The sequence below is a fragment of the Pseudomonas sp. GW821-FHT02B10 genome, from assembly GCF_059421865.1.
Genome location: NZ_JBWKVU010000010.1, coordinates 1 through 113,518, shown reverse-complemented (window position 1 = coordinate 113,518; position 113,518 = coordinate 1). Strand labels below are relative to the sequence as shown.

Here is a 113,518-nt window from a genome sequence, read left to right as displayed (position 1 = left end):
GGCGCCGTGTTCCAGGCTGGCGTAGGTCAGCAGTTCGGAAACCATTTCCTCCAGCTCGCCGAGGTCGGCGTACATGTCGGCGATCAGTTCGCGGTTCTGCCGCGGGTCGGACTGCTTGAGCTGGTCGAGCTCGAACGACAAGCGGGCGATGGGCGTGCGCAACTCATGGGACACCGCGTTGGTCAGCTCGCGCTGATTGGCGATCAGGCCTTCGATGCGGCTGGCCATCTGGTTGAAGTGCTGCGCCAGGTCGCGCACGTTGGAGCGCCGCGGCAGGCGGATGCGCGAGCCCAGGTCGTTATTGCCGAAGCGCTGGGCCGCCAGGCGGATCAGCTCCAGGTCGCGCCAATGCGGGCGTACCCAGAAATACAGGACCAGCGCCAGGCTGGCCCCGAGAAAGGCATAGGCCCAGAAATACAGCCACTTGGGCTCTTCCGGCAGGCGGATGCTCAGCAACTGCGGGCCGCCGTCGAGGTTGGCGATGAACTCGCTGAAGTCGCCGCGCACCACCAGTTTGTTCTCGGCCAGCAGCTGGCGTTCGCGCTCGGACAGGTCCAGCTCATCCGCCTGCAACAGCCTCAGGCGCATGCCGTAGTGTTGTTGCAGCTCGGCCAGCCGCTGCTCGCGCGCCGCCCCCGTGACCGGCGACAGTTGGTTGACCAGGCTGTATCCCGGCCCGCGCATGGCCTCGCGGTTGTAGGTTTCGTTGGCGTCCGGCAACAGCTCGGAAAAGGTGTAGTTGACCGCCCAGATGGCCCCCGCCAGCCCCAGGGCCAGGATGATGTACAGACGCAGAAACAGCCGCAGCATCTAGAGCTCCCAGGCGAATGGATTGAACAGGTAGCCCTTGCCCCAGATGGTCTTGATGCACACCGGCTCGCGAGGGTTGTCCTGGAGTTTGCCGCGCAGCTTGCTGATGTAGACATCGACGCTGCGGTTGAGGCCGTCGAAGGCGATGCCGCGCATGCGGTTGAGGATGTCGTCGCGGGAGAGGATCTTGCCCGCCGAGCTGGCCAGCAGCCACAGCAGCTCAAACTCCATGGTGGTCAACTCGATCAGCTCGCCGGCCAGGCGCACTTCCCGGCAACTGCGGTCGAGGGTCAGGCTGCCGAACTCCAGCGCGCCGCGCACCGTCGGCTCCGGCACCTGGCGCCGTTGCAGGGCGCGCAGGCGGGCCAGCAGCACCGGCGGCTTGATCGGTTTGATCACGTAGTCGTCGGCGCCGGACTCAAGACCGAGGATATGGTCCAGGTCGTCTTCCTTGGCGGTGAGAATGACGATGGGCGTGTCCGCCACATTGCGGATCTCCCGGCACACGTGCAGGCCGCTCTGGCCCGGCAGCATCAGGTCGAGGACGACGATTTTCGGCTTGAACTCGAGAAAGGCCGCCAGCGCCACATCGCCACGATGTACCGTCAGGACCTCGAAACCGTGTTGGGACAGGAAGTGCGCGATCAGCCCGGCGAGCTTCTCGTCATCTTCCACCAGCAATACTTTGCCAAGACCCGGGTTATCCATAAATACCAGTCTGAGTGCGCACAATTGGGGCGCGCATTATAGGCGGCATCGGATAAGCCTGAGACCAGGGCAGACAGCAAAAACCGGCCCAGATGGCCGGTTTTCAATGATGTTTCATGCTTTTAAGAGTTTTTTACAATTTGCCCGTAGTTTTGAACCGACTTGGGCCGTTTTACAGAGTAGGCACGCCGCTGTGGAAGCGGAACTCCACGTCCGGCGACTCGATCAGTTCACGCTCGGCGGCGCGCACCTTCTGGATCACCTGGGCGATATCCTTGGCGTCGCCGTACTGATAGGCCAGCTTCAGGTAACCCTGGAAGTGCCGGGCCTCGCTTTTCAGCAGGCCGAAGTAGAACTTGCCCAGCTCTTCGTCCAGGTGCGGCACCAGCGCCTCGAAACGCTCGCAGCTGCGGGCCTCGATAAAGGCGCCGACCACCAGGGTATCCACCAGCTTCACCGGTTCGTGGCTGCGCACCACCTTGCGCAGGCCCGAGGCATAACGCCCGGCCGACAACTGGCGCAGTTCGATCTTGCGCCGCTTCATCAGGCGCATGACCTGTTCGTGGTGCACCAGTTCCTCCCGGGCCAGGCGCGACATCATGTTGATCAGGTCGACATGGGAGTGGTACTTGGCGATCAGGCTCAGGGCCGTGCTGGCCGCCTTGAACTCGCAGTTCTTGTGGTCGATCAGCAGGGTTTCCTGATCCGCCAGGGCCGCCTGGACCCAGGCATCCGGCGTGGGGCAGCCGAGGAACTCGTGAATTTCCGGCAGGTTCATGGTCGTTCGTCCTTCAGGGCAGCCTTCAAGGAAATGAGCGCGCAAGGCAGGACGGTGGCGACTTCAGGGATCGATAACATGGGGCTCACGGCATAAGGGTTCACGGCGAAGGGCGCCGATTATACCGGCCGCGCCACAGACCACCAGCCGCGGCGCTTGATGTGCGTCAACAGCCACGGCGACGCGCAGCAACTATAGTTGTGCAACATAGCCTTCATCCCTCTCTGGAGATCCCGACCATGCAAGCCATCCGCAGCATCCTGGTGGTCATCGAGCCCGAGCATTCCGAAAGCCTCGCGCTCAAGCGCGCCAAGCTGATCGCCGGGGTGACCCAGGCCCATCTGCACCTGCTGGTGTGCGACAAGAAGCACGAGCATTCGGCGCTGTTGAGCGTGCTCAAGAGCAGCCTGCTGAGCGAGGGCTACAGCGTGACCACCGAGCAGGCCTGGAACGACAGCCTGCACAGCACCATCATCGACGTGCAGCAGGCCGAAGGCTGTGGCCTGGTGATCAAGCAGCACTTTGCCGACAACCCGCTGAAAAAGGCCCTGCTCACCCCCGCCGACTGGAAACTGCTGCGCTACTGCCCAAGCCCGGTGCTGCTGGTGAAAACCGCCAAGCCCTGGACCGGCGGCGTGATCCTGGCGGCCATCGATGTCGGCAACACCGACGGCGAGCACCGTACCCTGCATGCCAGCATCATCGACCATGGTTTCGACATCGCCAGCCTGGCCAAGGCGCAGTTGCATGTGATCAGCGCCCATCCGTCGCCGATGCTGTCGGCGTCCGACCCGGTGTTCCAGCTCAAGGAAACCATCGAGGCGCGCTACCGCGAACAGTGCAAGGCGTTCCAGGCCGAGTTCGACATCGACGATACCCACCTGCATATAGAGGAAGGCCCGGCGGACGTGCTGATCCCGCACACCGCCCATGAGCTGCAGGCGGCGCTGACCATCATCGGCACAGTGGCGCGCACCGGGATTTCCGGGGCGCTGATCGGCAATACCGCGGAAGTGGTGCTCGATGCCCTGGAAAGCGACGTGCTGGTGCTCAAGCCGGAGGACATCATGGACCACCTGGAAGAGGTGGCCGGCAAGCATTGAGGGATGGGTTAGCAGAGAAAACGCTATCGCGGGCAAGTCGGATCGCCGCCCGCTCGCTCCTACAGATGAATGTGTGCTTCTGTAGGAGCGAGGCTTGCCCGCGATGCTTTTAGCGGTCAGGCGCCAAAGGCGTCCTTGAGGAACCCCGGGGCGATATAACGCTGGTAGTGGGCTTCCGACAGGAGGAAAAACTCCCGATCGATGGCATCGCGCAATTCCGGCAGTTCCCAGTCGCGAAACTCCGGCAGCAACACCATCCCATAGGCTTCCAGCTGGTTGATCACCCGCGCCCCGCGGGCGATCAGCTGATAGGCCCAGCAATATTCCGACTGGTGCGGCACGAAGCGGATCTTGCGCTGCTCCAGTTGCTCGCGCAGCCGCTGGGGGTCGAAGACTTCCAGCTTGGCCGCCATCACCTGCACCAGCAATTGCTCGAGACGCAGCCACACCGCGTGCTTTTCTTCCTCGTTGTAGCCGTTCCAGTGGATCACTTCATGGTGGAAACGCTTGCAGCCACGGCACACCAGGTCACCGTAGACAGTGGAGCAGAGGCCGACGCAGGGGGTCTTGATGGTCTGATTGGGCATAAGTAGGCAATTGGCGGAAAAAAGCGAAACAGGTCCGCATGTTAGCCCTTTGTCTAACATTGATCACCCCTCAAACTTCGGGGGCGAACTTACCTTAATTTTTTTTTTGCCGTAGAATCAGCCAGCCTTTTTAGGCGCCAATGTCCGTTAGAAGCTGTTTTCAAAGCGTCACGAGCACAGTCGTTCCTTCAGAGCGGTGTTGGCGATGGGTCTTTCCAGCGGGGAAAGCCCAGCGCCAACCCTCATCAGCTCCCGTTCTGCAGGCGTAAAACTTTGAAAGCAGCTTCTGTAAGGAATTGCCGGTAATTCTGGCTAAGCGACCCACAACGTCACGCAGCGCATGAGTACGGCAATTTCGGGATGAGCGTCCCGGACACCCATTTGGGACCACTGATGAGGGTAATACTGTGCTTGAAGCCTACCGCAAACATATCGAAGAGCGTGCAGCCCTGGGTATCGTTCCCCAGCCGCTAAACGCCGAACAAACTGCAGGCCTGGTCGAGCTGCTGAAGAATCCCCCCGCTGGCGAAGAAGCCTTCCTCGTTGACCTGATCACCAATCGCGTTCCGCCAGGAGTCGACGAAGCCGCCTATGTGAAGGCCGGTTTCCTCTCCGCGCTGGCCAAAGGCGAAGCCAAATCCCCTCTGCTGGACAAGAAGCGCGCCGTTGAACTGCTGGGCACCATGCAGGGCGGCTACAACATCGTGACCCTGGTCGAGCTGCTGGACGACGCCGAGCTGGCGCCGGTCGCGGCCGCACAGCTCAAGCACACCCTGCTGATGTTCGATGCCTTCCACGACGTCGCGGAAAAAGCCAAGAACGGCAACGTTCACGCCCAGGGCGTACTGCAATCCTGGGCCGACGGCGAGTGGTTCAAGAACCGCCCGGTACTGGCCGACAAGATCAGCCTGCGCGTGTTCAAGGTAACGGGCGAAACCAACACCGACGACCTGTCCCCTGCCCCGGATGCCTGGTCCCGTCCTGACATCCCGCTGCACGCCCTGGCGATGCTGAAAATGGCCCGTGACGGCATCGTTCCGGACGAGCAAGGCAAGACCGGCCCGATGAAGCAGATCGAGGAAATGCGCGGCCAGGGCTTCCCGATCGCCTACGTCGGCGACGTAGTCGGCACCGGTTCGTCCCGTAAATCGGCAACCAACTCCGTGCTGTGGTTCTTCGGCGACGACGTTCCTTACGTGCCGAACAAGCGCGCAGGCGGTTTCTGCTTCGGCAGCAAGATCGCACCGATCTTCTACAACACCATGGAAGACGCCGGCGCCCTGCCGATCGAATTCGACGTGTCGAAGATGAACATGGGCGACGTGATCGACCTGTACCCGCACGCCGGTAAAGTCACCAAGCACAACAGCGACGAAGTCCTGGCCACCTTCGAAATGAAGACCCCGGTCCTGCTCGACGAAGTCCGTGCCGGCGGCCGTATCCCGCTGATCATCGGCCGTGGCCTGACCGAGAAGGCCCGTACCGAACTGGGCCTGCCACCTTCGGACCTGTTCAAGAAGCCGGAAGCGCCGGCCGAAAGCACCAAGGGCTTCACCCTGGCGCAGAAAATGGTCGGCAAGGCGTGCGGCGTGACTGGCGTGCGTCCAGGCACCTACTGCGAACCGAAGATGACCACCGTCGGCTCCCAGGACACCACTGGCCCGATGACCCGTGACGAACTGAAGGACCTGGCTTGCCTGGGCTTCTCCACCGATCTGGTGATGCAGTCGTTCTGCCACACCGCGGCCTATCCGAAGCCGATCGACGTCACCACCCACCACACCCTGCCTGACTTCATCATGACCCGTGGCGGCGTGTCCCTGCGTCCGGGCGACGGCATCATCCACAGCTGGCTGAACCGCATGCTGCTGCCAGACACCGTCGGCACCGGTGGCGACTCCCACACCCGTTTCCCGATCGGCATCTCGTTCCCGGCCGGTTCCGGCCTGGTGGCCTTCGCCGCCGCCACTGGCGTCATGCCGCTGGACATGCCGGAATCGATCCTGGTCCGTTTCAAGGGCAAGCTGCAGCCCGGCGTCACCCTGCGTGACCTGGTTCATGCCATCCCTTACTACGCGATCCAGAAAGGCCTGCTGACCGTCGAGAAGAAAGGCAAGAAGAACGCCTTCTCCGGCCGCATCCTGGAGATCGAAGGTCTGGAAACCCTGACCGTCGAGCAAGCCTTCGAACTGTCCGACGCCTCGGCCGAACGTTCGGCTGCCGGTTGCACCATCAAGCTGTCCAAAGAGTCGATCGCCGAATACCTGCAGTCGAACATTACCCTGCTGCGCTGGATGATCGGCGAAGGCTACGGCGATGCCCGTACCCTGGAGCGTCGCGCCCAGGCGATGGAAGCCTGGCTGGCCAACCCTGAGCTGCTGGAAGCCGACAAGGACGCCGAGTACGCCGAAGTCATCGAGATCGACCTGGCCGACGTCAAGGAGCCTGTGCTCTGCGCGCCGAACGATCCGGACGACGCTCGCCTGCTCTCCAGCGTCGCTGGCGAGAAGATCGACGAAGTGTTCATCGGTTCCTGCATGACCAACATCGGTCACTTCCGCGCTGCCGGCAAGCTGCTGGATCAGGTCAAGGGCCAGCTGCCAACCCGTCTGTGGCTGTCGCCGCCGACCAAGATGGACGCTCACCAGCTGACCGAAGAAGGCTACTACGGCATCTACGGCAAGGCTGGCGCGCGCATGGAAATGCCGGGCTGCTCGCTGTGCATGGGTAACCAGGCCCGCGTCGAACCGAACTCCACCGTGGTTTCGACTTCGACCCGTAACTTCCCGAACCGTCTGGGTGACGGCGCGAACGTCTACCTGGCTTCGGCCGAGCTGGCGTCCGTTGCGTCGATCCTGGGTCGCCTGCCGACCGTCGAGGAGTACATGGAATACGCCGGCAAGATCGACAGCATGGCCGCGGACGTGTACCGCTACCTGAGCTTCGACCAGATCGCCGAGTTCCGTGAGGCTGCCGCGAACGCCAAGATTCCGGTGGTTCAAGCCTAAGGCTGCAAGGCAATGAAGAACGCCGCGTATCCCACGACGATACGCGGCGTTTTTTTATCCCTGCGATCCGCTCGCTAGTCGCTCTGGCGGCAGAACGCCAGGCGTCTTTACCTACCAGATCTGGTAGTTGTTAGCCCTCCCCCGCCCTTGCTAAAAATCACGCCACTGCCAACGGCGCCCGACGCTCGCCCGAATGTCGAACGCTGCCTGCTTGCCACGGCCTTGGGATGACAGATGTCAACCCGCGCCGATCGTTCGAAGCGCTCACACGACTATAAAAACATTCCGCGCACGACAGCTGGATCTCAGCTGCCGCGGATTCTTTCGCCCCGTCAAAAGCAACAAATGGAGGTGTGCTATGTGGCGTAACCATTGTGTGATCGAGAACGCGTTCAACGACTACCCAGGGCACGTCGAACAACCGGGCAACGACCCGCAGCGCAAGACTCATGTGCGCGATTGCCGCTTCGCGGTGATCGAGGACTGCGGGCATTTTCTCGACCTGGAATCGAGAACCGCCGCCGACAGCGTGCATCGCGCCCTGCTCGCCCCGTTGCTGCCGAGCGCCCGCGCAGCCCGCAAGCCAGCCACCGCTGTGGAACCCATCACCCGCCTGCGCTTTGCCTGAAGCTGTCCCCTGCCCCTTGGCCAGAGACGGCCAGAACACTCAAGGAAAAGAGTTATGCGCATGCTCGCCAGCGGTTTTGCCGGGGACGTCTTTTGCCCTTATCGGCCTGGCCAGTGCCTTTGCGGCACCCCGCCACACAGTGACATAGCACCGCAGGCCAGCCTTGGCCATGAGCCCCCTCCACGCCTACCACCGCCCCAATTGCCGGCCCCGCACCCAGATGGCCTGGTGCCGGGCGCCGGATCAGGGCAACTGCGGGGTTTTCTATGAATTTCATGAATGTTGACAGCGTATTGCCCTGGACTAGATTCCCTGACGTGCAAGGAATCAAGGCGAACGCCATGGAGAAACGACAGGATTTCATGCACTGGTGGAACGACCTGCGCATGGAGATGCTCAAGCAACAGGAGAGCGCACAGGTCTTTGCGCTGCTGGAACGGGAGGTCCGGTCCCTGGGGTTTGATTTTTACGCTTACGGAGTCAGGCATTCGATCCCCTTCACCCGCCCGAAAATCGACATCTATGGCTCTTATCCGCAAGCCTGGGTGGAGCGTTACCAGCAACAGAACTACGCCGCGATCGACCCGACGATCCTCAACGGCCTGCGCTCCACGGAAATGGTGGTCTGGAGCGACGCCTTGTTCGGCAAAGGCTCGGTGTTGTGGGGCGAGGCCCGGGAATGGGGCTTGCGGGTGGGCGCCACCTTGCCCATCCACACGCCCGACAGCGCCCTGAGCGTGTTGTCGGTGGCCCGTGAATGCACGGCGATCAGCGCCGTGGAACTGGAAGAAATCCGCCTGCGCCTGCGCTGCATCATCGAACTGGCGACCGTGCGCCTCGGCGAACTCGGGCACCCCAGCAGCCAGGCCGAACAGCTGGAACTGAGCGCGCGCGAGCGGGAAATCCTGCAATGGACGGCCGACGGCAAGAGTTCCGGGGAGATCGCCCTGATCCTGGGTATCTCGGTGAATACCGTGAACTTCCACCTCAAGGTCATCCAGAAGAAATTCGGCGCGGCCAACAAGACCCTGGCCGCCGCCTACGCCGCCGTCCTGGGGCTGATCTGACGCTTCACCCGACGATAAGGATATCGCCCCATGATCACTGTGATTTCACGGCATGAAAGCCAGCTTTCGCCGGCCCTGCGCGACGACCTCGGCCGCTATCGCCATGCGGTCTTCATCAAGCAATTGGGTTGGCGACTGCCCTCCAGCGCCAGCCAATGCGGACAGGAACTCGATCAGTTCGACCACGCCGACACCCGCTACACCCTGGCACTGGACAGCGAGGAAAAGGTCCATGGCTGCGCCCGGCTGCTACCGACCACCCAGCCCTATCTGCTGGCGGACGTGTTCGGTTTTCTCTGCGACCGGCCCTTGCCACGGCAGCACGACACCTGGGAAATCTCGCGTTTCGCCGCCTCGGCGCTGGAAGGCGGCAAGCTGCCGATGCGGGTGTTCTGGCACACCCTGCACACCGCCTGGACCCTGGGGGCGAACTCGGTGGTGGCGGTGACCACGCCGGCGCTGGAGCGTTATTTCCTGCGCCATGGCGTGGCGCTGAGCCGGCTCGGCCAGCCACAACGGGTCAACCGCGACCACTTGCTGGCCCTGGACTTTGCGGCCTACCAGAAAAACGGCCGCGCCGCGCTTTATACGCAGTCAGCGGCCGTGGCTTCGCTGAATCAGGCATTTCTGCGCGGCAACCCACCGCCAACGCGCGGTGGGCCGCCGGCGGGTCAGGCGCTCAGGGAGTAGACCAGCGCGGTGATGGCCACCAGGCCGACCAGGGTGACGAACACGTTGGAGGCCTGGCCGCGGTAGCGGGCCATGGCCGGCACCTTGCGGATGGCGTACATCGGCATCAGGAACAGGATGGCCGCGATGATCGGGCCGCCCAGGGTTTCGATCATCCCGAGGATGCTCGGGTTGAGCGTGGCGACTATCCAGCACACCACCAGCATGAAGGCCGCAGTCATGCGGTCCAGGGCCTTGGCGCCTGGACGGCGGCCGCTTTTCACGATCAGCCCCTTGAGGCCTTCGCTGGCGCCGATGTAGTGGCCCAGGAACGACTTGGCGATGGCCACAAACGCGATCAACGGCGCGGCAAAAGCGATGGTCGGGTTGCTGAAGTGGTTGGCCAGGTACGACAGGATCGACAGGTTCTGCGCCTTGGCTTCGGCCAGTTGGGCCGGCGACAGGGTCAGCACGCAGCTGAAGACGAAGAACAGCACCATCGCCACCATCAACAGGTGGGCGCGGGACAGGATCTGCGAGCTGCGCTCTTCGGCATGGGCGCCATACCGGCGCTTCTGGTCCACGGCGAAGGCCGAGATGATCGGCGAGTGGTTGAACGAGAACACCATGACCGGGATCGCCAGCCACAGGGTGTGCAGGAACGCCGAAGGTTCAGGCAGGGTACTGGCGGTGCTGAGGATGCCGCCGTTCCAGTGCGGAATCAGGAACACCGCGAGGAACAGCAAGGCGACGATGAACGGGTAGACCATCAGGCTCATGGCCTTGACGATCACCTGCTCGCCGCAGCGCACCACGGCCAGCAGGCCGAGGATCAGCACCAGCGACAGCACGGCGCGCGGCGGCGGCATGATGTGCAGCTGGTGCTCCATGAAGCTGCCCACGGTGTTGGTCAGGGCCACGCTATAGATCAGCAGGATCGGGAAGATGGCGAAGAAGTACAGCAAGGTGATCAGGGCGCCGGCCTTGATCCCGAAATGCTCCTCCACCACTTCGGTGATGTCCGCGCCGTCACGCCCGGAAAGCACGAAGCGGGTCAGGCCACGGTGGGCGAAGAAGGTCATTGGAAAGGCCAGCAGCGCCAGGACCAGCAGCGGCCAGAAGCCACCCAGGCCGGCGTTGATCGGTAAAAACAGGGTGCCCGCGCCGATGGCGGTGCCGAACAGGCCCAGCATCCAGGTAGTGTCTTGGCGATTCCAGCTAGCTAGGGTCGCTGGGGCTGCCGCTTCAAAGCGTTGATCAACGCTGTTGGCCTGATCATTCATCCGGTGGGATCTCCACATTCCGGTCATTTGCCACTCGGCCAGGGCGCGTCGGAGTACCCGACAGACAGAGCCCTTGCCGAAACAGGGGCGCGATTGTCCGGGATTACTCACCAGAAGCAAAGACTTAGCTGAGGAACGGTTTGCCGGTGCAGATGTCTGGAGCGCGGTTTTGCGGGGTCGGGCGTAACGTTTCATTGATCTGTGGCAAGCGCTGGCCCCGGGTTTCGGCTGGCCTGCGTGCCGGGCGCGCGGATCATCATCCCCATCGGCATGCCCCTGAAGACAGCAGGTGTGCCCATCAAACACAGAAGCCAGGGCAAGGCCCTGGCTTCTGGTTAGCTGCAACGAGGCGGTCCGGTTCAAGGTGTGCCCGCCATCGGCAAACGCTAGGTCTGCCCTTGCGTTTCCTCTTCCTTCAACGCCGCCTGCACCAGGGGGTGCAGCACCGCGCCGGGGTGTGTCACCTCCCAGGCGGTCAACTCTCTGCGCATGGCCGGCGTCCAGAAGCTTTTCAGGTGCTGGCGCACGCTACGCGCTGCCTGGGCCTTGTCCGGTTCGCTGGCGAAGAACTGGGCAATCTGGTTGGCCATCTTGATCAGGCTTTCGCTGCTCATCGGCGCACCTCGGCTTTCTCGGCGTGACGACGCTCCCGCAGCAGGCGCCCCTGTTCATCACTGAACGCCTGATAACGCTTCTGCCATTCGGAAGGCTGGTTGACCCGCACCACCTCTACCGCCGTCACCTTGTATTCCGGGCAGTTGGTGGCCCAGTCGGAGTTGTCGGTGGTGATCACGTTGGCGCCCGATTCCGGGAAGTGGAAGGTGGTGTAGACCACCCCCGGCGCCACCCGCTCGCTGACCTTGGCCCGCAGCACTGTCTGCCCGGCGCGACTGCCGATGCCGACCCAGTCGCCATCGACGATGCCGCGGTTCTCGGCGTCGGTCGGGTGGATTTCCAGGCGATCCTCCTCGTGCCAGGCCACGTTGTCGGTGCGCCGGGTCTGGGCGCCGACGTTGTACTGGCTGAGGATGCGCCCGGTGGTCAGCAGCAACGGGTAGCGGCTGTTGACCTTCTCCTCGGTGGGCACGTAGCCGGTGAGCATGAAGCGGCCCTTGCCGCGCACGAACTCATCGATGTGCATGGTCGGCGTGCCGTCCGGCGCGGCATCGTTGCACGGCCATTGCAGGCTGCCGTGCCGGTCCAGCTCGGTGTAGCTGACGCGGTGGAAGGTCGGCGTCAGGCGCGCGATCTCATCCATGATCTCTGATGGGTGGTTGTACTGCATTTTGTAGCCCAGGGCCTCGGCCAGGGCGATGGTGGCCTCCCAGTCGGCCTTGCCGGCCAGCGGCTCCATCACCTTGCGCACCCGCGAGATACGGCGCTCGGCGTTGGTGAAGGTGCCGTCCTTCTCGAGGAAGGAGCTGCCCGGCAGGAACACATGGGCGAACTTGGCCGTCTCGTTGAGGAAGATGTCCTGCACCACCACGCACTCCATGGCCGTCAGGGCGGCGGTCACGTGCTGGGTGTTGGGGTCGCTCTGGGCGATGTCCTCGCCCTGGCAGTAGAGCGCCTTGAAGGTGCCGTCCAGGGCCGCCTCGAACATATTGGGGATGCGCAGGCCCGGGTCGGGTTGCAGGGTCACGTTCCAGGCCTGTTCGAACTCGGCGCGCACCGCCTCGTTGGAGATATGCCGATAGCCAGGCAACTCGTGGGGGAAGGACCCCATGTCGCAGGAGCCCTGGACGTTGTTCTGCCCGCGCAGCGGGTTGACCCCGACACCCTCGCGGCCGATGTTGCCGGTGACCATCGCCAGGTTGGCGATGCCCATCACCGAGGTGCTGCCCTGGCTGTGCTCGGTGACGCCCAGGCCGTAGTAGATGGCTGCGTTGCCGCCGGTGGCGTAAAGCCGCGCGGCGTCGCGGATCTGTTTGGCCGGCACCCCGCAAATCGGCCCCAGGACCTCGGGGGAATTCTCCGCCAGGCTGACGAAATCGCGCCAGCGGGCGAAGTCCGCCGCTTCGCAGCGCTGATCGACGAAAGGCTGGTTGACCAGGCCCTCGGTGACAATCACATGAGCCAATGCGTTGAGCATCGCCACGTTGGTGCCCGGACGCAGCTGCAAATGCAGGTCGGCGCGGGCATGGGGCGAATCCACCAGGTCGATGCGCCGCGGATCGATGACGATCAGCCGCGCGCCCTGGCGCAGGCGGCGCTTGAGCTGGGAGCCGAATACCGGGTGCGCGTCGGTGGGGTTGGCGCCCATCACCAGGATGACGTCGGCCTGCATCACCGAGTCGAAACTCTGGGTGCCGGCGGATTCGCCCAGCGTCTGCTTGAGGCCGTAGCCGGTGGGCGAATGGCAGACCCGGGCGCAGGTGTCGACGTTGTTGTTGCCAAAGGCGGTGCGCACCAGCTTCTGCACCAGGTAGGTCTCTTCGTTGGTGCAACGGCTGGAGGTGATGCCGCCGATGGAGTCGCGCCCGTATTTCAGCTGGATGCGGCGCAACTCGCTGGCCGCGTAGGTGACCGCCTCTTCCCAGCTGACTTCCTGCCACGGATCGCTGATGTGCTTGCGGATCATCGGCTTGGTGATGCGGTCCGGGTGGGTGGCGTAGCCCCAGGCGAAGCGGCCCTTGACGCAGGAATGGCCGTGATTGGCCTGGCCGTTCTTGTCCGGGACCATGCGCACCAGCTGCTCGCCTTTCATTTCCGCGCGGAAGGAGCAGCCCACGCCACAGTAGGCGCAGGTGGTGATGACGCTGCGCTCGGGCTGGCCGATTTCCACCACGCTCTTTTCCATCAGGGTGGCGGTCGGGCAGGCCTGCACGCAGGCGCCGCAGGACACGCACTCGGAGTCGAGGAAATTGTCGCCGCCGGCCGCCGCCACCCGGGAATCGAAGCCGCGCCCGCTGATGGTCAGGGCGAAGGTACCCTGGGTTTCCTCGCAGGCACGCACGCAGCGGTTGCAGACGATGCACTTGCTCGGGTCGTAGTCGAAATAGGGGTTGGAGACATCCTTCTGTTCGTCCAGGTGGTTGGCGCCCTCATAGCCGTAGCGCACTTCCCGCAGGCCCACCTGCCCCGCCACCGTCTGCAACTCGCAATTGCCGTTGGCCGAGCAGGTCAGGCAGTCCAGCGGGTGGTCGGAGATATACAGCTCCATCACGTTGCGCCGCAGGCTGGCGAGCTTGGAAGTCTGGGTGTGGACGACCATGCCCTCGGTCACAGGCGTAGTGCAGGAGGCCGGATAGCCGCGCATGCCCTCGATCTCCACCAGGCACATGCGGCAGGAGCCAAAGGCTTCCAGGCTGTCGGTGGCGCAGAGTTTGGGGATAGTGGTGCCGAGCAACGCCGCGGCGCGCATCACCGAGGTGCCGGAGGCAACACTGATTTCCCGGCCGTCGATGGTCAGGCTGACCTGTACCTCGCTTTCGCGGGCCGGGGTGCCGAGGTCGATATCACTGGTAGGGTCGAAGATATTGATCATTGGTCGGCCTCCGTGGTCGCCAGACCGAAGTCGGCGGGAAAGTGCTTGAGGGCGCTGGCGACAGGGTAGGAAGTCATCCCGCCCAGGGCACAGAGCGAGCCGTATTGCAGGGTGTCGCAAAGGTCTTGCAGCAGCAGCGCCTGTTCCTCACGGGCCGCGGCGTCGGTGCTGGCGATCAAGCGGTCCACCACCTCCACTCCACGGGTCGAGCCGATCCGGCACGGCGTGCACTTGCCGCAGGACTCCTCGGCGCAGAACTGCAAGGCGAAACGGGCCATGTGGGCCATGTCCAGGCTGTCGTCGGCGACCACCACGCCACCGTGGCCGAGCATCGCGCCCATGGCGGCGAACGCTTCGTAGTCCAGCGGCGTATCGAACTGCGCGGGGGGCACCCAGGCCCCCAGCGGCCCGCCCACTTGCGCCGCCTTCAATGGCCGGCCGCTGGCGGTACCCCCGCCATAACCTTCCACCAGCTCACGCAGGCTCAGGCCGAAGGCGCGTTCCACCAGGCCCGCCTGGCGGACGTTGCCGGCCAGCTGGAACGGCATGGTGCCCAGGGAACGCCCCATGCCGAAGTCGCGATAGAACTGCGCGCCCTTCTCCAGGATGATCGGCACCGAAGCCAGGGTCAGCACGTTGTGCACCAGCGTTGGCAAGCCGAACAGGCCCTGCAGGGCCGGCAGCGGCGGCTTGGCGCGAACCGTGCCGCGCTTGCCCTCGAGGGATTCCAGCAGCGCCGTTTCCTCACCGCAGATGTAGGCGCCGGCCCCGACCCGCACGTCCAGGTCGAAGGGGCGGCCGCTACCGCCGACGTTCGCCCCCAGGTAACCGGCCTCGCGGGCGATGCGCAGGGCCTCGTTCAGGGTGCCGATGGCGTCCGGGTATTCCGAGCGCACGTAGATATAGCCCTTGCTGGCCCCCACCGCGATGCCGGCGATGATCATGCCTTCGATCAGCAGGAAGGGATCGCCTTCCATCAGCATGCGGTCGGCGAAGGTGCCGGAGTCGCCTTCATCGGCGTTACAGACCACGTATTTCTGGGCACCCGCCGCTTCGCGCACGGTGCGCCACTTGATCCCCGCCGGAAAGGCCGCGCCCCCCCGGCCGCGCAGGCCGGAGTCGAGCACGCTGGCGACCACCTGCGCGCCCTCCATCTGGATGGCCCGGGCCAGGCCCTGGAAACCGCCCTGGGCGCGGTAGTCGTCCAGGGACAGCGGTTGAGTGATGCCGGCCCGAGCGAACAGCAGGCGCTGCTGGCTCTGCAGATAAGGGATCTGCTCCACCGGCCCCAGGGCCAACGGATGGCTGCCGGGGTCGCCCGCCAGGGCGTCGAGCAGGCTCGGCACGTCCTCCGGAGTGAGGGGGCCGAAACCCAGGCGGCCGTCGGCGCTGTCCACTTCCAGCAGCGGCTCCAGCCAATAAAGGCCACGGGAACTGGTGCGGCACAGCTCCAACGGCAATTGTCGACGCTCGGCCTCACGCACCAGCGCAACGGCCACCTTGTCCGCGCCCACGGCACGGGCCACCGAATCGCGGGGGATATAGAGCTTCAGCATGCGCCATCCTCCAGGCAGCCACTCACCAGCTGGCGCAGGCGCTCGGGGGTGATCCGGGCGTGCAGTTCGCCGTCCAGTTCCAGGGCCGGCGAACAGGCGCAGGCCCCCAGGCAATAGACCGGTCGCAGGTTGATACTGCCGTCGGCCGTGGTGCCATGGTCGTCCAGCAACAGTTGTTCGCGCAGCTGCGCGGCCAGGCCTTCGGCGCCCCGGCTCTGGCAGGACTCGGCCCGGCACAGGCGCAGGGTATGGCGCGCGGGCGGCGTGGTACGGAAATCGTGGTAGAAGCTGATCACGCCGTGCACTTCAGCCAGGCTGAGGTTGAGGGCATGGGCGATCTCGGGGATGGCGGTGTCGGGGATGTACCCGCAACCGTCCTGAATGGCGTGGAGAATGGGCAACAAGGCACCGGGAGTGTCCTTTTCGCGCTCCAACACGCTGTGAATCAGAGGCAGGTGAAGCGTGTCATCAGACATAAACGTACCTCGGCATCTCGAACGACATCGCTACATAGCGGTAGCCGTCCGGAGTCTTCGGCTGCAGCGCCCGGCCACGTCACGGAGGCGTGGATCCTCGGTCGCCATTCTTGCTCTCCGGCCAAGTGTCTTGGCGCACCGGGTCCGGGGCATCCTGGAAGCTTGCCCATCGCCATGGTCCGGCGATTGCACCCAGGCGACCCATCGTGTCCTGAAAGCGACCTACTGGTCAGGAGCGCTGACCCGCACCCGCTCAAGACACTCAAGCAAGCTCAGCGTAGTCCACAAGCCCCACCGATTACCCGCCGGCTCGCTGATGCAGCGCTGCAAAAAGCGGCAACAGACCTTCGGCACCCTCGCCCGACGGCTGAAAACCGCCAATGCCCGGACACTCAAACCAGTATTCTTCTCGGATTGACAGCGCGCGAACCCTGGCCCCATGATCGGCGCCATGAATCCTTTCCCGCGCCACCTCACCCGCACGACCACCACGACCGCTTCCGGCGGGTCGTGTGGTCGCTGCATGAGCTGACAACAGCGCAGTCGAACCCAAGGCCCCGCCAGCAATGGACGGGGCCTTTTGTTTCTCCGTCCAGCTGGCTCACAAGGAGAAACACCATGCCGTCACCCCAGGCCCAGCGCCCCGCCCTGCTGATCGTCGACATGCAGGTCGGCCTGTTTCACGGACCAGAGCAGCCCTTCGAGGGGCAGCGCGTACTCGACAACATCAACCAACTGATCCACCGCGCCCGACAGGCCGGCGCGCCGGTGATCGCCGTGCGCCATACCGGCCCGCAAGGCTCGCCCATCGCCGCCGGCAGCGCGCCGTGGCAACTGCTGCCGCAATTGCAACTCGAGGCCAGCGACCAACGGCTGGACAAAACCCGCCCCAATTGTTTTGTTGGCACCGGGCTGGCCGAACACCTGCGGGCGGCGCAGGTCGATGAGCTGGTGATCGTCGGCATGAAAACCCAGTACTGCATCGACGCCACCTGCCGCGCCGCCCTGGACCTGGGGTTCGCCGCCGTGCTGGCGGAGGATGCCCATACCTGCATGGACACCCCGGAGCTCCCGGCCCGGGCGATCATTGACCACCACAATGCGACCCTGGACGGCGCCTTTGTCCGGCGAGTGAAAACCGCCGATATCCGCTTCTGAATGCCCTCTTTGTAGGAGCCAAGCTTGCTGGCGATCAGGCCATCGAGAACGGCGACGCTCTCCAGGCCGCGGTCGCGGGAAAAACCCGCGACCGCGCCTTGCTAAAGCGCCCTGCAATCCGCAATCTTGAGCCCTTGAGTGGTTTATCACGGTACAGCGGCTCCCTGAGCCGTATGCCGGTTGCCATCGCTGCGCCGTACGCCGTCCGTCCCTCTTCAGTCCTTCAGGAGACACGCATGCCCGCCACCGTTCTGGTCCTCGTCGAAACCATCAATGACTACCTGTGGATTCTGGAAAACCAGGGCTTCCACCTGATCCTCGCGCCGACGCCCAGCGAACGGGCGGCCGCCATCAAGGCCCATGCCGGGCAGATCAACGCGGTGCTCACCCGTGGTCCGCTGGGCCTGAGCGCCGAAGAAATCGCCGCCTTGGCGCACCTGGAAATCATCTGTGTGATCGGCGCCGGCTACGAGCAGGTCGACCTGCAGGCGGCGAGCAACCGTGGCATAGCGGTGAGCAACGGCGCCGGGGTCAACGCCTCGTCGGTGGCCGACCATGCCATGGCCCTGCTGCTGTCCCTGGTGCGTGACATTCCCCGTGCCGATGCCGCCGTGCGGCGCGGCGAATGGCCGAAAGTCATGCGCCCGTCCCTGGCCGGCAAGCGCCTGGGTGTCCTCGGCCTCGGCGCCGTCGGCCTGGCCATCGCCAAGCGCTGCGCCAACGGCTTCGACATGAGCGTCAGCTACCACAACCGGCAGATCCGCAGCGACGTGCCCTACAGCTTCTGCCCGACCCCGACCGAACTGGCGCGGCACTCGGACTTCCTGGTGGTCGCCACGCCTGGCGGCATAGGCACTCGCCAGCTGATCGACAAAGCCGTGCTGCAGGCCCTGGGGCCGGAGGGTTTCCTGGTGAATATCGCCCGCGCCAGCGTGGTGAATACCGCCGACCTGCTGCAGGCCCTGGAGCAACGCAGCATCGCCGGCGCGGCCCTGGACGTATTCGACGACGAACCGCGGGTGCCGGATGCCTTGAAGCCCCTGAACAATGTGGTGCTGACGCCCCACGTCGCCGGGCTGTCGCCGGAAGCGACCCAGGCCACCGTGGAGCTGGTGGGCAAGAACCTCGTCGCCCACTTCAGCGGCCAACCGCTGTTGACCCCCATCGCCCTGCCTGCCCCGAACTGAATCAGGCGCCGTGGCCACAGACGCCACGCAGGCCATGCCCCGCGCTGGGCGCCTTCGGCGCTAGGCAGAAACAGTGCCGTGCGCCGCTCCGGTCGGAATGCTCATTCAGGCCCGGCGAACTGGACTAGAGTGAAGCCGGGCCCATTCAAACGCTTGTATCAAAAGCAATGATTGCCCGGCAACACGCTCACCTATAAAGGCCTGCGGCGATTGTGGCGCTCAGGTGGGCGCATTAGATTAGCCAATAATCTCTGGCCTCCAGAATAAGCAGAAGGGATAAGCATGGCGCTTACTGACCAGTCCACCCGTACTCGCTCCGGCGAGGAACTCGATGCCAACCTGATCGATCCGTACCTCAAGGCCCATATTCCGGGCCTGACCGGCACCCCGCAGATCAGCCAGTTTCCGGGCGGCGCTTCGAACCTGACCTACCTGCTGGAATACCCGGGACAGGAATTCGTCCTGCGCCGCCCGCCCTTCGGCCACAAGGCCAAGTCGGCCCACGACATGGGCCGCGAATACCGCATCCTCAACCAGCTCAAGGACGGCTTTCCGTATTGCCCGAAAGCCTATGTGCACTGCACCGACGAATCGGTGATCGGCGCCGAGTTCTATGTGATGGAGCGGGTCAAGGGCATCATCCTGCGCTCCGACCTGCCGCCGGAGCTGGGTTTCGACGCGGCCAGGACCGAAGCCCTGTGCAAGAGCTTCATCGACAAGTTCGTCGAGCTGCACCGCGTCGACTACAAGGCCTGCGGCCTGAGCGACCTGGGCAAGCCCGAAGGTTACGTGCAACGTCAGATCAAGGGCTGGAGCGACCGCTACGAGAAAGCCCTGACCCCGGATGCGCCCAAGTGGGAAGCGGTCAAGGCCTGGCTCAACGACAAGATGCCGGCCGATCACCCGACCTCCAGCATCGTGCACAACGACTACCGCTTCGACAACGTGATCCTCGACCCGGCCAACCCGATGCAGATCATCGGCGTGCTGGACTGGGAGCTGACCACCCTCGGCGATCCGCTGATGGACCTGGGCAACACCCTGGCCTACTGGATCGAAGCGGGCGACCCGGCGCCGGTGCAACTGATGCGCCGCCAGCCGAGCAACGCCCCGGGCATGCTGACTCGCCAGCAGTTCGTCGACTATTACGCCGAACGCGCCGGCATCCAGATCGGCAATTTCGACTTCTACTACACCTACGGCCTGTTCCGCCTGGCCGGCATCGTGCAACAGATCTACTACCGCTTCTTCCATGGCCAGACCCAGGACAAACGCTTCGCGCAGTTCATTCACATGAACAAGTTGCTGGAGCAGATGAGCCTGCAAGTCATCAAGAAATCCAGCCTCTGATCGTCCCGACGCGCCAGGCACACAATAAGGAAAAACCATGTCCAAGACTCAGTTGTTCGACCTCGACGGCAAGATCGCTTTCGTCTCCGGCGCCAGCCGCGGCATCGGTGAAGCCATCGCCAGGCTGCTGGCCCAGCAAGGCGCCCATGTGATCGTCTCGAGCCGCAAGCTCGAAGGCTGCCAGCATGTGGCCGACGCCATCGTCGCCGCCGGCGGCAAGGCCACCGCCATCGCCTGCCATATCGGCGAGATGGAGCAGATCAGCCAGGTGTTCGCCGGCATCCGCGAACAGTTCGGGCGCCTGGACATCCTGGTCAACAACGCCGCCACCAACCCGCAGTTCTGCAACGTGCTGGACACTGACCTGGGCGCCTTCCAGAAAACCGTCGACGTGAATATCCGCGGCTACTTCTTCATGTCGGTGGAAGCCGGCAAGCTGATGCGCGACAACGGCGGCGGCAGCATCATCAACGTGGCCTCGATCAACGGCGTGTCCCCCGGCATCTTCCAGGGCATCTACTCGGTGACCAAGGCGGCGGTGATCAACATGACCAAGGTCTTCGCCAAGGAATGCGCGCAGTTCGGCATCCGCTGCAACGCCCTGCTACCGGGCCTGACCGACACCAAGTTCGCCTCGGCGCTGGTGAAGAACGACGCCATCCTCAAGACCGCCCTGGCGCAGATCCCCCTCAAGCGCGTGGCCGACCCGAGCGAAATGGCCGGCGCCGTGCTCTACCTGGCCAGCGATGCCTCGAGCTACACCACGGGCATATCGCTGAACGTGGACGGCGGTTTCCTGTCCTGATCGACCTTCGCCGTACAACAAAGGCAGCCTGCGGGCTGCCTTTTTATGCCCGGCACCCACAGCTCACCCCCAACCTTTCTCAAACAGAAAACCAAACCTGTCACAGTTCTGGTATCAAGTTCGTAGCACTCTATAAATATTTTGTTACAAGCTCATTTGTCATGCTATAACCCTCTCGCAGTTATTTTTCTGCAACACCACTCATATGAAAAACCATTGTTTGAAAACAGCGGAGGCCGATGTGTGTCTTAAAGAAAAACAACTTGAGGATCAACAACTGACCATTCGTTGATTGTCGACTTCCCAATATGTACCACCTAGTGAGTATCAAGCGAACAGTAACGATAACCGAGACTGAACTCCCTATTGCTCAGTAAAAACAATAAGCACACCACGTGCTTCTAAATAGCACCTTTGTTTCAGCCCATCATTTAAGCCCTGCCTATTACAAGAGATCGAAACATCAGTTTCGACCAAGGACATATCTCAAGGAAAAGGAACATGGACGTAGCAGGTATCGATTCAGACAAACGCAGCAACCGCTTAAAACCAGCTTCCCTGAGCCCTGTCGCAATGGCCATCGCCTTGTGGCTGGGTCAGGGCCAGATGGCTCTGGCAGATAATCCGCCCACCGGCTCGCCCTATACACCCCAGGTATTGGAGGCTGCGTTCAGGAAAGCCGCTGCGTCGTTCGCGCCGGGTACCGCCGTGTATACCAACTTGCGTTTTGGTGTAGGCAATACCCTGGACCTGGCAGCCAAAGAGTTTGCCGCACAATCGACAAAGTTCGACTCGTTGCTCCAGCAGAACTACGAGTTGCAGACGGAAAACCTGTCGATCAGTGCAATGCTCGGCGATACGAGCAAGCCACTTGATTACAACAACAATCTGGATCGTTATAAAAGCCGCCTGTTCAGCAACTCCGGCCGTTATACCCAGAACATATTCGACTTCGCCCAAGCGATTATTGCCAACCTGCCGGCGGCCCAACCTTATACCTATATAGAACCGGGCGTGGCCACGGACCTGCACAAACAACTCAATGCCGGACAGTCATGGTCCGCCGCGACCGGCAACTGGAGCAATAACGCGCAAACCTGGAAGACTCCGGAAGCCCAGGTCAACTCCGGCCTGGACCGGACCAACGCCTATTACGCCTATGCCCTGGGTATCACCGGGAAAGGGGTAAACGTCGGCGTGCTGGACTCGGGCATCCTCAGTGAACATTCGGAGTTCCAGGGCAAGAACGCCGCAGGCGAAAACCGTGTGCAGGCAGTCACCTCTACCGGCGAATACTACGCAACCCATCCGCGCTATCGGCTGGAGGTGCCTGCCGGCGAGTTCCACAAAGGTGAGCACTTCAGTATTGCGGGTGAGTACGACCCAAGCTTCAACGACGGCCACGGCACGGAAATGTCCGGAGTACTGGCGGCCAGTCGCAATGGTACCGGCATGCACGGCATCGCCTTCGATGCCAATCTGTTCGTGGCCAACACCGGCGGCAGCGACAACGACCGTTATCAAGGCTCCAACGACCTCGACTACAACGCCTTCATGGCCAGCTACGACGCGCTGGCGGCGAAAAAAGTGTCGATCGTCAACCAGAGCTGGGGGCAGAACTCGCGTAATGACGTAGAGAACCACTTCGGCACTGTCGGCGACAGCCCGGAGGCTATCCTCAGGGACATGACCGCCGCCTACCGGCCGTTCTGGGACAAGGCCCACGCGGGCCAGAAGACCTGGATGGATGCCATGGCCGACGCCGGCCGGCAGTACTCGTTCATCCAGATCATCTCCGCCGGCAACGACAGCCATGGCGCCAACCCGGACACCAACGCCAACCTCCCCTATTTCAAGCCGGACCTGGAATCCAAGTGGCTGTCCATCACCGGTTATGACGAGAGCGGCGCCCAGGTCTATAACCGCTGCGGCACCTCCAAGTGGTGGTGCGTCATGGGGGTTTCCGGCATTCCGTCCGCAGGACCGGAAGGCGAGATCATCCCCAACGCCAACGGCACCTCGGCGGCCGCCCCCAGCGTTTCCGGCGCCCTGGCCCTGGTGATCCAGCGCTTTCCCTACATGACCGCGAGCCAGGCCCGCGATGTCTTGCTGACCACCTCCACCCTGCAAACCCCGGACGGCCCCGACACCCCGGTCGGCGACCGGACGGGCGGACGCACCTACGACAACCTGCAACCGGTGCACGACGCCGCTCCCGGCACCCCACAGGTGCCAGGGGTGGTCAACGGCTGGGGCCTGCCCAACCTGAAAAAGGCCATGCAGGGCCCGGGACAGTTCGTCGGCGCACTGGCCGTGGCGCTGCCCGCCGGCACCCGCGATATCTGGGCCAACGACATCTCCGACGAAGCGATCCGTGCCCGACGCAGCGAAGACGCCGCTGAACAGGCCACCTGGAGCGCGATCAAGCAGCACAAAGGCTGGGTCAACGGTCTACCGGCCGGGGCTTCGGCGGACGATCAATTCCAGTACGAGATCGGCATGGCCCGGGAACAGGCAACGCTGACCCGCGGCCTGGACCCGCTGACCGGCCAGACCTATGTCGGCAGCCTGACAAAGTCCGGGGATGGGGAACTGGTACTCGACGGCCAGAGCAGCTATTCGGGCAGTACCTGGGTCCGTGGCGGCAAGCTCTCGGTGGACGGCAGATTGACCTCCAGCGTGACTGTCGATGGCAGCGCCGTGGGCACCGTCGATGCCAATAACCAGGTGGTCACCCGTATTGGCGGCACCCTGGCGGGTAACGGCAGCATCGGCACCCTGCTGGTGAACAACGGCGGTACCGTGGCCCCCGGCCATTCGGTCGGCACCCTGCACACCGGCGACGTCACGTTCAACCCGGGCTCGGTGTACGCGGTGGAAGTCGCCGCCAACGGGCAGACCGACACACTCCAGAGCACGGGCGTGGCTACTCTCAACGGCGGACAGGTCACCCTCTCCATGGAAAATAGCCCCAACCTGCTGTCTGCGGCCCAGGCCAGCAGCTACCTGGGCCAGCAGTTCAACATCCTCAGCGCCAGCCAGGGTATCAACGGCCAGTTCGCTTCCGTCGCCCCCAGTTTCTTGTTCCTCGACACCCGCCTGAACTACCAGCCGAACCAGCTGAACCTGGGCATCTACCGCAACCAGACCGCGTTCGCCAGCGTAGCCTTGACCCGTAACGAGCGTGCCGTCGCCAGCGCCATCGACACATTGAGCGCAGGTAATCCGGTGTACGAGAGCATCCTGGCCTCCGACTCGGCGGAACTGGCGCGACAAGCCTTCAACCAGCTCGATGGCCAGGTGCACTCCGACATCGCCGCTGCGCAGATCGCCGACAGCCGTTACCTGCGCGACGCAGTCAACGGCCGCCTGCAACAGGCTCAGGTCCTGGATACCGATATGGATATCCAGGCCAGCAGCAATGGTGGCTGGGTGCAATTGCTCGGCGGCCACAGGCAAGTCGACGCCGATCACAACGCCACGCGCTACAGCACTTCCACCACCGGCGTCCTGCTCGGTCTGGACACCGACGTCGGCGATGGCTGGCGCGTCGGTGCGGCAACCGGCTACACCAGGACCGATCTGAACGGAGCCTCCAGGACTTCCGCCGACAGCGACAACTATCACCTGTCGATCTATGGCGGCAAACGTTTCGACAGCATCGCCCTGCGCCTCGGCGGAGCCACCACCTGGCACCGCTTCGACACTTCCCGTGACGTGACGTACGGCAACCAGTCGAGCCATGAAAAAGCCAACTACAACGCGCGTACCGATCAGGTGTTCGGCGAAATCGGCTACACCCGGTGGGCGGCTTTCGAGCCCTTCGCCAACCTCAGCTACATCAACTTCCAGAACGACTCGTTCAAGGAACGCGGCGGGGCAGCAGCCTTGCATGGCAGCAAGCAAAGCCAGGACGCCACGCTCTCGACCCTTGGCCTGCGAGGTCATACGCAATTGCCGGTGAGCGCCACCCGCTCGGTGACCTTGCGTGGCGAGCTGGGCTGGGAACACCAGTACGGCGACCTGGATCGTGAAACCTCATTGAAATTTGCCGGCAGTGCGGCGGCCTTTGCGGTGAACGGCGTGCCGGTGTCTCGCGATGGCGCGGTGGTCAAGGCCGCTGCGGAAATGGCCATGAGCAAAGACACCCTGGTGTCGCTGAACTACACCGGGCTGGTGTCCGGTCATGGCGGTGGCAGCTCGGTCAACCTGGGGTTCACCTTCCAGTTCTGACCCTGCTCAGGTGATCGGCCCATGGGTGCAATGACTGTTCATTGCACCCTTTTTTATTTGCGCCCTTCGGCTTTTCCCGGCCGGGTTGCCGAGCAGCAGCGGCGCGCTGCTGAAAATTTATTCCATAGATTGCAATTACGGAATTTTTATTCCATAAAGAGCATTCCTTACAACAACAATTCTGCAAGGGGTCGGCGATGGGTGAACTGGGAATAGGCTTGATCGGCACGGGCTTCATGGGCCGGGCCCATGCGCTGGCGTTCCGTAATGTCAGCGCGGTATTCGAATTGCCGGTGCGCCTGCACCTGGCGGCGCTGGCCGATGCCGACCGCCAGCGCGCCGAGCACTGCGCCGCGGCCTGGGGTTTTGCCCAGGCCCACGGCGACTGGCAACGGCTGATCGACGACCCCAGGGTCGACCTGGTGGCGATCACCACGCCCAATCACCTGCACTTCCCCATGGCCATGGCCGCCCTGAAGGCCGGCAAGGCGGTGTACTGCGAGAAGCCCCTGGCGGTCAGCGTCGAGCAGGCGCAGCAAATGCAGCACGCGGCCCAGGCCGCCGGAGTGGTCACCCGGGTCGGCTACAACTACCAGCACAACCCGATGATCGTGCAGGCCAAGGCGCTGATCGACAGCGGCGAACTGGGAGAGATCGTCAGCTTCCAGGGCGAGTTCAGCGAAGACTTCATGGCCGACCCGGCCTCGCCCTTCTCCTGGCGCTGCGATCCGCAGCATGCCGGCGGCGCCCTGGCCGACCTGGGCAGCCACCTGCTGGCCATGGCGCGTTATCTGTTGGGCGAGGTCGAGGCGGTCTGCGCCGACAGCCAGACCGTGCACCACCAGCGCCCGGCCAGCGCCGGCAGCCAGGAACAGCGCCCGATCGCCGTGGACGACCAGGCCCATGCCCTGCTGCGTTTCGCCAGCGGTGCCCGCGGGACCTTCAGCAGCAGCTGGCTCAAGCACGGCTACAAGAACCACCTGAGTTTCGAGATCAGCGGCACCCGCGGCACCCTGGCCTTCGACCAGGAACGTCTCAATGAACTGCGCCTGTACCGTGCCGGTGATAGCGGCTTCCAGCGCCTGCTGGCCGGGCCTGCCCTGCCCGGCTACGCCGCCTTCAGCCCGGCCCCGGGGCATCAACTGGGCTACAACGAGCTCAAGACCCTGGAGGTCCATGAGCTGATCATGGCGCTGGGCGGCCAGGGGCAAGGCGGGACGGATTTCGCCGAGGCCTGGCAGGTCGAGCGCCTGGCGGCGGCGATCCGCCTTGCCGCCGCCGAACAGCGCTGGGTGACCCTGTAGCCGCTGCTGAGCCAAGGCGAAGCTGCGAAAAGGTCCGCAGGACCTTGCTTGGCGGCCTCAGGATCGCGGCGTCTGCTGCGCAGCCGTTCGCAGCCTGCGGCAGCGGCTACAAGGGTAATGCCGCTAGGCGTGCGGCCAGAGCCTTGGCCTGGCTGGCCACGTCGGTCACCGCGGTGCTTTCCCACCACATGCCGCGCAACGGCGGGCCCATGGCGAACAGCCGGCGGGCGACCTGCCCTTCGGCATCCACCACCGCGCCACCGCTGTCGGCCCAAATCCCCAGGGCCAGCGGCCCCGGCGTGATCAGGCCACGGGCCAGCAGTTGCTGCGGCAATGGCCGGGCGACCCGGCGCCAGTCGTATTCGATGCCGCTGGAGTTGATCAGCGCATCCCCCGCGACCCAACTGGTTTGCGCTTCGCCGCGACGGCGGATGCCAATCGCCAGGCGCCCATCCGCCGAAGGCTCCAGGCCCTTGAACGAGGCCGCCTGGATGCGCAACCGCCCTTCCCCGTGCAAACGCGCCACCAGCTCGGCGCTCAGCGGCGGCGAACGGTGGTGATGGCTTTCCCACCACGGCCGCACATGGCGCACGAACTGCCGGCGCTGCACGTCCGTGGCCTGGCTCCACAAGCGCCCGATATGGGCGCGCACCGTGTCCAGCGGCGCCTGCCAGTCCACGCCATCCGCCAGCGCCTGGCGACATTGCCGACGCAGCTCGTGCAGCAGCTGGCGCGGGCTGCGCAGGCTGGGATCCTCGGCGAGGAAGTCGACCCAGGCCGGTGGCTGGCGCCGCACATGGGGCAACAGGCCGTGGCGCGAGAACACCTCGATCGGCCCGCGATGCCCGGCCTGCTCCAGGGACACCACGGCGTCGACCATGGTCAGCCCGGAACCGATGATCAGCACCGTGGCCTGCGGGTCGAGCCGGCTCATGGCCGAAACGTCCCAAGGGTCCAGCGCGGCGGCGTTGAGACCGCTGGATTGAGTCTGCGGCGTGCGTGCCGCCGGGAACATGCCGGTGGCCAGCACGGCAAAGGCGCCGCGTAGTTGCTGGCCGTCGTTGAGGGCCAGCCAGGCACCCTCGGCGTCGGCCTGCAAGTCCACCACCTCGGCGCGCACATGCGCCACCGTCGAGCCCTGCAAGGCGCCAATCGCCTGGGCCTCGGCCAGCCGCTGCTGGACATACAGGCCGAAGATTCCGCGCGGAGGAAACAGCTCGCTGATGGGCACAGGCTGCTGCTTCGACTCCGGCCAGCCGCCGGCGGCGATGTAATCGGTCAGCCATTGAGTCAGGTCATCGGCGTTGTCCGGGTCGACGCTCATGCGCGCGGCGTTGCCGTTCAGGGTGTGGCCCAGCTCGACGGCGCTGTAGGCCTCGCCGCGCCCCAGCTCGCTGCGCGGCTCGATCACCAGCACCTGGCGCCGGCCCGGCAGGCGCAGCAGTTGGGCGGCGAGCAAGGCGCCACTCAGGCCGCCACCGACGATCAGCACATCGGCATCACGGGTGGCGCCGCTCGCCTGTCCGTTGGGTGTTTGGCTCATGGGTTTCTCACGGGTCAGTGCCTGCCTAGGTAGAAGTCCTGCAGATCGCCCCGGGCCAGCAGTTCATCGGTGGTGCCGGACCAGGCCACGCGCCCGGTGTCGAGCACGTAGGCCCTGGAGGCGTACTTGAGCGCCACATTAATGTTTTGTTCGGCGATCAGGAAGCTCACTCGCGCCTCACGATTGAGTTGCGCGACGATTTCGAAAATCTCCTGGACGATGATCGGCGCCAGGCCCATGGACGGCTCGTCCAGCAGCACCAGGCGCGGCCGGGTCATCAGCGCGCGGCCGAGGGCGACCATCTGCTGCTCGCCGCCCGAGGTCAGCCCGGCGCGGGTGCCGCGCCTGGTCTTCAGGCGCGGGAACCAGGCGTAGATGCGTTCCAGGTCGGCGGCCAGTTCCCGGCGGCTCAAGCCACGGACAAAACCGCCGCTGCGCAGGTTGTCCTCCACCGTCAACTGCGGGAACACGTGACGCCCCTCCAGCACATGGACCATGCCCTGGCGCACCCGCTGGTTAGGATCGACGCCGGCGCTGTCCTGGCCGAGAAAGACGATCGAGCCACGGCTGACCTCGGCCCGCTCGGCGCGCAGCAGCCCGGAGATCGCCTTGAGGCTGGTGCTCTTGCCGGCGCCGTTGGCCCCCAGCAAGGCGACGATGCCGCCCTCGGGCACGCTCAGGGAGACCCCGGCCACCGCGAGAATCGCACCGTCGTAGATCACCTCGATATCGCGCACCTGCAACAGGTCGTCGGCCGTGGCGGCCGGAGCGGTCTGGCTCATGCTTCATTCATCCCCGGTGCAGCTGCGTGGCGTGAGGTTCTTCTCCTTGGCGAAGGCCGCCGACTTCTCGTCGATCAGCGGCCGCAGCAAGGCGCGGTCGGCGGCGATCCAGTCGCTGATCAGGGTCCAGTGGGCGCCGTCCCACTGCTGCACCCGCGCCGAACCACCGCCCTCGTGATCGCGGCAGGACAGCTTGAGGTTCTGCATCAACCCCAGGTAACCCATGTCCTTGAGCCGGGCGTCGTCGATGTTCAGGTGTTCCAGGCCCCAGCGGCCTTCTTCGCCATTGAGCGGGCGCTGGCCGAACTTGCCCTGGGCGGTGCGGATCGCCTCGACCGCCACCGCGGCATTCACCAGCCCGGAGTTGTAGTACACGCTGCCGAAGTTCTTCAGGTCCGCAAGGTCGCTCTTGCCCTGGTCGAGGATGTGTTGCTTGAGGCGTCGGTGGATGTCGAAATCGCTTCCCGCAGGATAAGGCGTCAGCGCCAGGTAGCCTTTGGCCGCCGCGCCGGCCGGCAATACGTCTTCGCTGGAGCTGGCCCAGATGTCGCCGATGATGTGGTCCACCGGGAAGCCGAAGCGCGCGGCGGTCTTGACCGCCACCGGAGTCGAGACGCCCCAGGTGCGCAGGAACACCCAGTCGGGGTTCTGCTGGCGCACCTGGCGCCATTGCGCCGACTGCTCGTTACCCGGATCGGCCACCGGAATCTGGATGTTCTCGAAGCCGTACTTCTGCGCCAGCAGCTTCAGCGGGCCGAGGGTTTCCCGGCCATAGGCCGAATCGTGGTAGACCGTGGCGATCTTCTTGCCCTTGAGCTTGTCGAAGCCGCCCTCGCGCTCGGCGATGTAGTTCACCAGGGTCGACGCCTCGCTGTAGAAGGTCAGCATCACCGGAAAGTTATAGGGAAACACCGTGCCGTCGGTGGCTTCGGTACGGCCGTAACCCAGGGTGATCAGCGGGATCTTGTCGACCTCGGCGCGCTCGCTCAGAGCATAGGCCGCCGGTGCGCCGTTGGGCTGGTAGACCGCCACCGGCGCGCCATCCAGGCCGTTCTTGAAGCGCTCGTAGCACTCGATGCCCTTCTCCGCCGTCCACTCGGTCTCGCACTCCTGCCAGACCAGCTTGACCCCGTTGATCCCGCCTTCCACCTGATTGATGTAGTTCAGGTAGTCGATCATGCCGGCCCACACCTGCACCCCGCTGGAGGCATAGGCGCCGACCCGGTAAGTGGCCAGCGGAAAGAACTGCTGGTCCGCCGCGGCCTGCGCCACGGGCGCCGCGCCGCCGAGGATCGCCAGCGCCACCGCGACGCCGGCCAGGGAACGTTTCAAGGATGCACGCATATCTTCTCTCTACTCAGGAGTGGAATTCAGAAGCGCAGCGGCCAGTGGCCCAGCCGTTGACGGAGATTGCCCAGCAGGCGGACCAGGCCCTCCGGCTCCTTGATCAGGAACAGGATGATCAGCACGCCGAAGATGATTTTCTGCAGGTTCTGCAACTGCCCGGCATCCACCGCACCGCCCGACAGGGCTTGCCCGGCGTGGCTCAACAGGATCGGCAGCAGGCTGATAAAGGCCGCGCCGACGAAGTTGCCGGCCACGCTGCCCATGCCGCCGATAATGATGATGAACAGGATCTGGAACGAGCGATTGATATCGAAGCTGCTGGCGCTGGCGGTGCCCAGGTAGGCGAAGGCCCACAGGGCGCCGGCGATGCCCAGGTAGAAGGAACTGACGGCGAACGCCAGGCGCTTGTAGCGCGCCACCGGAATGCCGATCACCGCCGCCGCGGTGTCCATGTCGCGAATCGCCATCCAGTTGCGCCCGACCTGGCTGCGCACCAGGTTCAGCGCGACCCAGGTCAACAGCAGCACGCAGGCCAGGGTCAGCAGGTAACGCCCGACCGGGGTATTGAGGTCATGGCCGAACAGGCTCAGGCGGGGCGCCGAGATGGTCCCGGAGGAGCCGTAGTTGTAGAACCAGGGAAACTTGACGAACAGCCACTCCAGGAAGAATTGCGCCGCCAGGGTGGTGACCATCAGGTAGAAGCCCTTGATCCGCGAACTGGGCAGGCCGAACAGCCAGCCCACCGCCGCGCTGATCAAGCCACCGCCGAGCAGCGCCAGGGGCAGGCCCAGCTCCGGCAGGCGCAGCAGGAAGCCATAGGTGGCGAAGGCGCCGACCGCCATGAAGCCGGCGGCGCCGACCGAGGTCTGGCCGGTGTAGCCGGTGAGCAGGTTGAGGCCGAGCCCGGCCAGGGACAGCACCAGGAATGGGATCAAAATGGCGTTGAGCCAATAGTCGTTGCCCACCAGGGGCACGCCGACCAGGGCCAGCAACAGCAGGCCGCCCAGGCCCCAGGGCAGGCGGCGCGGGATCAACAGCACAGGCGCGGTGGCCTGGGTCAGGGGAATGGACATGGGTTCAGACTCGCTCGATGGCGCGCTCGCCGAACAGGCCGGCGGGACGGATATAAAGGAAAGCCAGGGCCAGCACATAGGCGAACCAGGGGGTGATGCCGCCGCCGATCAGCGGGCCGATGTAGACCTCGGCCAGATTCTCCGCGGCGCCGACGATCAGCCCGCCGACTATCGCCCCGCCGATCGAGGTGAAGCCACCGATGATCAGCACCGGCAAAGCCTTGAGCACCACCAGCGACAGCGAGAACTGCACGCCCTGGCGCGCGCCCCAGAGCAGCCCGGCCACCAGCCCGACGATGCCGGCCACGGCCCAGACGATCTGCCAGATGCGGTTGAGGTTGATGCCGATCGACAGCGCGGCCGTGCTGTCGTCGGCCACCGCCCGCAGCGACACACCGATCCGGGTCTTGTTGAACAGCAGCGCCAGCACCGTCACCAGTACCACCGCCGTGGCCGCGGCGATCAGGTCGAACTGGCTGAGCATCAATGGCCCGAGCAACAGCGGCACGTCGTCGATGCCCAGGTCCAGCGCCCTGACCTGGGAGCCCATCAGCCCCTGGGCCAGGCCTTCGATGATGAACGACAGGCCCAGGGTGGCCATGAACAGGGTGATCTGCGAACGATTGACCAGCGGCCGCAGCACCAGCCGCTCGATCAGCCAGGCGCCGGCGATCATCACCAGCACCGTCGCCAGCAGCGCCAGGACAAAGGGCACGCCCTGGTCGTGCAGGCTGACGAAGGTCAGCGCGGCGAACAGCAACATCGCGCCCTGGGCGAAATTGAACACGCCGCTGGCCTTGTAGATCAGCACGAAGCCGATGGCCACCAGCGAATACAGGGTGCCGGCCAGCAGGCCGCCGAGCAGGGTTTCGAAGAAAAAGCTCATCAGTACACCGCCCCCAGGTAGGCGGCGATCACCTCGGGGTCGGCCTGCACTTCGGCCGGGGTGCCGTCGCCGACCTTGCGCCCGTAGTCCAGCACCACCACATGGTCGGACAGGTCCATGACCACGTTCATATCGTGCTCGATCAGCACCACCGTGGTGCCGAGGTCGCGATTGATGTCGGCGATGAAACGCGCCATGTCCTGTTTTTCCTCGGCGTTCATCCCGGCCATGGGCTCGTCCAGCAGCAACAGGCTGGGCCCGGCGATCAGGGCCCGGCCCAGCTCGACGCGCTTTTGCAGGCCGTAGGCCAGGTTGCCCACCGGCACATCGCGCTGCGCCTGCAACTCGAGGAACTCGAGAATGCCCTGGGCCAGTTGCCGATGGGCCTCGGCCTCGCGCCGCGCCCGGGGCAGCCCCAGGGCCTGTTCGATAAAGCGGGCGCGAGTGTGCCGCGACAGACCGCTGAGCAGGTTGTCGATCACGCTCATCTTCTTGAACAGCGCGTTGTTCTGGAAAGTCCGGCCGATGCCCCGGCGCGCGGCCTGCAAGGGGTCGATGCGCTGGAACGCTTCGCGGTCGAAGACAATCGAGCCGGCATCGAAGCGATAGACGCCATTGAGGATATTGAGCAAGGAGCTCTTGCCGGCGCCGTTGGGCCCGATCAGAGCGCAGATCTCACCGCGCGCGACCGCGAAGGACAGTTGGTTGATCGCCTTCACCCCCTTGAACGACAGGGAGATGGCATTGACTTGCAGGATGGGGTCGGCGGCGCTCATGCGATATTCCGTTTGAATTCGGCCAGCCACACCGGCGCCGAAGGTGTCGAGGGGTTGCCGGGGGCCTGCCAGATGTAATCCAGGCGCTGGAACCCCAGGAGCCGGCGCACCCGGTTCTTCAGCAGCCGTTGCAGGGGGCGGTGCGGCTGGGCAATGGCCCAGTCGCACAGGCGGCGGCGCCAACTGCCCACGGGCGCCAGGCGGCTTTCGATGTCGTCGGCCAGGCGTTGCAGGCAAGGGCCCGAGAGCAGCAGGCCGCTGGGGGCGACATCGCGGCGGTCGCGGCTGGCCGAACCGCGGCTTTCCGGGAAGGCCAGGCTATGGCCGCTGTGCAGCCACTGGTGCAGCAAGACCCTCAGGCCTTCCGGCCAGTGCGTGCCCTCCTCGCTCCACAGCTGCGCGGCATGGGCCGGATGCCGCCAGTGGTTCTGGCGCTGGGGCTTTTCCCGGCTGCCGAGCAGGTCGCTGAAGGCCAGCACCGGCTGGCGCGAACCCTGCGGCAGGCGCGGAACAGCCTGATGGGCAATCAACAATTGCGGGGCAATACTGTTTTCACCGGCCGCGACCCAACGCAGCAACTGCTGGCGCGAATGCACGAAGGCATGGCTGGGGCGCAGGTTCCACAGGGCCTGGCGCAGGGCTTGCGGGTCGAGTTCGTCGCTCAGGGTCAGCACCTGGCCGCCCATCCGTTGCGCGGCCAGGGCCAGGAGCAGCAGGTTGGGCTCGAACAGGCCGCTCAACGCCAGTCGCGAGCCTTCGTCGAAACCCTGTTGGCGCAGGCCGTCGGCCAGGCGCTCGACATCCCGCGCGGCATCGATCCAGCGCCAGTTGTACCAATGGCCGTGGCGCTTGTGACGCAACGCGCTGGCCAGCGGGCTGACCTGCGCCCAGTGCTGCAACAGCTCCAGGGCAGCAGGCAGCAGCACAGTGTGTTCCGGTGTTCGCGCGTCCGCCGGGGGCGAACGCTTGAGTTCATGCACGCTCATGGATTGACCTCGTTCCTTGGGCAAAAGCGTGCGGTGGTCCGCTGGCCGGTTTTTGGGTTTGCACTGCACCTGTAGCCGCTGCCGCAGGCTGCGATCGACCGACAGGTCGTGACGATCACACTGACGCTGAAGGTCCTTCGGACCTATCGCAGCCTTCGGCAGCGGCTACAAGGCAGGTATCCGGATGGAGGCCACCTGCTGCTCCCGGCGATGCCAGGCCGCCAGGTCGCGATAGGCGCTGCCCGGATGGTTCTGCGGCAAGCGCGGCCCGGCGCCGAACAACTTCTCGCGCAAGGTGCCGGGGGCGTATTCGGTCTTGTACACGCCGCGCTTCTGCAACTCGGGGACCAACAGTTCGACGGCGTCGACAAAGGTCTCGTGAGTCAGCGCATAGGCCAGGTTGAAGCCGTCCACATCGGTGTCCTCGACCCACTCCTGGAGCAGGTCGGCCACGGTTTCCGGGCTGCCGACGAACAGCGGGCCGAAGCCGCCGATGCCGACCCAGTCCGCCAGCTCATGGGGCGTCCAGACCTTGTTCGGGTCGGCCGTGGAGAAGGCTTCCACCGCCGACTGGATGGCGTTGGTGTGCACATGCTTGAGCGGCTCATCAGGCTTGAACTGGCTGAAGTCGATGCCGGTCCAGCCGGAAATCAGCGCCATGGCGCCCTCGTAGCTGACCCAGGACTTGTACTCCTCGAACTTGGCCCTGGCCTTGGCGTCGGTCTCGCCGAGGATCACCGTCTGCAGGTTGAAGATCAGGATCTGCGCCGGATCGCGCCCGGCCTCGGCGGCGCGGCGGCGGATATCGGCCACGGTCTTCTTCAGCAGCACCTTGGACGGCGCAGCGACGAACACGCACTCGGCCTGCTCGGCGGCGAACTGCTTGCCACGGCTCGACGCCCCGGCCTGGTAAAGCACCGGGGTGCGTTGCGGCGAAGGCTCGCAGAGGTGGATGCCCGGCACCTGGAAGTGTGGACCGACGTGGCGGATCTCATGGATCTTGCTCGGGTCGCTGAAGATCCGCCGTTCCCGGTCGCGCAGCACCGCGCCCTCTTCCCAACTGCCTTCCCAGAGCTTGTAGCAAACCTCCAGGTATTCCTCGGCGTAGTCGTAGCGGGCGTCGTGCTCGGTCTGGGCTTTCTGCCCCAGGTTCTTCGCCCCGCTTTCCAGGTAGGAGGTGACGATGTTCCAGCCAGCGCGGCCGCGGGTCAGGTGGTCGAGTGTGGAAAGACGCCGGGCGAAGGGATAGGGATGCTCGAACGACAGCGACGCGGTCAGGCCGAAGCCCAGGTGCTCGGTGACCAGGGCCATGGGCGGGATCAGTTGCAGCGGGTCGTTCACCGGCACCTGGGCCGCCTGGCGGATCGCCGCCTCGCCGTTGCCCTGGTAGACGTCGTAGATGCCCAGCACATCGGCGATAAACAGGCCGTCGAACTTGCCGCGTTCGAGGATCCGCGCCAGGTCGGTCCAGTATTCGAGGTCCTTGTATTGCCAGGAGCGATCCCGGGGGTGGGCCCACAGGCCCGGCGACTGGTGGCCGACACAGTTCATGTCGAACGCGTTGAGACGGATTTCCCGGGCCATCAAACCGCACTCCTGAAACTGGGCGGCACCACGCCGTTGAGACGGTAGTTGCCGATCAACGGGTATTTCCAGCGCAAGGGTTCACCCTGCACGGCGGGCAGCGGGCTGCGCTGGCCGGTCAGCTCGAACTCGGCGTTGCTCACCGCGAGCAAGGCCTCGCGGCTGGCGATGGCCGCCTCGGCCTGGGCCACGCCGATTTCGGCGACGTCGGGCTCCCTGGCGAGCAGCGATTGCGCCCGTTCCTGCAAGGCGGCGGCGACTTCGATCCGGATCAGCAGGTCGCCAAAGCGGCTGATCACATAAGGGTCGTCGCTGGCCCGGGCCAGGCCGCTGCCGGGCCAGGGTTTGGCCTGCTCACGGACAAACTTGAGGGTCGATTGCAGCAGTTCGCGGGCGCGGCGCAGGTCGTCGTGGCTGTGCTCGGCCTGTTCATCGGCGGGTGTTTCATGGGCGGTGGCTTGGCTCAATGCGTTCATGGGCGGTTCCTCAGTTCCAGGCGTGGCGGGCCGGCTTGACGCCGTTGAGCAGGAAGTTGCCGATCAGGTGGTATTTCCAGCGTGCCGGGTCATGCAGGGTATGGGTCCGCGCGTTGCGCCAGTAGCGGTCGAGGTTGTACTTGCCCAGCACCGAGCGGGTGCCGGCCAGTTCGAACAGCTTGCTGCTGGCGAGCAAGGCGCTTTGTGCCGACAGCACCTTGGCTTGCGCCACCACCACCGAGGCCTGGGCCACGCTGTCTTCGTTGGGGTCGCGCAGTGCCTGGTCGATGGCCAGGCCGGCTTTTTCCAGGATCGCCTCGGTGCCGTGCACTCGCCATTCCAGGTCGCCGATGGCGGCGATAGTGAACGGGTCCTGCCAGCCATGATCCTGGCCACTGTCGATCCAGGGGCGCGACTGGCGCGCGTGGCGCTTGGCTTCTTCCAGGGCGCCGACTGCCAGGCCGGTGTCCACCGCCGCCTGGATGATCTGCGAGATCGGCCCGTCGGCGGTGGGTTCGTCGAACGCGCGATGGGCCGGGATCACCGCGCTCAGCGGCACCTGCACCGCGTCGAGGGTGACGCCGCCGCTGGCGGTGGTGCGCTGGCCGAAACCGTCCCAGCTGTCGATCACCGTCAGGCCGGGGTTGTCCCGCTCGATAAAGGCGATGAACGCCTTGTTCTCTTCGTCGACCGCCACCGCCGGCACGATATGGGCGAACAAGGCGCCGGTGCAGTAGAACTTCTCGCCGTCGATCCGCGCGCCGTCGCCGTTGAAACGAATGCGGGTCTCGAAGGCGCCGGCATGCTTGCTGCCGGCTTCGGAGAACGCGTTGCCGAAGCGATAACCCTGCAGCACCTTGGCGAAGTAATAGCGCTTCTGCTCCTCGCTGGCGGTCTGCAGCAGGATGTCGAGCACGCCCAGGTGGTTCTGCGGCAGCTGGCCGAGGGACGAGTCGGCGGCGGAGATGATCTTGATCACCTGCGCCACCGTCACGTAGGACACCCCGGCGCCCCCGTAGGCCTTGGGAATGGTGATGCCCCACAGGCCGCTGGCGGAGAACTCGTCCAGCTCGGCGAACGGCAGGCGCCGCTCGCGATCGCGCACGCTGGCTTCGACGGCGAAACGTTCGGCCAGGGTCCGGGCGACGGCGATGGCCTCGGCGTCGGAGTGGATGATGTGGGCGGTTCGGGTGGGTTGAGCTGTGGTTGTCATGGCCGACTCCAGGTCCTGTCGAATGCGGAAGATCCGTTCTGACCTGGAGATTGCAGAAGCCGTGCCGAAGGCTATAAGTCTTACAAATCAGTAAGTTGATTGGTTTTTATAAGAAACAGCATCAATTGAAAACAGGCAAAATGTTCAAGCACTGTTGCCCTGGCAACAGTGCTCAGATCACCACGTTGCGCACAAAACGCACCGCCACCGCCCCATCGTTGCGATAGGCATGCGGCAGGTTGCTGGCGAACATGAAGAACTCGCCGCTGTCCAGGCGCCGCTCCTGTTCACCCAGGACCAGGGTCAGGCAACCCTCGAAGACATACAGCTGCTCGCTCCAGCCTTCGGCGTCCGGTTCCGACAGGTATTGCTCGCCCGGCTCCAGGCGCCATTCCCACAGCTCCACTTCGCGGCAGGCGTTGGCCTTGGCCAGCAGCACCGCCTTGCTCCCGGGAATCAGCCCGGCCCAGGCCAGCTCGTTGATCCGGCTCGGGTCGCGGGCATCGGGGGCCTGGATCAGGTCGCTGAAGGCCACGTCCAGGGCCTCGGCCACCCGGTCCAGGGTGCTGAGGCTGACATTCTTCTCACCGGCCTCGATGGCCACCAGCATGCGCCGGCTGACCCCGGACTTTTCCGCCAGGGCGCTCTGGCTCAGCTCGGCGGCGTGGCGCAGGCGCCGGACGTTGTGACTGACATGCTGCAGCACGGAAGCGCGCTGCCCAGGATCTTTGTGCACTATATTGCTCACTGTATGGGTTTGCGCAGTATACTGCCCAACTTCGCGGCGCATTGTGCGGCCGCCCCGGGTAGCACGCAAGGGCATGACGTCGGTGAACTCCTGCAAATCTTCTTCCTTCTTCCTCAAACTGAGCAAAGCCGAGTGCGTGCTGGTGCTGATCACCATGGTCTGGGGCGGCACCTTTCTCACGGTGCAGCACGCCATGACCGTCAGCGGCCCGATGTTCTTCGTCGGCCTGCGGTTCGCCGCGGCGGCCTGCATCGTCGGGCTGTTCTCCCTGCGCAGCCTGCGCGGGCTGACCCTGTTCGAACTCAAGGCCGGGGTCTTCATCGGCACCGCCATCATGCTCGGCTACGGCCTGCAGACCGTGGGCCTGCAAACCATTCCCAGCAGCCAGTCGGCCTTTATCACCGCGCTGTACGTGCCCTTCGTGCCGCTGCTGCAATGGCTGTTCATGGGCAAGCGCCCGGGGCTGATGCCGAGCATCGGCATCATGCTGGCCTTCACCGGCCTGATGCTGCTCTCCGGGCCCAGCGGCGCCGCGCTGGACTTCAGCCCGGGAGAAATCGCCACCCTGATCAGCACCGTGGCCATCGCCGCGGAAATCATCCTGATCAGCACCTACGCCGGCCAGGTCGATGTGCGCCGGGTCACAGTAGTACAACTGGCTGCCACCTCGGTGCTGTCGTTCCTGATGGTGGTGCCGACCCAGGAAGCCATCCCGGACTTTTCCTGGCTGCTGCTGGCCAGCGCCCTGGGCCTGGGCGCCGCCAGCGCGGCGATCCAGGTGGCGATGAACTGGGCGCAGAAAAGCGTCTCGCCGACCCGCGCCACCCTGATCTACGCCGGCGAACCGGTGTGGGCCGGGCTGGTCGGGCGCATCGCCGGCGAACGCCTGCCGGCCCTGGCCCTGCTGGGCGGCGCGCTGATCGTCGCGGCGGTGATCGTCAGCGAGTTGAAGACCAAGGGTAAGAGCGGCGAAGTGGTCGAGGCGGATCGGCTGGATGAGACCGCGGATTCGCAACGCTGAGCCTGTTTTTAACGCAGCATGGCCTGCGTAGCGCCGAAGGCGCCCAGCGCGCAGCCACTTTTCGTACAGAGCCTAGCGCGGCAACGATTGGAGGATGGCCGCCAGCTCCTGCCGGGACAGCTGACCGGCCTGTACGGCGGCGACAATGTCTTCTCGCGTCATGGTTTTATCCGGGACCTGCCCGGGATCGATATTCCACAACCACAAGGGGCTGATCTGCTCCTGCCCCGGCCAGAAGGCCTTGGGCAAGGCTTCCTGGGCGATGACGCCCTTGTGATAGAAGTACGCCAGGTAACGGCCATGGCCCTCGGCAAAGCCGGTGTCGTAATAGAGCACCGTGCCGGCGGGCAAGGCCGCCGCCGCTTGCCCTTCGATCGACAAGGGTTCCAGGGTCTTGAAGCGGCTCATGCCGGCAGTGGGCCCGGCCAGGGTCAGCCACAGCCAGACGATCCAGCCGCCGAAGGCCATCAACAGCAGACTGGCGAGGGTTTTGCGGGTAAAGGGTCCGAGGGTCATAAAGGGCCAGTCTGCTTCCTTTCAAGCGGGTCCGTTGCCGAGGGGCGCGACCATAACACCGCGCGCAGCGCTTTGTTGTCATTCACCCCGGGCAAACTGCCAGGGCTTTCGGCCAAGCCGGTTCTTATCCCCTGCCTTGACGGCTGGCCGAAGGGGTTTTGTAGGATCCTGCCACAGCTTCAAGGTTGGTGATCACAGAGTCGGCACGTATGATGCATCACAATTTCCCGCAGATTAGAAGCCTATGTCCCTGATAGTTCTACTGCTTCTGCCTTTTATCGGCAGCTGTCTGGCGGCCTTGCTGCCGCACAACGCACGTAACACCGAGTCCCTGCTGGCAGGCCTGGTCGCCTTGGCCGGTAGCGTGGCGGTGGCCTCGATGTACCCGCAGATCGCCCATGGCGGCGTGATCCGTGAAGAGTTCAACTGGCTGCCCAGCCTCGGCCTGAACTTCGTCCTGCGCATGGACGGCTTCGCCTGGCTGTTCTCTATGCTGGTGCTGGCCATCGGTACCCTGGTGTCGCTGTACGCGCGTTACTACATGTCGCCGGAAGACCCGGTGCCGCGCTTCTTCGCGTTTTTCCTGGCCTTCATGGGCGCCATGCTCGGCCTGGTGATTTCCGGCAACCTGATCCAGATCGTGTTCTTCTGGGAACTGACCAGCCTGTTCTCCTTCCTGCTGATCGGCTACTGGCACCACCGCTCCGATGCCCGGCGCGGGGCCTACATGGCGCTGATGGTCACCGGCGCGGGGGGCTTGTGCCTGCTGGCGGGGGTCATGCTGCTCGGCCATGTGGTCGGCAGCTACGACCTGGACCAGGTCCTGGCTGCCGGAGATCTCATCCGAGCCCATGCCCTCTACCCCATTTTCCTGCCGCTGATCCTGATCGGCGCCCTCAGCAAAAGCGCGCAATTCCCCTTCCACTTCTGGCTGCCCCACGCCATGGCCGCGCCGACACCGGTCTCGGCCTACCTGCACTCGGCGACCATGGTCAAGGCCGGGGTGTTCCTCCTCGCCCGCCTCTGGCCGTCGCTGTCCGGCAGCGAAGAATGGTTCTGGATCGTCGGCGGCGCCGGGGCCGCGACCCTGGTGCTGGGCGCCTACTGCGCGATGTTCCAGAACGACCTCAAGGGCCTGCTGGCCTACTCGACCATCAGCCACCTGGGCCTGATCACCCTGCTGCTGGGCCTGAACAGCCCGCTGGCCGCGGTGGCCGCGGTGTTCCACATCCTCAACCACGCCACCTTCAAGGCCTCGCTGTTCATGGCCGCCGGCATCATCGACCACGAAAGCGGCACCCGCGACATCCGCAAGCTCAACGGCCTGATCAAGCTGATGCCGTTCACCGCGACCCTGGCCATGGTCGCCAGCGCCTCCATGGCCGGCGTGCCGCTGCTCAACGGCTTCCTGTCGAAAGAGATGTTCTTCGCCGAGACGGTGTTCATCAATTCCACCGCCTGGGTCGAGGCCGCCCTGCCGGTGATCGCCACCATCGCCGGGACCTTCAGCGTCGCCTACTCCCTGCGCTTCACCGTGGATGTGTTCTTCGGCAAGCCGGCCGAAGACCTGCCGCACACGCCCCACGAGCCGCCACGCTGGATGCGCGCGCCGGTGGAACTGCTGGTGTTCACCTGCCTGCTGGTGGGGATCTTCCCGGCGCAGATGGTCGGCCCGCTGCTGGCCGCGGCCGCCCAGCCGGTGGTCGGCGGCACCCTGCCGGAGTACAGCCTGGCGATCTGGCACGGCCTGAATGCGCCGATGATCATGAGCCTGATCGCCATGTCCTGCGGCATCGTGCTCTACCTGCTGTTGCGTGCCCCGCTGGTGCGCGGTGATTTTGCCTATCCGCCGCTGATCGGCCGCTTCAACGGCAAGCGCCTGTTCGAGCGCAGCCTGGTGAGCATGATGCGCCTGGCCCGGCGCCTGGAGCGCTACATCAGCACCCAGCGCCTGCAGACCCAGCTGTTCCTGCTGGTGCTGGTGGCGGTGCTGGCCGGCCTGATCCCGATGCTCTACAGCAGCCTGAGCTGGGGCGACCGGCCGAAAATCCCGGGCTCCATCGTCTTCGTCACCCTCTGGCTGCTGGCCATCGCCTGCGCCCTGGGCGCCGCCTGGCAAGCCAAGTACCACCGTCTGGCGGCCCTGACCATGGTCAGCGTCTGCGGGCTGATGACCTGCGTGACCTTCGTCTGGTTCTCCGCGCCGGACCTGGCCCTGACCCAGCTGGTGGTGGAAGTGGTGACCACGGTGCTGATCCTGCTCGGCCTGCGCTGGCTGCCCCGGCGGATCGAGGATGTCTCGCCGCTGCCCAGCAGCCTGCCCAAGGCCCGTGCCCGCCGCCTGCGCGACCTGCTGCTGTCGATCGCCGTCGGCCTGGGCATGGCCGTGCTGTCCTACGCCATGCTGACCCGCCAGACCCCCAACGACATTTCCTCGTTCTACCTCAGCCGCGCCCTGCCGGAAGGCGGCGGCAGCAATGTGGTGAATGTGATGCTGGTGGACTTCCGCGGCTTCGACACCCTGGGCGAGATCACCGTGCTGGTGGCCGTGGCCCTGACCGTGTTCGCCCTGCTGCGACGCTTCCGCCCGCCCAAGGAAAGCATGCAGCTGCCGGCCCAGCAGCGCCTGCTGGCGCCCGACGTGGTCACCGACCTGGTCAACCCGCGCCACGCCAGCGACACCGCCCTGGGCTTCATGATGGTGCCGGCGGTGCTGGTGCGCCTGCTGCTGCCGATCGCCCTGGTAGTGTCGTTCTACCTGTTCATGCGCGGCCACAACCTGCCGGGCGGCGGTTTCGTCGCCGGCCTGGTGATGTCGGTGGCGTTCATCCTGCAATACATGGTCGCCGGCACCCAGTGGGTCGAGGCCCAGATGAGCCTGCGGCCGCTGCGCTGGATGGGCACCGGCCTGCTGTTCGCCACCCTGACCGGGCTCGGCGCCCTGGCGTTCGGCTACCCGTTCCTGACCACCCATACCCTGCACCTGGACCTGCCGCTGCTGGGCGATATCCATATCGCCAGCGCGCTGTTCTTCGACATCGGCGTGTATGCCGTGGTGGTCGGCTCGACCCTGCTGATCCTCACCGCGCTGGCGCACCAGTCGGTGCGTGCCCAAGTCAAACCCCAAGCCAAGCCAGGAGCCGCCTGATGGAAGAAGTCATTGCAATCGCCATTGGTGTGCTGGCGGCCTCCGGCGTCTGGCTGGTGCTGCGGCCACGGACCTTCCAGGTGGTGATGGGCCTGTGCCTGCTGTCCTACGGGGTCAACCTGTTCATCTTCAGCATGGGCAGCCTGTTCATCGGCAAGGAGCCGATCATCAAGGACGGCGTGCCCCAGGACCTGCTGCACTACACCGACCCGCTGCCCCAGGCGCTGGTACTCACGGCGATCGTCATCAGCTTCGCCATGACCGCGCTGTTCCTGGTGGTCCTGCTGGCGTCCAGGGGCCTGACCGGCACCGACCATGTGGATGGCCGGGAGCCCAAGGAATGAACCTGATGCCGCACCTGATCGTCGCGCCCATCCTGCTGCCGCTGCTGACCGCCGCGGTGATGCTGATGCTCGGCGAGAAACATCGCCCGCTCAAAGCCAGGATCAACCTGTTCTCCAGCATGCTCGGCCTGGGCATCTCCGTGCTGTTGCTGGGCTGGACCCAGCAGACCGGCGTGCCCGGTTCCGTCGGTGTGTACCTGCCGGGCAACTGGCAGGTGCCGTTCGGCATCGTGCTGGTGGTCGATCGCCTGTCGGCGCTGATGCTGGTGCTCACCGGGATCATCGGCGTCAGCGCCCTGCTGTTCGCCATGGCTCGCTGGGACCGCGCCGGGGCCAGTTTCCACGCGTTGTTCCAGATCCAGCTGATGGGCCTGTACGGTGCCTTCCTGACCGCCGACCTGTTCAACCTGTTCGTGTTCTTCGAAGTGCTGCTGGCCGCCTCCTACGGCCTGATGCTGCACGGCTCGGGGCGGGCGCGGGTGTCCGCCGGCCTGCACTACGTGGCGATCAACCTGCTGGCCTCGTCGCTGTTCCTGATCGGCGCGGCACTGATCTACGGCGTCACCGGCACCCTGAACATGGCCGACCTGGCGCTGAAGATCCCGCTGGTGCCGGAAGCCGACCGTGGCCTGCTGCACGCCGGCGCGGCGATCCTGGCCACCGCGTTCCTGGCCAAGGCCGGCATGTGGCCGCTGAACTTCTGGCTGGTGCCGGCCTATTCCTCGGCCAGCGCGCCGGTGGCGGCGATGTTCGCGATCATGACCAAGGTCGGCGTCTACACCCTGCTGCGCCTGTGGACCCTGCTGTTCTCCGGCCAGGCCGGGGCCTCGGCCTACTTCGGCGGCGACTGGCTGATCTACGGCGGCATGGCGACCATCGTCGGCGCGGCCCTGGCGATCCTCGCCGCGCAACGCCTGGAACGCATGGCCAGCCTGAGCATCCTGGTCTCGGCGGGGATCCTCCTGGCGGCGATCGGTTTCGCCCAGCCCAGGCTGATTGCCGGCGCGCTGTTCTACCTGGTCAGCTCGACCCTGGCCCTGAGCGCGCTGTTTTTGCTGGCCGAGCTGATCGAGCGTTCGCGCTCGGCCAACGAGATCCCCCTGGAGGATGAAGTCGAAACCCTGCCCCGGCCCCAGGAGTCGCTGCAACCGCCACCGGGCACCAACCTCGACGACGAGCGCAAAGCCGTGGTCGGCCAAGTGATTCCCTGGACCATGGCCTTCCTCGGCCTGAGTTTCATCGCCTGCGCGCTGCTGATCATCGGCATGCCGCCGCTGTCGGGTTTCATCGGCAAGCTGAGCCTGATCGGCGCCCTGCTCAACCCGCTGGGGCTGGGCCAGGCCACGGATGCGCCGCTGTCCGGCGCCGCCTGGGGCCTGCTGGCCTTGCTGATCCTTTCCGGCCTGGCGTCGCTGATCGCCTTTTCGCGCCTGGGCATCCGGCGCTTCTGGGCCCCGGAAGAACGGCCCTCGCCGCTGCTGCGGCGCTTCGAGTGCGTGCCGATCATCGCCCTGCTCGGGCTGTGCATGCTGCTGACCGTCAAGGCCGAGCCGCTGCTGCGCTTTACCCAGGCCGCCGCCGACAGCCTCAACGATCCGCAGCAGTATGTGATGGCCGTGCTCGGCACCCGGGCGGTCCCCAGCCCCGAGGCCCAGGCGGCGTTGCAGGAGGTACAGCCATGAAGCGCCTGTTCCCCGCCCCCTGGTTGTCGCTGGCGCTGTGGCTGCTGTGGCTGGTGCTGAACCTGTCCGTCAGCCCCGGCAACCTGCTGCTCGGCGCGCTGCTGGGGTTCTGCGCGCCCTTGATGATGCGGCCGCTGCGCCCGCTGCCGATCCGCATCCGCCGCCCCGCGACCATCCTGCGCCTGCTCCTGGTGGTCGGCCGCGATGTGCTGCTGTCGAACCTGGCCGTGGCCTGGGGCGTGCTCAACGCCGGGCGCCGCCCGCCGCGCTCGCGCTTCGTCAAGATCCCCCTGGAGCTGCGCGACGCCAACGGCCTGGCCGCGCTCTCGACCATCACCACGGTGGTGCCGGGCACGGTGTGGTCCGAGCTGTCCCTGGACCGCAGCATCCTGCTGCTGCATGTGTTCGACCTGGACGACGAAGCGGCTTTCATCCAGCACTTCAAGACGACCTACGAGCGTCCGTTGATGGAGATCTTCGAATGAGTGCCCTGCTCACGAACGCAATCCTGTTCAGCCTGTTCCTGTTCTCCGTGGCCATGGTCCTGACCCTGGTCCGGCTGTTCAAGGGCCCCTCGGCCCAGGACCGGGTCCTGGCCCTGGACTACCTGTACATCCTGGCGATGCTGATGATGCTGGTGCTGGGCATCCGCTACGCCAGCGACACCTACTTCGAGGCGGCGCTGCTGATTGCCCTGTTCGGTTTCGTCGGCTCCTTCGCCCTGGCCAAATTCCTCCTGCGTGGCGAGGTGATCGAATGAATGCCGTCAGTGAACTGTCGTGGTGGATCGAGATACCGGTGGCGATCCTGCTGGTGCTCAGCAGTAGCTTCGCGCTGATCGGCGCCCTGGGCATGCTGCGCATGAAGGATTACTTCCAGCGCATGCACCCGCCGGCCCTGGCCTCGACCCTGGGCGCCTGGTGCGTGGCCCTGGCGTCGATCCTGTATTTCTCGGGGATGAAATCGGGGCCGGTGCTGCACGCCTGGCTGATCCCGATCCTGCTGTCGATCACCGTGCCGGTGACCACCCTGCTGCTGGCGCGGGCCGCGCTGTTCCGCAAGCGCATGGCCGGCCACGATGTACCGGCGGAGGTCAGCAGCCGACGCAACGAAAGCGGCAGCTAGTTCAGACACTCAGTTCCAGGCCACCACCAACAACCCCGCCCCCAGCACCACGCACAGCGGCGAATAGAACAGCGTGTCCAGCCGGGCGAACCTGGACCCGCTGGCCTCCTTGAAGAATCCCACCAGGTTCGAGTCGCCGATGGCCCGGGCGAACATCAGCAAGGCCATCGCGCTGATCACCCATTGCAGCGCCGGGTGGCTCACCGTCGGCAGGTACAGGCCCACCCGCAGGCACACCAGCATCGCGATCAGCAGCAAGCCCACCGCCACCAGCAAGGTGGCGAACCCCGAGGGCTTGAACGCCGGCTCCAGCTCGCCCGGCCTCCTGCCCGGCACCTGGGGGATCACCGCGTCGCTGCCACGCTTGCCGCCGGCGGCCCAGTACAGGTGGATCAGGCTGATCAGCAGGAAGGCTCCCGCCATCCCTTGCGCGATCAAAACATTCATATGCAAACGTCCATGGCAAAAAAATGTCGCTGAAGAATGGACCCACCCGCACGTTTTTGTAAGTACGTTCGTCGCCTGCGATGGTAAAGTGCCGCCCCATGAAATTAACCCGAACCGATCGCTCGCTCGTTGCCTGGATGCTCTATTGCTGCGTCCTGTTCAACGTGTTCGCCTGCAGCATCGGCCACGGGCAAATGGTCGGCCAGCAGCTCAACGGTATCGGCGGCCAGTTCTGTACGGTGGATCCGCGCACCCAGGCGCCGGCCTCCTCCAACCCGGTCGACGAATCGCTGCCGACCCTGTCCAAGGCCTTCGGTTGCCCGCTGTGTTCCACCGGCGGCATGGGCCCGGCGTTCAACTCCAGCCTGACCCTGGCGATCCTGCCGCAGCACCACAGCCCGCCGCTGGCGCCGCGCGCCACCGCCGACGTCCCCACCCGCTTCACCTGGCCCGCGGCCCACCCGCGCGCGCCGCCCGCCTTCGCCTGAGTCTTTCGCCCTTGTCATCAGCCCGCCCCGTGCCTTAACCCACGGTGTTTGTTCGTGGGCTGCTTCCTAGCCAAGCATTCAGGATCTACCGATGAAACACATTCCCCTGCTGGCCAGCCTGTGTGGCTGCCTGTCCGTCAGCGCCTGGGCGCAATCCAGCGTCGACCTGGCGCCGATCACCATCGACGGCGAGCAACCCGCCGAACCCGGCCTGGCCCTCGACCAGTCCAGCGGCATGGCCTCGCGCCTGGGCCTGAGCGTCCGCGAAACTCCGGCCTCGGTGGCCGTGGCCAACCGCAACGATATCGAGCGGCGCGGCGCGCAGAACTTCCAGGACGCCGCCAACACCCTGCCCGGGGTCAATGCCAGCGCCCCGCCGGGATTCGGCGGTTTTGTCTCCTACCGTGGTTTCAGCAATAGCCAGATCACCCAGATGTTCAACGGCATCAACGTGTCCAGCGGTCTGGCGCGACCGGTGGACGCCTGGATCTATGACCGGGTCGAACTGCTCGGCGGCCCCTCCTCGCTGGTCAACGGTGCAGGCTCCGTGGGTGGTTCGCTGAACTACGTGACCAAGCTGGCCGACCGCCAGGAGCGGGCCATCGAGGGCCGGGTCAGCTACGGCAGCTACGACACCACGCAAACCGCCTTCGGCCTCAACCACGCCCTAAGCGAGGCCGGCGACGAGGTGCAGCACTACGCCCGCCTCGACGTCAGCCATAACACCAGCAACGGCTACATCGACCGCCAGGAACGCGATGCCTGGAGCCTGGCGTTTTCCCTGCTCAGCGACCTGACGCCGAACCTGTCCCACACCCTGGCCGTGGAATACCAGGACGAACACGAGGACAGCCCGTACTGGGGCACCCCGGTGCTCAACCCCAAGGCCGGCGAGTTGAAGATCGACAAGCACAACCGCTTCAACAACTACAACGTCGAGGACGGCCGCTACGAGCAGCGCACGATCTGGGTGCGCTCGATCGTCGACTACCGGATCAACGACAGCACCAGCCTGCGCAACACCCTCTATCACCTGGACAGCCAGCGCGATTACCGCAACCTGGAAACCTACCAGTACAACGCTGACAACAGCGCGGTGAACCGCTCCACGGCCTATCAGGTGCGGCACCAGGGCGAGCAGAACGGCAACCAGTTCGAGCTGCGCCACGACAGCTCGATCTTCGGCCTCGACACAACCTGGTCCGGCGGCTTCGAGTACAAGGTCAACCGCACCACCAACTCGCCGCTGAACGTCAAGGCGGCCAACAGCGTCGACCCGAACAACTACCAGCCGGGGCATTTCTACGACCTGCCGGGCACCCGCCAGGGCTTTGTCGCCGACAAGACCAACGAGGTCACCACCCAGGCGCTGTTCGTCGAGAATCGCCTGGCCCTGACCGACCGGCTGACCCTGCTCAGCGGCCTGCGCTACGACCACATCGACCTGGACGTGACCAACCATCGCCAGGTGACGGCGAGCAACCCGCGGCACCTCAAGCGCAGATGGGAGCCGTTCACCGGCCGGGTCGGCCTGACTTACCAGTTCCTGCCCAGTGCCAACGTCTACGTGCAATACAGCACTGCCGCCGAACAGCCCAACAGCGCCACCCAGGACTTCGATGTCTCCACGGGCAAGCAATGGGAAGTGGGCAGCAAGTTCGATTACCTGGACGGCCGCGGCTCGGCGACCCTGGCGGCCTACCGCATCGAGCGCAAGGACTTCGCGGTGACCGACCCGCTGGACCCGACCCTGAGCATCCCGGTGGGCCAGCAGACCTCCAGGGGCATCGAGGTGGCCAGCTCGCTGCGGGTCACCCCGAAGCTGCTGCTCGAGGGCAACTTCGCCTGGGTCGATGCGCAGTACGATGAGTTCACCGAGAAGAACGCCGCGGGCGTGGTGGTGTCCCGCAAGGGCAATACCCCGACCAACGTGCCGGACCGGGTCGGCAACCTGTGGCTGACCTATGACCTGGCGCCGCAGTGGCAGACCGGGGTCGATGCGCGTTATGTGGCCTCGGTGTACGCCGACACGGCCAATACCATGACTGTGCCCTCCTACACCCTGTACGGCACCTTCCTGACCTACCAGCTCGACAGCCACACCTCGATCACCGGGCGGGTGCGCAACCTGACCAACGAGGTCTACGCCGAGTTCGCCCATGTGTCGCCGGCTTACTACCTGGGTACGCCGCGGACCTTCGAGCTGGCGGTGCAAAGCCGCTTCTAAAGGCATCGCGAGCCAGCTTGCTCCTACAGTTCGCGTAACCCTGTAGAAGCGAGCTGGCTCGCGATAGCGATCTCCCCAGCCCCTCAATCCAGGCTGGCGCTGACCTTGTCCGCCACATCCCCGGGCAACCACGCCCGCCACACGTCCGGATGCGCCTTGAGGAATGCCCGCGCCGCCTCCCGGGGCGGCGTGTGCTTCTCGCTCATCTCGGCCAGGGCCTTGTTCAGCGCTTCGATCGGCAAATCGACCTTGCCGAAGAACTCGGCGATCTGCGGGTACTGCTGCTGGAACGGTGTGGACACGCCAATCGACAGCTTCGAGGCCAGCGAGCGCGTGGGGCGTGGATTGGGGTGCTCGGCGTCGGTCAGGGTTTTCCAGGCCTCGGCATCGAACGGCGGCTCCTCCAGCTGGATCAGCTTGAAGCGGCCGAGCAACGGGGTCGGCGACCAGTAGTAGAACAGGACCGGCTGGCCGCGACGGATCGATGAAGTGATCTCGGCGTCCAGCGCCGCGCCGGAACCGCTGCGGAAATTCACATAGCTGTCGGTCAGGCCATAGGCCTTGAGCTTCTGCTTGTTCACCACTTCCGAGGTCCAGCCGATGGGGCTGTTGAGAAAGCGCCCCTTGCCCGGGCTTTCCGGGTCCTTGAATACGTCCTTGTAGCGTTTGAGGTCCGTGACGCTGCGCAGGCCCGGCGCCAGCGGCTTGATGCCCTTGGCCGGGTCGCCCTTGACCACGTATTCCGGCACCCACCAGCCTTCGGTCGCGCCCTTCACCGTGTCGCCCAGAGCCGCCACCTTGCCCTCGGCCTCGGCCTTGACCCACACCGGGCTGCGTCCGGCCCACTCTTCGCCGATGACCTGGATATCGTTATTGGCCAGCGCGGTTTCCAGGGTGATGGTGGTGCCCGGCAAGGTGTCGGTCGGCAGGCCGTAACCCTTCTCGACGATGGTGCGCAGGATATCGGTGATCAGGCTGCCGCTTTCCCAGTTCAGGTCGGCGAAGTGGATCGGCGCCTGTGCCGGCTGTACCGACGGTGCCGCCGAGGCGCCGGCGGGCGCCAGCAAAATACCCAAGCCAAGCAGCGCGCCGCCCAGCAGTGTCCGCAGTCCTTTCATGCCTGTGCCTCTTTGGCTGTTCACAGCGTTGCAGGATGGTCTCGCGGTTTGGGACCGCAAGCCTCTGACTAATTGAGTCATCTGACTGTAGTAGAGGTTCCTGCTTTCGAGGGGGCTTCAGTTTTCGCCCTGCTCCTGCAGGCGCTGCAACTCGCGGCGCACCATGCTGGCGTATGCCGCCGGTTTCAGGACATACAGCTGCGAGGCCACCCAGGCCAGCCAGGCACCTTGCAGCACGGCCTTGCGTTCGAACAGGCGCTGGGCCTCGGCGCGGGCGCGCGCAAGATGCTGCTGGTGGAATTCGGCGCGGCTCACTCGCTGGCCTTGAAGCTCACCAGTTCACCCTTGCGCCATTTGGCGGCCTTGCCGGTCACGGCTTTCAGGGTCTTGGTCAGGCCTTCCTGCAACTGCTGGTTGGCGGCGAATACCGTCACCACGCTGTGGCCTTCCTTGAACAGGATGGCGTGGCCGTCGGCGGTGCTGACAAAGGCGTACTCGCCCAGGCCGTAGACGGCCAGCTTGATCTCGCGAAACCGGATTTCGAACTTGCCGCCCTCACGGCTGGGCAGGACCGCGGCGCGGAAATGGTCGCCGACCTTGAGTTCCAGGCGCGGCTTGTCGTCCACGACCAGCGCCGTCTCGGTGTCGATTTCAGCGACGTAAATGCCTTCCGGCGTCTGTTCGGTGATGTAGACGAAACGCGACTGGAACTGTTTGACCAACTTTGCGCGCAAGTCGCCCAGGACGAACAACGCGTGCATATCAAGATTACTTACTGCCAAGGAAAGATCCCCGAAACTGAAAATGACTCTGCCCGCGTAAACGACGGACAGCAGAAAAAGGCGGCCGAACCGGCGCCGTGACTCCACATGAAAACAATCCGAAAAAGCACCACCCGCCAACGCGTAGGCGCAAACACCGGAGCGCCCCTCCCCAGAAAAACCGGAAGGACTACCGGACCGTTTGGCCCGCATCAAGCGCAGAAGAAGTGGTTCCAGCCCGCCGAGAAAGCTGCGCACTCACTGTCGATCGGAAAACCTCACGATCCTTTCGTCACCCTTAATGGGACGGGAGTGCTGCAGGTAAACATCAATCTCTGACTGCCGGGGCAATTCTAGAGCAACTTTATGTATTCAGAGCAACCCATGCGTTAGCAAATCGCTGAAAAAACCTCTTTCACCCTGCCGGTCAGCCACTTGCGTGACTTAACTCAGCCATCGACCGGCAACAACTGCCATACTGCCGCGACCTTGAAGCCGGCCACCGGCCAGGCTTCACCAGCATAATTTCCAGGGGAAAGTCGGACGTGACGGAATTCGATATAGGCGAGTTTTTCATCCATGGCGAGGCCCGGGATGTCGAGGGCGAGTTCCAGGCCGTGATCGTGATGCGCGCCAAGCCACCGCTGCGCACCGTGCGCTGCCACCAGGTGGAAAAGGACCGCTGGTTCAAGACCGCGGAACTGGCCGAAGCCGCCGCCAAGGACGCCGCCCGCGCCCTCAAGCAGGCTGTCGAACAGGGCGCCCTGAACCTCTGAACGGCAATAAAGGATTGCCGCGCCCGACCGACATATTGGCGAGCCTTCCGATAAAGAGCGCCATGATGATCGACCTCAACCCACCGGCCCGCCTGCCTTCCCTGGCCGAGTTCGCCCTGCCCGGCGCGGCGGCCAGCGAAAGCCCGGCGAGCGATCCGTTTGACCTGCGCACCGCGATCACCCGAGCGACCAATGCCGCGCCCGACGGCGTGCTCGAAGCGAAAAAGAAACGCATCAAGCTGCTGCGCAAACAGATCGAACAACTGCAGCAACGGCTGCGCAAGGCCAACGAGCGCCTGGCGATGGTGCAAAGCGCCGCCCGGCATCGCACAACCGACGCGCACATGCAGGCATTGTCCGCCGCCCGGGCCCAGGCGCAGGCCGCCAGCAGCGCCTTGTCGATGGCCCAGGTGGCGCTGTTCCAGGCCGAAAGCGCGGTGATCGGCAGCGAGGTCTGAAGGCGCGGGTGCCTGCGCCGTCAGGCCGAACGACTGAACAGCGGGTGCCCGACCCTGTCCCGCGCCAGCTGGGCCAGCCAGGACGCCTGGCACTCCAGGGCTTCGTCGCGGCTGGCGAACGGCGCGCCGCGGCGCTCGCCATTGACCAGCACGACCCAGCACACATTCAGCCCGACCGCGCGAAAGGTGGCCGGTACACCGCTACCAATCATCACTGCGACATCGACTTTGCTTTGCATGAGGACTTCTCCTGGTAACTAGTTAGCTAGCTAACAATGTCGCTCATACTAATGAGTTCCCATGCTGGGAAAAAGCCATCTCCTGCACAGCTTCGTTGCAGGGCCGGTAACAATGGCCGGCCCCTGTCCAGGCTCAGCCACGCGCGGCCGCGGCGGTCTGCTCCGGTTTGTAGCCCAGGCGCAGGCCGCCCCAATGCCGGCCCTTGACCCTGATCGGCACCGACAAATCGTGCATCAACTCGCCGGTATCGCGGGTGTAGGTTTGCAGCAACAGCGGCTGCTGGTGGCTGCCACAACGCAGGCCGGTGCGGTCCTCGAACTTGCGCTTGGTGCGGTTGTGCAGGGTATCCACCTGCGGGTCGCCGGTCAGCGGCCGGGAAAACGCCTGGTTGTGGGTCGGCACGTAGCCCTGGGGCGTGCAGGCGATGGCGAACACCAGGCCTTCGTGACGCGCCAGCAACGGTTCCTGGATCGCCGGCAGCACCTGATCGGCGTAACGGTCGAAGCGGGTCTGGTATTTCACCGGCTGGGTATTGGCGATCGGCTGGTAGCTGCGGTCGAACAGGTCGTCGAGGCTGATACGGTTGGCCGCAAGATCCGCCTCGAACTGCTCGGCGATGCGCCGGGCGCCTTCCTGGGCCAGGTCGTAGATGCGCTGGTGGTAGTCATCCAGGCCGACCTCGGCCAGGCGTTCGCTGATGATCTCCGCCTGCCCTTCCATCTGCGCCGCCGCCTCGGCCAGGCGGCGGGTCTGCTGGTCGCTCACCGCCAGGTCGCCACGCACCTGCTCCACGGCATGGAACAGGCTGTCCAGTTGCTGGCGGTTGGTCTCGGCGCCGCGGGCGATCTCGCCGACCTGGCTTTCCACCCCGGCCGCCAGCCGGGCGATGTTCTGCAGGTGCTGGCCGGTGGACTCGACCTGCTCGACCCCGGTGTTCAGGTCGCTGGACAGCTGGCGGATCTGCTCCACCACCTGGGCCGTGCGCTGCTGGATATCGCCGACCATCACCCCGACCTCGTCGGTGGCGGTGGCCGTGCGCCCGGCCAGGCCGCGCACTTCATCGGCCACCACGGCGAACCCGCGGCCATGCTCACCGGCCCGCGCCGCCTCGATGGCGGCATTCAGCGCCAGCAGGTTGGTCTGGCTGGCGATCGACTGGATCACCAGCGCCACCCGCTGGATGTCTTCACTGCGCTGGCTCAGGGCTTCGATCAGTTGCCGGCTGTCGTTGGCGCTTTGGCTGAGGCGGTGCATGCGGGTGATGGATTCACCCAGCACTGTGCTGCCTTCGGCGCTGCTGCGATGGGCTTCGCTGGCGGCGCTCAGGGCCTGCTGGCTGAGCTGCGCGGCCAATTGCTCGGTGTGGATCATCGCCTCGGCACTGCTGACGATGCGCGCCGCCGAGTCCAGCTGCGACTGCACCCGCCCGGCCAGTTGCCGGACCGAATAGGCCACGCCGGCGGCCGACAGTGCGTTATGGCTGGTGCTGCAGGACAGGTCGCGCGTCAGCGCGGCGATCTCGCGGTTATCGACGCTGTCCGCCGGCGCTGCGGCCTTGGACCTGCGCAAGAGCGGCAGCCAGACGATCAGCAGCATCAGCGACACGGCGAGGTAGAAAGCAAGCAGCCCCTGGGACAGGGCATACAGCACTAGCAGCAAGGCGCTGCTTTGCAGGGCTGGAACCTGCCAGCGCCGGGTGTTTTGGCCTGTCGGCAGCGGTTGCGCCATGGCAGCCGGCGAAGATCCGTCTTGCGTCATCTGGATTACCCCACGCTTTTCTAATTATTTGGCCTGCATTGAACGCCACTAAAAAGCCATTATCCATGGTCCATTAGTCGCAGCTTTGCAGCAGATCAATAGAAATGCGCGGGCTTTAAAGACGCCCACAAACGACTCGCGGGCAAGCCTCCGATCCCAGGCGTCTCGACGACCTTGGGATGGGGCTTGCCCGCGAGGGGAAGAAGTCTTGGCGATCAGGCCTGACGCTGGTGCTTGTCGATCTGCTCGTGACGTTCCTGAGCTTCGATGCAGTACTTGGTGGTCGGGCTGATCAGCAGGCGTTTCAGGCCGATCGGCTCGCCGCTGTCGTCGCACCAGCCGAAGCTGTCGTCGCCGATACGGCCCAGGGCCTGCTCCAGCTGCGGCAGCATGCGCTGGTCGCGGTCGATAGCGTTGACCAGCCAGGTCCGCTCTTCCTCTACGGAAGCCGCGTCGGCAGGGTCGGCCGGGGTGTCCAGGCTCTCAATGGCGATTCGGTTCTGTTCGATGCGCTCGTGGGTTTCGACCTTCATGGCCTGCAACAGCTCAGTGAAAAAAGCCAGCTGCTCGGCGTTCATGTAGTCATCCGCCGGCATGGCCAGCAACTTTTCCTTTGTCATTGATTTCTCTATAAAAAATACGTGCATTAAGGCGAATTAAAGCTGTTTTCCGTGCCCCCTTTCGGGGCATCGGAAAGGCGCCATACATTCCAAGCGCCACCCGGCACTCAATTTACGAGGGGCGGCAGTCTAAGGCCGGTTCGAGGCGTCAGCAACTGAAATGACATCAGATTTGTCTGATAAGCCCTGAAAGCCCGCCAGGGCTGGCTTTGGCGGCGGTTATCGGAGTGCGTTTATAACAAGAAATTCCATCGGTCGGGGTCTTTTAGAAGACAAACGGCAGCGGCAGGCCCGAAAAAGACCTGCCGCTGCCGGGATTCTGCACGCTTCCCTGTAGGAGCGAGCTTGCTCGCGATGGGCGTCAATGCACCGCGTTTCCATCAGACCCTACGCGTTATCGTTGACCGCCATCGCGAGCAAGCTCGCTCCTACAGAAAAGCAGAGAGATCAGCGCTTGAGCTTGCGCTTGTTGCGGTACTGGTCGATGACCACCGCCACCACGATGATCAGGCCCTTGATGATGTCCTGGATGTAGGCATCGACGCCGACGAAGGTGAAACCGCTGGCCATCACCCCGAGGATCAGCGCGCCGATCACGGTGCCGGTGATGCGCCCCACGCCGCCGGCCAGGCTGGTGCCGCCGATCACCGCCGCGGCGATGGCGTCCAGTTCATAGGACATACCCATGCCCGCCTGCCCGGTCGCCGCCCGCGCCGAGGCCACCACCCCGGCCAGCCCCGCCAGCAGCCCGGCGATGCTGTAGACGATCACCAGGTGGCGCTTGACGTTGATCCCCGAGGTCCGCGCCGCCTGCATGTTGCCGCCGATGGCATAGGTGTACTTGCCGTACTTGGTGTAGCGCAGGGCGATATGGAAGATCACCGCCACCACCAGGAAGATGATCACCGGCATCGCGCCGTGGCCGATGGCCGTGTAGGAATCCGAGAGCATGCTGATCGGCTGGCCTTCGGTGTAGTAACGCGCCAGGCCGCGCGCCGAGACCATCATGCCGAGGGTGGCGATAAAGGGCGGGATGCCGGTAATCGCAATGATGCTACCGTTGATCGCCCCCGCCAGCAGCCCTACCCCCAGCCCGGCCACCACCGGGATCCATACCGGCAGGTCGGTCAGCGACGGGAACACCGCGCGGGTGAAGTCCGAGGTCTGCGCCAGGCTGGCGGCGATCATCGCCGACAGCGCCAGCACCGAGCCGGACGACAGGTCGATGCCGGTGGTGATGATCACCTGGGTCACGCCGATGGCCAGCAGGCCGATGATCGACACCTGCAGGATCATCAGCACCAGGCGCTGGGAATTCATCAGGAAGCTCTGGTCGCGCACAATCCAGCCGAACAGCTCGAACACCAGGCCGATGCCGATCAGCACCAGGAAGATGCTCAGCTCGGTGGGCAGGCGCCGGCGCGTTCTGGCTGGCGCCGCCGCGGGTTTGTTTTCCAGTATCGCGTTCATAAGCCTTCACCTTCTTCTTGTATGGCCGGCGGCGAACACACCTCGCCGGCGGCCGTGATACGTTTACCGGCTAGTGGACCAGGGACATCCCGGAAGCCAGTTGCATGACCTTCTCCTGGGTCGCTTCGCCGCGGTCGAGGGTGCCCATCAGTTCGCCCTCGTGCATGACCATCACCCGGTCGCTCATGCCCAGCACTTCCGGCAGCTCCGAGGAAATCATGATCACCGCCATGCCTTCGCCGGCGAGGTAGGCGATCAGCCGGTAGATCTCGGCCTTGGCGCCGACGTCGATGCCGCGGGTCGGTTCGTCGAGGATCAGCACCCGCGGGTTGGTCATCAGCCAGCGCGCGAGCAAGGCCTTCTGCTGGTTGCCGCCGGACAGGGTGTCGATGCACTGCTCCAGGGACGGGGTCTTGACCCGCAGCTTCTTGCACATGTCCTCGCACAGGGCGCGCAGGGCTTTCTGCTGGATGAAACCGTTGCCGGCATAGTGCGGCAGCACCGCCATCTCCATGTTTTCCAGGACCGACAGGCAGGGAAACAGGCCGCTGAGCTTGCGGTCTTCGGTCAACAGGGCAAACCCCTTCTCGATGGCCATGTGCGGATCGCTGATGCGCACCGGCTGGCCGTCGAGGCGGATCTCGCCGCCGTCGCTGGGGGTGATGCCGAAAATCGTCTCGGCCACGTTGGTGCGCCCCGAGCCCATCAGCCCGGCGATGCCAAGGATCTCCCCGGCGTGCAGGTCGAAGGAGACACCCTCGAACACCCCGTCCAGGCGCAGGTCGCGCACCGACATCAGCAGATTGCCTATGGGTTTCTCGCGCACCGGGAACAGCTGGCTCAGTTCGCGGCCGACCATCATCGAGATCAGGCTGTCGCCGTCCATGCTGTCGGCCCGTTGCAGGCCGATGTAGGCGCCGTCGCGGAACACCGCCACTTCATCGGCGATGGCGAACACTTCGTTCATCTTGTGGGTGATATAGATGATGCCCTTACCCTGGGCCTTGAGGTCGGCGATGATCGAGAACAGGTGCGCCACCTCTTTCTCGGTAATGGCCGAGGTCGGCTCGTCCATGATCAGGATGTCGGAGTCGTAGGACACCGCCTTGGCGATCTCCACCATCTGCCGCTCGGCGATGCTCAGGTTGCCCACCTGCTCCTCGGGGTCGAGGTTGATGCGCAGGCGTTCCAGCAACAGCGCGGTGCAGCGGTGCATCTCGCGGTGATCGACCATGTGCAGGCCGTTGAGCTGCTCGCGGCCGATCCAGATGTTCTCGGCGATGCTCATGTGCGGCATCAGGTTGAGCTCCTGGTGGATCATCGCGATCCCCGCCTGCAAGGCCGCCAGCGGCGTCTCGAAATTCACCCGCTGGCCCTTGAGGCGCAGCTCGCCGGCGTCCGGCTGGTAGATCCCGGCGATGATTTTCATCAGGGTCGACTTGCCCGCGCCGTTCTCCCCCATCAGCGCCAGCACCGTGCCGGGGCGCACCCGCAGCTGCACATCGGACAGGGCGACAACCCCGGGGAAACCCTTGCTGACGTTGATGACTTCCAGCAGGTAAGGCTGCTGCTCGGACACAGACTGGGCAGACTGAGCGGCGGGCTGCATAGCCGCCGTCGGGATGCTCGAAGCAGTCGCTGAAGCGAACATGATCAGGTACTCCATCCGCAGGGCAGCTGGGCCACCCCGCCGGCTTATGGTTGTTGATGGAACGGACGGGCTGTTTGAACCGGGCTTATTTGAACTGGGCGACGTTTTCCGGGGTGATCAGGCGATACGGCACCCACACCGCCTGCTCCACCGGCTCGTGCTTGGCCATCTTCACCGCAGTGTCGATCGAGCCGTCGGCCTGGCCCTTGGCATCCTGGAACACCGAGACCGCCAGGTCGCCCTTCTGCACCGCGCGCAGGCCATCGGGCGTACCGTCGACCCCGGCGATCAGCACACTGCCCTTCTCCACCCCGGCCTGTTTCAGCGCCATGGCGGCGCCGATGGCCATTTCATCGTTGTTGGCCACCACCGCATCGAACTGGCGGCCCTGGGTCAGCCAGTCGTTGACCAGGGTCATGGCCTTGTCCCGCAGCCAGATCCCGGTCTGTTCCTGCTCGACCTTGATCCCCGGGTACTTGGCCAGCACGTCCTTGACGCCCTTGGTGCGGTTGGTGGTGGAGTTGTTCGCCAGGTCGCCCAGCAGGATCACCACCTCGCCCTTGCCGCCCATCTTGTCGGCCAGGTACTGCATCTGCATCTGCCCGGCTTCCAGGTCGTTGGAGGCCACGGTGACCACGCCCTTGGGCAGGTTCAGGTCGTCCGGCCGGCGGTTGACGTAGACCAGCGGAATCCCGGCCTTGACCGCCGCTTCGGTGATCTTGCGGGTCGCCGCGGTGTCCACCGGGTTGACCACGATGGCGTCGACCTTCTGGCTGATAAAGCTTTCCACCTGGCTCAGTTGCTTGACCACATCGGCCCGGGCGTCCTCGAACTGCAGCGTGACGCCGTCCGGCAGCGACTTGGCTTTGTGGTCCATGGATTCACGCAGGTAGGTCAGCCAGGTGTCGTCGAACTGCGACATGCTCACGCCGATCTTCAGGTCGGCGAACGCCGTGCCGCTGCCCAGCAGCAGGGACAGGGCAAGCGTGGCGAAACGGGTCTTGGTCTTCATGAAAGGTCTTTCTCCACATTCTTGTAGGTTTTATGGATAAGGCGCAGAAACCACTCAGTGAGGCAGACGCACGATCGGCGCGCCGGGCATGCAGCACACCAGCGCGCCCTTGCGTTCGACGCAAAGCAGGCGGACCAGGGACTGGACGACAAAGGCATGCCGGGGTGTTTGGCGGGGTGTCCGACTGGACAATGGATGGCGGCGCGGCAATGCGCGGCGAAGCAGGTGCACAACGGAACTGAAGGTTTTCATCGACGGTACCTGTTTTGTTTTTGTTGGCGGGTTTCACTCGGTTCAAGGCGGATCTGAAATCGGCCTGTGGCGCTGGCGAAACCCTGCTAGTCGGCAACCTGGAAATGACTTTATTAGAAAATAATTTCTATATCAACTCATTTTAGAATTTTATTCCAAATTCATTCTGCAACCGGAAATCGGCCATTTCCACCACCTGGCGCTGGCGCCAGCTCAGGCGCGCGGCGTCCAGCACGCGGGTGGTGGCCAGGGCCTCGGCCGCGGTCACCGGCAGCGGCCCCTGCCCTTGCAGCGCCGCCTGCCACTGTTTATAGAACTGCAACCAGTCGCCCCGCTCGGAAGCCACCCGCTCACGGATCTCGCCCTGCTCGAACCAGCCCCAGCGCCGGTGTTCCTCGACGCCCCAGCGCTCGCCCTCGGTCTGCGGCGACAGGCCGGCGACCAGCGCCTGCTCCTGGCCGTCCAGGCCCTCGACCGTATAACTGCCGGCCGAACCGCTGACCCGGAACCGTGGCCCCTGGCAATTCTGCAGACAACTACCGGACACGTGTGAAACCACGCCATTGGCGTGGCTCAGGGCGAGGAAAAACCCGTGGTCGCAGGTCGGCGCCTGGGGGGTGTACTGCAATTCGGCGTAGACCCGGGTCACCGGGCCGAACAGTTGCAAGGCCTGGTCCACCAGATGGCTGCCGAGGTCGCGCAGAAACCCACCGCCGCTGGTATTGCCCACGGCCTGCGGCACATAACGCTCGACCCGCGACTCGAAGCGGCTGACGCTGCCCAGGGCACCGCTGGCGATCAGCTTGCGCAGGGTGAGGAAGTCCGAGTCCCAGCGCCGGTTCATGTACACACTCAGCGGCACCCGACGGGTTTGCGCGGCCTCGATCAGCGCCTTGGCCTGTTCGAGGTCGCTGGCGAAGGGTTTGTCGCTGACCACCGGGACACCGCGCTCGATGGCTTCCAGCACCAGCGCCGCACGGCCCTCCAGCGGGGTGGAAATCACCAGCCCGTCGATCCCGGCCGCGACCAGTTGCTCGATGCTGTCGAAGGCCCGCACCCCGGGGTGCTCCGCCGCCAGCAGCTGCCGGCGCTCGGCCGACAGGGTGACCACGCCGACGAAGGTCGCGCCGGGCAGGCTGGCAATCAGCGGCGCGTGAAAATGTCGGCCACCATGGCCGTAACCCACCAAACCAATGCGCATCGCAAAGCCCTCCTTATATAGAACTCGATCTAGCCCTGTAGCCGCTGGCGCAGCCTGCGATCGAGGACAACGTCCTCGCAAAACTGGCCGGCGCGAATCGAACTGAAAGACCGCATGCGCCGTAATTGCGACCACTGCGTGGTCGATCGCAGGCTGCGCCAGCGGCTACAGGGCTGCGTTTGTGTCAGCGGCACAGCTCGCTGCTGACCCGCTCCAGCATCATCCGGTTGGACTCGTCCGGGCGGTCTTCCCAGGCGAACACCGAGACCGTGGCGATGCCGTCGAACTGGATCTCGCGCAGGGTATCGAAGAACGCCGTCCAGTCCACCTCGCCCTGGCCGATGTCCAGGTGTTGGTGCACGGTGGCGGTGACGCCCGGCGGGTTGACGATATAGCGCAGGCTCGAAGACGCCTTGTGGTTGTAGGTGTCGGCGATGATCAGGTGGCTGAGCTTGCTGCCCGCGTACTTGAGCATCGAGGCGATGTCGCCCTTGCCGTCGTCGTAGAAAAAGGTGTGCGGCGCCGCGTACAGGTAGTTGATCCAGTCCCGGTCGAAACCGCGGATGATGTCCACCGACTCGTTGTTGCGCTCGCAGAAATCATAGGGGTGGGCCTGGATATCCAGCTTGATGCCCTCGCGCTCGAACTCCGGGATCAACTCGTCCATGGAACGCATGAACTGGTTCTCGCACACCAGCGGGTTGTCCGACTGGCCGGTGAATTCGCTGTTGACCAGCTCGCAGTCCATTTCCACGGCGATCTGGATCGCCCGCTTCCAGTTGCGCACCGCCGCCACGCGCAAGCCTTCGTCGGCGGCGGCCCAGTGGTACATCGGCAACAGCGAAGAGAGCTGCACCCCGCTGTCGCTGAGGGCCTTGCGAAACGTCTTGATCCGCGCCCGGTCGACCCGTGGCGCCTTGTAGAACGGCAGGAAATCCTCGCGCGGCGACAGCTCGATGTACTGATAACCCAGTTCGGCGGCCTTGTCGGTCATCTGGCCCAGCGGCAGGTGGCGGTACATGTAGGGGTCCAGTGCGATACGCATTTTTATGTTCTCCCCGAATCTGAAGTGGTGACCTGTAGCCGCTGCCGCAGGCTGCGATAAGGCCGAAGGCCTTCAGCGATCTTGAGGCCTTGCGCGCCCTTCGGTCGCGATCGCAGCCTTCGGCAGCGGCTACAGGGTTGTTGTGCAACCTGTAGGAGCGGCCGGTCGACGCTCGATTGCCCGCGATGGAGGTTAACGATGCCGCGTACTTTCTGGATAAACGCGGCGCTCTCAGGCTCATCGCGAGCAAGCTTCGCTCCTACAGAAGATGCAGAAGAGGGTTCAGCCATAGAACGCCGGGCGCGGCGGTTGCTCGACCTTGACGATCTGCCCGCTGTTCTGCGCCTCGATGCAGGCATCGGCGGCCACCGCCGCGGCATAGCCGTCCCAGGCCGAAGGCCCTCCGACCTGCCCGGCCCGCACGCCGTCGATAAAGGCCTGCAGCTCGACGTCATAGGCGGCGATAAAGCGGTCCTTCCAGTCCATCAGGATCGTGTTGGACAGCTTGGCCTCGCTGCGCAATTGCACCTGGGACGGCTCCGGCAACCTGGCAATGCCGGTTTCGCCCACCACTTCGCACTGGATGTCGTAGCCGTACTGGCAGTTGACGAACACCTCGACGTCAATGCGCGTGCCCTTGGCGGTTTCCAGCAGCACCACTTGCGGGTCGCGCAGGTGCGCCAACGCCTTGCTCGACTTGCGCGGGAACACCACCTGCACCGACACATAGTCGTCGGCCAGCAGCCAGCGCAGCACGTCCAGTTCATGAATCAGGGTGTCGGTGATCGCCATGTCGGTCTTGTAGTTCTCGCCGACCCGCGGGTTGCGGTGGGCGCAGTGCAGCATCAGCGGTTCGCCAATCCGGCCGCTGTCGATCACCGCCTTCAGCGCACGGTAGCCGGCATCGTAGGGGCGCATAAAGCCGACCTGGACCAGGCGCTTGCCGTGGGCCATCTCGGCCTCGACGATCTTGCGGCAGCCGGCGGCGGTCACCGCCAGCGGTTTCTCGCAGAACACCGGCTTGCCGGCGGCGATGGCGGCCAGGACGAACTCTTCATGGCTCGGCCCCCAGGAGGTGACCAGCACCGCCTCGACTTCCGGCGCCTTGATCAACGCATGGCCGTCGGGATACACCTCGGCGGCGATCTTCAGCTCGGCCACCACCTTCGCCGCCTGCGCAAGATTGATGTCGGTGACCGCCACCACCTGGCTGCCCAGCAGGGTCTGGCTGCAACGACGGATATGGTCCTGGCCGATGGCCCCGGTACCGATGACGCCCAGTTTCAAAGACATGGTGCTACTCCTGTTGTTGTTCGTTTGAGAGCAATCAGTACTGCCGGGCCTTGGCCAGGCGTTCGTTGAGTTGTTTGGCCACCGCGTCGGTACGGGCACTGGTGGACACCTGCGCCACCCCGACCCGCCACCAGGACAGGTACTTGTGGATCATGGTCTTGGGCAGGACCTTGATATCGATCAGGGTCGACACGCTCTGGGTCCGCGCATCGGCCAGGGCCGCCCGCAGCTCTGCCACGGTCTTGACCTTGTAGGTCTTGCAGCCATAGGCCGCCGCGCTCATGGCGAAGTCCACCGGCACGAAGCCGCCGTCGAGCTTGCCGGTCTCGGGGTTGCGGAAACGGAACTCGGTGCCGAAGCTGTCCATGCCGTGTTCCATCTGCAGGTTGTTGATGCAGCCGAAGGTCATGTTGTCCAGCAGCACCACGTTGATCTTGCGCCGCTCCTGGATCGAGGTGGCCAGCTCCGAATGCAGCATCAGGTAGGAGCCGTCGCCCACCAGGGCATAGACCTCGCGCTGGGGCTCGGCGAGCTTGACCCCCAGGGCCGCGTTGACCTCGTAGCCCATGCAGGAATAGCCGTACTCGACGTGATAGGTGTTGACCCCCTTGCTGCGCCAGCTGCGTTGCAGGTCGCCAGGCAGGCTGCCTGCGGCGGCGACTATCACCGCGTCGTCGCCCAGGGTCTGGTTGAGCACCCCCAGCACCTGGCTCTGGGTCAGGCAGGAACCGGTCAGCTCGATAAATTCGCGCAGCACCGCCGGGTCCATATGGTCGTTAATCTCCGGGACAAAGCCATCGGCGTGGTATTCGACCTGATAGACCCGGTCCACCTCCGCGTCCAGCTGCGCCCGCGCCTGGCCGATCTGTTCGCCCCAGGCGGCCTGGTAGTCGCTGCGCGCCAGGGCTTCGGCCAACCGGTTCAGGCCTTCCCGGGCATCCGCCAGCAGCTGCACGCCGTCGAGCTTCAGCGCATCGCAGGGGCTGATATTGAGGTTGAGAAACTGCGCATCGGCGCGGAACAGCGACTTCGAGGCAGTGGTGAAATCGCTGTAGCGGGTGCCGATGCCGATGATCAGGTCCGCCTCTTTCGCCAGCAGGTTGGCCGCCAGACAACCGGTCTCGCCGATGCCGCCGACATTCAGCGGGTGGCTGGAGACCACCGCGCTCTTGCCGGCCTGGGTTTCGGCGAAGGGAATGCCGAAGCTTTCGGCGAAGGCCAGCAGCGCCTCGTTGGCCCCGGAGTACTTGACCCCGCCGCCACAAACGATCAGCGGCTTGCGCTTGCCGGCAAAGGCCGCCACGGCATCCTCGAGCATGGCCGCGGTGGCCGGCCGGCGCTCGATGCGGTGCACGCGTTTTTGCAGGAAGTAATCCGGGTAATCGTAGGCCTCGGCCTGCACATCCTGGGGCAAGGCCAGGGTCACCGCGCCGGTTTCCGCCGGGTCGGTGAGCACGCGCATGGCGTGGATCGCCGCGGTCATCAACTGCTCGGGGCGGTTGATGCGGTCCCAGTATTTGCTCACCGCCTTGAAGGCATCGTTGGTGCTGATGCTCAGGTCGTGGAACTGCTCGATCTGTTGCAGCACCGGGTCGGGCTGGCGGCTGGCGTAGACATCGCCGGGCAGCAGTAACAAGGGAATGCGGTTGGCGGTCGCGGTCGCCGCGGCGGTCAGCATGTTCGCCGCCCCCGGGCCCACCGACGAGGTGCAGGCGTAGATCTTGCGCCGCAGGTGTTGCTTGGCGAAACCGATGGCGGCGTGGGCCATGCCCTGCTCGTTGCGGCCCTGATGCACCAGCAGCTCGCCGCTGTCCTGCTCCAGGGCCTGGCCCAGGCCGAGCACGTTACCGTGGCCGAAGATGGTGAAGATCCCGGCGACGAACTTGCTCTGCACCCCATCGATCTCGACGTACTGGTTGTCGAGGAATTTCACCAGGGCCTGGGCCATGGTCAGTCGTGTCGTAGTCATATCTGCACCTTTGAATAGGGTGAAGGTTGCTGCTCTGTAGCCGCTGCCGCAGGCTGCGATCGCGACCGAAGGGCGCGCAAGGCCTCAAGATCGCTGAAGGCCTGCGGCCTTATCGCAGCCTTCGGCAGCGGCTACAGGGAACGGTGTTATGCCAGGGCCTGCTTGAGGTGGTCGATGCTCGCGCCGATCGCCCGCTGGATATCCGCCAGCCCATGCACGCTGTCGGCGAACGGTTCGAACGACAGGTGGCCGCTGTAGCCACGCTCGAGCAGGGCCTCGATCTGCGCCGCGTTGCCGAGGATGTCGCCCTCGCCCACCAACACCCGGTGGCCGTCACGGATGCTCGCCAGGGGCGCCTCGCGGTCCTCGACCCCGGAGATATGCACCAGCCCGGTCAGCTCGGGGAAGAACTCCTGCTCGCCGGCCAGGTGATGGTGAAAGGTGTCGTGCACCAGGCGGAACACATCCAGCCCGCCGATGGCGCGGATCGCCTCCACCGCCGTGCGCTTGCGCCGCAGAGAACATTCCTCGAAACCCAGGGGCTCGATAAAACCGAGAATCCCATGCTCGCGCAGGATCGGCGCCAACTCCGTCAAGGCGGTGCGCAAACCGGCGCTGCGCTCGGCTTCGCTGCGCGCATCGGCGCGGTCGTTCAGCGGGCACATCACCAGGCCGCGGGCGCCGCAGTCGCGGGCATAGGCGGCAAGCTTCAGGGCCTGGGCGCGACGCTCGGCGTTCCAGACATCGAAGGGGTACAGCGCATTGATCGACAACACCTGGATGCCGTGGGCCGCGCACAACTGGCGCACCTGTTGCGGCGGCGTGCCGTCTTCGATCTCCACGCCCGCAAGGTCATTGCGGATCTCGATGGCATCGGCTTTCAGGGTCACCGCCAGCTCGATGAACGCCGGCAGGCTCAAACGTGGGGCAACCATACGATTCAGAGCGAAACGCAGGGGCTGGCTCATTATTCTTGTTCTCCAGAGCAACGGGTGAAGGGGTTTACTTGGCGGTCGGCATGCTGAACTCGGGGCCCTTGGCGATGCTGTCCGGCCAGCGCTGCATCACGCTCTTGTAGCGGCTGTAGAAGCGCAGGCCTTCCTCGCCATAGGCGTGGTGATCACCGAACAGCGAGCGCTTCCAGCCACCGAAGGAGTGCCAGGCCATGGGCACCGGAATCGGTACGTTGATGCCGACCATGCCGACCTTGATGCTGCGGGCGAAGGCCCGGGCCACGCCGCCGTCGCGGGTGAAGCAGGACACGCCGTTGCCGAACTCATGGGCGTTGATCAGCGCCACCGCGCTGGCGAAATCCGCCACCCGGACGATGCCCAGCACCGGGCCGAAGATTTCCTCCTGGTAGATGCTCATCTCCGTGGTCACGCCGTCGAACAGGGTGGCGCCGACAAAAAAGCCCTGCTCCGCCCCCGGCACCTTGAAGCCGCGGCCGTCCACCAGCAGGTGCGCGCCCTGGGCCACGCCCTGGTCGATGAAACCTTCGACCTTGGCCTTGTGTTCGGCAGTCACCAGCGGCCCCATGTCGCTGTCGCCCTGCATGCCGTTGCCGATCTTCAGCTGGTCGATGCGCGGCCGTAGTTTCTCGATCAGCCGGTCGCCCACCTCGCCCACCGCCACGGCGATGGAAATCGCCATGCAGCGCTCGCCGGCCGAGCCGTAGGCCGCGCCGATCAGCGCATCGGCGGCCTGGTCGAGGTCAGCATCGGGCATCACGATCATATGGTTCTTCGCCCCGCCCAGGGCCTGCACGCGCTTGCCGCGGGAGGTGGCCTGGCGGTGGATGTACTCGGCGATCGGCGTCGAACCGACAAAGGAAATCGCCTCGATGTCCGGGTGCTGCAACAGCCCGTCCACCGCCGCCTTGTCGCCCTGGACCACGTTGAACACACCATCGGGCAGCCCGGCTTGCGTCAGCAGGCGGGCCATCAGCAGGCTGGCGGACGGGTCGCGCTCGGACGGCTTGAGGATGAAGCAGTTACCGCTGACCAGGGCCAGCGGGATCATCCACAGCGGCACCATCACCGGGAAATTGAACGGGGTGACCCCGGCGCACACGCCCAGGGGCTGGCGCAGGTTCCAGTTGTCGATGCCGCCGCCGATGTTGTCGCTGAAGTCGGTTTTCAGCAGGCTCGGCGCGCCACAGGCGAACTCGACGATCTCGATGCCGCGGGTCACTTCGCCATGGGCGTCGGACAGCACCTTGCCGTGCTCGCGGGTGATGATCTCGGCCAGCTCGTTGTGGTGTTGGTCCAGCAGTTCCTTGAACTTGAACATCACCCGCGAACGGCGCAGCGCCGACTGCTCGGACCAGGCCGGGAAGGCCTTCAGCGCCGAAGCGACGGCCTCGTCCACGGTCTTCTGGCTGGCCAGGGCGACCTGGGCCTGCACGCGGCCGGTGGCCGGGTTGAACACGTTGGCGAAGCGCTCGCCGCTGTCCTGCACCTGACCGTCGATGTAATGGCCGATTACCGGGGCGTCACTCATTGTTCTTGTTCTCCGTTCGAATGTTGGAATTCAGAGGCTGGAAATCACAGATCCAGCAGCCAGCTGTGCCGCGGATCGTTATGGAACTGCCAGACCCGCTTGGGCCCGGCCATGACGTTCAGGTAATAGGACTCGTAGCCATAGGGCACGCTGACCGGGTGGTAACCCTTGGGCACCACCACCAGGTCGCCGTGCTCCACGGCCATGGCCTCGTCGAGGCTGCGATCGTCGGTGTAGACCCGCTGGAACACGAAGCCCTGGGGCGGGTTGACCTGGTGGTAATAGGTCTCTTCGAGAAAGCTCTGGTGCGGCAGGTCGTCGGTGTCGTGCTTGTGCGGCGGGTAGCTGGAGGAATGCCCGGACGGCGTGCGCACCTCCACCACCAGCAGCGAATGGGCCGGCTCGCTGTCCGGCAGGATGTCGCAGACATACCGGGTGTTGGCGCCCTTGCCGCGCACGCTGCGCTTCATGCTCTCGGGAAGGATCAGCCGGGGGCCGAGGCCGTTGGTGGCGGAGCTTTTTGCAGTAGCGCCGGGCGCGGCGCAGACGGCGATCTGCACATCGCTCAGGGCCGTGACCTGGGCTTGGCTGCCGGGCGGCAGGTAGACGGCGAAGGGCGACTTGTCCTCGAACACCGATTGCCGGTCGCCGAGGTTGTCCCAGCCGAACGCGCCCTGCCCCGGCGCCTCGCCCTGGATGCCGATACGCCCGCTGAGCAGTACCAGGCACAACTCCCGGTCGCCGGCATTGACCGGTAGGCTTTCGCCGAGGCTCAGGCGGTAGGCGGCGAACCCGACGTACTGCAACCGGCCCTCGGCCAACTGGACCATGGTCCGGCCCTTGGCCGCGCTTTTTACCAGCAGGCTCATTGTCCCGTCCTCTCATTAAGCAGCGCGCGCAAGGTGTCATAACCCTTCTTCGCGTAGACATAACTGGGTGCCACCGCCGGGTCCTGCTCGGCCTCCACCACCAGCCAGCCCTGGTAATCGGCGGCCAGCAGCTCGTCCAGCAGCGTGGCGAAATCGATGTCGCCATCCCCCGGCACGGTGAAGGTGCCGTTGATGATGCAGTCGGGGAAACTCCACAGGTGGTTGCGCGCCAGCTGCACCACCGGTTTGCGCACATCCTTGAAGTGCACGTGGCAGATGCGCCCGATGTGCTTGCGCAGCACGCCCAGCGGCTCGCCGCCGCCCATGTAGCAGTGGCCCGAGTCGAACAGCAGGCCGACTTCGCTGCCGGTCAGGCTCATCAACTGGTCGATGTCCGCCGGCGATTCGACGTAGGCGCCCATATGGTGGTGGTACGCCAGGCGCACGCCCTGGGACAGGGTGAAACGCGCAAGCTCAGTGAGCTTGTCGGCGTATTCCCGCCAGGCCTGCTGGCTGTGAAAACGCGGACGCTCCACCAAGGGAATGCGCTGGCCCTGGATCGAATCGGCGACCTCGCCGTAGACCAGCACGGTGGCGCCGTTCTGCGCCAGCAACTGCACATGGCTGGCGATGGCGTCGATTTCCTCGGCCACCGAGCGTCGGGCCAGGCGGCTGGAATACCAGCCCGAGACCAGCGCCAGATCATAAGGTCGCAGTACATCGCCGACGCCCTTGGCATCCTTGGGGAACTTGCCGTTGAGCTCGAAACCTTCGTAGCCGATCTCCTTGCCCTCGCTCAGCGCGGTGCTCAACGGCGTTTCGCCGCCGAGGGACGGCAGGTCGTCGTTGCTCCAGGAAATCGGGTTGATGCCAATTCGGATTGCGGGCATGGCTGCACCTTTTATTGTTTTCTAAAGCAGTTCTGAAAAATTCCACCCGTAGCCGCTGTAGCCGCTGCCGAGCCTGCGAGGCTGCGATCGGTGGCGCAGCCACCGCAAGCGTTGTACCTGACACTACGCGTTGTCAGGTTTTGCGAGCGCTACGCGCTCGATCGCAGCCTCGCTACGCTCGGCAGCGGCTACAGGGATTTGTGCCAGGTTTGCGTTTGGGGTCGGGCCGTGCGCCAGGCGTCGATCAGCTCGACGAAGGTCGCCTGCACCCGGCGGATCAGGGTTTCGTCGTCGATCTCGCTGGCCAGCCAGGCCCGGCTCGGTTCATGGAAAATCGTCCGGCCCACGGCGAAGCCGCGGCAGGTGCGGCTGTTGCCGGCCTGGCGGAAACCTTCGGCCAGGGTCGCCGCCGGGGCGTTGAGGCCCAGCAGCACCACGCCACGGCAATAGGGGTCGCGCTCCTCGATCAGCTCGTCGAGCCGCTGCCACTGCTCGGCGCTCTGCGCCTCGATCTTCCACCAGGCCGGGAAAATGCCCAGGTTGTACAGGCGCTTGAGGGCGCGGTAGAGCACGTCCGGGTGAGTCGAGGGATGGTCCTTGGGCGGAATGATTTCCAGCAGCAGCTCATGGCCGCTGACCTGGGACGCCTGGTACAGGCCTTTGATCTGCGCTTCCTGCTCCAGGCGCAGCAGCGGCTCGTCGTCCGGGTGGTATTGCACCAGGCACTTGATGATCTGCTCCTGGGGCCAGGCGATCAGGTTGCTACCGATCGAGCGCCCGTGTTCGAAAGCCAGCGGCCGCGAGCCCTGGACTTCCACCGGCCGCGCCACCCACCAGCCTCGGCCGGTGGCGGCGTTCAGCGAATCCTGGCCGAAACGCTGGTCGGCCAGCAGGCCGACATCGGCTTCGACGCCCTGCGCGCGCAAGTCGGCCTCGACCCGCTCCACGGCCTGGATAAACAGCTGCTTGAGCTGGCCGATGGCCCTGAGCTCGCGCCCGCCCTTCTGCGCCAGTTCCACCAACTGCCCGCGATGGTCGAAGGCGAAGATGAACAGCTGCTTCCAGGCCTTGCGCGGCACGCTGACCTGATGCAGGCGCTGCAGGGTGCTGTCCTGGTCCGGCCGGGTGATGGGCACCGGGCTGTTGAACAGGTAATCCAGCTCGGCGCGGGTCGGCATCGCCGGCGCGCAGGCATGGCGCGACACCACCAGGCCGCCGCAGGCATTGGCCAGCTGGCAGCAGCGCTCGTCGCTGGCGTCCTCCAGCCAGCCACTGAGGAAGCCGGACATAAAGGCATCGCCCGCCCCCAGCACATTGAGCACTTCGACCCGCACCCCGGGGTAGATCGCGCCGTCTTCCAGGCGCGCCGGGATCGCCCCGTGGATCACCGTGCAGCCCTGGGGGCCAAGCTTGACCACCAGGGTCGCGGCGGTCAGCGAACGCACGGTGCGCAAGGCGCCGAGCAAGTCGTCGCTGCCACCGGCGATGAGGAATTCCTCTTCGGTGCCGACGATCAGGTCGAAGCGCGGCAGGATCTTCTGCACATGGGCGCTGACGTTCTGGTCGGCGACAAACCGGGTCTCGCCATCGGCCTTGCCCGCCAGGCCCCAGAGCACCGGGCGGTAGTCGATGTCGAGCACGCGCTTGACGTCGTGCCGCTCGGCGTACTCCAGAGCCTGGAGGCTGGCCTGGTACACGCCGTCGGTGGAGAAATGGGTGCCGGTGATCAGCAAGGCTTTGCTGGAGGCGATAAAGGCTTCATTGATGTCCTCGGCGCGCAGGGCCATGTCGGCGCAGTTCTCGCGGTAGAACACCAGGGGGAAGGTCTCGCGGTCCTTGAGCCCGAGCAAGACCAGGGCGGTTAGGCGCTGCGGGTCGACCTTGATCGCGCTGACGTCGCAGCCTTCGCGGGCCAGGGACTCCACCAGGAAACGCCCCATGTGATCGTCGCCAACCCGGCTCAGCATCGCCGAGCGCAAGCCCAGGCGCGCGGTGCCGAAGGCGATGTTGGCGGACGAGCCGCCAAGGTATTTGGCGAAGCTTGTGACATCTTCCAGCCGGGCCCCGACCTGCTGTGCGTAAAGGTCGACGCCCAGGCGTCCGAGGCAAATCAGATCCAATTGACGCCCACTGGCAAAACGAGTCTGGCCCATGCTGGCTCCTGTTATTTTTATCAGCCTGCGCGTGGCACCGAGGAAGGCGCCGAACGCTGTTGGTGGATGCAGACTAAAACGTTCACCGGCACCAATCAATATTTTTTCTATAAAATTTTTACGTGGAATATTTTTTCCAATAAACTTTTCCAAGGCCGCTCCAGGCAGCCTGCATCGTTTCAGCAAGCGCCCCGTGGCCGCGCGGCTCAAGATTTTCCCCGCGCCGACCCTGTAGACTGCGCACAGCCCACCTATTGTCAGGGAGTGGATCAACCAGCCCGCTCCCATTAAGTACAAGCCAGTAAGCACAGAAGGATTGCCTATGTCCCGCACCGATCAGCCGGCCACGACCGAGAGCCCGCAAGACAGCGACCTCGCCAGCCCCCCGATCAATGCCGAGCGCCTGCTGCAGCTGATCACCCAGGAATACGAAAGCCTGCCTCGCCAGCTCAAGCGCATCGCCAGCTACATGAGCCAGCAGAGCGACCGGATCATGGTCGACCGCATCAGCGACATCGCCGGTGAATGCGAGGTGCACCCTTCGGCCATCGTGCGCTTCTCCCAGCGCTTCGGCTTCAGCGGCTTCAGCGAAATGCAGGCGCTGTTTCGCGAGGCCTACACCCACAAGACCACCCCGGTACAGAACTACCAGCAGCGCATCCGCAGCATGATCGCCAACAAGTCGCAGAAGGCCAGCGGCGGCGACCTGGCGCGCGAGTGCATCAACGCCACCCTGTCGGGCATCGAGCGCCTGGGCCTGGAGCTGGACGACGCGGCCTTCGACAAGGCCGTGGACCTGGTGGTCAACGCCGACAACATCTACGTGGTCGGCGTGCGCCGCTCCTTCGCCGTGGCCGACTACCTGGTGTACAACCTGCAGCACACCAACAAGCGCATTCACCTGGTGTCGGGCCTGGGCGGCAGCTACCGCGAACAGATGCGCAGCATCCGCCCCAACGACCTGGTGATCGCCATCAGCTTCACCCCGTATGCCAAGGAAACCCAGCACTGCCTGCGCATCGCCCAGCACCACCAGGCCAAGACCCTGATCATCACCGACAGCAACCTGTCGCCCCTGGCCAAGCGCGCCAACACCGTGCTGCTGGTCAACGAAGGCAGCTCCTTCGCCTTCCGCTCCCTGAGCGCCACCTTGTGCCTGTGCCAGGCGCTGTTCATCGCTGTGGCCTACCGCCTGGAACTGAAGGTCGACGAGATTCACGAGCAGGCGGGGTTCGAGGACTGACCCTCACCCCGCCGAGTGCGTATGCGCCTGCAACGCCCCCGGCACACCGGTGCGCAGCAGGCCGCCTTCTTCGACCCAGGCCAGGGTCTGCTGGTGGGCCCGTTGCAGCAGTTGCTCGGTCTGGCTGAAGTCGAACACCGAAATGCCCAGCGGACACAAGGGCGCGACCACATGGATCGCCGCCTGTGGCGAATACAGCTCAATGTCCCGCACCAGCTGGCGCATGCTCATCAGATTCAGGGTATGCAAAGCCAGGGCGATCAAGCCGCTCGGCGGTCGTGGGCAGGCGCAGCCGAATCCCGTCGGCACCACGATGACCCGGGTCGCGCCCAGCGACACCGCCGCGGCGATCGGGGTGTTGCTGGCGACACCACCGTCGACCAGCAGCTTGTCGCCGATCTGCACCCACGGAAACACCAGCGGAATCGCGGCACTGGCCAGCAGGGCCTGCTCGACGCTGCCGCTGGACAACAGCTCCTCGGCCCCCGTGAGCAGGTTGGTGGTGACGATATACAGGGGCAGTTCGGTGTCTTCGATGCGGCTCACCGGCAGCGCCCGGCGCACCAGGCTCGCCAGCGCCGACGAGGGCAACAGGCAGCCACGACGCCTGAGCAAGGAAGACAGCGCATCAATCAAGGAAAACGGAAACACGTCGGCCTTGCGCAAGCCGCGCCAGAAATCGGCCAGTTCGGCGACCCCGCGGGCATTGGGCCTGGCGGCAAAGTAGGCGCCGTTGAGGGCACCGACCGACGCGCCGACCACCAGGTCGAACACCACATGCTTTTCCAGCAGCGCCCGCAGCATCCCCACCTGGACAGCCCCAAGGCTGCCGCCACCGGCAAGGACAAGGGCAGTTCGGGTGGGATGCATAGCGCTTCTCCTGCCGATGTTCAGCCATTGCTTTCTAAACAATAGCCCTGCCGCACTCCGCTACGAGTCCGTTTGGCGGCTCCCTCACCCTGGCCTGCTGTTCATCCGAAAGACCGGCACCGGCTACATCGCTCACCTACGCTGGGTAACGGATGCTCCACAGCACAACCGTGCTTGCGCCTTTCAATCAAGTGCTGGTCATGGGCATCAGGACAAGTCCCTCGCAGTGCCAGGGAAGTTTGAGGTTCAAACTCACGCAAGGAGCGCATCATGACCGACAAAGCATACGCAATTCTTCTGTATTCCGAAGACGAGGATAATGGCTACCTCTACTTCCCCATTAAACGCGCCAATCTCGTGTATGGCGGCATGCCGCAGTTTTTCGGCGGCACCAAGAATGCGGGAGAAACGGATCACGACACTATCGCCCGAGAGATGAAAGAGGAAAGCGACGGTAAAATCACCCTGGGCGCCGGTGGCTTGACGTCGATATACAAGTCCAGGGTCGGCAACAACAACTACAGCTTTTATGTAGCCGAGAACTACCAGGGAAAGAACTTCCTGGGCAGCCTGACCAACAGCGAGATGAGCAGTATCCAGCAGTTCTTCGTTCAAGTCGGGCAGGAAGACGATGTCGAGGACCTGCTCAAATCACTCAAGATCGTTCCGACTGCGGAGTTTATCGAGTCGGAAACCTATGAGGCGTTCAACAAGGCAATCGCCTGGAGTGAGAAATAAACAAGCGCAGTGAGATGCACGGCGTTTTATCGAGCCTGTCACATCGCAACGATAGAACTCAGCCGATATCGCTTCGCACGCTCAAACCCGCAGCGCAACGCTGCGGGTTTCCAATCGTTATCGACGATACACAGGTAGAAGTGCCTGGCGGGCCTTTTACAACTTCGCACTCATATAACCGCTCGCATGTTTTCCGCCCCCTGCGACAGGCTGCCCGATAACGTTCATCCTCGCCTCATTACACCTGGAACACAGGTCATCGATGATTGACAACAATAACCAGGCCCCCGATAGCCAACCCCAGACATTTGTCGCTAAATTAGCCGCGGCCCTCCCCCTGTCTCGTTGTTCCGCACAAGGAAATGCTCAATGAAACTCATCGGTATGCTCGATTCGCCCTATGTTCGCCGTGTCGCCATTACCCTCAAGCGCCTGGAGATCCCGTTCGAGCATGAGGCGTTGTCGGTGTTTCGCACTTTCGAGCAGTTCCAGCGCATCAACCCGGTGGTCAAGGCGCCGACCCTGATCTGCGACGATGGCACGGTGCTGATGGATTCGTGCCTGATCATCGACTACCTGGAAGCTGTGGCCGGCCGCAGCCTGTTGCCGGCGGCGCCCCAGGCGCGGGCCCACGACCTGCGGCTGATCGGCCTGGCGCTGGCGGCGTGCGAGAAGTCGGTGCAGATCTACTACGAGTACCAACTGCGCCCCGCCGAGAAGCGGCACGAACCGTGGCTGGAGCGGGTGCGCGGGCAGCTGGCGGCGGCCTATGGCGAGCTGGAAAAAGAACTGGAGAAACGCCCGCTGGCCACCGATGGCGATATCGATCAGGCCGGTATCAGCCTGGCCGTGGCCTGGAGCTTTACCCAGCTGCTGGTGGCCGAGCACCTGGATGCCGCGCGGTTCCCAAGGGTCAAGGCGTTTGCGGAGTACGCCGAAGGGTTGGCGTTGTTTGTCAGCACGCCGATGCTTTGAAGCCACGCGCGGTGTTTTAGCGACACCGCGTTATCGTTCACGTTCATCGCGAGCAAGCTCGCTCCCACAGAGGACTGCGTCGTTCTCGACGTCATGTACAACGCGACCTTTGTAGGAGCGAGCTTGCTCGCGAAAAACTTCAGGGAGGCGCGATGCCTCAGGCCAGCGCCACCTGCAACGGCGCCACCGCCTGCAAGCCGAAGCGCCCGGCAAGGAACGGCGTGATATCCAGCGGCAACGCCTCCTCGTTCACCAGCCGGTCCAGCAGCACCCCGGTGATCGCCGAGGTCAGGATGCCGGTGCGGAAGTGCCCGCAGGCATTGAGGTAACCCTCTACCCCGCACATCGGCCCGAGGATCGGCAGTTCATCCGGCGAGCCCGGGCGCAGGCCGGCCCAGCAGCGCTTGAGGTTGACCTGTTCGAGCTGCGGCACACAGCGCACCGCGCCCTGCACCAGGCCCTGGATTTCCCGGTAGGTGGTGCTGATGTCGAAGCCCTTGTCCTCGGTGGTGCTGCCGATCAGGATCTCGCCGTTGTCCTTCTGCGCCATGTAGCAGTCGCTGGTGGTCAGGCAACCGTTGAGCAGTTGCGGCATGCGCTCGGTGAGTAGGATCTGGCCCTTGACCGGTTTCACCGGAATGCTCGCGCCAGTGGCTTGCAGGCTCAGTTCGGCGGCCCAGGCGCCGGCGGCGTTGATCAGGGTGTCGCAATGGAACAGCCCCGCCTCCGCCGTCTGCACCCCGCTGATCCGGCTGCCCTGGTGCAACACCCCGGTGACGTTGGTGTTGAAGTACATGTCCACGCCGTTCTGCCGCGCGCCTTCGGTGTAGGCGTCGGCCAGGCGGAACGGGTTGACCTGGTGGTCGCAGAGAAATTCCAGGGCACCCTGGGCGTGATGGCTGACGTTCGGCTCCGCCTGGCGCAGCGCCGCCTGGTCGAGCCAGCGCACCTGATGGGACAGGTGCGGGATGCAGGCCACGATGTGCTCGGCGTAGAGCCGGTCCTCGTCGTCGTAGATCACGAACTTCAGCCCGGTGCGCTCGAACTTGAAGTCCATGCCGTGGCGCTCGCGCAGCTCTTCATGCAACTGCGGGTACAAGCCGTTGGATTGCAGGGCGAAGTCGAAGAACGACTGCGGCAGGATATGCGGCGTGCTGGAGTCCACCAGCACCGCCGAACCCTGGGCCTGGCGCTTGTTGCGCGCCGACATCATGCGAAAGAAGATCACCCCGCAGCCCAGCCCCACCGACTCGCCGATGGCCCACAGGCCGCCGGCCGAGGCACGGGTGGCATTGCCCGGACGCTTGGCGTCGATCAACGCCACCCGCAGGTTCTTGCGCTTGGACAACTGGTACGCGCAGGAAGCGCCGATCACACCGCCGCCGGCGATGACCACGTCGTAGAACTTACTCATGATTCACAGCATCCTTGCTCGGTTGAGGGAAGGCGGAAAAAGGAATCGGGTCCAGGGGGAAACGCGGGCGCAGCCAGCCCACGTCCTGGCGCCCGGTGGCCTGGCGCAGGCGGTCGCTGCAATAGCCCACGCACATGCGGCCCTGGCAGTCGCCCATGCTCACCCGGGTGCGCATCTTCAGGCTGGCCATGTCCTGCACGCCCTGCTCCAGGGCGCGGTCGATATCGCCACGGGTGGCGTGTTCGCAACGGCAGATCAGGGTGTCGGCGGCCGGCAGTTCGATCTGCCCGGTGCCGCGTTCGGTGTAGCGGTCCACCGCCGCGCGGAAACGGGTGATGGAGGCCAGTTTGTTCTGGTACTTCTGGCGCCGCGCCAGGGCCTCCTCGTTGCTCAGCACATCGCGCTGCATCAGGATCGACAGCGCGGCGATGCGCCCGGTGAGCATCGCCGCCTCGCCGCCGCGAATCCCGCCCATGTCGCCGGCCAGGTGAATGTGCGGCTCGCTGCTTTGCTGCCAGACGTTGGCCGTGGCCCGCAGGTAACCGTCGTGGCTGAAGCCGTGGTTGAGGCCCATCTGCTGGCTGAGCTGGGTACGCGGGATAAAGCCGTAGCCCACCGCCAGGGTCTGCGCGGCGACCTGTTGCAGGCGGCTCAGGTCCGGCTCCCAGCGCGCCGAGTACGGCGCCACGCTGACGCTTTCCAGCCCGCCCGCGCCCTGGGCCTCGACCACGCCCCAGCCGTAATGCACAGGAATGCGGTGCAGCTTGAGGTAGGCGAGCATGCTCAGGCCGTCGAGGAACAGCTGCGGCTTGTTCAGCAGCGCCAGGCTTTCCTTGGCGATCCGGCCAAAGGTGCAGGCCTCGTAGACCGCCGCTACATTCGCGCCACTGGCGTGCAGTTGGCAGGCCACCAGCGGCAGCAACGGCCCGCTGCCGGCGATCACCACCGGCCCGCGCGGCTTGACCACGCCACTCTTGATCTGCAACTGCAAGCCGCCCAGCAGCATCACCCCGGGCAAGGTCCAACCGGGAAACGGCACGCTGCGTTCATGGCAACCGGCGGCCAGCAGCAACTGCGGATAGGCCACTTCCTGCAACTGCTCGTCGGCATCCAGCAGGACCAGGCTGCCCTTGCCTTCGGCCCCCACCACCCGGTGGTTGAGGCGCACATCGATCATCTGTTCACAGTCGGAAAAGGCGCCGTGCAGTTTCGCCAGGGCCTCGCAATAACGCGGCCCCAGATAGTCCAACTGCACGCCGTCGCGCAGCGGTCCGCGATAGACCACGCCGCCCAGGCGCGAGGCCTCGTCGATCAGGGTACTGCGTACCCCGTGCTCGGCCAGTTCGATGGCCGCGGCCATGCCCGCGGGGCCGCCGCCGACGATCAGTGGATTGAGGCTCATAGCACCTCCTGCGCGGCAATGATGCGGTTGACCTCGGTCTGTACCTGCATGCCTGGCCGCACCTGGGTCTGGCAGGCCCGGCGCTTGTGCCGGCCGTCGATCTGCACCAGGCAGCAATGGCACACGCCCATGCCGCAATAGGCGCCGGCCAGCTGGCCGTGGTCGTTGCGCGCCACCTGACGCAGTCCGAGGGACTGGATGACGCTGAGTACGGTTTCACCAATCGCCGCCGTCACCGGCTGGCCATTGAGGCTGATGGTCATATCCGCCTGTTGCAGCGGCTGGATATCGAAGGTTCGTTCGGTATGGCGCATCAGGAAATTCGTCCTTGAGTGAAGAGGAATGCCAGCGTCCTGCTGTGCATCGCCGTGAACCTGGTCATCGACCCTGATCACGGTTGCGCGACGCCAGCTCCTCGGGGCTGAACACCGGGCCAATCTAGTAGGTTTGTCGAACAACAACATTGATCTGGGCCAAGCAAAGCGCAAGGCTCTGGAATGCGCCTTGCGCCGCCCTGCCCTAACTGGAAAACACGTAGCGGCCCTTGACCTTGCGCGGCCCGATGAAAGCGAAATCCGGAAAGATCAGGCTACGCACGTACATCGCAAAAAACACCACCCCCAAGGTCATGGCCGCGCCGATCAGGGTCCCCAACGGGTCCTCGGCATAACCTTCGAACAACCGCGGGAATTGTGACAGGGTCAGAAGGGCATAGAAGGTGTAGGCGTTCGCCGAAGGTTTATGGAAGCCCCAGGCAAACAGCAGCGGCACCAGGCCCCCCAAGAGCGCGAATACCCAGGCCGCCTTGGGGCCGATGACCGAGCCGAGGAAGAACCCGGCCACCGCACCGACCACCGCCTGCAGCAACATCACCGCCAGCAGGAGCTGGATTTTGCGCCGGTGCCGGGCATAGAGCGCGGGGTCGGAATAGGCCGCGATCCAGAACGCCAGCAGCCGCTCCTTGATCCCGCTGCCGGCGAACGCGGCAAAGGTTTCGCCCCTGGAGCGCCCGGCCTCGAGGCTGGCGATGACTTGGCGCTTGGCTTGCTGTTTGTCCATCCGTGTTGTCCCCGATAGTGGCCCCCGGCGGCGCCGTGCCGGCAACGCTAGTAGAGGCACCCGGGGCTGTCCAATCGGTGTCTGCGCGGGTTATTTGCGCTTGTAGCTTTTGCTGCCGCTCGGGGTCAGGCAATAGACCCCGCCCCGTGGCCCAGTGCAGAAACTGCCACTGCCACAGGAGCAGCCGTCGCTGCTGCGCAACAGGCTTTGCGGACGCGCCGCCTGGCCCGGGTCGCCGTAGCGCGCGGCGCAGTTTTGCTTGGAGCCGCTGATGGAGCCGTCGTTGCACAAAAACAGCTCGCCGTCGCAACCGGCGATCCCGCCCTTCTTGCCGGAGCAGGGTTGATTGGCGGCGAACGCCGGGGCCGCCGCCAGCAGTAACAGGCAGACGCCCAGGGCTTTCCAGTCGAGGTCATGAGGTCGGTGCATTGCGTAGCGTCCCTGCCAGCCAGTAATAGCTGGATGATATCAACGATCGCCCCGCCCGGCCCGCCTGCTACCCTGCGTTGGCCAGGGCACTGGCGCGAAGATGAAAGATTTTTTAGAAAGCCCGCGGCCATTTCTTGGCAAAATGCCGGCCTGTGTCATGAAATCCCAATCAGGTAAGCCCCTATGACCCGCATTCTGACCATCGAAGACGATGCCGTAACAGCCCGCGAAATCGTGGCCGAACTGAGCAGCCACGGGCTGGACGTGGATTGGGTCGATAACGGTCGCGAAGGCCTGGTACGCGCCGTCAGCGGCGACTACGACCTGATCACCCTCGACCGCATGCTGCCGGAGCTGGACGGCCTGGCGATCGTCACCACCCTGCGCACCATCGGCGTGTCGACGCCGATCCTGATGATCAGCGCCCTGTCCGACGTCGACGAACGCGTGCGCGGCCTGCGCGCCGGCGGCGACGACTACCTGACCAAACCCTTCGCCTCCGACGAAATGGCGGCCCGGGTCGAGGTGCTGCTGCGGCGCAAGAGCACGGTGCAGGAATTCGAGACCAGCCTGCGGGTCGCCGACCTGGAGCTGAACCTGATCAGCCGCGAAGCGACCCGCGCCGACCAGTTGCTGAGCCTGTTGCCCACCGAATACAAACTGCTGGAATTCCTCATGCGCAACACCGGCCAGATCCTCTCGCGGATGATGATTTTCGAGGAGGTCTGGGGCTATCACTTCGACCCGGGCACCAACCTGATCGACGTGCATATCGGCCGCCTGCGCAAGAAGATTGATCCGCCCGGCATGACCCCGCTGATCCGCACCGTGCGAGGCTCGGGTTATGTCATTGCTGAACCCCTCTAAGGGCTGGCGCTCCTCCAGCAGCCGCCTGCTGGCGCTCTACAGCTCACTGTTCGTGGCCTGGAGCTGCATCCTCATGGGCGTCATGTACTACGAGGTGTCCGGGTATCTGGAAAGCCTGGCCAAGCACTCGCTGATGCAGCGCCAGCACCTGTTCGCGCGCTTCCAGGGCGAGCAGCTGGAAGAGGCCCTGACCACCAGCATGACCTTCGACATGCGCGCCATCGACGCCTACGGCCTGTTCGACGAGCGACGGCGCTACCTCAGCGGGCCGATCCGCGAGATCCCCGACGACCTGCCACTGGACGGGCAGATCCACGAGCTCAAGAGCTGCATCGACTCCGACGACCCCAACCTGCCCCGCGACAGTTGCGATGCGGTGGCCACCTACACCCGCGATGGCCGCTGGCTGATCCTGGTGCGCGACAACGGCTCGCTGTTCGCGGTGACGCGGATCATCCTCCACGCGCTGCTGTGGGGTGTGTCGCTGACCATTATTCCCGGGGCCGCCGGCTGGCACCTGCTCCGGCGCCGGCCGCTGCGGCGCATTCGCGCCCTGCAGGCCAGCGCCGAGGCGATAGTCGCCGGCGACATGACCCACCGCCTGCCGCTGTCCAACCGCCGCGACGAGCTGGACATGCTGGCGGCCATCGTCAACGCCATGCTCGACCGCATCGAGCGGCTGATGAACGAGGTCAAGGGCGTGTGCGACAACATCGCCCACGACCTGCGCACCCCGCTGACCCGCCTGCGCGCCCAGCTGTACCGCATGCAGCAACAGGCGGTCGAGGGCACGCCGGAAGCCTTGCAACTGGACCAGGTGCTGGCCGAGGCCGACCGGTTGATGGCGCGTTTTCGCGGCTTGCTGCGGATTTCCGAGATCGAGGATCACCAGCGTCGTTCGGGCTTTGTCGAACTCGACCCGCTGCCGCTGCTGCGCGAGCTGTATGACTTTTATTTGCCGCTGGCCGAGGAAGGCCAGTTGACCCTGACCCTGGATGTGCCCGCCACGCTGCCGAGCCTGACCGGCGACCGCGCCCTGCTGTTCGAGGCCCTGGCCAATCTGTTGAGCAACTCGATCAAGTTCACCCCGCCGGGCGGCGAGGTGATTCTGCGCGGTGTCGAGGATGGCGGCTGCACGCGCCTGGAAGTCCTCGACTCAGGCCCCGGCATTCCCGAGGCCGAGCGCAAGGCGGTGTTCCAGCGCTTCTACCGGGTCGACGACAGCAACTCCCACGGCGGCTTTGGCCTGGGCCTGTCCATCGTCGCCGCCATCGTCAGCCTGCACGGCTTCAAGCTCGACGTCGGCAGCAGCGACCGCGGCGGCGCGCGCCTGAGCCTCGATTGCCGGCCGAGCCTGATCGCCAAGACCTGAAACGCGGGCCCTGCTCCGTTGAACGCAACCTCCTGTAGGAGCGAGCTTGCTCGCGATGGAGGCCAACGATAACGCAGCATGTCTGAAGCACCGCAGTGTCTTGAGTTTTTTCGCGAGCAAGCTCGCTCCTACAGGGGGCCGGGTAAGGTTCCGGACAGATGCAGCAGGCTGATGGAGTTGCTACGCAACTCGTACCGCAGTTCCTCGATCATCGCCAGCACGTCCGCTTCAGTCTCAAGCAGCCGCGGGTCGATGCCGGTGACCACCAGGTCGACCCGGCCGCTTTGCGGTTCGTAGATCCGCAGGGTGAAGGTGGAGTCGGAGCCGGTGCTGAAGGCACAGGCCAGGGGCGCGAAGCCCTGTTCGATGTAGCGGCGCAACTGCGCCCGGGAAATCACCCAGGCCTTCCTCAGCGGCGACGCCATAACAGGCCGGCCAGCAGGCCGATCCCAGCGAGGATGGCGACGCTGGCCAAGGGTTTGTCACGGACAAAGCGGGAGACGCTGTCCAGCGCATCGCCATAGGTTTCCTGCCATTGCCCGGCGGCCTGGCGAGCGGCGCCTTCCAGGCGCATCTGCTGATCGTCCAGCAGCTCGCCTACTGCACCCTGGGCCTTGCCGGCCGCGGTGCCCACCGCACCTTTGATCTGTTCGCTACGCATCGTGCATTCCTTCAGCTGATGATTTTCGGTGCATGGCCCGTGTCAGCCACGGCACCGCACCTCACCCAGCCTAAGAAACCCCGTGACGCCGCAGAAGCGCCATTTGTACTGATGGCACTGGTGCATTTGCACCGGTCAGCGCTGCACCTGTCAGCGCTGAGCCTTGCCACGGCGCTCGCCGCTGAACAGCCCGCGCTCGCGGGCCCAGACAATGGCCTCGGCACGGCTGTGCAGCGCCAGCTTGGAATACACCGTGGCCACGTGATTGCGCACCGTGCTGGGCGCCAGTTGCAGGCGCGCGGCGATCTCCTTGTCGGCCAGGCCCTCGCAGATCAGCCCCAGCACATCGCGCTCGCGGGCGGTCAGGTCGGTAAAAGACGCACTGGGCTGCTCGGCCTGGTTGGCGCTGCGCACATTGGCCAGCTTTTCGATCAGGGTCTGGCTGAACCACGAGGCATCGCGCATCACCTCCTCGATCGCCGACACCAGCTCCAGCTCGGAGCGCTTGCGCTCGGTGATGTCCATCAGCACCAGCAGGTAGCTGGGCTTGCCCTGGATATCCACGGTGTCGGCCGAGACCACGCAGTCGAGCAGTTCGCCGCCCTTCTTCGCCACCCGAAGGTCGACGTTGCGCACATCGGCGTTTTTCTCCAGGGCGCCGAACAGGCTGGCGCAGGCCTGCGGGCTGGCGATAAAACCGACTTCTTCCACGGTCTTGCCCAGTAGCTCCTCGGCGGCATAACCGGTGCTGTCGAGAAAGGCCTCGTTGACGTCGACGATCTGCTGGCTGTCGGCGCCGCAGACCAGGGTCGGCACCGGCGTCAGGCGAAACGCCTTGGCAAAGCGCTCTTCGCTCTGGCGCAGGGCCGTCTCGGCCTTGCGCCGCGGCTCCAGGTCCATGAAGGAAAACAGCATGCAGTCTTCTTCGTTGATATCCAGCGGCTGGCCAGCGACGATCACCAGCTTGCTGCCGCCTTCGGGCAGGCGCAGTTCGGCCTGCATCTGCGGGATGGTCGCGCCCTGGTTCAGGCGTTCGATGGCCAGGTCCTTGCGCTCGGCGCCCTCCAGCACATCCACTTCGTACACCGAGCGGCCGATCACCTGGTCGCGGGCATAACCGGTCATTTCCAGGAAGCCTTGGTTGACCTTGATGTAACGCAGGTCGCTGAGGCGGCAGATCACCGCCGGCGCCGGGTTGGAATTGAAGGTCTTCTCGAAACGCTGTTCGGCGCTGGCCCACTCGGTGGCGTCGCTGAGGATCAGCACCAGGGATTCCACCTCGCCGGCGCGGTCGGTGAGGATCATGCTGCGCACCCGATGCACCCAGGTGCGTTCTTCCTCGCCCTCGCCGCTGCGCACCTCCACCACCACGTCGCTGAAAGTCTCCCCGGCGGCGACCCGGTTGATCGGGTAGCTGTCCAGAGCCAGCGGGTGGTGGTTGCGATAACGCAGGGCGAAACGCTCGGCGTATTGCTGGTCGTCGGCGCCCAGCTCGGCGATCTCCTCGACCCCGTGCATGGCCAGCGCCGCCTCGTTGGCCCAGACGATGCGCCGGTCCGCCTCGAGCAGGATGACCCCGTCGGACAGTCCGGAAATGATCTGCTGCAACTGCCGGCGATTGGTTTCGGTGGCGAGTAGGTCCTGGCTCATGGCGACTCCTCAAAGGCCCGGCGCCACTGGCGTGACGTCGAAAAAAGGCGGGCAGAAACTACGACCACGGCGCATCGCCATCGTGCCCTGGAGCTAATACCCCCTTACCGCCGAGACGTTCCCCTGTAGCCGCTGGCGCAGCCTGCGATAGACCCGCAGGGTCTCTGGCGCCAGCAAGACCGCTGCGAGCGTGCCGCTCGATCGCAGCCTGCGGCAGCGGCTACACAGGCATTGAGCGGGGCCGAAATATCGAGGAGATCACAGAATCCCTGTAGCCGCTGGCGCAGCCTGCGATAGACCCGAAGGGTCTCCAACGCCGGCAAGACCGCCACGAGCGTGCCGCTCGATCGCAGCCTTCGGCAGCGGCTACACAGGCATTGAGCGGGGCCGGAATATCGAGGGGATCGCAGAATCCCTGTAGCCGCTGGCGCAGCCTGCGATAGACCCGCAGGGTCTCTGGCGCTAGCAAGACCGCCGCGAGCGTTCCGCTCGTTCGCAGCCTGCGGCAGCGGCTACACAGGCATGGCGCGGGAGCGGAATATCGAGGGGATCGCAGCATCCCTGTAGCCGCTGGAGCAGCCTGCGATAGACCCGAAGGGTCTCTGGCGCCAGCAAGATCGCCACGAGCGTGCCGCTCGATCGCAGCCTTCGGCAGCGGCTACACAGGCCTTGAGCAGGGCCGGGATATGGCGTGGCTCAGGAAATGCCCAGGGCCTTCAGGCGTCGGTACAGGGTGCGTTCGCTCAGGCCCAGGGCCTTGGCCAGTTCGCTGCGCGAGCCTTCGAACACTTCCAGGGCGTGGGCCAGTTGTTCCAGGTCCTTGCCCGCGCGGCGCCGGCTCGGCGGCGTTGTGGCGGCGGCGCTGCCCGCGCGCAATTCCTCGGGCAGGTCCTCGACGCGGATCACCCCGTCGTCGCTGAACAGCCGCGCCCGTTCGAGGATATTGCGCAGCTCGCGGATATTGCCCGGGTAGGCATACAGGCCCAGGCGCTCCAGGGCCTGCGGCGCAACCCGCGGCACCGCGCCCGGCGCCAGGCGTTGCAGCAGGCTGTCGATCAGCAGCGGCAGGTCGTCGCTGCGCTCGCGCAGGGCCGGCAGGCGGATCGGGAAGGCGCTGATGCGGTAGTACAGGTCCTGGCGGAAGGTGCCGGCGGCGACCATTTCCTTGAGCGGCTTGTGGGTCGCCGAGACCAGGCGGAAGTCCGAATGCACGGTGCGCAGGCTGCCCACCGGGCGAAAGCTGCCGGACTCGATCAGCCGCAGCAGCTTGACCTGCATCGCCAGCGGCACTTCGCCGATTTCGTCGAGAAACAGGGTGCCGCCATGGGCCGCCTCGGCCAGGCCGATCTTGCGTTGCAGGGCGCCGGTGAAAGCGCCCTTCTCGTAGCCGAACAGCTCGCTCTCCAGCAGCGACTCGGTCAGGCCGGTGCAATCGACCACCACCAGCGGCCCGCCGGCACGTGGGCTGCCGTCATGCAGTGCGCGAGCGAACAGCTCCTTGCCGGTGCCGGATTCGCCCTGCAGCAGCACCGGGATCTGCGACGGCGCCGCCCGCTGCAGGGCACTCAAGGCCGCATTGAAGGCCGGTGAACGCCCCACCAGCCCCTTCTGCTGCGGTTGAACCGAGGCCACCGCCACCGAACTCAGGCGCTCGACGTAAGCCACCACCTGCCCCGTGTCGCCGAGGATCGGCCGCAACTCCACATCCACATGCTCCGGCCCGCGCGGGGTGTGATGGATATGCAGCAGGCGCTCCGGCAGGCGGGTCTCGAAGGCCTTGCGCATCGGGCAATGCTCGCCGGCCTGGTCGCAAGGCACCGCGAACTGGTGGGACACCCGGTAGCACTTGGCGCCGACATGAGGCTTGCCCTCGACGCCGAACTGGCGCTGGTAGGCGGTGTTGGCCGCGAGGATGTTGTAGTCGGTGTCTAACAGGATCGTCGGCTGCGCGTCATGCTCCAGATAGGACATCAGGGCTAACATTTCAGGATTGGCGAGGGCATTCGGGGTCTGGGGCATAGCAACTCCTGGGCGTTGCGCGGCAGCTTAAACCATGGGCCCGGGTTCTGCCATTTTCTGCCAGAAACTGCCAATCGACTGCCACCTACAATTGACAGTGACAGCCAGAACGCCCACCCCAGGCCTTTGAATTCAATGAATGGGCGGTAAAAGCGGCGCGCGCCGGTTGGCACGCTTATTGACAGTCCAAGGGTCTGTACGAAAAGTCGGCGAGCGAAGGTCAGGCAAGGCAAAAACAGGCGAGGAAGCGGAGTGTAGGGGCCTACATGAGCATTCCGAGCCTGTTTTTAACGCAGCATGACCGAGCGCAGCCACTTTTCGTACAGAGCCTAGGGACGACTGCCAGTCCCGGCCGGCGTCACCCTATTGTTCGGAGAACCCCATGATCATCGGCGCATCGCTGTGCGTAGAAGCCTTTTTTGACAGCCAGACGTGGACCATCAGCTACCTGGTGATGGACCTCGACACCCGGCGCTGCGCGCTGATCGACAGCGTGCTGGACTACGACCCCAAGTCCGGCCGCACCCGCACCGAGTCCGCCGACAAACTGATTGCCCGGGTACGGGAACTGGACGCCCAGGTCGACTGGATCCTCGAAACCCACGTGCACGCCGATCACCTGTCCGCCGCGGCCTACCTCAAGGCCCAGCTCGGCGCCCGGGTGGCGATCGGCAACCAGATCACCGTGGTGCAACAGGTGTTCGGCCGGCTGTTCAACGAAGGCCAGGGCTTTGCCCGTGACGGCAGCCAGTTCGACGTGCTGCTCGAAGACGATAGCCGCTTCGCCATCGGCAACCTCCAGGCCCGCGCCCTGCACACCCCCGGCCATACCCCGGCGTGCATGACCTACCTGGTACAGGTTGGTGAAGAGACCGTGGCCTTTGTCGGCGACACCCTGTTCATGCCCGACTACGGCACTGCCCGCTGCGACTTCCCCGGCGCCGACGCGCGCACCCTGTACCGCTCCATCGGCAAGATCCTCGCCCTGCCAGCGCAGACCCGGCTGTTCATGTGCCACGACTACCTGCCCAACGGCCGCGAGCTGCAATACATGACCACGGTCGCCGAACAGCGCGCCCACAATATCCATATCCATGAAGGGATCGACGAAGACGCCTTTGTGCGCATGCGCGAAGCCCGAGACGCCACTCTGGAAATGCCGGTGCTGATCCTGCCGTCGGTGCAGGTCAACATGCGCAGCGGCCAGTTCCCCGAGCCCGACGACAACGGCGTGAGCTACCTGAAGATCCCGCTGAACGCCCTTTAAAACCTATAACGCCACTCCACCAGGAGACGCTGCCATGCGCCCCATTTCCCCCATCCCACGAGCCGTCAACGGCAGCCACCAGGTGCTGATCGTCGGCGGCGGCGCGGCCGGCATTGCCACCGCGTCCAGCCTGATCAGCCGCGAACCGCACCTGGACGTCGCCATCATCGACCCGGCCGACACCCACTATTACCAGCCCGGCTGGACCCTGGTCGGCGCCGGGGTGTTCCGCGCCGAAGACACCGCCCGCAGCATGGCCTCGCTGATCCCCAAGGGGGTGAAGTGGATTCAGGCGGCGGTGAGCAGCTTCGAGCCGGAGCACAACGCCCTGCTGCTCAACGACGGTCGTGTGCTGGGCTATGACCAGTTGGTGGTCTGCCCGGGCCTCAAGCTCGACTGGAACGCCATCGACGGCCTGAGCGAAACCCTGGGCAAGCACGGCGTGACCTCCAACTACCGCTACGACCTGGCGCCCTACACCTGGCAACTGGCGCAGAACCTCAAGCAGGGCCAGGCGCTGTTCAGCCAGCCGCCGATGCCGATCAAATGCGCCGGCGCGCCGCAGAAGGCCATGTACCTGTCCTGCGATCACTGGCTGCGCAACGGCCGGCTGGGGCAGATCAACACCCGTTTCCTGAATGCCGGCGGCGTGCTGTTCGGCGTGCCGGACTACGTGCCGGCGCTGATGGAGTACGTGAAGAAATACGACATCGCCCTGGATTTCGGCCACAACCTGGTGGCGGTGGACGGCCCCGGTAAGCGGGCGACCTTCGTGCGCAACGGTGCCGACGGCCAGCAGGAACGCGTCGAGCTGCCCTTCGACATGCTGCACGTGGTGCCGCCGCAGACCGCCCCGGACTTTATCCGCAACAGCCCGCTGGCCGACGCCGCCGGCTGGATCGATGTCGACCCGCACAGCCTGCGGCACAAGCGCTACAGCAACATCCACGGCCTGGGCGACGGGACCAATACCAGCAACGCGAAAACCGCGGCGGCGGCGCGCAAGCAGGCGCCGGTGGTAGCCACCAACGTGCTGGTGAACCTCAAGCGCCTGCCGACCCGGGCGCAGTACGACGGCTACGGTTCCTGCCCGCTGACCGTGGAGCGCGGCAAGATCGTCCTCGCCGAATTCACCTACGGCGGCAAAGTCGCGCCGAGCTTTCCGGCCTGGCTGCTGGACGGTCGCCAGCCGACCCGCCGCGCCTGGTGGCTGAAGGAACGCATCCTGCCGCCGCTGTACTGGCGCGGCATGCTCAAGGGCCATGAGTGGCTGGCGCGGCCGAGCCTGGTGACGGACCTGCCGGAATCATGAGTGAGTACAGCTTGCTGGGCGCCGGCCTCGGCGCACTGATTGGCGCGATCCTGGCATTGACCGGGGCCGGCGGCGGGATTCTCGCAGTGCCGCTGCTGGTGTTCGGCCTCGGCCTGAGCATGGTCGAGGCCGCGCCCATCGGCCTGCTCGCGGTGGGCCTGGCGGCCGCCGTGGGCGCGGTGCTGGGGCTGCGCGAAGGCATCGTGCGTTACCGCGCCGCCGGCTTTGTCGCCGCCATCGGCATCCTCATGGCACCCGTGGGCCTGTGGCTGGCCCACCGCCTGCCGAACCTGCCGCTGGCCCTGCTGTTTTCCGCGGTGCTGCTGTACGCCTGCGGACGCATCCTGCTCAAGGCCACCCGTGAACTGCGCCACGGCCAGCCGGCACCCCGCGCGGCCTTCCAGCCCTGCGTACTCAACCCGCTCCAGGGTCGGCTGCGCTGGACCCTGCCCTGCGCCCGCGCCCTGACCGTCACCGGCCTGCTCTCGGGGCTGCTCTCCGGGCTGCTCGGGGTCGGCGGCGGCTTCGTGATCATCCCGGCGCTGACCCGCTACACCAACCTGGACAGCAAAAGCATCGTCGCCACCTCCCTGGCGGTGATCGCCCTGGTGTCCGCCGGCAGCGTAATCACCGCCAGCCTCAGCGGCGTGATGCACTGGGCGGTGGGCGCACCCTTCGCCATTGGCGCGGTGCTGGGGTTGATCGCCGGCAGGCAGGTCGCCCGCTACCTGGCGGGGCCGCGGTTGCAGCAGCTGTTTGCGTTGGTGGGGATGCTGGCGGCGGTGATGCTCAGCCTCGGAGCACTCGGCGCCTGGCACTGAACCCGCAATCGCGAGCAAACGCTCTTCTGTAGGAGCGAAGCTTGCTCGCGATAGCGCCCGCCCAGGCAACAAAAACATCCCGGCAATCAATCGTTCCTACAACCAAATCAGCACCTGCCCAACCTCTTGCAGATTCCTCCTAAATCCCTGCCCCGCCATTCCCGGTACGGTTTCCAGCGCCCCTTTCGCCTGAACCAGGACCACCCATGGCCAGCAACGGACCCGGGCCGATGCCCAACCTTCTACGGCCCGCCAATCCCAACCAAAGCCCCGCTGAACGAGCCGCCGAAACCGAACAGCCCAGCTACGGCGAACAGCTCTGGGCCCAATACGAGAAATACGCCAAAGAGCCTGCGCCACCGCCTGAAAAGATTCAGGTGGCGCTGCGTATCGGGGTGTTCTTCGACGGCACCGGCAACAACGCCAGCAACTCGGCCATGGGCCAGATTTGCGGGGCGCAGCATGCCATTGAAGCCAGGGATATCGATGGCAGCTGCAAGCCGTATATGAGGGATCCGGAGAGTAGTTATGGGAATGATGTGAGCAATGTTAAGCGGTTGAGTGATTTGTACTATTCCAGCCGAGAAATCGAGGGTGGAGAACTGAAAAAGCGAGCGTTTCGTTCAATCTATGTTGAGGGTATCGGCACACAGACGGGTGAAAAAGACAGCCTGATTACCTCGGGTACAGGGCGTGGCGACACCGGAGTATTGGGATGTGTGCAAAGGGCCTTCCGTGAGATCAAAGAACATATCAACGATATCCATAAAGAGAATCCCGAAGGCGAGATCACTTCACTGATCTTCGATACTTTTGGTTTTAGCCGAGGCGCGGCATCGGCCCGACATTTTGCCAATGAAGTCGTGCGCTGGCTTGGCCCGCTTGAGCTGATTCTGCACAGCTACTCCGACGCCTTCAGCCCTAACTTCAACCGGCAGTACGGCCACGATGTCGACATGGGTTTTATTGGCTTGTTCGATACGGTGCCGTCAGTTGCCGGACTGAGTAATCTGGGCAATGTCCGCAGCGCGATTGCCCCAGGCCTCAAGCTTCATCTCGACCGCCGTTACTTTCGCTCAGTAGTGCAGCTGGTCGCCCGCGACGAGTACCGCGCCAACTTTGCCCTGAGCCGGGTCAAGCCCGACCACGTAGAGATCACCCTGCCCGGCGCACACTCGGATATCGGCGGCGGTTATCTGAATGAGGTGCAGGAGTGTGTACTGGTCAGTCCGATGCAAGCGCTGGAGGTGCCGATCAATGCCGATGTAACCCAAACCTCGATTTATCGGGAAGCGGTACAGACGAGAAAGCGCTGGCTGGCCAAGGGTTGGCCCGCACAATGGCTGGAGATCGTCACACCGGAGCCATTGCTATTGCCGCAAGATCCACAGGACCGCCTCGGCGTACGACAAAAGCGAGTGTATGCCGGCCTGCAGCTCAAGCGCCCTATGAGCAACAGGCTATCGAGGGTGTACCTTCGTGTCATGTATGAACTGGCCAGGCAGAACGGAGTGTGCTTCAACCCCATCGACGAACAAGATGCGGACTACGCCATCCCGCAAGAGCTACAAACCCTTTGTGACAGATTTGTCGCTGGTGACTACTGTACGACTTCAGTCGAGGAGACCATGCTCAAACTGCGCTATATCCATCTCTCAGCCCACTGGAACCACCCACTTGGCAAACAGGATGGAGGCAGCCTTAAAGTCATCTATATCAATGCCCCCACGGTAGATGCCGTGCGAGTGCAACACCCTCACGTACCTGACTGGACGCTTTGGTAATGAGAGTATTCATCGCCCTGCTAGGCGCACTGCTGTTGACTGGTTGCTGGACCAGTGATCCGCTATCTGGAAAAAACGACCCCAAGGCACCTTGGTGGCAACTTGGCTTCAGCGAGCCGTTCTATATGAAAGTTTGGGTCGAAGACAGCGCAGTTGAAGATATCAACGGCAAGCTATTCCTTCGCACTGGCGGTGGCTCCGCTGCGGGTGGTGATATGGGTTACGACAAAGAGTGGGCCAGAGGATGGGGCGGGAAGGGAGTTGGAGGTAGCGGTAAGTCAGTGGTTGGCGCTGACCTGCCCAAGCGCATTTTCGTACGCTGGCAATCGGTCGTAGAGCCACAGACCTATCGAGCATGGGTGGATATCCCGGAAGAGGCCCGGAAAATAATGACCACCTCGACTAACCGACGCTGCCCAGAAACTCCGCATCAGACCGCTCGCTATATGGCATCGGTCTATTTAGGTCTAACTCCGGGTGGCATCGTGCAAGTCTGGGTCAGAGATGAATGCCGCAACACGGTCAAGGTTGCTCGTGCGCAAGCTGAAATTGAACCGTTGGGGCCGCACCTGGGTAAATCAAATGGGCACTATTACCCGCTACCCGAGAGCTCCAAGCGCTACATAGAGAAGTACGGCATTCCCTATGGCAGTTGGTAAGCAGAGCTCTCTTGGTATCGACACCCTTTACGATGTGAACACATCCCCCTATCCCCCTACCTACCCTGACTGAATACGTTGGTAATGAGAGCATTCATCGCCCTGCTGGGCACACTGCTGTTGACTGGCTGCCTGGCCAGCGATCCGCTTTCCGCAAAAAATGATCCCAAAAGCCCCTGGTGGGAACTTGGCTTTACCGAACCCTATTACATGGAAGTCTGGGTTGAAGACAGCGCGGTAGAAGACATCAACGGAAAACTGTTTCGCCGCACTGGCCGTGGGACTGCAGCAGGTGGCAACCATGGTTATAAAAAGGAATGGGCCAGAGGCTGGGATGGGGTTGGTATCGATGGCAAATCCGTGGTGGGTGCCGACCTGCCCAAACGCATTTTCGTGCGTTGGCAATCGGTGGTTGAACCGCAAACCTATCGGGTATGGATCGACATCCCGGAAGAGGCCCGACAGATCATGCGCAAGACCACGGCCCGGCGTTGCCCGGAAACACCGAAACAAACCGCCAGCTATATGGCCTCGGTCAATCTGGGGCTCGCTCCTGGCGGAATTGTTCAGGTCTGGGTAAGAGATGAATGTCATCACCCGATCAAAGTCGCCCGCGTCCAAGCCGAGGTCGAACCGCTGGGACCGCACCTGGGTAAATCAAATGGGCACTATTACCCCCTGTCCGAGGACTCCAAGCGGTACATAGAGAAATATGGCATTCCCTATGGCAGTTGGTAGGCAGAACCCTTCTGGTATCGAAAGTGCGCTGCTCAATAATCACGTCCACTCACATACCTGACTGGACGCTTTGGTAATGAGAGTATTCATCGTCCTGCTGGGCGCACTGCTATTAAGTGGCTGCTTAGCCAGCGATCCGCTATCCGCAAAAAACGATCCCAAAAGCCCCTGGTGGGAACTTGGTTTTACCGAACCCTATTATATGAAAGTCTGGATTGAAGACAGCGCGGTAGAGGATATCAACGGAAAACTGTTTCGCCACACTGGCCGAGGGACAGCATCGGGTGGCGCCCTTGGTTACCAAAAAGAATGGGCCAAGGGGTGGAGCGAGGTTGGTGGTGATGGTAAGTCGGTGATTGGTGCCGATCTGCCCCAACGCATTTTCGTGCGCTGGCAATCGATCGTAGAACCTCAGACTTATCAGGCATGGATCGATATCCCGGAAGAGGCCCGGCAGATCATGCGCAAGACCACGGCCCGGCGTTGCCCGGAAACACCGAAACAAACCGCCAGCTATATGGCCTCAGTCAATCTGGGATTGGCGCCAGGGGGCATTGTTCAGGTCTGGGTAAGAGATGAATGTCATCACCCAATCAAAGTCGCCCGCGTCCAAGCCAAGGTTGAGCCTTTAGGGCCAAGCCAAGGCAAAACCAACGGTCGTTACGCCTACCAGATCAGTGAAAAGTCCAAACGTTACATAGAGCAATACGGTATTCCCTATGGCAGTTGGTAACTCCCCTTCTGGTAAAGGAACGCCCTGCTACATGAGCGCTACGCCTCACATACCTGACTGGACGCTTTGGTAATGAGAGTACTCATCGCCCAGTTGACGCGCTGATGCCCTGCGGCATACCGCAACTCTCACAGGCAACTCCCCAACTGACAGCCGCCCTCCTCTAACCACTTCGGACATATCGCACCACCACCCCAAAGACTAAACTCCACTCACCCTTCCCTCGCACAAGGTGCCCTCCCCATGAACATCGACTGGCTGCACTTCACACCTTGGAGCGCCCTCGCCGGTGGCGCGCTGATTGGTCTGGCCGCCGGTCTGTTTGTCATGGCCAACGGGCGCATCGCCGGGATCAGCGGTTTGCTGGGCAGCCTGTTGCAACCGGGCAGCGAAGGCTGGAGCGAGAAGGCCCTGTTCCTGTCGGGCCTGCTGCTGGCGCCGTTGTTCTGGGGGTTGTTCCAGGTGTTGCCGACAATCGAATTCCAAAGCGGCATAGCCGGCCTGATCGGCGCCGGGCTGTTGGTGGGCCTGGGTACGCGCTACAGCGCGGGCTGCACCAGTGGTCATGGGGTCTGTGGCATCTCCCGATGGTCGCCGCGCTCATTGGTCGCCACCCTGAGTTTTATGCTGACCGGCTTTATCACCGTCTGGCTGCTGCGCCACGGGATGGGGCTATGAACGGGAAGTCTGTGAAAATGCGCAAGGTCACGGCTTTTATCGCCGGCCTGGTGTTTGGCCTCGGCCTGCTGCTGTCGGGCATGGCCAACCCGACCAAGGTCCTGGGCTTTCTCGATCTGGCGGGCCTGTGGGACCCGTCCCTGGCCCTGGTGATGTTCGGCGCCATCGGCGCTGCCTGGTGGCCGTTCCACTGGGCCATCAAACAGCCCAATGCCTTGCTCGGCGCGAGCATGCAATTGCCCACCCGCCGCGACATCGACCGCCGCCTGATCGGTGGCAGCCTGCTGTTCGGCGTCGGCTGGGGCATCGCCGGCATCTGCCCGGGGCCGGGGCTGACCCTGCTGCTCACGCCCCATTGGCAGGCCTGGGTATTTGTCCTGGCCATGCTGGCGGGCATGCTGCTGTTTCAGTGGCTGGAAGCGCGCCGCACGCACTAAGCCCTTGGCGAACCAGACCCACCAAGGCTAGTGTCCAGACCTACCCCTCAAAGGACTCCTCCATATGGACTGTGAAATCCGCCCCGCCCACGCGCAGGACGCCGACGCCATCAGCCGCCTGATCATCGCCGCCCTGCAGACCAGCAACGCCCAGGACTACCCCGCCGCGGTGATTGCCCAGGTACAGGAAAACTTCAGCCCGCACGCCGTGCGCCAGCTATTGAGCAAACGCCAGGTATTCGTAGCCCAGGCCGCCGGCGAAATCGTCGGCACCGCCAGCCTCGACGGCCAGGTAGTGCGCTCGGTCTTCGTCGCCCCGGATAGGCAAGGCCAGGGCGTGGGCCGCCAACTGATGGCCGAGCTCGAACGCCAGGCCCTGGGCGCCGGCCTCACCCAGCTGACCGTGCCCGCCTCGATCACCGCCGAAGGCTTCTACGCCAACCTGGGCTTTCACCCCCTACGCGAGCAACACCACGGCGAAGAACGCACCCTGATCATGCAACGCGAGCTAGATCAGACGACGCACAACCTGTAGCCGCTGCCGAGCCCGCGAGGCTGCGATCGACTGCATAGCAGTCGCAAAACCGGCAAGCACAGCCTGTCTGACTAAACACCAAGACCAACCTACAAAACCGAACCCAGCTCAAGGCAAAGCCTCAAACCGCCCACTCCCCTCATTCCACTGAAACCCCGGCAACCTGCAGTCGCTCAAACTGAGCCGCAGACTCTCCCCCTCCGCCTGCACCTGCAACATATCCACCCCTTGATACAGACAACCCGGCGCCGCCAGCGTCAGGGTCTGCAGCGGTTTGCCGCTGGCCTTGTCCACCACCTCGATCGCCGTTATCCGCTGGTCATTGCCCTGCATCGGCACCTGGAAATACCAGCGCTTGCTGGACGCGCTCTGCAACAGTGTGGTGTTCGGCTGCGGCCACGAACGGTCCGAGTCCACCAGCGCCACCAGCTTCAGGCTGATTGGCAAGGTCTTGCCGGTGCGATAGCTGGTCCAACTACCGCGCACCTGCTCGCTCTGGCGGCTGACCATCAGGTCGTTGAACTGCAAGCGCGCCACCGGCAGGCCCTGCTCGTCCAGCTCGTCCATGGCCAGCACCTTGTTGCTGAAACTGAAGGTCGGCTTGAGGCGGATCGGCGTGCGATAGCGCTGGTAGGCATAGGTCCCCTGGTACAGCGCATTCTGGCTGCCCAGCGTCAGCACAATGGCCTGCTTGCCCAAGGTGCCCTGGTACACCCCGTGGGCCGCCTGCGCCGGCACTAGCCACGACACCAGCAACAACGCCGCCAGCCCGCGAAAAACATTAACCCGCCGCATCAGAAACGCCCCTCGAGAGACTGAATGAATTCCAGCCGGTCAGGGCTGATCACGCGGTAATAGTCCCTACGCTGGGTGCCCGCACTGAAGTTGATAAAGTCCTGCTTGCTGAACTCCATCTGCCCGCCGGCAAAGCGCACCGTGCCCTCGGCGGCCAACTGCTCCAGCTGCGGATGGCGCAGATACGCCTGGGTCTGTGGGTGGTACAGGTAATACTGGGTCGGCGCGCACAGCACACTGCCGTACGGGCCGTTCAAGCTGTAGCCCTGCACCTGGAAATCGAGGGTGGAGTCGGCATCGAAATGCTCGAAGGTCAGGGTGCGGGTCCCGGTCGGAGCCAGGCACCACTGCCCGCCCACCTCCTGCACCACCTCGCCGGTGGCCCGGCTCAGCACCCGGATAGTGTCCACCCGCCCCGTGTCCTCCCCGGCATTGCGCACGGCATGCACACTGAAATAGAACTGCTGGTCGGCCGCCGGCTGCAACAACTCACCGTCAAAGGCCTCGCGCTGACTCCCGCCAAAACGCATCACCCGCTGCAACCGCAACGGCTGCTGCACCCCCGTGCGCAAATCGACCAAGGCCCCCTGCAACGCCTCGGCCCCCTCGGCAAAGGGCTGCAACGACACAGCCGCCGCCGGCAAGGTCGGGTTATCCATAATATTGATCAACAGCCCCCTGTCCGGGCGATACGGCGTGAGCTCCAAAGGCATCGGCAAGCGCTCGGCCCCGCTAAACCAATAGCCGGACATCCCGCCGCCATATTGCGAGTCATACACCAGCGCCAGCTCCACCGGCGTATCGCCAAGCGTGCCGCGATAGGTGGTGACCGGGTTGGCGCTGGCCGTGGGCACATTCAGCGCCAAACCTACCAACAGCGCCGGCGCCCACCGGGATAGAAAATGCCGCAAGCGAGACACACCACCCCGCGTCCCTGCCCCTACTCGCCTCCCGCCACCAACGGACTGGGTCATGCCTGCGCTCCTTGCAATGGGTAAAAGGCGCGCAGGATAGCAAATCTTACGCCCTGTAGCCGCTGCCGAGCCCGTGAGGCTGCGATGGGGCGCGCAGCGCCCCCAAACCGGCACACCCCGATTATCCAGCTACACCTCAACAGCTGAATGGCGCCACGGCCTGGACCTGCGGTAACCGCTACGGAGTGTTAGCAACCATCCCGCTTGCGACAAGGACCAACGACTCAGCCTCGCCCTACCCACAATCAAGACCTTTCCTACAGCCCTGCCGTTGTTCCTAAAGCAGCCCAGACCTATAGTTTTCACGTCTGCTGATTCCGGTCAGCGACAGGGTTTCGCAGCCCAACAGAAAAGTCGAACTACACCGTCAATGACAACTCAGGCAAACTTCGCCTGCGTTTCGCTTCATGGCGGCTGTGCGTGGGAGACCTCCGGGTCTGCCGGGTTTCTTCTTTTCCTCGGTCTGCGAACCCGCGTACAGCTGCCACCCAATTGATTCGCAGCAATCAGGTGGCAACTTTTTCATTCTTGAAAAGGACGACACCATGAAAACTCAAGATTCATCCGAACGCTTTATTCCGCTGACGCCAATTGCTAGTGATGGACCGGTGCTGTTTGTCGACAGCCATGCGCCGTTGGTGGATTTGCATGCGTGTGCTAGCGAGCGTTTGCGCACCACACTCGATTATCTGAATCTGATGGCCTGCACTACGTTGCGAGACTCTAGCGACAAGGATATTAATACCGTGACCAATACCGCCCGGTTGTTGCTGCAGGATGTACGGGATGTGTTGGTGGCAATTGAGATTCGTGCCTTTAGTGCGTAAGCCACAGTAAAAGAAGGCCGGCTACACGCCGGCTTTTTTAATTTTCCAAAATAATATTTCTGTCTCAGCCAACAGCTCAACTGATAGCTTGCCATTTACCTAAGCCCAGATACGAGTGATGTCGTCGTACCAAACCTAAATGGGCTGGAATATCGAGCTCCCGATTTAACATATTCGGGATACCCAGTAGTTCAAATATGACTGTCTATAGGTATGAAAATGCTGACAGCTTGCTAACAACCTCATACACCCAGCAATATCCCTTAAGCCTCCCTCCCCAGTCGCTCGCCATCTTCACGTATGATCAACAAGATGCTGCGACTATCCACAACACTACGACTGCTTGTAAACAGCTGCTCATTAGATGCGTGAACATAATCAACAGCCTCCTGCTGACGAGTCCGCTCCGATTCAAAAATGGTGAAAACTACTGATACTTTCACGTGTCACCTCATCTGCCCACAGAATCAAAACAGGATAATTTCAGCGCTGCTTGACTGAGCAGATCAAATGCGATCCCGCAGACCGCTAGGCACAGAAGAGGATGCCGCCCCCCCCTTAACGCAGTCGCATCCCTATCTTGACTGCAGGGTTGCGAGCAGTCAGTAAGACGCCGTCACGGCCTGATCTTCCCTACCCTTGCCCCTCAGGCTCTAGGTGAAATTTCCCACTACCCAGGATTAGCCGCTGTAGCTGTGGTCATCATGCTTGATTGAAGATCACGACAAGTCTTCATTGGCTTGACCGTGTTGCAGACCACCCTGGCAGGATTGAAAGCTACCTAGGTCATTTATCGCAACGAATCGAAGCCCTTAGCCTCCTGACTAACAAGGATACTAATGTTGCCAGCAATGCCATACGAGCTAGCCTCGTGCACTGGTTCATCGGATAATTTTCTGATGCAAAAGCGGTGGCCCGCTCATAGTAAGCGTATGCAACAGGAGAGGACCTCATGGGCCACCGAGAAAAAAAGCTAGGCAAAAGTCGACCATGAACGTAAAGATGGCATTTTGCTAACACTCGAAGCCATGGGATCAGAAGGCTAAGCCATCGTTCCCAAACATGCAGATCGCGGAAGGAACATGACCCTAAGTATGGATAGCCAAACGAGTTTTAGATCGATTATTGAGCAGGAGCTGGCGAAGGAACATCCAGACTGGCGACTCATCGAAAAGCTGAGTAGAGACGAGGTTGACTCTGACCCTCTGAATGTCCGCTTCAGCGTGGACGCCGCCCACATACAACGGTTGGGCCTCGAGTTAGTCGCAAAGCAAGAGACCGCTCTGGTGGAACTCATCAAAAACTCCTATGACGCAGAAGCGTCTGAAGTCAAGGTCTCATTTGAAAATTTCGAAACCCCCGGGGGTACATTAGTTATCGAGGATAATGGTGCGGGCATGACACTCGATATAGTGCGTGACGCGTGGATGAGAATATCAACTATTAATAAACGAGATAACCCCGTATCACCGAATTATGGTCGAATAAGGGCTGGTAGAAAAGGTATTGGTCGCTTCGCCGTTCAGCGTCTGGGCAAGAGCCTAATTCTAGAAACCGAAATAAAAGGTAGCAATGAGGGGTTGAGAGTAACGTTCCATTGGGATAAGTCATTCACAGATGGAAAATCTTTAGCAGACATATTCAGCAATGTTGAAACATACCCCAAAAACCCCGCAATTCAACTTACAAGGCTGACAATTATAGATCTGCGTGAGGTATGGACTCCAGCTGCCCTACAACGTGCATGGAAAGCGATATTACTCTTACAGCCGCCATTTAAACTGAAGAATAAATTCCTACGCAACGAAGGCATACCAAAAGATATTGACCCTGGATTTGAAGTCATTATCAATGGCGTTACTAGAAAACAGCAGACCACTGAGCTATCGATAGATAACGCCTTTCTAGAGCATGCAATCGCCGAAATAAGTGGATCCATTGACGAGCAAGGAAATGCGAAAATAAGAGTCACCTCGAACAAGCTAGACCTTGATGACTCCCAGGAATTAGAGCAGAAATTCATGCTAACCGGGCCCATCTCATTCGAAACAAAATATTTTATTTATGCAGCGGAGACCCTTTCAGGCTTCAATAAAAATACTGCTTTAGAAATGGCGAGCAAATACGGTGGAATTCGAATTTATCGCAACGGATTTAGAGTGCTACCTTATGGCGAAAGATCAGACGACTGGTTAAGCCTCGACCATGACTATGGCCGCCGAGTCTTACTAGTCCCTGCAAACAACCAAAACTTCTTCGGGCATGTCGAGATAGATGCAGAACTCAATCCATTATTCGAGGAAACAAGCAGTCGAGAAGGCATCATTGAGAACGAAGCTTTTGATGAACTTCAGAAATTTGTTCGTACAGCAGTAGAGTGGGGTGTTAAGCGGGTAGCGGAAGCTCGTGAGAGAAAAACAACGGCGGGCCAGAAAGATTTCGTCTCTAAAAAAATCATCAGAAAGCCAACAGAAATCTTGGACTCTTTAAGAGCGGAAATAGACAGTAACTCTTCGAATACTTCAGCAGGCGATAACAGAGCGATAACCACAACCTTACTCGAAGCGGCGCAAGCAGAAGTAGAGGCGTGGGAAGAGCATATTGAGCTACAGCAAGCTGAGTCATTGAAATATGAGGAAATGCTACGAATTCTTGCTTCATTAGGACTATCTATCACCGTTTTTAGCCATGAAATTAAAGGTGTCCGCAGCTCCGTTTCCGCGAACATCACAAATCTTTCATCCATTACTGAAGGGTTAGATGATGGGGCAGACAAGAGATCTTTGACTGAAGGCATCAATTGGATCGAAACCGCCACCAACAGGATGTTTGACCTAGGCGGATATATTGCGGGTCTTATGAGCAGCACTGAAAGCAGAGAACTTAGAACCCTCTCTATCAAAGGTGTGATAGAACGTTTTATAGAGCAGTTCCAGAAATATATAGAACGTCAACACATAACATTTTTGACTGAGATACCCCAACAGAACCTTCAAACTATTGCAATGCATTCAAGCGAGATAGATTCCATCCTCCTTAACTTGATGACAAACTCTATAAAATCTATAAAAAAATCAAAGAATACGCCTCGCAAGATTAGAATACGGTCATTCGAAGATGACGGTGATGTAGTAATTCTCTTCGAGGATAACGGAACAGGTGTGCCTGATGACATCGCACATAGAATTTTCGACCCCTTCTTTACCACAACAGTCGGGATCGAAGATGACACCGTCGCAGGACCTGGAACAGGCTTAGGACTGAAAATCATATCTGACATTGCGCAAAGTTACGGCGGCGGCGTAAAACTTATTCACCCAGATAAAAACTACAGCTGCTGTTTTGAGGTGAGAATTAAGGCCTTAAAAAAACAAGGAGCTTTCAATGAATTTTAAGGGCTATTTTGTCGACGATACAGTGGAAGATGCAGTATACGCACGTCTACTCTCTTCCAAAAATGGTGAAGGACTAACATTGGAGTACCTGCAAGTTTCTGAAGCAGTAACTCTCACAAATCAGATATTCAATTCAAATATCGACATTCTTCTCCTAGACTTTCGACTAGATGAAAATCCAGGAATGATTTCTCCCGAGCATGCTTACAAAGGCAGTGGATTAGCCCAACTGCTACGGGATAAGGCTATGACCTCCCCTGAAAGGGATATACCAATAGTCTTAATATCGGCAGAAGATAAGTTTCGTAGTTTTTTTAGACCAGATAGAACAGCACATGACTTATTTGACGCTGCATATGGAAAAGACCAAGCTTCAGCTGATCGCAGCGAAGTACAAAGACAGCTTATTTCACTTTGCGAAGGCTATCGCCTTTTAAAATCATGCTGGGATGGAGACCGCATGAGTGTCTTTAGCGATAGTCCTGATGATTTAGTTTTTTTTGACAATCAAGATATAACTTCAAACATACGTGATGCGGCGGCACCGCATATAGCTGCTCGTGCCATCATGAAAAATCTAATAGAGCGAAACGGGGTGCTATTGAGTACTTCTGAAGCTCTTGCACGACTTGGAATCGACAAATCAGGATATGCTGAACTTGAAAAGCTATTAAACCATAACAAGATTGAATATAACGGTATTTTTAGCTCCGGTTGGCCTCGCTGGCTTGCACATCGCTTCGAAAGCTTCGCAGAGGGAGTTTTCAAAAAAAGGCCATCTAATTTAACAGGCAATGAGAAATGCAAGATACTCAATGAAAAGACAGGATTGAATTTCAAACCCGCCAAATCCACTTGGAATCAATCCTCCGATGAAAAGTTTATATTTAGTTGTGCTTCTTGTGCTAAACCGACTGAAATCAGGCACTCTCTTTCAGCATATGATCCGACATGTCCGAGGCACGCTCAACGCCGTCGGATCTGTTGGGACTGCGTACAAACAGAGAAATATATAGAGCGCTGCTTAAAGATCGATGAAATTGATCTAGGCCTAGTTGAAGAAGTCAAGCATAAGGAGCGAGAATAATTGTCTGGAATGACACACAAACAGCAAGAGAACCATGATTTTCTTGCAGAGGCTATATCCGCCAAGGTCATGGCAAAAGCGCTTAATACTGTGGCTGCAAAACTCGGCGAGTGGGGTTTAATAACCTCTGCAGGGTTAGGCGCTTTAACAAACGAAGCGAGTAGACTGAATCGTTTTAAAGACGACACCAACTGGTCTTTGGAAATTGACCGTAGTAACCCTATATCTTTTACCGAAACCACAGACAAGAATGGGGCCTCAATTTTCCCGCGAATAGTATGCGAAGGAATAAGCGTCAGCTATCAACACCCAGCTTACCCACCATTTACCGCATTTGATATTGCTATTGAAATTGTCAACCAAGATCAAGCCCCCGTAGCGCGATGGCATGTTGATCTAGCCAATGAAAAAGACGATGGCATGCAGAGCGGCCCCTTGACGCACATCCAATTCGGAGGACACTTTCAAGGGCACAGAGATAAAGATCATCCACTAAAAGTCCCAAGGTGGTGCCACCCACCAATGGATTTGATATTGCTTTGCGAGGTTACTGCAGCAAACTTCTATACAGATGAGTGGATCGAACTTCGCGAAGACCCGAGCTGGTGTCAGGCCGTTCACGTCGGACAGAAACTTTGCTATACAGCCTATCTAAACAAGATAAGCTCAAGCTTTGCAATAAGTAGTAAAACCTTACTTCACTCGATGTGGGCGTCAGAATGGAAATCAAACGCCTGAACGATATCGATTGTTCTTTCTTAGCTCTCTGACTTTACAGAGAGCTAACGCCAACATATTAGCCTTGTAGCTCCCTTGCGGAAGACAGCCAAAAATAACCTCATCGGCTTTTGCTGAGGCTTCATCATGTTTCCCGTGGCGAAGCAACACATCAATTTGAGAGTAGTAATTATCGATCATATCGCGCGAAATACCGTCCGGTAACATCAGTGCAATTTTCTCTGCTTCTCTTGGCTCATGTTTCAATACGCCAGACCCATACCTTCGCCCTACAAACTCAGACGATATCTGCGAGAAACTTGTAAGCAAAGAAATAGCGATAAGTTTTTTCTTATACCCTGACAAACCTTCTTTAAAGTAAGCCCGGTGAATAGTATTCGTACAATTCAATCCTAGATCGTTGAGCACTAGTCTAGGACCGTGGTGATTCATCACGGGGAAAAATCCGTCTGGAATTCTCCCATCACTTGGCGAGTGCCAAATCTCGCGTTTCTTAAAAGTACTTATCCTCCCTCTTTCCTCCACACTAAAACTTTGAAGATACTCAAACAACCCTGAACCTTCTACTGGATTTTCCTCACTATTTACTAGGTAACCACGTCCTCCATCACCAATTAGGCTTTCAAAATCAGATAAAGAAAAACTCAGCCCTTGGGCAAATTTAAACTTTGAGAGTACTGGAAGCACATCACCATCAGTCAGACGCGCCTCAGTTTTAGAAGTTTTATCAATAACGAAAAACTTATTAGCACCCGTTACTAGGCCAATATTAATTTTTAACAAATCACCTAAACACAGACAGGCCGCACTTGATTCAAGCTCACTATAAACCTGGACAGTTCTTCTGCTAACACTCAAGAATGAAGGCCTTCCTAGTAGAGGACGGCCTATTGGCTTTCCCAGTTCCCAATCAAGAATGGCAGTTTCCAGTTCAGACAAATCCAACGCGTCATAAAACTTCAAACTAGATTCTGAGGCATGATCCCTACGCCCTTTTGCCAGCAATACAACTGTTTCTTCTTCAGTACCCTCCGCCTTAAAGAAGCGCTGATGCATCAATATGCACATAACATCGCTAAATGACCTGGCTAGATATTGACGAACATTCACAGCATAATCTGCCTGCAGGAACGACCCTGGCAACACCCACGCCATCCGCCCATTGGGTGCCACGAAAGAAACAGCATGAAACAAGAAGTGCGCCCAAAGGCTAGACTTCCCTCCTAGTGCAACTCCAAGCAACTCAGCACTCTTAACTAGTCCCTTGCGCTTTGCATCAGGGATAGATTGATAAGGAATATATGGTGGATTACCGATGGTAGCATCGAACAATACTGGCCAATCAATTAGTGATTGAGTCTCCAAGAAATCTTTGTGGAGAAATTTTGATTGATCGACCGGCCGACCTAATGCCTCAGCTAGGAACTCAAAAGCACCGTCATCTATGTCACATCCATAAATCTGCGCCTTCGGATCATTTGCACCAAGTTGCGTCAAGCGACGTCGCGCTGCGACCAAGAAACCGCAGCCGCCAAAGCTAGGTTCAAGAATGAGGTCTGACGAGGCCCTGATGGCCCAGTCCGTTAGAATTTGACTCAGCTTTTCAGGCGTATAGAACGCGCCGAGACGCTTACGCTCGGCCGCTGGCAGCGGGATTCTTGGAATTGGGATCATAACTCAGTCATTTACACTAGCATGGCAGATTGGATGGATAGGTAGGCTACTCAATGTCCTCCCTAGGACTGACTGGTGTGGAGAGCAGACATCCTCAGCCACCACAATGATGTCGCTAACCAACGCTCCAGCTTAAGGGGTTAAAGCTATTTTTACTAGGATGGCTCTGCTGATCTGCCAGCTCTCCACAAGCCAGATGGCATGCTACAAGGTACAGCTGGAGTACGCTGCCTAGGTGTGACGCATACTACCAAAAATCCATAACTTACTGTTTTTATATATTTTTTCTAGAAAAGACTAAAAAACACTCAAATCCCGCTTCAGTCCATCCCTCGTGACATAGGTAGGAGGCTCAATCAATAAACGTATCCTCATACTCCACTGCACCCTCCCACACAGACCAGCCATGCTGATTCAGAACCGATGTCGAACCGCGATGATCTTTTGGTAGATACACCAGATATCGGACAATTAAATAAGCACACTCTCCTCTCCCATCCCCCCCAACTTCTCCGGATTCCGCACAATAAAAATCCGATCCACCTGCCCGCGCTCGTCATACCCAAAACTCACCACCGCCACCACCTCCCCGTCCCCCCGCAACACCACCCCACGTCCACCATTGATCTCCAACTCCTGCCACTGATACGCCCGCCAGTACGTGCTCAACGACTCCCCCACAAACCCCAACACCGCTTCCAGCCCATACAAGGTCTCGCGAATGGCACTGGCCTTGCCGCCACCATCCGCGCACAGCTCGACATCCTCGGACAACAACGCCGCCAACCCCTGGGTCGAGCCGCTGTCGATGGCGGCGTGGAAGGCGCTCAGCAGTTGTTGCTGGCGTGAAGGGTCCGGTTGGTAGCGCGCTTGGGTGTTGCCCAGGCTGGCTTTGGCGCGGGACACCAGTTTGCGGCAGGTGGCTTCCTGGACGCCGAGGGTTTGCGCGACTTGGGGGTAGTCCAGGTCGAAGATGTCGTACAGCAGGTAGGCGGCGCGTTCCTTGGGGGTCAGGCGTTCGAGCAGGAGCAGGAAGGCGGTGGACAGCGACGAGGCCAGTTCATGGCTGTGTTCGGGGGAATCGTGATGCAAGGTGTGGATCGGTTCCGGCAGCCAGGTGCCGACGTAGTCCAGCCGCGAGCGCTGGGCCGAGCGCAACAGGTCGATGCAGTGCCGGGTGCAGGCGGTGGTCAGCCAGGCGGCCGGGGTGGCGATGGAGGCCTTGTCGGCCTCCAGCCATTTGATGAACAGGTCCTGCACCACGTCCTCGGCCTCGGCGCGCGAGCCAAGGAGGCGATAGGCCAGGCCCAGCAGGAAGCTGCGACGGCTTTCGAACACCGTCGTTTCATCGATTCGATCCATCCTCAGTGCCTCGACACCTGCAAGCGATTCCACAGGTTGATCATGCCGATATCGGCCGTCAAGGCGGCGATCTGCGCGTCGCTGAAATGTTCGCGCAGGGCGGCGCGCAACGGGCCGAAGTCGGTGTCTTCGCGCAGCACGGTGAGGGCTTCGGTCCAGGCCAGGGCGGCGCGTTCGGCGGCGCTGAAATCGCTGACATGGCGCCAGACCACAAGACGGTCCAGGCGCTCGTTGCTTTCGCCGTCTTCACGGGCTTCGCGGGTGTGCATCTTCACGCAGAAGCCGCACTGGTTGATCTGCGAGGCGCGCAATACCACCAAGTGGTGCAGCTTGCGCGCAAGGCCATGGGCGTCGATCAGGCCGTGGACCTGGCCCAGGCTTTCGAAGATCTCGGGGATGGTTTGCAGCAGGTTGACGGCTTGGGTCGGGTGGCTGGATGACATGAGGTGGCTCCGTTAATTGAGGGATACACCGACATGACGGGCCAGGTGGGCGGTTTGTGACGGGGTGGCGGAAAAATAATTCGGGCTCCGATAAGGCGGCTCAAACCGCCTGAGGATTCAGCGCATAAAACTCATGCAGCTTGGCCTGCAGAAGCTTCTTGTCCGGCAGTTGTGTCTGGTACTCGGCAATCAATGCGGGTGAGAGTGAGCGGTTGAGGGCGTACTCGACCACCTCGTCGTCCTTGCTGGCGCAGAGCAGCACGCCCAGGGCCGGGTTCTCATGGGGTTTGCGCACCTGGCGGTCCAGCGCTTCCAGGTAGAAATCCAGCTTGCCCAGGTATTCCGGCTCGAAGCGCCCGACCTTGAGCTCGATGGCCACCAGACAATTCAAGCCGCGATGGAACAGCAGTAGATCCAGCACGAAATCACGCCCGCCAACCTGCAAGGGATAGCGCGAAGCGACAAAGCAGAAGTCGCGGCCCATTTCGATCAGAAAGTCTTTCAGTTGCTGCACTAACCCACTGTGCAGATCGGCTTCGCTATGACCTTGAGCCAGGTCGAGAAACTCCACCACATAGGCGTCCTTGAACACCCTCAACGCCTCGGGATGCAATTGTCTCAACGCTGTCGAGACTTTTGCTGGGCGGGTCAGTGAGCGCTCGAACAGGGCCGACTTGATCTGGCGCTCCAGCTCCCGCCGCGACCACTGCTCCTGAATCGCCATATGCAGGTAAAACTCACGTTCTTCTGGCCGTTTGCCCTGTCCAAGAATGACCAGGTGATGGCTCCAGGATAATTGTCGCACCAGTGGTGCGACTTTCTCGTCGTCCCGATAAAGCTCATAAAACTGCCGCATACGAAACAGATTCGCTCGGGTAAAACCCCGCAAGCCCGGCTGTTGTCGCGCAAGATAATCCGCCAACTGCCGGACCACTCCATCGCCCCACTCCGCCGCCTCGATCTTGCGGCTGATATAGGCGCCGATCTGCCAATACAACTCCACCAGTTCGGTGTTCACCGCCCGCATCGCCCGTTGGCGCGCGGCGGCGATCATTTGCGCCACTTCGTTGAAGGCCGCATCGGTGGACGTCGGTAGTGCTCCGGCAGGTTGGCTCATAAAGAAGGCTCCGCTTGAAGATTCAAATCCTCATCATCGAGCGCCCCACCATAAATTTGCTGTCAGGCGGTTCTCTTTCCATTGAGCGAAATGTCTTGGTTTGGGCAGCGCGAGAAGCGCTGTCACCCCGGCATACACTCAAAATCCCGCACGCTCGCCACCTGCTTCCCCTCCCCGTCATACAACCTCGCCCGCACCTCAGTCCCCAAGGTCGACTCCACCAGCTTGTAATGCTCCCCCGCCTTGAAGCTCGGGTAGCTCACCTGCCCGCGGCAATCGACCTGGTTGGAGTCGCCGCCGACTTCTTCGAACAGGGTCACGTCCAGACGGTGGGCACCGGGTTGGACTTCGAAGTAGCGGCCGTCGTCGACGTTCTTGCCGTCGACGCGTTCGGCCATCAGGTCGCTGGAGCCCTCTTCTTCCAGGCTGATCCAGGCTTCGTTGGGATCGGCCTTGGGCATCGGGCCGGCGCAGGCGGAGAGCAGCAGCACCAGGCTCAGGGCGGGAATCAGCAGCAGCGGTTTGGTGTTCATGGCAGGTACCTCGGCAGTAAAAAATCGACACGCGGCGCGGAGCGAAAAAAGCGCTCGCGCCGATTGCCATCCAGCTTGTCGAGGCACCCGCCACAGGACAAATGAATCCCCGTGAAAGGAAATTCAGGCCCAACCTAAAACTTCCTTCACCTGGCTGAAAGCCGCGTGTTAGGTGGGTCGCGGCAGGCTGCCGAGGTTCGTTTTCCCTCGGAGGTCCACCGCATGCTCGGGCTGGTCAAGACCGCTCTGCTCAAGCCCTACACGTTTATCGTGCTGGCGATTTTTATCTGCATCATCGGGCCGCTGGCGGCCCTGCGTACCCCCACCGATGTATTCCCCGATATCGGCATTCCGGTGGTGGCGGTGGTCTGGCAGTACACCGGCCTGTCGCCGGACGCCATGGCCGGCCGGGTGATCTACACCTACGAGCGCTCCCTGAGCACCACGGTCAACGACATCGAGCACATCGAGTCGCAATCGCTGCCGGGCATGGGCATCGTCAAGATCTTCTTCCAGCCGGGGGTGGATATCCGCACCGCCAACGCCCAGGTCACGGCGGTGTCGCAAACCGTGCTCAAGCAGATGCCGCCGGGCATCACGCCGCCACTGATCCTCAACTACAGCGCCTCGACGGTGCCGATCCTGCAGATGGCGTTCTCCAGCCCGACCCTGTCGGAAGCGAAAATCCGCGACCTGGTGCAGAACAATATCCGCCTGCCCCTGAGCTCCGTGCCGGGGCTGGCGATGCCAACGCCCATGGGCGGCAAGCAGCGGCAGATCACCCTCGACCTGGACCCGCAGGCGCTGGCCGCCAAGGGCCTGTCGGCGCAGGACGTGGGCAATGCCCTGGCGGCGCAGAACCAGATCATCCCGGTGGGCACCGCCAAGCTCGGCGCCAGCGAGTACACGGTGCTGCTGAACAACAGCCCGACGGCCATCGACGAGCTCAACGACCTGCCGATCAAGACCGTCGACGGTTCGCTGATCACCATCGGCCAGGTGGCCCATGTGCGCGACGGCTCGCCGCCGCAGAGCAATATCGTGCGGGTCGACGGCCACCGCGCGGTGCTGATGCCGGCGCTGAAGAACGGCAATATTTCCACCCTGTCGATCGTCGATGGCATCCGCCAGATGCTGCCGCGCATCGACGAAACCCTGCCGCCGGCGCTGAAGACTTCGCTGCTGGGCGACGCCTCGGTGTTCGTCAAGCAGTCGGTGGGCAGCGTGGCCCGGGAAGGCATCATCGCCGCGCTGCTGACCAGCGCGATGATCCTGTTGTTCCTCGGCAGTTGGCGCTCGACCCTGATCATCGCCGCCTCGATCCCCCTGGCGGTGCTCGCGGCCATCGCCCTGCTCGCCGCCAGCGGCCAGACCCTGAATGTCATGACCCTCGGCGGGCTGGCGCTGGCGGTGGGGATTTTGGTGGACGACGCCACGGTGACCATCGAGAACATCAACTGGCACCTGGAACAGGGCAAGGCGGTGAAGGCCGCGATCCTCGACGGCGCCCGGCAGATCGTCGGCCCGGCGTTCGTCTCGCTGCTGTGCATCTGCATCGTCTTCGTGCCGATGTTCCTGTTGCAGGGCATCGCCGGTTACCTGTTCCGCCCCATGGCGCTGGCGGTGATCTTCGCCATGGCCAGCTCGTTCATCCTCTCGCGCACCCTGGTGCCGACCCTGGCCATGTACCTGCTCAAGCCCCACACACCGGAAGCCGGGCCCGGGCATCACCCGGAAGACGCATTCATCAACCACCACGAGGGCGAGCAGCACGCCCGGCCGCGGCATGCCCTGGTGCGCGGGCTGCTGGGCTTCCAGCAGGGGTTCGAGCGGCGCTTCTCCAACGTGCGCGACACCTACCACGGCCTGCTGACCCTGGCCCTGGCCCACCGCAAGCGCTTCCTGCTGGGGTTTCTCGCCTGCGTGCTGGCCTCCTTCGCCTTGCTGCCGAGCCTCGGCCAGGACTTCTTCCCGGCCACCGACGCCGGCGCCCTGGCCCTGCATGTGCGCCTGCCCCTGGGCACGCGGATCGAGGAAAGCGCGGCGGCCTTCGACCGCATCGAGGCGCGGATTCGCGAGGTGATTCCGCCGGAGCAACTGGACAGCGTGATCGACAATATCGGCATCCCCTTGAGCGGCATCGACATGGCCTACAGCAGCAGCGGCACCATCGGCCCGCAGGATGGCGACATCCAGGTCACCCTCAAGCCCGGCCACGCGCCGACCGCCGACTACGTGAAGCGATTGCGCGAGGCCCTGCCGGAAAGTTTTCCCGGCAGCCAGTTCGCCTTCCTGCCGGCGGACATCAGCAGCCAGATCCTCAACTTCGGCGCGCCGGCGCCGCTGGACGTGAAAATCTCCGGGCCCGACAGCGCCGCCAACCGCGCCTATGCCCTGGAGCTGCAACGGCGCCTGCAACATGTGCCGGGCATCGCCGACCTGCGCATCCAGCAGTCCACCGGCTACCCGTCGCTGGCGGTCAAGGTCGACCGTCTGCGGGCCAATGGCCTGGGGATCACCGAGCGTGACGTGACCAACAGCATGGTGGCCTCCTTGGCCGGTAGCTCCCAGGTGGCGCCGACCTTCTGGCTCAACCCGCAGAACGGCGTGTCCTATTCCATCGTCGCCGCCACCCCGCAGTACCGCCTGGACAGCCTGCCGTCCCTGGAGGCGCTGCCGGTAACCGGCAGCAACGGCCAGTCGCAGATCCTCGGCGGCCTGGCCAGCATCTCGCGGGTGGACAGCCCGGCGGTGGTCACCCACTACAACATCCAGCCGACCCTGGACCTCTACGCCAACATCCAGGGCCGCGACCTGGGCGGCGTGGCCCGGGATATCCAGAAAGTCCTCGACGATAGCCAGGCGCTGCGACCCAAGGGCGCGACCATCAGCCTGCACGGGCAGATCGACGCCCTGCACGAAGCCTTCAGCGGCCTGAGCCTGGGCCTGCTGGGCGCGGTGGTGCTGATCTACCTGCTGATCGTGGTCAACTTCCAGTCCTGGCTCGACCCGTTCGTGATCATCACCGCGCTACCGGCGGCCCTGGCCGGCATCGTCTGGATGTTGTTCTTGAGTGGCACCTCGCTGTCGGTGCCGGCGCTGACCGGGGCCATCCTCTGCATGGGCGTGGCCACGGCCAACTCGATCCTGGTGGTGAGCTTCTGCCGCGAACGCCTGGCGGCACACGGCGATGCCCTGAAAGCCGCGCTGGAGGCCGGCTACACGCGCTTTCGCCCGGTGTGCATGACCGCCCTGGCGATGATCATCGGCATGCTGCCCCTGGCCCTGTCCGAGGAGCAGAACGCGCCCCTGGGCCGCGCCGTGATCGGCGGCCTGATCCTCGCCACCACCGCCACCCTGTTGTTCGTTCCCGTGGTGTTCAGCCTGGTCCACGGGCGTCACCCCACTCGCGCTGTCGCTGGAGAAAGTACCCATGTCGCCTGAACACACCCCCTCGCGCAAACGCCTGCTGTGTCTGGGCATCGGCGGCCTGACCCTGGCCGCCCTGCTGGTGGCCAACGGCCTGGCCGCGCGCACCCGCCATGAACGCGCGGTGGCCGCCTGGACCGAAACCGCCGCCGTGCCCCAGGTGCTGGTATTGCAGCCGCAGCAGAACCGCCAGGGCGACGTCCTGCGCCTGCCGGCACACCTGGAAGCCTGGAGCAAGGCGCCGATCCACGCCCGGGTCAGCGGCTACCTGAAAAGCTGGAACAGCGACATCGGCGCCAAGGTTCAGGCCGGGCAAGTCCTCGCCGAAATCGACAGCCCCGACCTCGACCAGCAACTGGCCCAGGCCCATGCCCGGCTGGTGCAGGAACAGGCCAATGCGCGCCTGGCGCAGACCACCGCCGTGCGCTGGCAGAACCTGCTGGCCAGCCACTCGGTGTCGCGCCAGGAGGCCGATGAAAAAACCTCCAACGCCGCGGCCGCCAAGGCCAATGCCGAAGCAGCCGCTGCCGATTACGCGCGGCTCTCGGCCCTGGAGGACTACAAGACCATCCGCGCGCCCTTCGCCGGCACCATCACCGCGCGCCACACCGATATCGGCCAGTTGATCAAGGCCGACAACGACAGCGATCCGCAGCTGTTCGATCTGGCCGACACCCGCAAGCTGCGGCTCTACGTGCCGGTGCCGCAGAACTACGCCAGCGTGATCCGCCCCGGCCTCAGCGCCGAGCTGACGGTGCCGGAGCACCCCGGCCAGCACTTCAGCGCGCGGCTGATCGGCGACTCCACCGCCATCGATCAGCGCTCCGGCACCCTGCTCGCCCAGTTCGTCGCCGACAACCCCGACGGCGCGCTGCTGCCCGGCGACTATGCCGAGGCCGCCCTGGCCCTGCCCGCCGACACCCGGGGCGTAAGCATCCCGGCCAGCGCCTTGATCTTCCGCGCCCAGGGCACTCAGGTGGCGCTGCTGGACGAGCACAACCACGTGCACCTGCGGGACATCCATATCGGCCTCGACCTCGGCGCGCGGCTGGTGATCGACCAGGGCCTGCAAGCCGCCGACCGGGTCATCGACAACCCGCCCGATGCCCTGCGCGAAGGCGACCTGGTGCAACTGGCCGACGCCGGAGGTGAGCATGCGCCCAAGGCTTGAGCCGCTTGCGGTGTTGCTGTTGCTGGCCCTGCAAGGCTGCTCCCTGGCGCCCGGCTACCAGGTGCCAACCGTGGAACTGCCGGCCCACTACCGCGAACAGACCAGCGACGGGCCCTGGCATCCGGCCCGACCGGCGGACCAGCTGGCCAGCCAGTGGTGGCTGCTGTACCAGGACCCACGCCTGGATGACCTGCAACAACGCCTGCTCAAGGCCAACCCGGACCTGGCGGCGGCGCTGGCGCACTTCGACGCGGCCCAGGCCTATGCCAGCCAGCTGCATGCCGGGCTGTTCCCGCAGATCAGCGCCAGCGGCCAGTCCCTGCGCCAGCGCCAGTCGGACCACCGGCCGTTGCGCGGCGGCAGCCAGCCTTCGGTCTACAACAGCAACAGCGCCGGTTTCTCGCTGAGCTTCGACCCGGACCTGTGGGGGCGGATTCGTAACCAGGTGGCCGCCGGCGACGCCCAGGCCGAAGCCTCGGCCGACGATCTGGCGGTGGCGCGCCTGAGCCTGCAACAGCAGTTGGCAATGCTGTATGTGCAGCTCAATGGCCTGGATGCGCAGCGCGCGATCCTCAGCCAGTCCCTGGACGATTACGCCCAGGCCCTGCAACTGACCCGCAGCCGCTACCAGGGGCAGATCGCCTCGGAGCTGGACCTGACCCGCGCGCAAAACCAGCTGGCCAGCGCCGAGGCCGAGCTGGACGAAGTGCGCGGGCAACGCAACCTCACCGAACACGCGATCGGCGAACTGGTGGGCGAACCGGCCAGCCAGTTCCAGCTGCCCGCGACCCAGCAAACCCTGGCCGTGCCCAGCGTGCCGCAACAACTGCCCAGCGCCCTGCTACAACGCCGCCCGGACATCGCCGCCGCCGAACGCCGGGTGTTCGCCGCCAACGCCAACATCGGCGTGGCCCGGGCCGCCTGGTACCCGGACTTCAGCCTCACCGGCCTGCTCGGCGGGCAGACCCAGGGCAGCGGCAACCTGCTGGCGGCGGGCAATCGCTACTGGGCGCTGGGGCCTCTGGTCAACCTGCCGATCTTCGACGGCGGCCGCCTGAGCGCCAACGAACGCCAGGCCCACGCCGAATTCGAGGAAGCCGCCGCCCATTACCGCGGCCAGGTGCTGCGGGCGGTGCGTGAGGTGGAGGACAACCTGGGGCAACTGCGGGATTTGCAGCAGGAGGCCCTGGACCAGCAGGCGGCGGTGAATGCCGCCGAGCATACGCAGGCCCTGGCGATGAACAGTTATCAGGCGGGGGCGGTGAGTTATCTGGAGGTGGTGACGGCGCAGACCGCGGCGTTGCAGGCGCAGCGGGGGTTGCAGGCGCTGCAGACGCGGCGGTTGCAGGCGAGTGTGGGGTTGGTGGTGGCGTTGGGTGGGGGGTGGAAAGCCTGGGGCTGATGCCAGAGGCAGGGCTATAGAAAGCTCGATATTGTGTGTTTGCTATTACTCGACCGTGCAGCAGTCGCAAACTTCAATCCTACTGAGTACATATCCATTCCTGCGGTAACGGCGACTTACGGTTCCGCTCTTACAGCGGGTCACTTTGGAAAGGCGCCAAAGTAACCAAAACGCCCTGCCCCTGGCGTCCGGTCCTCGCTAAGGCTCGGATTCCCTCGCTCCGGTCCTGCTCCGTGGGCCGCCGCCACAGGCCATCCATGG

102 protein-coding genes and 1 pseudogene (1 of these 103 cut by a window edge) are annotated in these 113,518 nt (G+C 63.3%); 45 read left to right on the top strand and 58 right to left on the bottom strand.

All coding sequences use genetic code 11. From position 1 onward, the window contains the following. From AC07VU_RS20950 to AC07VU_RS20940, 3 genes are all read right to left on the bottom strand, one after another. Window positions 1-810, bottom strand: partial view of an ATP-binding protein gene (locus tag AC07VU_RS20950; protein WP_495030388.1) — the 5' portion only. 456 nt of this gene lie to the left of the window's left edge; the window shows 810 of its 1,266 coding nt (coding positions 1-810); its start codon is at window positions 808-810; its stop codon lies beyond the left edge, outside the window. Then, window positions 811-1,518, bottom strand: a complete 708-nt coding sequence (locus AC07VU_RS20945; protein WP_007923858.1) for a winged helix-turn-helix domain-containing protein — start codon at window positions 1,516-1,518, stop codon at window positions 811-813. A gap of 172 nt (window positions 1,519-1,690) precedes the next feature. After that, window positions 1,691-2,296, bottom strand: a complete 606-nt coding sequence (locus AC07VU_RS20940; RefSeq protein ID WP_457276195.1) for a MiaE family protein — start codon at window positions 2,294-2,296, stop codon at window positions 1,691-1,693. Between the two features lie 239 nt (window positions 2,297-2,535). Here AC07VU_RS20940 and AC07VU_RS20935 point away from each other — a divergent pair, with 239 nt between their 5' ends. Beyond that, complete coding sequence (locus tag AC07VU_RS20935; RefSeq protein WP_007923862.1) at window positions 2,536-3,399, top strand: universal stress protein; 864 nt, start codon at window positions 2,536-2,538, stop codon at window positions 3,397-3,399. 116 nt (window positions 3,400-3,515) lie between these two features. Here the strand turns inward: AC07VU_RS20935 and AC07VU_RS20930 are convergent, their stop codons facing one another. Beyond that, entirely contained in the window at window positions 3,516-3,986 is a 471-nt protein-coding gene (locus tag AC07VU_RS20930) for a DUF1289 domain-containing protein (RefSeq protein WP_009043436.1), read from the bottom strand. Between the two features lie 407 nt (window positions 3,987-4,393). Here AC07VU_RS20930 and acnB point away from each other — a divergent pair, with 407 nt between their 5' ends. From acnB to AC07VU_RS20910, 4 genes are all read left to right on the top strand, one after another. Next, window positions 4,394-6,994, top strand: a complete 2,601-nt coding sequence (gene acnB / locus AC07VU_RS20925; RefSeq protein WP_007923866.1) for a bifunctional aconitate hydratase 2/2-methylisocitrate dehydratase — start codon at window positions 4,394-4,396, stop codon at window positions 6,992-6,994. A 358-nt stretch (window positions 6,995-7,352) separates the two neighbouring features. Beyond that, window positions 7,353-7,622: a hypothetical protein gene (locus AC07VU_RS20920; protein ID WP_495030387.1), complete on the top strand. Its 270-nt coding sequence runs from the start codon at window positions 7,353-7,355 to the stop codon at window positions 7,620-7,622. 341 nt (window positions 7,623-7,963) lie between these two features. Then, window positions 7,964-8,689: an autoinducer binding domain-containing protein gene (locus AC07VU_RS20915; RefSeq protein ID WP_087087868.1), complete on the top strand. Its 726-nt coding sequence runs from the start codon at window positions 7,964-7,966 to the stop codon at window positions 8,687-8,689. A 30-nt stretch (window positions 8,690-8,719) separates the two neighbouring features. Then, window positions 8,720-9,379, top strand: coding sequence for an acyl-homoserine-lactone synthase (locus tag AC07VU_RS20910; RefSeq protein WP_277588531.1), 660 nt, complete (start codon window positions 8,720-8,722; stop codon window positions 9,377-9,379). Here the strand turns inward: AC07VU_RS20910 and AC07VU_RS20905 are convergent. The 5 genes from AC07VU_RS20905 to AC07VU_RS20885 all read right to left on the bottom strand — a co-directional run bounded on the left by AC07VU_RS20905 (window position 9,361) and on the right by AC07VU_RS20885 (window position 16,160). After that, complete coding sequence (locus AC07VU_RS20905; RefSeq protein ID WP_007923872.1) at window positions 9,361-10,641, bottom strand: serine/threonine transporter; 1,281 nt, start codon at window positions 10,639-10,641, stop codon at window positions 9,361-9,363. The two genes, AC07VU_RS20910 and AC07VU_RS20905, sit on opposite strands and share 19 nt — an antisense overlap. Window positions 10,642-11,027: 386 nt before the next feature. Next, window positions 11,028-11,255: a formate dehydrogenase subunit delta gene (locus AC07VU_RS20900; protein ID WP_274306507.1), complete on the bottom strand. Its 228-nt coding sequence runs from the start codon at window positions 11,253-11,255 to the stop codon at window positions 11,028-11,030. Next, a complete protein-coding gene (fdhF, locus tag AC07VU_RS20895) occupies window positions 11,252-14,128 on the bottom strand; it encodes a formate dehydrogenase subunit alpha (RefSeq protein ID WP_495030386.1) in 2,877 nt (958 codons plus the stop codon). Before fdhF ends, AC07VU_RS20900 begins: the two co-directional genes overlap by 4 nt. Continuing rightward, on the bottom strand, window positions 14,125-15,684 hold the full coding sequence (locus AC07VU_RS20890) for a formate dehydrogenase beta subunit (protein ID WP_495030385.1): 1,560 nt from the start codon (window positions 15,682-15,684) through the stop codon (window positions 14,125-14,127). Before AC07VU_RS20890 ends, fdhF begins: the two co-directional genes overlap by 4 nt. Next, window positions 15,678-16,160, bottom strand: a complete 483-nt coding sequence (locus tag AC07VU_RS20885; RefSeq protein ID WP_038579753.1) for a formate dehydrogenase subunit gamma — start codon at window positions 16,158-16,160, stop codon at window positions 15,678-15,680. The genes AC07VU_RS20890 and AC07VU_RS20885 overlap by 7 nt, the downstream gene beginning before the upstream one ends. Window positions 16,161-16,778: 618 nt before the next feature. On the opposite strand from AC07VU_RS20885, the gene AC07VU_RS20880 reads away from it, so the two are divergent. From AC07VU_RS20880 to AC07VU_RS20855, 6 genes are all read left to right on the top strand, one after another. Then, window positions 16,779-17,318: a cysteine hydrolase family protein gene (locus tag AC07VU_RS20880; protein ID WP_495030384.1), complete on the top strand. Its 540-nt coding sequence runs from the start codon at window positions 16,779-16,781 to the stop codon at window positions 17,316-17,318. 236 nt (window positions 17,319-17,554) lie between these two features. Beyond that, on the top strand, window positions 17,555-18,505 hold the full coding sequence (locus AC07VU_RS20875; RefSeq protein ID WP_495030383.1) for a 2-hydroxyacid dehydrogenase: 951 nt from the start codon (window positions 17,555-17,557) through the stop codon (window positions 18,503-18,505). A gap of 282 nt (window positions 18,506-18,787) precedes the next feature. Beyond that, a complete protein-coding gene (locus AC07VU_RS20870; RefSeq protein ID WP_009043417.1) occupies window positions 18,788-19,855 on the top strand; it encodes a phosphotransferase family protein in 1,068 nt (355 codons plus the stop codon). 37 nt (window positions 19,856-19,892) lie between these two features. Continuing rightward, window positions 19,893-20,660 carry an SDR family oxidoreductase gene (locus AC07VU_RS20865; RefSeq protein ID WP_495030382.1) on the top strand — a complete coding sequence of 256 codons (768 nt, stop codon included), beginning with the start codon at window positions 19,893-19,895 and terminating at the stop codon, window positions 20,658-20,660. A 501-nt stretch (window positions 20,661-21,161) separates the two neighbouring features. Beyond that, entirely contained in the window at window positions 21,162-24,893 is a 3,732-nt protein-coding gene (locus tag AC07VU_RS20860) for an autotransporter domain-containing protein (protein ID WP_495030381.1), read from the top strand. Between the two features lie 197 nt (window positions 24,894-25,090). Continuing rightward, the gene (locus tag AC07VU_RS20855; protein ID WP_457276188.1) at window positions 25,091-26,197 is read left to right on the top strand and encodes a Gfo/Idh/MocA family protein; all 1,107 of its coding nucleotides are present in this window, start codon (window positions 25,091-25,093) and stop codon (window positions 26,195-26,197) included. Window positions 26,198-26,303: 106 nt separating this feature from the next. Here the strand turns inward: AC07VU_RS20855 and AC07VU_RS20850 are convergent, their stop codons facing one another. The 11 genes from AC07VU_RS20850 to AC07VU_RS20800 all read right to left on the bottom strand — a co-directional run bounded on the left by AC07VU_RS20850 (window position 26,304) and on the right by AC07VU_RS20800 (window position 37,599). Then, a complete protein-coding gene (locus AC07VU_RS20850; RefSeq protein WP_457276187.1) occupies window positions 26,304-27,740 on the bottom strand; it encodes an FAD/NAD(P)-binding protein in 1,437 nt (478 codons plus the stop codon). Between the two features lie 14 nt (window positions 27,741-27,754). Beyond that, window positions 27,755-28,522: an ABC transporter ATP-binding protein gene (locus tag AC07VU_RS20845; RefSeq protein WP_457276186.1), complete on the bottom strand. Its 768-nt coding sequence runs from the start codon at window positions 28,520-28,522 to the stop codon at window positions 27,755-27,757. Between the two features lie 3 nt (window positions 28,523-28,525). After that, complete coding sequence (locus AC07VU_RS20840; RefSeq protein WP_007923886.1) at window positions 28,526-29,866, bottom strand: ABC transporter substrate-binding protein; 1,341 nt, start codon at window positions 29,864-29,866, stop codon at window positions 28,526-28,528. A gap of 26 nt (window positions 29,867-29,892) precedes the next feature. Beyond that, window positions 29,893-30,942 carry a branched-chain amino acid ABC transporter permease gene (locus tag AC07VU_RS20835; RefSeq protein WP_053260754.1) on the bottom strand — a complete coding sequence of 350 codons (1,050 nt, stop codon included), beginning with the start codon at window positions 30,940-30,942 and terminating at the stop codon, window positions 29,893-29,895. Window positions 30,943-30,946: 4 nt separating this feature from the next. Further along, the gene (locus tag AC07VU_RS20830; RefSeq protein ID WP_277588523.1) at window positions 30,947-31,828 is read right to left on the bottom strand and encodes a branched-chain amino acid ABC transporter permease; all 882 of its coding nucleotides are present in this window, start codon (window positions 31,826-31,828) and stop codon (window positions 30,947-30,949) included. Continuing rightward, window positions 31,828-32,604, bottom strand: a complete 777-nt coding sequence (locus AC07VU_RS20825) for an ABC transporter ATP-binding protein (protein WP_274306496.1) — start codon at window positions 32,602-32,604, stop codon at window positions 31,828-31,830. Before AC07VU_RS20825 ends, AC07VU_RS20830 begins: the two co-directional genes overlap by 1 nt. Further along, window positions 32,601-33,590: an AMP-binding protein gene (locus AC07VU_RS20820; RefSeq protein WP_495030380.1), complete on the bottom strand. Its 990-nt coding sequence runs from the start codon at window positions 33,588-33,590 to the stop codon at window positions 32,601-32,603. Before AC07VU_RS20820 ends, AC07VU_RS20825 begins: the two co-directional genes overlap by 4 nt. 165 nt (window positions 33,591-33,755) lie before the next feature. Beyond that, the gene (locus AC07VU_RS20815; protein ID WP_495030379.1) at window positions 33,756-35,174 is read right to left on the bottom strand and encodes an LLM class flavin-dependent oxidoreductase; all 1,419 of its coding nucleotides are present in this window, start codon (window positions 35,172-35,174) and stop codon (window positions 33,756-33,758) included. Then, complete coding sequence (locus AC07VU_RS20810) at window positions 35,174-35,650, bottom strand: acyl-CoA dehydrogenase (RefSeq protein ID WP_495030378.1); 477 nt, start codon at window positions 35,648-35,650, stop codon at window positions 35,174-35,176. Before AC07VU_RS20810 ends, AC07VU_RS20815 begins: the two co-directional genes overlap by 1 nt. A gap of 10 nt (window positions 35,651-35,660) precedes the next feature. Beyond that, window positions 35,661-36,863, bottom strand: a complete 1,203-nt coding sequence (locus AC07VU_RS20805) for an SfnB family sulfur acquisition oxidoreductase (protein WP_495030377.1) — start codon at window positions 36,861-36,863, stop codon at window positions 35,661-35,663. Between the two features lie 172 nt (window positions 36,864-37,035). Continuing rightward, window positions 37,036-37,599 carry a helix-turn-helix domain-containing protein gene (locus AC07VU_RS20800; protein WP_009043403.1) on the bottom strand — a complete coding sequence of 188 codons (564 nt, stop codon included), beginning with the start codon at window positions 37,597-37,599 and terminating at the stop codon, window positions 37,036-37,038. Window positions 37,600-37,614: 15 nt separating this feature from the next. Between AC07VU_RS20800 and AC07VU_RS20795 the strand changes: the two are divergent. Next, window positions 37,615-38,632, top strand: a pseudogene (locus AC07VU_RS20795) (DMT family transporter). A gap of 72 nt (window positions 38,633-38,704) precedes the next feature. Here the strand turns inward: AC07VU_RS20795 and AC07VU_RS20790 are convergent. Continuing rightward, entirely contained in the window at window positions 38,705-39,148 is a 444-nt protein-coding gene (locus AC07VU_RS20790) for a hypothetical protein (RefSeq protein ID WP_274306490.1), read from the bottom strand. A 244-nt stretch (window positions 39,149-39,392) separates the two neighbouring features. On the opposite strand from AC07VU_RS20790, the gene AC07VU_RS20785 reads away from it, so the two are divergent. The 6 genes from AC07VU_RS20785 to AC07VU_RS20760 are packed head-to-tail and all read left to right on the top strand — an operon-like array spanning window position 39,393 to window position 45,447. Beyond that, a complete protein-coding gene (locus tag AC07VU_RS20785) occupies window positions 39,393-42,296 on the top strand; it encodes a monovalent cation/H+ antiporter subunit A (protein ID WP_495030376.1) in 2,904 nt (967 codons plus the stop codon). Next, window positions 42,296-42,640: a Na+/H+ antiporter subunit C gene (locus AC07VU_RS20780; RefSeq protein WP_003202835.1), complete on the top strand. Its 345-nt coding sequence runs from the start codon at window positions 42,296-42,298 to the stop codon at window positions 42,638-42,640. Before AC07VU_RS20785 ends, AC07VU_RS20780 begins: the two co-directional genes overlap by 1 nt. Continuing rightward, window positions 42,637-44,322, top strand: coding sequence for a monovalent cation/H+ antiporter subunit D (locus AC07VU_RS20775; RefSeq protein WP_277588517.1), 1,686 nt, complete (start codon window positions 42,637-42,639; stop codon window positions 44,320-44,322). Before AC07VU_RS20780 ends, AC07VU_RS20775 begins: the two co-directional genes overlap by 4 nt. Further along, entirely contained in the window at window positions 44,319-44,807 is a 489-nt protein-coding gene (locus AC07VU_RS20770; protein ID WP_053260744.1) for a Na+/H+ antiporter subunit E, read from the top strand. Before AC07VU_RS20775 ends, AC07VU_RS20770 begins: the two co-directional genes overlap by 4 nt. Beyond that, window positions 44,804-45,082: a K+/H+ antiporter subunit F gene (locus AC07VU_RS20765; protein WP_007932799.1), complete on the top strand. Its 279-nt coding sequence runs from the start codon at window positions 44,804-44,806 to the stop codon at window positions 45,080-45,082. The genes AC07VU_RS20770 and AC07VU_RS20765 overlap by 4 nt, the downstream gene beginning before the upstream one ends. Further along, a complete protein-coding gene (locus tag AC07VU_RS20760; protein WP_495030375.1) occupies window positions 45,079-45,447 on the top strand; it encodes a Na+/H+ antiporter subunit G in 369 nt (122 codons plus the stop codon). The genes AC07VU_RS20765 and AC07VU_RS20760 overlap by 4 nt, the downstream gene beginning before the upstream one ends. 9 nt (window positions 45,448-45,456) lie before the next feature. On the opposite strand, the gene AC07VU_RS20755 is transcribed toward AC07VU_RS20760, so the two are convergent. After that, window positions 45,457-45,894: a DUF3995 domain-containing protein gene (locus AC07VU_RS20755; RefSeq protein ID WP_150050482.1), complete on the bottom strand. Its 438-nt coding sequence runs from the start codon at window positions 45,892-45,894 to the stop codon at window positions 45,457-45,459. Window positions 45,895-45,992: 98 nt separating this feature from the next. Here AC07VU_RS20755 and AC07VU_RS20750 point away from each other — a divergent pair, with 98 nt between their 5' ends. Together AC07VU_RS20750 and AC07VU_RS20745 are read left to right on the top strand one after the other, a co-directional pair. Then, window positions 45,993-46,382, top strand: a complete 390-nt coding sequence (locus tag AC07VU_RS20750) for a DUF2946 domain-containing protein (protein WP_053260741.1) — start codon at window positions 45,993-45,995, stop codon at window positions 46,380-46,382. 91 nt (window positions 46,383-46,473) lie between these two features. Beyond that, a complete protein-coding gene (locus tag AC07VU_RS20745) occupies window positions 46,474-48,609 on the top strand; it encodes a TonB-dependent receptor (protein ID WP_495030374.1) in 2,136 nt (711 codons plus the stop codon). Window positions 48,610-48,692: 83 nt separating this feature from the next. Here AC07VU_RS20745 and AC07VU_RS20740 read toward each other — a convergent pair whose 3' ends face one another. From AC07VU_RS20740 to AC07VU_RS20730, 3 genes are all read right to left on the bottom strand, one after another. Then, window positions 48,693-49,727 carry an ABC transporter substrate-binding protein gene (locus tag AC07VU_RS20740; protein WP_007923651.1) on the bottom strand — a complete coding sequence of 345 codons (1,035 nt, stop codon included), beginning with the start codon at window positions 49,725-49,727 and terminating at the stop codon, window positions 48,693-48,695. A 117-nt stretch (window positions 49,728-49,844) separates the two neighbouring features. Further along, window positions 49,845-50,042 carry a hypothetical protein gene (locus AC07VU_RS20735; protein WP_274306486.1) on the bottom strand — a complete coding sequence of 66 codons (198 nt, stop codon included), beginning with the start codon at window positions 50,040-50,042 and terminating at the stop codon, window positions 49,845-49,847. After that, window positions 50,039-50,488, bottom strand: coding sequence for a hypothetical protein (locus AC07VU_RS20730; protein ID WP_007923648.1), 450 nt, complete (start codon window positions 50,486-50,488; stop codon window positions 50,039-50,041). Before AC07VU_RS20730 ends, AC07VU_RS20735 begins: the two co-directional genes overlap by 4 nt. 545 nt (window positions 50,489-51,033) lie before the next feature. Here AC07VU_RS20730 and AC07VU_RS20725 point away from each other — a divergent pair. Together AC07VU_RS20725 and AC07VU_RS20720 are read left to right on the top strand one after the other, a co-directional pair. Continuing rightward, on the top strand, window positions 51,034-51,264 hold the full coding sequence (locus AC07VU_RS20725) for a hypothetical protein (RefSeq protein WP_495030373.1): 231 nt from the start codon (window positions 51,034-51,036) through the stop codon (window positions 51,262-51,264). Between the two features lie 65 nt (window positions 51,265-51,329). Then, entirely contained in the window at window positions 51,330-51,722 is a 393-nt protein-coding gene (locus AC07VU_RS20720) for a hypothetical protein (RefSeq protein WP_175534807.1), read from the top strand. A gap of 20 nt (window positions 51,723-51,742) precedes the next feature. On the opposite strand, the gene AC07VU_RS20715 is transcribed toward AC07VU_RS20720, so the two are convergent. From AC07VU_RS20715 to AC07VU_RS20640, 16 genes are all read right to left on the bottom strand, one after another. Continuing rightward, window positions 51,743-51,961, bottom strand: a complete 219-nt coding sequence (locus tag AC07VU_RS20715) for a hypothetical protein (protein ID WP_053260737.1) — start codon at window positions 51,959-51,961, stop codon at window positions 51,743-51,745. A gap of 133 nt (window positions 51,962-52,094) precedes the next feature. Continuing rightward, a complete protein-coding gene (locus tag AC07VU_RS20710) occupies window positions 52,095-53,720 on the bottom strand; it encodes a methyl-accepting chemotaxis protein (RefSeq protein ID WP_495030372.1) in 1,626 nt (541 codons plus the stop codon). Window positions 53,721-53,935: 215 nt separating this feature from the next. Continuing rightward, window positions 53,936-54,340, bottom strand: a complete 405-nt coding sequence (locus tag AC07VU_RS20705; protein ID WP_007923643.1) for a TraR/DksA family transcriptional regulator — start codon at window positions 54,338-54,340, stop codon at window positions 53,936-53,938. Window positions 54,341-54,787: 447 nt separating this feature from the next. Continuing rightward, window positions 54,788-55,810, bottom strand: a complete 1,023-nt coding sequence (locus AC07VU_RS20700) for an ABC transporter permease (protein ID WP_007923642.1) — start codon at window positions 55,808-55,810, stop codon at window positions 54,788-54,790. A gap of 70 nt (window positions 55,811-55,880) precedes the next feature. Further along, window positions 55,881-57,461: a sugar ABC transporter ATP-binding protein gene (locus tag AC07VU_RS20695; RefSeq protein WP_277588513.1), complete on the bottom strand. Its 1,581-nt coding sequence runs from the start codon at window positions 57,459-57,461 to the stop codon at window positions 55,881-55,883. An 85-nt stretch (window positions 57,462-57,546) separates the two neighbouring features. Next, window positions 57,547-58,473: a sugar ABC transporter substrate-binding protein gene (locus tag AC07VU_RS20690; RefSeq protein WP_274306482.1), complete on the bottom strand. Its 927-nt coding sequence runs from the start codon at window positions 58,471-58,473 to the stop codon at window positions 57,547-57,549. Window positions 58,474-58,527: 54 nt separating this feature from the next. After that, window positions 58,528-58,725, bottom strand: a complete 198-nt coding sequence (locus AC07VU_RS20685) for a hypothetical protein (RefSeq protein WP_009043385.1) — start codon at window positions 58,723-58,725, stop codon at window positions 58,528-58,530. 142 nt (window positions 58,726-58,867) lie between these two features. Continuing rightward, the gene (locus AC07VU_RS20680) at window positions 58,868-59,926 is read right to left on the bottom strand and encodes a Gfo/Idh/MocA family protein (RefSeq protein WP_457276176.1); all 1,059 of its coding nucleotides are present in this window, start codon (window positions 59,924-59,926) and stop codon (window positions 58,868-58,870) included. Window positions 59,927-60,110: 184 nt separating this feature from the next. Next, a complete protein-coding gene (locus AC07VU_RS20675; protein WP_495030371.1) occupies window positions 60,111-60,971 on the bottom strand; it encodes a sugar phosphate isomerase/epimerase family protein in 861 nt (286 codons plus the stop codon). Between the two features lie 282 nt (window positions 60,972-61,253). Then, window positions 61,254-62,264 carry a bifunctional inositol 2-dehydrogenase/D-chiro-inositol 1-dehydrogenase gene (iolG, locus tag AC07VU_RS20670; protein ID WP_007931018.1) on the bottom strand — a complete coding sequence of 337 codons (1,011 nt, stop codon included), beginning with the start codon at window positions 62,262-62,264 and terminating at the stop codon, window positions 61,254-61,256. A gap of 34 nt (window positions 62,265-62,298) precedes the next feature. Beyond that, window positions 62,299-64,233, bottom strand: a complete 1,935-nt coding sequence (iolD, locus tag AC07VU_RS20665; protein WP_277588508.1) for a 3D-(3,5/4)-trihydroxycyclohexane-1,2-dione acylhydrolase (decyclizing) — start codon at window positions 64,231-64,233, stop codon at window positions 62,299-62,301. A 146-nt stretch (window positions 64,234-64,379) separates the two neighbouring features. After that, window positions 64,380-65,201, bottom strand: coding sequence for a TIM barrel protein (locus AC07VU_RS20660; RefSeq protein ID WP_495030370.1), 822 nt, complete (start codon window positions 65,199-65,201; stop codon window positions 64,380-64,382). A 34-nt stretch (window positions 65,202-65,235) separates the two neighbouring features. Continuing rightward, the gene (locus AC07VU_RS20655) at window positions 65,236-66,735 is read right to left on the bottom strand and encodes a CoA-acylating methylmalonate-semialdehyde dehydrogenase (RefSeq protein WP_495030369.1); all 1,500 of its coding nucleotides are present in this window, start codon (window positions 66,733-66,735) and stop codon (window positions 65,236-65,238) included. A gap of 44 nt (window positions 66,736-66,779) precedes the next feature. Continuing rightward, window positions 66,780-67,604 carry a 5-deoxy-glucuronate isomerase gene (gene iolB, locus AC07VU_RS20650; RefSeq protein ID WP_092418353.1) on the bottom strand — a complete coding sequence of 275 codons (825 nt, stop codon included), beginning with the start codon at window positions 67,602-67,604 and terminating at the stop codon, window positions 66,780-66,782. Continuing rightward, the gene (gene iolE / locus AC07VU_RS20645) at window positions 67,601-68,494 is read right to left on the bottom strand and encodes a myo-inosose-2 dehydratase (RefSeq protein WP_495030368.1); all 894 of its coding nucleotides are present in this window, start codon (window positions 68,492-68,494) and stop codon (window positions 67,601-67,603) included. Before iolE ends, iolB begins: the two co-directional genes overlap by 4 nt. Before the next feature lie 188 nt (window positions 68,495-68,682). Next, window positions 68,683-70,647, bottom strand: a complete 1,965-nt coding sequence (locus AC07VU_RS20640) for a bifunctional 5-dehydro-2-deoxygluconokinase/5-dehydro-2-deoxyphosphogluconate aldolase (protein WP_495030367.1) — start codon at window positions 70,645-70,647, stop codon at window positions 68,683-68,685. Here AC07VU_RS20640 and AC07VU_RS20635 point away from each other — a divergent pair. Both AC07VU_RS20635 and AC07VU_RS20630 read left to right on the top strand, forming a co-directional pair. After that, complete coding sequence (locus AC07VU_RS20635; RefSeq protein WP_495030366.1) at window positions 70,646-70,882, top strand: hypothetical protein; 237 nt, start codon at window positions 70,646-70,648, stop codon at window positions 70,880-70,882. The two genes, AC07VU_RS20640 and AC07VU_RS20635, sit on opposite strands and share 2 nt — an antisense overlap. Before the next feature lie 87 nt (window positions 70,883-70,969). Then, window positions 70,970-71,890, top strand: coding sequence for a MurR/RpiR family transcriptional regulator (locus AC07VU_RS20630; protein ID WP_007930727.1), 921 nt, complete (start codon window positions 70,970-70,972; stop codon window positions 71,888-71,890). Between the two features lie 3 nt (window positions 71,891-71,893). Here the strand turns inward: AC07VU_RS20630 and AC07VU_RS20625 are convergent, their stop codons facing one another. Further along, the gene (locus AC07VU_RS20625; RefSeq protein ID WP_495030365.1) at window positions 71,894-72,760 is read right to left on the bottom strand and encodes a patatin-like phospholipase family protein; all 867 of its coding nucleotides are present in this window, start codon (window positions 72,758-72,760) and stop codon (window positions 71,894-71,896) included. A 270-nt stretch (window positions 72,761-73,030) separates the two neighbouring features. Between AC07VU_RS20625 and AC07VU_RS20620 the strand changes: the two genes are divergently transcribed. Then, window positions 73,031-73,498: an NUDIX hydrolase gene (locus tag AC07VU_RS20620; protein WP_274306473.1), complete on the top strand. Its 468-nt coding sequence runs from the start codon at window positions 73,031-73,033 to the stop codon at window positions 73,496-73,498. Window positions 73,499-73,867: 369 nt separating this feature from the next. Beyond that, window positions 73,868-74,473, top strand: coding sequence for a glutathione S-transferase (locus AC07VU_RS20615; RefSeq protein ID WP_150050446.1), 606 nt, complete (start codon window positions 73,868-73,870; stop codon window positions 74,471-74,473). Between the two features lie 157 nt (window positions 74,474-74,630). Here the strand turns inward: AC07VU_RS20615 and hcnC are convergent, their stop codons facing one another. The 5 genes from hcnC to AC07VU_RS20590 all read right to left on the bottom strand — a co-directional run bounded on the left by hcnC (window position 74,631) and on the right by AC07VU_RS20590 (window position 78,777). Beyond that, entirely contained in the window at window positions 74,631-75,887 is a 1,257-nt protein-coding gene (gene hcnC / locus AC07VU_RS20610) for a cyanide-forming glycine dehydrogenase subunit HcnC (protein ID WP_495030364.1), read from the bottom strand. Continuing rightward, on the bottom strand, window positions 75,880-77,289 hold the full coding sequence (hcnB, locus tag AC07VU_RS20605; protein WP_053260721.1) for a cyanide-forming glycine dehydrogenase subunit HcnB: 1,410 nt from the start codon (window positions 77,287-77,289) through the stop codon (window positions 75,880-75,882). The genes hcnC and hcnB overlap by 8 nt, the downstream gene beginning before the upstream one ends. Continuing rightward, on the bottom strand, window positions 77,286-77,603 hold the full coding sequence (hcnA, locus tag AC07VU_RS20600) for a cyanide-forming glycine dehydrogenase subunit HcnA (protein WP_007930720.1): 318 nt from the start codon (window positions 77,601-77,603) through the stop codon (window positions 77,286-77,288). The genes hcnB and hcnA overlap by 4 nt, the downstream gene beginning before the upstream one ends. Before the next feature lie 205 nt (window positions 77,604-77,808). Next, window positions 77,809-78,348 carry a hypothetical protein gene (locus AC07VU_RS20595; RefSeq protein ID WP_007930719.1) on the bottom strand — a complete coding sequence of 180 codons (540 nt, stop codon included), beginning with the start codon at window positions 78,346-78,348 and terminating at the stop codon, window positions 77,809-77,811. A gap of 90 nt (window positions 78,349-78,438) precedes the next feature. After that, complete coding sequence (locus AC07VU_RS20590; RefSeq protein WP_277588501.1) at window positions 78,439-78,777, bottom strand: YdcA family protein; 339 nt, start codon at window positions 78,775-78,777, stop codon at window positions 78,439-78,441. 183 nt (window positions 78,778-78,960) lie between these two features. Between AC07VU_RS20590 and AC07VU_RS20585 the strand changes: the two genes are divergently transcribed. Next, complete coding sequence (locus AC07VU_RS20585; RefSeq protein ID WP_007930717.1) at window positions 78,961-79,644, top strand: response regulator transcription factor; 684 nt, start codon at window positions 78,961-78,963, stop codon at window positions 79,642-79,644. Next, a complete protein-coding gene (locus AC07VU_RS20580; RefSeq protein WP_092418361.1) occupies window positions 79,622-81,016 on the top strand; it encodes a sensor histidine kinase in 1,395 nt (464 codons plus the stop codon). The genes AC07VU_RS20585 and AC07VU_RS20580 overlap by 23 nt, the downstream gene beginning before the upstream one ends. Window positions 81,017-81,144: 128 nt before the next feature. Here the strand turns inward: AC07VU_RS20580 and AC07VU_RS20575 are convergent, their stop codons facing one another. The 4 genes from AC07VU_RS20575 to AC07VU_RS20560 form a co-directional block, all read right to left on the bottom strand. Further along, entirely contained in the window at window positions 81,145-81,414 is a 270-nt protein-coding gene (locus AC07VU_RS20575; protein WP_457276749.1) for a DUF1652 domain-containing protein, read from the bottom strand. A gap of 11 nt (window positions 81,415-81,425) precedes the next feature. Next, window positions 81,426-81,677: a CsbD family protein gene (locus AC07VU_RS20570; RefSeq protein WP_495030363.1), complete on the bottom strand. Its 252-nt coding sequence runs from the start codon at window positions 81,675-81,677 to the stop codon at window positions 81,426-81,428. Between the two features lie 150 nt (window positions 81,678-81,827). Next, window positions 81,828-83,327: a PAS domain S-box protein gene (locus AC07VU_RS20565; protein ID WP_495030362.1), complete on the bottom strand. Its 1,500-nt coding sequence runs from the start codon at window positions 83,325-83,327 to the stop codon at window positions 81,828-81,830. A 696-nt stretch (window positions 83,328-84,023) separates the two neighbouring features. Beyond that, window positions 84,024-85,346, bottom strand: a complete 1,323-nt coding sequence (locus tag AC07VU_RS20560; RefSeq protein ID WP_495030361.1) for a sigma-54 interaction domain-containing protein — start codon at window positions 85,344-85,346, stop codon at window positions 84,024-84,026. A gap of 382 nt (window positions 85,347-85,728) precedes the next feature. On the opposite strand from AC07VU_RS20560, the gene AC07VU_RS20555 reads away from it, so the two are divergent. The 10 genes from AC07VU_RS20555 to AC07VU_RS20510 all read left to right on the top strand — a co-directional run bounded on the left by AC07VU_RS20555 (window position 85,729) and on the right by AC07VU_RS20510 (window position 94,310). After that, window positions 85,729-86,613 (top strand): MBL fold metallo-hydrolase, encoded by an 885-nt coding sequence (locus AC07VU_RS20555; protein WP_053260713.1) that lies wholly within the window; start codon window positions 85,729-85,731, stop codon window positions 86,611-86,613. Between the two features lie 34 nt (window positions 86,614-86,647). Next, window positions 86,648-87,925 carry an NAD(P)/FAD-dependent oxidoreductase gene (locus AC07VU_RS20550; protein WP_274336366.1) on the top strand — a complete coding sequence of 426 codons (1,278 nt, stop codon included), beginning with the start codon at window positions 86,648-86,650 and terminating at the stop codon, window positions 87,923-87,925. Continuing rightward, complete coding sequence (locus tag AC07VU_RS20545; protein ID WP_009043357.1) at window positions 87,922-88,746, top strand: sulfite exporter TauE/SafE family protein; 825 nt, start codon at window positions 87,922-87,924, stop codon at window positions 88,744-88,746. The genes AC07VU_RS20550 and AC07VU_RS20545 overlap by 4 nt, the downstream gene beginning before the upstream one ends. A 206-nt stretch (window positions 88,747-88,952) precedes the next feature. Then, window positions 88,953-90,530: a phospholipase effector Tle1 domain-containing protein gene (locus AC07VU_RS20540; protein ID WP_495030360.1), complete on the top strand. Its 1,578-nt coding sequence runs from the start codon at window positions 88,953-88,955 to the stop codon at window positions 90,528-90,530. Continuing rightward, window positions 90,530-91,189: a DUF2931 family protein gene (locus AC07VU_RS20535; RefSeq protein WP_495030359.1), complete on the top strand. Its 660-nt coding sequence runs from the start codon at window positions 90,530-90,532 to the stop codon at window positions 91,187-91,189. Before AC07VU_RS20540 ends, AC07VU_RS20535 begins: the two co-directional genes overlap by 1 nt. 84 nt (window positions 91,190-91,273) lie before the next feature. Then, a complete protein-coding gene (locus tag AC07VU_RS20530) occupies window positions 91,274-91,927 on the top strand; it encodes a DUF2931 family protein (RefSeq protein ID WP_495030358.1) in 654 nt (217 codons plus the stop codon). 76 nt (window positions 91,928-92,003) lie between these two features. Further along, window positions 92,004-92,660 carry a DUF2931 family protein gene (locus tag AC07VU_RS20525; RefSeq protein ID WP_277588495.1) on the top strand — a complete coding sequence of 219 codons (657 nt, stop codon included), beginning with the start codon at window positions 92,004-92,006 and terminating at the stop codon, window positions 92,658-92,660. 243 nt (window positions 92,661-92,903) lie between these two features. Then, entirely contained in the window at window positions 92,904-93,338 is a 435-nt protein-coding gene (locus AC07VU_RS20520; RefSeq protein ID WP_053278642.1) for a YeeE/YedE family protein, read from the top strand. Window positions 93,339-93,355: 17 nt separating this feature from the next. Then, window positions 93,356-93,775, top strand: coding sequence for a DUF6691 family protein (locus AC07VU_RS20515; RefSeq protein WP_495030463.1), 420 nt, complete (start codon window positions 93,356-93,358; stop codon window positions 93,773-93,775). A gap of 64 nt (window positions 93,776-93,839) precedes the next feature. Then, on the top strand, window positions 93,840-94,310 hold the full coding sequence (locus AC07VU_RS20510; RefSeq protein WP_495030357.1) for a GNAT family N-acetyltransferase: 471 nt from the start codon (window positions 93,840-93,842) through the stop codon (window positions 94,308-94,310). Window positions 94,311-94,418: 108 nt separating this feature from the next. Here the strand turns inward: AC07VU_RS20510 and AC07VU_RS20505 are convergent, their stop codons facing one another. Continuing rightward, complete coding sequence (locus AC07VU_RS20505) at window positions 94,419-95,105, bottom strand: hypothetical protein (protein ID WP_495030356.1); 687 nt, start codon at window positions 95,103-95,105, stop codon at window positions 94,419-94,421. Beyond that, the gene (locus AC07VU_RS20500; protein WP_495030355.1) at window positions 95,105-96,079 is read right to left on the bottom strand and encodes a hypothetical protein; all 975 of its coding nucleotides are present in this window, start codon (window positions 96,077-96,079) and stop codon (window positions 95,105-95,107) included. Before AC07VU_RS20500 ends, AC07VU_RS20505 begins: the two co-directional genes overlap by 1 nt. A gap of 545 nt (window positions 96,080-96,624) precedes the next feature. On the opposite strand from AC07VU_RS20500, the gene AC07VU_RS20495 reads away from it, so the two are divergent. From AC07VU_RS20495 to AC07VU_RS20480, 4 genes are all read left to right on the top strand, one after another. Further along, window positions 96,625-96,906, top strand: a complete 282-nt coding sequence (locus AC07VU_RS20495; protein WP_495030354.1) for a fructose-bisphosphate aldolase — start codon at window positions 96,625-96,627, stop codon at window positions 96,904-96,906. 1,082 nt (window positions 96,907-97,988) lie between these two features. Next, window positions 97,989-100,301 (top strand): sensor histidine kinase, encoded by a 2,313-nt coding sequence (locus tag AC07VU_RS20490; protein ID WP_495030353.1) that lies wholly within the window; start codon window positions 97,989-97,991, stop codon window positions 100,299-100,301. Next, window positions 100,291-101,388, top strand: a complete 1,098-nt coding sequence (locus AC07VU_RS20485; RefSeq protein WP_495030352.1) for a response regulator — start codon at window positions 100,291-100,293, stop codon at window positions 101,386-101,388. Before AC07VU_RS20490 ends, AC07VU_RS20485 begins: the two co-directional genes overlap by 11 nt. Then, window positions 101,389-102,126 (top strand): hypothetical protein, encoded by a 738-nt coding sequence (locus AC07VU_RS20480; RefSeq protein WP_495030351.1) that lies wholly within the window; start codon window positions 101,389-101,391, stop codon window positions 102,124-102,126. Here AC07VU_RS20480 and AC07VU_RS20475 read toward each other — a convergent pair. The 5 genes from AC07VU_RS20475 to AC07VU_RS20455 all read right to left on the bottom strand — a co-directional run bounded on the left by AC07VU_RS20475 (window position 102,115) and on the right by AC07VU_RS20455 (window position 107,255). Further along, window positions 102,115-103,800, bottom strand: a complete 1,686-nt coding sequence (locus AC07VU_RS20475) for an HsdM family class I SAM-dependent methyltransferase (protein ID WP_495030350.1) — start codon at window positions 103,798-103,800, stop codon at window positions 102,115-102,117. The two genes, AC07VU_RS20480 and AC07VU_RS20475, sit on opposite strands and share 12 nt — an antisense overlap. A 471-nt stretch (window positions 103,801-104,271) precedes the next feature. Continuing rightward, window positions 104,272-105,162 (bottom strand): RNA polymerase sigma factor SigJ, encoded by an 891-nt coding sequence (gene sigJ / locus AC07VU_RS20470; protein WP_495030349.1) that lies wholly within the window; start codon window positions 105,160-105,162, stop codon window positions 104,272-104,274. 2 nt (window positions 105,163-105,164) lie between these two features. Continuing rightward, window positions 105,165-105,605, bottom strand: a complete 441-nt coding sequence (locus tag AC07VU_RS20465; protein ID WP_062825471.1) for a carboxymuconolactone decarboxylase family protein — start codon at window positions 105,603-105,605, stop codon at window positions 105,165-105,167. A 100-nt stretch (window positions 105,606-105,705) separates the two neighbouring features. Continuing rightward, the gene (locus AC07VU_RS20460; protein WP_495030348.1) at window positions 105,706-106,722 is read right to left on the bottom strand and encodes a PDDEXK nuclease domain-containing protein; all 1,017 of its coding nucleotides are present in this window, start codon (window positions 106,720-106,722) and stop codon (window positions 105,706-105,708) included. A 122-nt stretch (window positions 106,723-106,844) separates the two neighbouring features. After that, window positions 106,845-107,255: a PA0061/PA0062 family lipoprotein gene (locus tag AC07VU_RS20455; protein ID WP_092418388.1), complete on the bottom strand. Its 411-nt coding sequence runs from the start codon at window positions 107,253-107,255 to the stop codon at window positions 106,845-106,847. A 222-nt stretch (window positions 107,256-107,477) separates the two neighbouring features. Between AC07VU_RS20455 and AC07VU_RS20450 the strand changes: the two genes are divergently transcribed. Genes AC07VU_RS20450 through AC07VU_RS20440 form a run of 3 tightly spaced genes read left to right on the top strand, consistent with a single transcriptional unit; the run spans window position 107,478 to window position 113,257 of the window. Continuing rightward, window positions 107,478-110,699, top strand: a complete 3,222-nt coding sequence (locus AC07VU_RS20450; protein ID WP_495030347.1) for an efflux RND transporter permease subunit — start codon at window positions 107,478-107,480, stop codon at window positions 110,697-110,699. Beyond that, complete coding sequence (locus tag AC07VU_RS20445) at window positions 110,689-111,855, top strand: efflux RND transporter periplasmic adaptor subunit (RefSeq protein ID WP_495030346.1); 1,167 nt, start codon at window positions 110,689-110,691, stop codon at window positions 111,853-111,855. Before AC07VU_RS20450 ends, AC07VU_RS20445 begins: the two co-directional genes overlap by 11 nt. Next, window positions 111,839-113,257: an efflux transporter outer membrane subunit gene (locus tag AC07VU_RS20440; protein WP_495030345.1), complete on the top strand. Its 1,419-nt coding sequence runs from the start codon at window positions 111,839-111,841 to the stop codon at window positions 113,255-113,257. The genes AC07VU_RS20445 and AC07VU_RS20440 overlap by 17 nt, the downstream gene beginning before the upstream one ends. Window positions 113,258-113,518 lie beyond the last annotated feature (261 nt).

Bases quoted from the DNA above. Each gene is read 5' to 3' on its own strand.
- AC07VU_RS20550 (WP_274336366.1), top strand. From the start codon at position 86,648: ATGCGCCCCATTTCCCCCATCCCACGAGCCGTCAACGGCAGCCACCAG.
- AC07VU_RS20780 (WP_003202835.1), top strand. From the start codon at position 42,296: ATGGAAGAAGTCATTGCAATCGCCATTGGTGTGCTGGCGGCCTCCGGC.
- AC07VU_RS20580 (WP_092418361.1), top strand. From the start codon at position 79,622: ATGTCATTGCTGAACCCCTCTAAGGGCTGGCGCTCCTCCAGCAGCCGC.
- AC07VU_RS20825 (WP_274306496.1), bottom strand. From the start codon at position 32,604: ATGAGCGCCGCCGACCCCATCCTGCAAGTCAATGCCATCTCCCTGTCG.
- AC07VU_RS20585 (WP_007930717.1), top strand. From the start codon at position 78,961: ATGACCCGCATTCTGACCATCGAAGACGATGCCGTAACAGCCCGCGAA.
- AC07VU_RS20945 (WP_007923858.1), bottom strand. From the start codon at position 1,518: ATGGATAACCCGGGTCTTGGCAAAGTATTGCTGGTGGAAGATGACGAG.
- AC07VU_RS20595 (WP_007930719.1), bottom strand. From the start codon at position 78,348: ATGGACAAACAGCAAGCCAAGCGCCAAGTCATCGCCAGCCTCGAGGCC.
- iolG (WP_007931018.1), bottom strand. From the start codon at position 62,264: ATGTCTTTGAAACTGGGCGTCATCGGTACCGGGGCCATCGGCCAGGAC.
- AC07VU_RS20510 (WP_495030357.1), top strand. From the start codon at position 93,840: ATGGACTGTGAAATCCGCCCCGCCCACGCGCAGGACGCCGACGCCATC.
- AC07VU_RS20710 (WP_495030372.1), bottom strand. From the start codon at position 53,720: ATGACGCAAGACGGATCTTCGCCGGCTGCCATGGCGCAACCGCTGCCG.
- AC07VU_RS20700 (WP_007923642.1), bottom strand. From the start codon at position 55,810: ATGAACGCGATACTGGAAAACAAACCCGCGGCGGCGCCAGCCAGAACG.
- AC07VU_RS20745 (WP_495030374.1), top strand. From the start codon at position 46,474: ATGAAACACATTCCCCTGCTGGCCAGCCTGTGTGGCTGCCTGTCCGTC.
- AC07VU_RS20815 (WP_495030379.1), bottom strand. From the start codon at position 35,174: ATGGCCCGGGAAATCCGTCTCAACGCGTTCGACATGAACTGTGTCGGC.
- AC07VU_RS20870 (WP_009043417.1), top strand. From the start codon at position 18,788: ATGGCGCTTACTGACCAGTCCACCCGTACTCGCTCCGGCGAGGAACTC.
- AC07VU_RS20930 (WP_009043436.1), bottom strand. From the start codon at position 3,986: ATGCCCAATCAGACCATCAAGACCCCCTGCGTCGGCCTCTGCTCCACT.
- AC07VU_RS20775 (WP_277588517.1), top strand. From the start codon at position 42,637: ATGAACCTGATGCCGCACCTGATCGTCGCGCCCATCCTGCTGCCGCTG.
- AC07VU_RS20845 (WP_457276186.1), bottom strand. From the start codon at position 28,522: ATGAGCCAGACCGCTCCGGCCGCCACGGCCGACGACCTGTTGCAGGTG.
- AC07VU_RS20695 (WP_277588513.1), bottom strand. From the start codon at position 57,461: ATGTTCGCTTCAGCGACTGCTTCGAGCATCCCGACGGCGGCTATGCAG.
- AC07VU_RS20675 (WP_495030371.1), bottom strand. From the start codon at position 60,971: ATGCGTATCGCACTGGACCCCTACATGTACCGCCACCTGCCGCTGGGC.
- AC07VU_RS20890 (WP_495030385.1), bottom strand. From the start codon at position 15,684: ATGCTGAAGCTCTATATCCCCCGCGATTCGGTGGCCCGTGCCGTGGGC.
- AC07VU_RS20935 (WP_007923862.1), top strand. From the start codon at position 2,536: ATGCAAGCCATCCGCAGCATCCTGGTGGTCATCGAGCCCGAGCATTCC.
- AC07VU_RS20560 (WP_495030361.1), bottom strand. From the start codon at position 85,346: ATGCCCCAGACCCCGAATGCCCTCGCCAATCCTGAAATGTTAGCCCTG.
- AC07VU_RS20915 (WP_087087868.1), top strand. From the start codon at position 7,964: ATGGAGAAACGACAGGATTTCATGCACTGGTGGAACGACCTGCGCATG.
- AC07VU_RS20630 (WP_007930727.1), top strand. From the start codon at position 70,970: ATGTCCCGCACCGATCAGCCGGCCACGACCGAGAGCCCGCAAGACAGC.
- AC07VU_RS20920 (WP_495030387.1), top strand. From the start codon at position 7,353: ATGTGGCGTAACCATTGTGTGATCGAGAACGCGTTCAACGACTACCCA.
- AC07VU_RS20835 (WP_053260754.1), bottom strand. From the start codon at position 30,942: ATGTCCATTCCCCTGACCCAGGCCACCGCGCCTGTGCTGTTGATCCCG.
- AC07VU_RS20760 (WP_495030375.1), top strand. From the start codon at position 45,079: ATGAATGCCGTCAGTGAACTGTCGTGGTGGATCGAGATACCGGTGGCG.
- AC07VU_RS20520 (WP_053278642.1), top strand. From the start codon at position 92,904: ATGAACATCGACTGGCTGCACTTCACACCTTGGAGCGCCCTCGCCGGT.
- AC07VU_RS20805 (WP_495030377.1), bottom strand. From the start codon at position 36,863: ATGACAACCACAGCTCAACCCACCCGAACCGCCCACATCATCCACTCC.
- AC07VU_RS20785 (WP_495030376.1), top strand. From the start codon at position 39,393: ATGTCCCTGATAGTTCTACTGCTTCTGCCTTTTATCGGCAGCTGTCTG.
- AC07VU_RS20940 (WP_457276195.1), bottom strand. From the start codon at position 2,296: ATGAACCTGCCGGAAATTCACGAGTTCCTCGGCTGCCCCACGCCGGAT.
- AC07VU_RS20885 (WP_038579753.1), bottom strand. From the start codon at position 16,160: ATGTCTGATGACACGCTTCACCTGCCTCTGATTCACAGCGTGTTGGAG.
- AC07VU_RS20640 (WP_495030367.1), bottom strand. From the start codon at position 70,647: ATGGGCCAGACTCGTTTTGCCAGTGGGCGTCAATTGGATCTGATTTGC.
- AC07VU_RS20485 (WP_495030352.1), top strand. From the start codon at position 100,291: ATGAATTTTAAGGGCTATTTTGTCGACGATACAGTGGAAGATGCAGTA.
- AC07VU_RS20900 (WP_274306507.1), bottom strand. From the start codon at position 11,255: ATGAGCAGCGAAAGCCTGATCAAGATGGCCAACCAGATTGCCCAGTTC.
- AC07VU_RS20505 (WP_495030356.1), bottom strand. From the start codon at position 95,105: ATGCGGCGGGTTAATGTTTTTCGCGGGCTGGCGGCGTTGTTGCTGGTG.
- AC07VU_RS20770 (WP_053260744.1), top strand. From the start codon at position 44,319: ATGAAGCGCCTGTTCCCCGCCCCCTGGTTGTCGCTGGCGCTGTGGCTG.
- hcnB (WP_053260721.1), bottom strand. From the start codon at position 77,289: ATGAGCCTCAATCCACTGATCGTCGGCGGCGGCCCCGCGGGCATGGCC.
- AC07VU_RS20660 (WP_495030370.1), bottom strand. From the start codon at position 65,201: ATGAGCCAGCCCCTGCGTTTCGCTCTGAATCGTATGGTTGCCCCACGT.
- AC07VU_RS20680 (WP_457276176.1), bottom strand. From the start codon at position 59,926: ATGCGCATTGGTTTGGTGGGTTACGGCCATGGTGGCCGACATTTTCAC.
- AC07VU_RS20685 (WP_009043385.1), bottom strand. From the start codon at position 58,725: ATGAAAACCTTCAGTTCCGTTGTGCACCTGCTTCGCCGCGCATTGCCG.
- AC07VU_RS20490 (WP_495030353.1), top strand. From the start codon at position 97,989: ATGACCCTAAGTATGGATAGCCAAACGAGTTTTAGATCGATTATTGAG.
- AC07VU_RS20655 (WP_495030369.1), bottom strand. From the start codon at position 66,735: ATGAGTGACGCCCCGGTAATCGGCCATTACATCGACGGTCAGGTGCAG.
- AC07VU_RS20475 (WP_495030350.1), bottom strand. From the start codon at position 103,800: ATGATCCCAATTCCAAGAATCCCGCTGCCAGCGGCCGAGCGTAAGCGT.
- AC07VU_RS20530 (WP_495030358.1), top strand. From the start codon at position 91,274: ATGAGAGCATTCATCGCCCTGCTGGGCACACTGCTGTTGACTGGCTGC.
- AC07VU_RS20790 (WP_274306490.1), bottom strand. From the start codon at position 39,148: ATGACCCTCGGACCCTTTACCCGCAAAACCCTCGCCAGTCTGCTGTTG.
- AC07VU_RS20615 (WP_150050446.1), top strand. From the start codon at position 73,868: ATGAAACTCATCGGTATGCTCGATTCGCCCTATGTTCGCCGTGTCGCC.
- AC07VU_RS20440 (WP_495030345.1), top strand. From the start codon at position 111,839: ATGCGCCCAAGGCTTGAGCCGCTTGCGGTGTTGCTGTTGCTGGCCCTG.
- AC07VU_RS20875 (WP_495030383.1), top strand. From the start codon at position 17,555: ATGCCCGCCACCGTTCTGGTCCTCGTCGAAACCATCAATGACTACCTG.
- iolE (WP_495030368.1), bottom strand. From the start codon at position 68,494: ATGCCCGCAATCCGAATTGGCATCAACCCGATTTCCTGGAGCAACGAC.
- AC07VU_RS20535 (WP_495030359.1), top strand. From the start codon at position 90,530: ATGAGAGTATTCATCGCCCTGCTAGGCGCACTGCTGTTGACTGGTTGC.
- AC07VU_RS20565 (WP_495030362.1), bottom strand. From the start codon at position 83,327: ATGAGCCAGGACCTACTCGCCACCGAAACCAATCGCCGGCAGTTGCAG.
- hcnA (WP_007930720.1), bottom strand. From the start codon at position 77,603: ATGCGCCATACCGAACGAACCTTCGATATCCAGCCGCTGCAACAGGCG.
- AC07VU_RS20570 (WP_495030363.1), bottom strand. From the start codon at position 81,677: ATGCGTAGCGAACAGATCAAAGGTGCGGTGGGCACCGCGGCCGGCAAG.
- fdhF (WP_495030386.1), bottom strand. From the start codon at position 14,128: ATGATCAATATCTTCGACCCTACCAGTGATATCGACCTCGGCACCCCG.
- AC07VU_RS20840 (WP_007923886.1), bottom strand. From the start codon at position 29,866: ATGCGTGCATCCTTGAAACGTTCCCTGGCCGGCGTCGCGGTGGCGCTG.
- AC07VU_RS20880 (WP_495030384.1), top strand. From the start codon at position 16,779: ATGCCGTCACCCCAGGCCCAGCGCCCCGCCCTGCTGATCGTCGACATG.
- sigJ (WP_495030349.1), bottom strand. From the start codon at position 105,162: ATGGATCGAATCGATGAAACGACGGTGTTCGAAAGCCGTCGCAGCTTC.
- AC07VU_RS20455 (WP_092418388.1), bottom strand. From the start codon at position 107,255: ATGAACACCAAACCGCTGCTGCTGATTCCCGCCCTGAGCCTGGTGCTG.
- AC07VU_RS20525 (WP_277588495.1), top strand. From the start codon at position 92,004: ATGAGAGTATTCATCGTCCTGCTGGGCGCACTGCTATTAAGTGGCTGC.
- AC07VU_RS20495 (WP_495030354.1), top strand. From the start codon at position 96,625: ATGAAAACTCAAGATTCATCCGAACGCTTTATTCCGCTGACGCCAATT.
- AC07VU_RS20765 (WP_007932799.1), top strand. From the start codon at position 44,804: ATGAGTGCCCTGCTCACGAACGCAATCCTGTTCAGCCTGTTCCTGTTC.
- AC07VU_RS20555 (WP_053260713.1), top strand. From the start codon at position 85,729: ATGATCATCGGCGCATCGCTGTGCGTAGAAGCCTTTTTTGACAGCCAG.
- AC07VU_RS20590 (WP_277588501.1), bottom strand. From the start codon at position 78,777: ATGCACCGACCTCATGACCTCGACTGGAAAGCCCTGGGCGTCTGCCTG.
- AC07VU_RS20635 (WP_495030366.1), top strand. From the start codon at position 70,646: ATGCTGGCTCCTGTTATTTTTATCAGCCTGCGCGTGGCACCGAGGAAG.
- iolB (WP_092418353.1), bottom strand. From the start codon at position 67,604: ATGAGCCTGCTGGTAAAAAGCGCGGCCAAGGGCCGGACCATGGTCCAG.
- AC07VU_RS20715 (WP_053260737.1), bottom strand. From the start codon at position 51,961: ATGCAAAGCAAAGTCGATGTCGCAGTGATGATTGGTAGCGGTGTACCG.
- AC07VU_RS20865 (WP_495030382.1), top strand. From the start codon at position 19,893: ATGTCCAAGACTCAGTTGTTCGACCTCGACGGCAAGATCGCTTTCGTC.
- AC07VU_RS20620 (WP_274306473.1), top strand. From the start codon at position 73,031: ATGACCGACAAAGCATACGCAATTCTTCTGTATTCCGAAGACGAGGAT.
- AC07VU_RS20740 (WP_007923651.1), bottom strand. From the start codon at position 49,727: ATGAAAGGACTGCGGACACTGCTGGGCGGCGCGCTGCTTGGCTTGGGT.
- AC07VU_RS20450 (WP_495030347.1), top strand. From the start codon at position 107,478: ATGCTCGGGCTGGTCAAGACCGCTCTGCTCAAGCCCTACACGTTTATC.
- AC07VU_RS20810 (WP_495030378.1), bottom strand. From the start codon at position 35,650: ATGAACGCATTGAGCCAAGCCACCGCCCATGAAACACCCGCCGATGAA.
- AC07VU_RS20905 (WP_007923872.1), bottom strand. From the start codon at position 10,641: ATGAATGATCAGGCCAACAGCGTTGATCAACGCTTTGAAGCGGCAGCC.
- AC07VU_RS20910 (WP_277588531.1), top strand. From the start codon at position 8,720: ATGATCACTGTGATTTCACGGCATGAAAGCCAGCTTTCGCCGGCCCTG.
- AC07VU_RS20545 (WP_009043357.1), top strand. From the start codon at position 87,922: ATGAGTGAGTACAGCTTGCTGGGCGCCGGCCTCGGCGCACTGATTGGC.
- AC07VU_RS20860 (WP_495030381.1), top strand. From the start codon at position 21,162: ATGGACGTAGCAGGTATCGATTCAGACAAACGCAGCAACCGCTTAAAA.
- AC07VU_RS20445 (WP_495030346.1), top strand. From the start codon at position 110,689: ATGTCGCCTGAACACACCCCCTCGCGCAAACGCCTGCTGTGTCTGGGC.
- AC07VU_RS20855 (WP_457276188.1), top strand. From the start codon at position 25,091: ATGGGTGAACTGGGAATAGGCTTGATCGGCACGGGCTTCATGGGCCGG.
- AC07VU_RS20705 (WP_007923643.1), bottom strand. From the start codon at position 54,340: ATGACAAAGGAAAAGTTGCTGGCCATGCCGGCGGATGACTACATGAAC.
- AC07VU_RS20500 (WP_495030355.1), bottom strand. From the start codon at position 96,079: ATGACCCAGTCCGTTGGTGGCGGGAGGCGAGTAGGGGCAGGGACGCGG.
- AC07VU_RS20515 (WP_495030463.1), top strand. From the start codon at position 93,356: ATGCGCAAGGTCACGGCTTTTATCGCCGGCCTGGTGTTTGGCCTCGGC.
- AC07VU_RS20465 (WP_062825471.1), bottom strand. From the start codon at position 105,605: ATGTCATCCAGCCACCCGACCCAAGCCGTCAACCTGCTGCAAACCATC.
- AC07VU_RS20540 (WP_495030360.1), top strand. From the start codon at position 88,953: ATGGCCAGCAACGGACCCGGGCCGATGCCCAACCTTCTACGGCCCGCC.
- AC07VU_RS20830 (WP_277588523.1), bottom strand. From the start codon at position 31,828: ATGAGCTTTTTCTTCGAAACCCTGCTCGGCGGCCTGCTGGCCGGCACC.
- iolD (WP_277588508.1), bottom strand. From the start codon at position 64,233: ATGACTACGACACGACTGACCATGGCCCAGGCCCTGGTGAAATTCCTC.
- AC07VU_RS20820 (WP_495030380.1), bottom strand. From the start codon at position 33,590: ATGAGCGTGCATGAACTCAAGCGTTCGCCCCCGGCGGACGCGCGAACA.
- AC07VU_RS20625 (WP_495030365.1), bottom strand. From the start codon at position 72,760: ATGCATCCCACCCGAACTGCCCTTGTCCTTGCCGGTGGCGGCAGCCTT.
- AC07VU_RS20755 (WP_150050482.1), bottom strand. From the start codon at position 45,894: ATGAATGTTTTGATCGCGCAAGGGATGGCGGGAGCCTTCCTGCTGATC.
- AC07VU_RS20460 (WP_495030348.1), bottom strand. From the start codon at position 106,722: ATGAGCCAACCTGCCGGAGCACTACCGACGTCCACCGATGCGGCCTTC.
- AC07VU_RS20850 (WP_457276187.1), bottom strand. From the start codon at position 27,740: ATGAGCCAAACACCCAACGGACAGGCGAGCGGCGCCACCCGTGATGCC.
- AC07VU_RS20690 (WP_274306482.1), bottom strand. From the start codon at position 58,473: ATGAAGACCAAGACCCGTTTCGCCACGCTTGCCCTGTCCCTGCTGCTG.
- AC07VU_RS20720 (WP_175534807.1), top strand. From the start codon at position 51,330: ATGATCGACCTCAACCCACCGGCCCGCCTGCCTTCCCTGGCCGAGTTC.
- AC07VU_RS20730 (WP_007923648.1), bottom strand. From the start codon at position 50,488: ATGCACGCGTTGTTCGTCCTGGGCGACTTGCGCGCAAAGTTGGTCAAA.
- hcnC (WP_495030364.1), bottom strand. From the start codon at position 75,887: ATGAGTAAGTTCTACGACGTGGTCATCGCCGGCGGCGGTGTGATCGGC.
- AC07VU_RS20750 (WP_053260741.1), top strand. From the start codon at position 45,993: ATGAAATTAACCCGAACCGATCGCTCGCTCGTTGCCTGGATGCTCTAT.